At 46.7% G+C, this 115343-nt stretch carries 107 protein-coding genes (2 of these 107 running past the window's edge); 78 read left to right on the top strand and 29 right to left on the bottom strand.

Translation table 11 applies throughout. The annotated features are described in order from the left end of the window. From rbsC to BXO87_RS08330, 8 genes are all read right to left on the bottom strand, one after another. Positions 1 to 242, bottom strand: partial view of a ribose ABC transporter permease RbsC gene (gene rbsC / locus BXO87_RS08365; RefSeq protein ID WP_012118605.1) — the start only. 730 nt of this gene lie to the left of the window's left edge; only the first 242 of its 972 coding nucleotides appear in the window; the start codon lies at positions 240 to 242; the stop codon falls past the left edge of the window. Then, positions 232 to 1725: a sugar ABC transporter ATP-binding protein gene (locus tag BXO87_RS08360; protein WP_038460098.1), complete on the bottom strand. Its 1494-nt coding sequence runs from the start codon at positions 1723 to 1725 to the stop codon at positions 232 to 234. Before BXO87_RS08360 ends, rbsC begins: the two co-directional genes overlap by 11 nt. 16 nt (positions 1726 to 1741) lie before the next feature. Then, positions 1742 to 2137, bottom strand: coding sequence for a D-ribose pyranase (rbsD, locus tag BXO87_RS08355; RefSeq protein WP_020956442.1), 396 nt, complete (start codon positions 2135 to 2137; stop codon positions 1742 to 1744). Beyond that, positions 2134 to 3015, bottom strand: coding sequence for a ribokinase (rbsK, locus tag BXO87_RS08350; protein ID WP_038460096.1), 882 nt, complete (start codon positions 3013 to 3015; stop codon positions 2134 to 2136). Before rbsK ends, rbsD begins: the two co-directional genes overlap by 4 nt. Then, positions 3008 to 3997, bottom strand: coding sequence for a LacI family DNA-binding transcriptional regulator (locus BXO87_RS08345; RefSeq protein WP_076851307.1), 990 nt, complete (start codon positions 3995 to 3997; stop codon positions 3008 to 3010). The genes rbsK and BXO87_RS08345 overlap by 8 nt, the downstream gene beginning before the upstream one ends. 93 nt (positions 3998 to 4090) lie before the next feature. Further along, on the bottom strand, positions 4091 to 5224 hold the full coding sequence (locus BXO87_RS08340; RefSeq protein ID WP_053104039.1) for a Ger(x)C family spore germination protein: 1134 nt from the start codon (positions 5222 to 5224) through the stop codon (positions 4091 to 4093). Next, positions 5214 to 6305: a GerAB/ArcD/ProY family transporter gene (locus BXO87_RS08335; protein WP_007407517.1), complete on the bottom strand. Its 1092-nt coding sequence runs from the start codon at positions 6303 to 6305 to the stop codon at positions 5214 to 5216. The genes BXO87_RS08340 and BXO87_RS08335 overlap by 11 nt, the downstream gene beginning before the upstream one ends. Next, on the bottom strand, positions 6295 to 7764 hold the full coding sequence (locus tag BXO87_RS08330; protein ID WP_015240716.1) for a spore germination protein: 1470 nt from the start codon (positions 7762 to 7764) through the stop codon (positions 6295 to 6297). The genes BXO87_RS08335 and BXO87_RS08330 overlap by 11 nt, the downstream gene beginning before the upstream one ends. A 731-nt stretch (positions 7765 to 8495) precedes the next feature. On the opposite strand from BXO87_RS08330, the gene pgsB reads away from it, so the two are divergent. From pgsB to BXO87_RS08305, 5 genes are all read left to right on the top strand, one after another. Then, complete coding sequence (gene pgsB, locus BXO87_RS08320; protein WP_003151337.1) at positions 8496 to 9677, top strand: poly-gamma-glutamate synthase PgsB; 1182 nt, start codon at positions 8496 to 8498, stop codon at positions 9675 to 9677. A 14-nt stretch (positions 9678 to 9691) separates the two neighbouring features. After that, complete coding sequence (pgsC, locus tag BXO87_RS08315; protein WP_003151340.1) at positions 9692 to 10141, top strand: poly-gamma-glutamate biosynthesis protein PgsC; 450 nt, start codon at positions 9692 to 9694, stop codon at positions 10139 to 10141. A gap of 18 nt (positions 10142 to 10159) precedes the next feature. Continuing rightward, on the top strand, positions 10160 to 11308 hold the full coding sequence (locus BXO87_RS08310; protein WP_017418784.1) for a CapA family protein: 1149 nt from the start codon (positions 10160 to 10162) through the stop codon (positions 11306 to 11308). A 7-nt stretch (positions 11309 to 11315) separates the two neighbouring features. Beyond that, a complete protein-coding gene (edmS, locus tag BXO87_RS20510; protein WP_003151344.1) occupies positions 11316 to 11477 on the top strand; it encodes an extrachromosomal elements maintenance protein EdmS in 162 nt (53 codons plus the stop codon). A gap of 150 nt (positions 11478 to 11627) precedes the next feature. After that, positions 11628 to 12863 carry a C40 family peptidase gene (locus BXO87_RS08305; RefSeq protein WP_061047035.1) on the top strand — a complete coding sequence of 412 codons (1236 nt, stop codon included), beginning with the start codon at positions 11628 to 11630 and terminating at the stop codon, positions 12861 to 12863. Positions 12864 to 12901: 38 nt separating this feature from the next. Here the strand turns inward: BXO87_RS08305 and BXO87_RS08300 are convergent, their stop codons facing one another. The 3 genes from BXO87_RS08300 to BXO87_RS08290 all read right to left on the bottom strand — a co-directional run bounded on the left by BXO87_RS08300 (position 12902) and on the right by BXO87_RS08290 (position 15730). Further along, positions 12902 to 13627, bottom strand: coding sequence for a sunset domain-containing protein (locus BXO87_RS08300; protein ID WP_032876089.1), 726 nt, complete (start codon positions 13625 to 13627; stop codon positions 12902 to 12904). Between the two features lie 104 nt (positions 13628 to 13731). Beyond that, a complete protein-coding gene (locus BXO87_RS08295) occupies positions 13732 to 14589 on the bottom strand; it encodes a Cof-type HAD-IIB family hydrolase (RefSeq protein WP_007614165.1) in 858 nt (285 codons plus the stop codon). Positions 14590 to 14743: 154 nt separating this feature from the next. Continuing rightward, on the bottom strand, positions 14744 to 15730 hold the full coding sequence (locus BXO87_RS08290) for an LCP family protein (protein ID WP_007407510.1): 987 nt from the start codon (positions 15728 to 15730) through the stop codon (positions 14744 to 14746). Between the two features lie 304 nt (positions 15731 to 16034). Here BXO87_RS08290 and BXO87_RS08285 point away from each other — a divergent pair, with 304 nt between their 5' ends. Both BXO87_RS08285 and BXO87_RS08280 read left to right on the top strand, forming a co-directional pair. Then, positions 16035 to 17411: a sugar porter family MFS transporter gene (locus BXO87_RS08285; protein WP_007407509.1), complete on the top strand. Its 1377-nt coding sequence runs from the start codon at positions 16035 to 16037 to the stop codon at positions 17409 to 17411. A 92-nt stretch (positions 17412 to 17503) separates the two neighbouring features. Then, entirely contained in the window at positions 17504 to 18916 is a 1413-nt protein-coding gene (locus BXO87_RS08280; RefSeq protein ID WP_080686318.1) for a bifunctional glycosyltransferase family 2 protein/class I SAM-dependent methyltransferase, read from the top strand. A 3-nt stretch (positions 18917 to 18919) separates the two neighbouring features. Here the strand turns inward: BXO87_RS08280 and BXO87_RS08275 are convergent, their stop codons facing one another. From BXO87_RS08275 to gerBA, 3 genes are read right to left on the bottom strand one after another with little or no spacing between them, the layout of a single operon-like run. Continuing rightward, positions 18920 to 20050 (bottom strand): Ger(x)C family spore germination protein, encoded by a 1131-nt coding sequence (locus BXO87_RS08275; protein WP_032867485.1) that lies wholly within the window; start codon positions 20048 to 20050, stop codon positions 18920 to 18922. Continuing rightward, positions 20047 to 21153: a GerAB/ArcD/ProY family transporter gene (locus tag BXO87_RS08270; RefSeq protein WP_015240707.1), complete on the bottom strand. Its 1107-nt coding sequence runs from the start codon at positions 21151 to 21153 to the stop codon at positions 20047 to 20049. Before BXO87_RS08270 ends, BXO87_RS08275 begins: the two co-directional genes overlap by 4 nt. A gap of 5 nt (positions 21154 to 21158) precedes the next feature. Beyond that, on the bottom strand, positions 21159 to 22610 hold the full coding sequence (gene gerBA / locus BXO87_RS08265) for a spore germination protein GerBA (protein WP_076851306.1): 1452 nt from the start codon (positions 22608 to 22610) through the stop codon (positions 21159 to 21161). 216 nt (positions 22611 to 22826) lie between these two features. Between gerBA and manA the strand changes: the two genes are divergently transcribed. Together manA and BXO87_RS08255 are read left to right on the top strand one after the other, a co-directional pair. Continuing rightward, a complete protein-coding gene (gene manA / locus BXO87_RS08260; RefSeq protein ID WP_038460905.1) occupies positions 22827 to 23777 on the top strand; it encodes a mannose-6-phosphate isomerase, class I in 951 nt (316 codons plus the stop codon). A gap of 140 nt (positions 23778 to 23917) precedes the next feature. After that, on the top strand, positions 23918 to 26563 hold the full coding sequence (locus BXO87_RS08255) for an N-acetylglucosaminidase (RefSeq protein WP_038460082.1): 2646 nt from the start codon (positions 23918 to 23920) through the stop codon (positions 26561 to 26563). A gap of 61 nt (positions 26564 to 26624) precedes the next feature. On the opposite strand, the gene BXO87_RS08250 is transcribed toward BXO87_RS08255, so the two are convergent. Further along, positions 26625 to 27791: a CDP-glycerol--glycerophosphate glycerophosphotransferase gene (locus BXO87_RS08250; protein WP_038460079.1), complete on the bottom strand. Its 1167-nt coding sequence runs from the start codon at positions 27789 to 27791 to the stop codon at positions 26625 to 26627. A 32-nt stretch (positions 27792 to 27823) separates the two neighbouring features. Further along, positions 27824 to 28594, bottom strand: coding sequence for a WecB/TagA/CpsF family glycosyltransferase (locus tag BXO87_RS08245; RefSeq protein ID WP_007407501.1), 771 nt, complete (start codon positions 28592 to 28594; stop codon positions 27824 to 27826). Positions 28595 to 28949: 355 nt separating this feature from the next. Here BXO87_RS08245 and tagD point away from each other — a divergent pair, with 355 nt between their 5' ends. The 5 genes from tagD to tagH all read left to right on the top strand — a co-directional run bounded on the left by tagD (position 28950) and on the right by tagH (position 35817). Continuing rightward, positions 28950 to 29339, top strand: a complete 390-nt coding sequence (tagD, locus tag BXO87_RS08240) for a glycerol-3-phosphate cytidylyltransferase (RefSeq protein ID WP_003151361.1) — start codon at positions 28950 to 28952, stop codon at positions 29337 to 29339. Between the two features lie 137 nt (positions 29340 to 29476). Continuing rightward, a complete protein-coding gene (locus BXO87_RS08235; RefSeq protein WP_038460077.1) occupies positions 29477 to 31015 on the top strand; it encodes a glycosyltransferase family 2 protein in 1539 nt (512 codons plus the stop codon). Between the two features lie 49 nt (positions 31016 to 31064). Next, positions 31065 to 33239 carry a CDP-glycerol glycerophosphotransferase family protein gene (locus BXO87_RS08230; protein WP_038460075.1) on the top strand — a complete coding sequence of 725 codons (2175 nt, stop codon included), beginning with the start codon at positions 31065 to 31067 and terminating at the stop codon, positions 33237 to 33239. A 185-nt stretch (positions 33240 to 33424) separates the two neighbouring features. Further along, positions 33425 to 34252, top strand: coding sequence for an ABC transporter permease (locus BXO87_RS08225; protein WP_007614137.1), 828 nt, complete (start codon positions 33425 to 33427; stop codon positions 34250 to 34252). A gap of 20 nt (positions 34253 to 34272) precedes the next feature. Then, a complete protein-coding gene (tagH, locus tag BXO87_RS08220; RefSeq protein ID WP_038460073.1) occupies positions 34273 to 35817 on the top strand; it encodes a teichoic acids export ABC transporter ATP-binding subunit TagH in 1545 nt (514 codons plus the stop codon). A gap of 39 nt (positions 35818 to 35856) precedes the next feature. On the opposite strand, the gene galU is transcribed toward tagH, so the two are convergent. Further along, the gene (gene galU, locus BXO87_RS08215; RefSeq protein WP_003151367.1) at positions 35857 to 36741 is read right to left on the bottom strand and encodes a UTP--glucose-1-phosphate uridylyltransferase GalU; all 885 of its coding nucleotides are present in this window, start codon (positions 36739 to 36741) and stop codon (positions 35857 to 35859) included. Between the two features lie 228 nt (positions 36742 to 36969). Between galU and wecB the strand changes: the two genes are divergently transcribed. Beyond that, positions 36970 to 38109: a non-hydrolyzing UDP-N-acetylglucosamine 2-epimerase gene (wecB, locus tag BXO87_RS08210; RefSeq protein ID WP_038460071.1), complete on the top strand. Its 1140-nt coding sequence runs from the start codon at positions 36970 to 36972 to the stop codon at positions 38107 to 38109. A 31-nt stretch (positions 38110 to 38140) separates the two neighbouring features. Here the strand turns inward: wecB and tagU are convergent, their stop codons facing one another. Then, entirely contained in the window at positions 38141 to 39058 is a 918-nt protein-coding gene (tagU, locus tag BXO87_RS08205; RefSeq protein ID WP_003151369.1) for a polyisoprenyl-teichoic acid--peptidoglycan teichoic acid transferase TagU, read from the bottom strand. Between the two features lie 179 nt (positions 39059 to 39237). Here tagU and BXO87_RS08200 point away from each other — a divergent pair, with 179 nt between their 5' ends. From BXO87_RS08200 to BXO87_RS08145, 12 genes are all read left to right on the top strand, one after another. Further along, positions 39238 to 39555, top strand: a complete 318-nt coding sequence (locus BXO87_RS08200; RefSeq protein ID WP_038460069.1) for a hypothetical protein — start codon at positions 39238 to 39240, stop codon at positions 39553 to 39555. A 32-nt stretch (positions 39556 to 39587) separates the two neighbouring features. Further along, positions 39588 to 41708, top strand: a complete 2121-nt coding sequence (locus BXO87_RS08195; protein ID WP_038460067.1) for a SpoIID/LytB domain-containing protein — start codon at positions 39588 to 39590, stop codon at positions 41706 to 41708. 21 nt (positions 41709 to 41729) lie between these two features. Then, a complete protein-coding gene (locus BXO87_RS08190) occupies positions 41730 to 43220 on the top strand; it encodes an N-acetylmuramoyl-L-alanine amidase (protein ID WP_038460065.1) in 1491 nt (496 codons plus the stop codon). 217 nt (positions 43221 to 43437) lie between these two features. Next, positions 43438 to 44097 carry an exopolysaccharide biosynthesis polyprenyl glycosylphosphotransferase gene (locus BXO87_RS08185; RefSeq protein ID WP_014471097.1) on the top strand — a complete coding sequence of 220 codons (660 nt, stop codon included), beginning with the start codon at positions 43438 to 43440 and terminating at the stop codon, positions 44095 to 44097. Positions 44098 to 44133: 36 nt separating this feature from the next. Then, on the top strand, positions 44134 to 45582 hold the full coding sequence (gene tuaB / locus BXO87_RS08180; protein ID WP_038460061.1) for a teichuronic acid biosynthesis protein TuaB: 1449 nt from the start codon (positions 44134 to 44136) through the stop codon (positions 45580 to 45582). Then, positions 45579 to 46775 carry a teichuronic acid biosynthesis protein TuaC gene (gene tuaC / locus BXO87_RS08175; protein ID WP_038460059.1) on the top strand — a complete coding sequence of 399 codons (1197 nt, stop codon included), beginning with the start codon at positions 45579 to 45581 and terminating at the stop codon, positions 46773 to 46775. The genes tuaB and tuaC overlap by 4 nt, the downstream gene beginning before the upstream one ends. A gap of 4 nt (positions 46776 to 46779) precedes the next feature. Further along, positions 46780 to 48120: a UDP-glucose 6-dehydrogenase TuaD gene (tuaD, locus tag BXO87_RS08170; protein WP_038464314.1), complete on the top strand. Its 1341-nt coding sequence runs from the start codon at positions 46780 to 46782 to the stop codon at positions 48118 to 48120. 67 nt (positions 48121 to 48187) lie between these two features. Then, the gene (tuaE, locus tag BXO87_RS08165) at positions 48188 to 49675 is read left to right on the top strand and encodes a teichuronic acid biosynthesis protein TuaE (protein ID WP_038460055.1); all 1488 of its coding nucleotides are present in this window, start codon (positions 48188 to 48190) and stop codon (positions 49673 to 49675) included. Beyond that, positions 49672 to 50352, top strand: coding sequence for a teichuronic acid biosynthesis protein TuaF (gene tuaF, locus BXO87_RS08160; protein WP_038460053.1), 681 nt, complete (start codon positions 49672 to 49674; stop codon positions 50350 to 50352). Before tuaE ends, tuaF begins: the two co-directional genes overlap by 4 nt. A gap of 23 nt (positions 50353 to 50375) precedes the next feature. Then, on the top strand, positions 50376 to 51134 hold the full coding sequence (gene tuaG / locus BXO87_RS08155; protein WP_038460051.1) for a teichuronic acid biosynthesis protein TuaG: 759 nt from the start codon (positions 50376 to 50378) through the stop codon (positions 51132 to 51134). 19 nt (positions 51135 to 51153) lie between these two features. Further along, positions 51154 to 52350 (top strand): teichuronic acid biosynthesis protein TuaH, encoded by a 1197-nt coding sequence (gene tuaH / locus BXO87_RS08150; RefSeq protein WP_038460049.1) that lies wholly within the window; start codon positions 51154 to 51156, stop codon positions 52348 to 52350. Between the two features lie 132 nt (positions 52351 to 52482). Continuing rightward, complete coding sequence (locus BXO87_RS08145; protein ID WP_003151382.1) at positions 52483 to 53559, top strand: glycosyltransferase family 4 protein; 1077 nt, start codon at positions 52483 to 52485, stop codon at positions 53557 to 53559. Positions 53560 to 53657: 98 nt separating this feature from the next. On the opposite strand, the gene BXO87_RS08140 is transcribed toward BXO87_RS08145, so the two are convergent. Together BXO87_RS08140 and BXO87_RS08135 are read right to left on the bottom strand one after the other, a co-directional pair. Then, a complete protein-coding gene (locus BXO87_RS08140) occupies positions 53658 to 54878 on the bottom strand; it encodes an LCP family protein (RefSeq protein WP_038460047.1) in 1221 nt (406 codons plus the stop codon). A gap of 4 nt (positions 54879 to 54882) precedes the next feature. Further along, a complete protein-coding gene (locus tag BXO87_RS08135; RefSeq protein ID WP_007614107.1) occupies positions 54883 to 55530 on the bottom strand; it encodes a YigZ family protein in 648 nt (215 codons plus the stop codon). A gap of 222 nt (positions 55531 to 55752) precedes the next feature. Between BXO87_RS08135 and degS the strand changes: the two genes are divergently transcribed. The 26 genes from degS (at position 55753) to ftsX (ending at position 78022) form a co-directional block, all read left to right on the top strand. Next, on the top strand, positions 55753 to 56916 hold the full coding sequence (degS, locus tag BXO87_RS08130) for a two-component sensor histidine kinase DegS (protein ID WP_007407484.1): 1164 nt from the start codon (positions 55753 to 55755) through the stop codon (positions 56914 to 56916). A gap of 76 nt (positions 56917 to 56992) precedes the next feature. Then, positions 56993 to 57682, top strand: coding sequence for a two-component system response regulator DegU (gene degU / locus BXO87_RS08125; RefSeq protein ID WP_003219701.1), 690 nt, complete (start codon positions 56993 to 56995; stop codon positions 57680 to 57682). A 97-nt stretch (positions 57683 to 57779) separates the two neighbouring features. Further along, the gene (locus BXO87_RS08120) at positions 57780 to 58628 is read left to right on the top strand and encodes a DegV family protein (protein WP_003151387.1); all 849 of its coding nucleotides are present in this window, start codon (positions 57780 to 57782) and stop codon (positions 58626 to 58628) included. A 107-nt stretch (positions 58629 to 58735) separates the two neighbouring features. After that, a complete protein-coding gene (locus BXO87_RS08115) occupies positions 58736 to 60121 on the top strand; it encodes an ATP-dependent helicase ComFA (RefSeq protein ID WP_038460045.1) in 1386 nt (461 codons plus the stop codon). A gap of 57 nt (positions 60122 to 60178) precedes the next feature. Continuing rightward, positions 60179 to 60463 carry a late competence protein ComFB gene (gene comFB / locus BXO87_RS08110; RefSeq protein WP_003151389.1) on the top strand — a complete coding sequence of 95 codons (285 nt, stop codon included), beginning with the start codon at positions 60179 to 60181 and terminating at the stop codon, positions 60461 to 60463. A gap of 5 nt (positions 60464 to 60468) precedes the next feature. Next, entirely contained in the window at positions 60469 to 61158 is a 690-nt protein-coding gene (locus tag BXO87_RS08105; protein ID WP_199910472.1) for a double zinc ribbon domain-containing protein, read from the top strand. A gap of 73 nt (positions 61159 to 61231) precedes the next feature. Continuing rightward, positions 61232 to 61651 carry a TIGR03826 family flagellar region protein gene (locus tag BXO87_RS08100; protein ID WP_038460041.1) on the top strand — a complete coding sequence of 140 codons (420 nt, stop codon included), beginning with the start codon at positions 61232 to 61234 and terminating at the stop codon, positions 61649 to 61651. A 69-nt stretch (positions 61652 to 61720) separates the two neighbouring features. Beyond that, complete coding sequence (flgM, locus tag BXO87_RS08095) at positions 61721 to 61987, top strand: flagellar biosynthesis anti-sigma factor FlgM (protein ID WP_003151393.1); 267 nt, start codon at positions 61721 to 61723, stop codon at positions 61985 to 61987. Positions 61988 to 62001: 14 nt separating this feature from the next. Further along, entirely contained in the window at positions 62002 to 62484 is a 483-nt protein-coding gene (locus BXO87_RS08090; RefSeq protein ID WP_003151394.1) for a flagellar protein FlgN, read from the top strand. 15 nt (positions 62485 to 62499) lie between these two features. Beyond that, positions 62500 to 64017, top strand: a complete 1518-nt coding sequence (gene flgK / locus BXO87_RS08085; RefSeq protein ID WP_038460039.1) for a flagellar hook-associated protein FlgK — start codon at positions 62500 to 62502, stop codon at positions 64015 to 64017. An 11-nt stretch (positions 64018 to 64028) separates the two neighbouring features. Further along, positions 64029 to 64946 (top strand): flagellar hook-associated protein FlgL, encoded by a 918-nt coding sequence (gene flgL / locus BXO87_RS08080; RefSeq protein WP_014419007.1) that lies wholly within the window; start codon positions 64029 to 64031, stop codon positions 64944 to 64946. A 90-nt stretch (positions 64947 to 65036) separates the two neighbouring features. Then, on the top strand, positions 65037 to 65606 hold the full coding sequence (locus tag BXO87_RS08075) for a DUF6470 family protein (protein WP_038460037.1): 570 nt from the start codon (positions 65037 to 65039) through the stop codon (positions 65604 to 65606). A gap of 29 nt (positions 65607 to 65635) precedes the next feature. Further along, positions 65636 to 66067 (top strand): flagellar assembly protein FliW, encoded by a 432-nt coding sequence (fliW, locus tag BXO87_RS08070; protein WP_007407475.1) that lies wholly within the window; start codon positions 65636 to 65638, stop codon positions 66065 to 66067. Further along, entirely contained in the window at positions 66061 to 66285 is a 225-nt protein-coding gene (gene csrA / locus BXO87_RS08065; protein WP_003151402.1) for a carbon storage regulator CsrA, read from the top strand. Before fliW ends, csrA begins: the two co-directional genes overlap by 7 nt. 143 nt (positions 66286 to 66428) lie before the next feature. Continuing rightward, entirely contained in the window at positions 66429 to 67259 is an 831-nt protein-coding gene (gene hag, locus BXO87_RS08060) for a flagellin Hag (RefSeq protein WP_038460035.1), read from the top strand. A 251-nt stretch (positions 67260 to 67510) separates the two neighbouring features. Next, positions 67511 to 69058, top strand: a complete 1548-nt coding sequence (locus BXO87_RS08055) for a flagellar hook-associated protein 2 (protein ID WP_038460034.1) — start codon at positions 67511 to 67513, stop codon at positions 69056 to 69058. A 19-nt stretch (positions 69059 to 69077) separates the two neighbouring features. Next, positions 69078 to 69479 (top strand): flagellar export chaperone FliS, encoded by a 402-nt coding sequence (gene fliS, locus BXO87_RS08050; RefSeq protein ID WP_003151407.1) that lies wholly within the window; start codon positions 69078 to 69080, stop codon positions 69477 to 69479. Then, on the top strand, positions 69479 to 69823 hold the full coding sequence (gene fliT, locus BXO87_RS08045; RefSeq protein ID WP_007407472.1) for a flagella biosynthesis regulatory protein FliT: 345 nt from the start codon (positions 69479 to 69481) through the stop codon (positions 69821 to 69823). The genes fliS and fliT overlap by 1 nt, the downstream gene beginning before the upstream one ends. 9 nt (positions 69824 to 69832) lie before the next feature. After that, complete coding sequence (locus BXO87_RS08040) at positions 69833 to 70210, top strand: DUF8042 domain-containing protein (protein ID WP_038460031.1); 378 nt, start codon at positions 69833 to 69835, stop codon at positions 70208 to 70210. A 194-nt stretch (positions 70211 to 70404) separates the two neighbouring features. After that, positions 70405 to 70971: a ribosome hibernation-promoting factor, HPF/YfiA family gene (gene hpf / locus BXO87_RS08035; RefSeq protein ID WP_007407470.1), complete on the top strand. Its 567-nt coding sequence runs from the start codon at positions 70405 to 70407 to the stop codon at positions 70969 to 70971. Positions 70972 to 71137: 166 nt separating this feature from the next. Continuing rightward, a complete protein-coding gene (gene secA / locus BXO87_RS08030; protein WP_038460029.1) occupies positions 71138 to 73663 on the top strand; it encodes a preprotein translocase subunit SecA in 2526 nt (841 codons plus the stop codon). A gap of 74 nt (positions 73664 to 73737) precedes the next feature. Beyond that, a protein-coding gene (prfB, locus tag BXO87_RS08020; protein ID WP_108654963.1) for a peptide chain release factor 2 occupies positions 73738 to 74839 on the top strand; the annotation gives its coding sequence in 2 pieces (ribosomal slippage) (positions 73738 to 73809 and positions 73811 to 74839; 1101 coding nt in all). Positions 74840 to 75008: 169 nt separating this feature from the next. Then, the gene (locus BXO87_RS08015; protein WP_007614078.1) at positions 75009 to 75857 is read left to right on the top strand and encodes a YitT family protein; all 849 of its coding nucleotides are present in this window, start codon (positions 75009 to 75011) and stop codon (positions 75855 to 75857) included. A 35-nt stretch (positions 75858 to 75892) separates the two neighbouring features. Further along, positions 75893 to 76234, top strand: a complete 342-nt coding sequence (cccB, locus tag BXO87_RS08010; RefSeq protein WP_007614074.1) for a cytochrome c551 — start codon at positions 75893 to 75895, stop codon at positions 76232 to 76234. A 218-nt stretch (positions 76235 to 76452) separates the two neighbouring features. Then, positions 76453 to 77139, top strand: coding sequence for a cell division ATP-binding protein FtsE (ftsE, locus tag BXO87_RS08005; RefSeq protein WP_038460025.1), 687 nt, complete (start codon positions 76453 to 76455; stop codon positions 77137 to 77139). Next, complete coding sequence (gene ftsX / locus BXO87_RS08000; RefSeq protein WP_038460902.1) at positions 77132 to 78022, top strand: permease-like cell division protein FtsX; 891 nt, start codon at positions 77132 to 77134, stop codon at positions 78020 to 78022. The genes ftsE and ftsX overlap by 8 nt, the downstream gene beginning before the upstream one ends. A 46-nt stretch (positions 78023 to 78068) precedes the next feature. On the opposite strand, the gene BXO87_RS07995 is transcribed toward ftsX, so the two are convergent. Further along, complete coding sequence (locus tag BXO87_RS07995) at positions 78069 to 79475, bottom strand: right-handed parallel beta-helix repeat-containing protein (RefSeq protein ID WP_038460023.1); 1407 nt, start codon at positions 79473 to 79475, stop codon at positions 78069 to 78071. Between the two features lie 209 nt (positions 79476 to 79684). On the opposite strand from BXO87_RS07995, the gene ctpB reads away from it, so the two are divergent. The 3 genes from ctpB to minJ all read left to right on the top strand — a co-directional run bounded on the left by ctpB (position 79685) and on the right by minJ (position 83034). Next, on the top strand, positions 79685 to 81043 hold the full coding sequence (gene ctpB, locus BXO87_RS07990; protein WP_373692066.1) for a carboxy-terminal processing protease CtpB: 1359 nt from the start codon (positions 79685 to 79687) through the stop codon (positions 81041 to 81043). Between the two features lie 372 nt (positions 81044 to 81415). After that, positions 81416 to 81769 carry a swarming motility protein SwrAA gene (gene swrA, locus BXO87_RS07985; RefSeq protein WP_014305920.1) on the top strand — a complete coding sequence of 118 codons (354 nt, stop codon included), beginning with the start codon at positions 81416 to 81418 and terminating at the stop codon, positions 81767 to 81769. A gap of 74 nt (positions 81770 to 81843) precedes the next feature. After that, positions 81844 to 83034, top strand: a complete 1191-nt coding sequence (minJ, locus tag BXO87_RS07980; protein WP_038460018.1) for a cell division topological determinant MinJ — start codon at positions 81844 to 81846, stop codon at positions 83032 to 83034. Between the two features lie 194 nt (positions 83035 to 83228). On the opposite strand, the gene BXO87_RS07975 is transcribed toward minJ, so the two are convergent. The 3 genes from BXO87_RS07975 to BXO87_RS07965 form a co-directional block, all read right to left on the bottom strand. Then, positions 83229 to 84566, bottom strand: a complete 1338-nt coding sequence (locus tag BXO87_RS07975) for an MFS transporter (RefSeq protein WP_022553858.1) — start codon at positions 84564 to 84566, stop codon at positions 83229 to 83231. Beyond that, entirely contained in the window at positions 84539 to 85162 is a 624-nt protein-coding gene (locus tag BXO87_RS07970; protein WP_038460014.1) for a TetR/AcrR family transcriptional regulator, read from the bottom strand. Before BXO87_RS07970 ends, BXO87_RS07975 begins: the two co-directional genes overlap by 28 nt. 71 nt (positions 85163 to 85233) lie before the next feature. Beyond that, complete coding sequence (locus BXO87_RS07965) at positions 85234 to 87735, bottom strand: PEP/pyruvate-binding domain-containing protein (protein WP_038460012.1); 2502 nt, start codon at positions 87733 to 87735, stop codon at positions 85234 to 85236. A gap of 300 nt (positions 87736 to 88035) precedes the next feature. Between BXO87_RS07965 and BXO87_RS07960 the strand changes: the two genes are divergently transcribed. The 3 genes from BXO87_RS07960 to uvrA all read left to right on the top strand — a co-directional run bounded on the left by BXO87_RS07960 (position 88036) and on the right by uvrA (position 93314). Next, entirely contained in the window at positions 88036 to 88272 is a 237-nt protein-coding gene (locus tag BXO87_RS07960) for a CsbA family protein (protein WP_003151438.1), read from the top strand. A 175-nt stretch (positions 88273 to 88447) separates the two neighbouring features. Next, positions 88448 to 90433: an excinuclease ABC subunit UvrB gene (gene uvrB / locus BXO87_RS07955; RefSeq protein WP_015387640.1), complete on the top strand. Its 1986-nt coding sequence runs from the start codon at positions 88448 to 88450 to the stop codon at positions 90431 to 90433. A gap of 7 nt (positions 90434 to 90440) precedes the next feature. After that, entirely contained in the window at positions 90441 to 93314 is a 2874-nt protein-coding gene (uvrA, locus tag BXO87_RS07950) for an excinuclease ABC subunit UvrA (RefSeq protein WP_076851305.1), read from the top strand. Positions 93315 to 93362: 48 nt separating this feature from the next. On the opposite strand, the gene BXO87_RS07945 is transcribed toward uvrA, so the two are convergent. Continuing rightward, positions 93363 to 93602, bottom strand: coding sequence for a hypothetical protein (locus tag BXO87_RS07945; RefSeq protein WP_003151443.1), 240 nt, complete (start codon positions 93600 to 93602; stop codon positions 93363 to 93365). Positions 93603 to 93800: 198 nt separating this feature from the next. On the opposite strand from BXO87_RS07945, the gene BXO87_RS07940 reads away from it, so the two are divergent. The 6 genes from BXO87_RS07940 (at position 93801) to BXO87_RS07915 (ending at position 100514) form a co-directional block, all read left to right on the top strand. Further along, positions 93801 to 94127 (top strand): hypothetical protein, encoded by a 327-nt coding sequence (locus BXO87_RS07940; protein WP_003151444.1) that lies wholly within the window; start codon positions 93801 to 93803, stop codon positions 94125 to 94127. Between the two features lie 24 nt (positions 94128 to 94151). After that, entirely contained in the window at positions 94152 to 95249 is a 1098-nt protein-coding gene (locus BXO87_RS07935) for a DUF4097 family beta strand repeat-containing protein (RefSeq protein WP_076851304.1), read from the top strand. A gap of 4 nt (positions 95250 to 95253) precedes the next feature. Beyond that, a complete protein-coding gene (locus BXO87_RS07930; protein ID WP_007407447.1) occupies positions 95254 to 95448 on the top strand; it encodes a PspC domain-containing protein in 195 nt (64 codons plus the stop codon). Beyond that, entirely contained in the window at positions 95449 to 95808 is a 360-nt protein-coding gene (locus tag BXO87_RS07925) for a phage holin family protein (RefSeq protein ID WP_007407446.1), read from the top strand. 93 nt (positions 95809 to 95901) lie between these two features. After that, the gene (locus BXO87_RS07920) at positions 95902 to 99771 is read left to right on the top strand and encodes a metallophosphoesterase (protein ID WP_038460005.1); all 3870 of its coding nucleotides are present in this window, start codon (positions 95902 to 95904) and stop codon (positions 99769 to 99771) included. A 167-nt stretch (positions 99772 to 99938) separates the two neighbouring features. Then, a complete protein-coding gene (locus tag BXO87_RS07915) occupies positions 99939 to 100514 on the top strand; it encodes a TetR/AcrR family transcriptional regulator (protein WP_038460003.1) in 576 nt (191 codons plus the stop codon). Positions 100515 to 100659: 145 nt separating this feature from the next. Here BXO87_RS07915 and BXO87_RS07910 read toward each other — a convergent pair whose 3' ends face one another. The 3 genes from BXO87_RS07910 to nagA are packed head-to-tail and all read right to left on the bottom strand — an operon-like array spanning position 100660 to position 103317. Further along, a complete protein-coding gene (locus BXO87_RS07910) occupies positions 100660 to 101391 on the bottom strand; it encodes a GntR family transcriptional regulator (RefSeq protein WP_012118554.1) in 732 nt (243 codons plus the stop codon). Between the two features lie 13 nt (positions 101392 to 101404). After that, entirely contained in the window at positions 101405 to 102130 is a 726-nt protein-coding gene (gene nagB / locus BXO87_RS07905) for a glucosamine-6-phosphate deaminase (protein WP_038460001.1), read from the bottom strand. Beyond that, a complete protein-coding gene (gene nagA / locus BXO87_RS07900) occupies positions 102127 to 103317 on the bottom strand; it encodes an N-acetylglucosamine-6-phosphate deacetylase (RefSeq protein WP_038459999.1) in 1191 nt (396 codons plus the stop codon). The genes nagB and nagA overlap by 4 nt, the downstream gene beginning before the upstream one ends. A 169-nt stretch (positions 103318 to 103486) precedes the next feature. Here nagA and hprK point away from each other — a divergent pair, with 169 nt between their 5' ends. The 4 genes from hprK to BXO87_RS07880 are packed head-to-tail and all read left to right on the top strand — an operon-like array spanning position 103487 to position 106447. Continuing rightward, entirely contained in the window at positions 103487 to 104419 is a 933-nt protein-coding gene (gene hprK, locus BXO87_RS07895) for an HPr(Ser) kinase/phosphatase (protein WP_003151456.1), read from the top strand. Positions 104420 to 104433: 14 nt separating this feature from the next. Next, positions 104434 to 105249 (top strand): prolipoprotein diacylglyceryl transferase, encoded by an 816-nt coding sequence (gene lgt / locus BXO87_RS07890; RefSeq protein WP_032876213.1) that lies wholly within the window; start codon positions 104434 to 104436, stop codon positions 105247 to 105249. Between the two features lie 25 nt (positions 105250 to 105274). Further along, positions 105275 to 105925, top strand: coding sequence for a pyrophosphatase PpaX (ppaX, locus tag BXO87_RS07885; RefSeq protein ID WP_038459997.1), 651 nt, complete (start codon positions 105275 to 105277; stop codon positions 105923 to 105925). A gap of 3 nt (positions 105926 to 105928) precedes the next feature. Further along, positions 105929 to 106447 (top strand): acyltransferase, encoded by a 519-nt coding sequence (locus BXO87_RS07880; protein WP_007407438.1) that lies wholly within the window; start codon positions 105929 to 105931, stop codon positions 106445 to 106447. A gap of 16 nt (positions 106448 to 106463) precedes the next feature. Here BXO87_RS07880 and BXO87_RS07875 read toward each other — a convergent pair whose 3' ends face one another. Further along, positions 106464 to 107189 (bottom strand): C39 family peptidase, encoded by a 726-nt coding sequence (locus BXO87_RS07875; protein ID WP_007614029.1) that lies wholly within the window; start codon positions 107187 to 107189, stop codon positions 106464 to 106466. Between the two features lie 236 nt (positions 107190 to 107425). Here BXO87_RS07875 and BXO87_RS07870 point away from each other — a divergent pair, with 236 nt between their 5' ends. From BXO87_RS07870 to BXO87_RS07830, 9 genes are all read left to right on the top strand, one after another. After that, complete coding sequence (locus BXO87_RS07870; protein ID WP_038459995.1) at positions 107426 to 108598, top strand: ATP phosphoribosyltransferase regulatory subunit; 1173 nt, start codon at positions 107426 to 107428, stop codon at positions 108596 to 108598. Then, positions 108591 to 109232 (top strand): ATP phosphoribosyltransferase, encoded by a 642-nt coding sequence (gene hisG, locus BXO87_RS07865; protein WP_029325809.1) that lies wholly within the window; start codon positions 108591 to 108593, stop codon positions 109230 to 109232. The genes BXO87_RS07870 and hisG overlap by 8 nt, the downstream gene beginning before the upstream one ends. Continuing rightward, positions 109229 to 110542: a histidinol dehydrogenase gene (hisD, locus tag BXO87_RS07860; RefSeq protein WP_038459993.1), complete on the top strand. Its 1314-nt coding sequence runs from the start codon at positions 109229 to 109231 to the stop codon at positions 110540 to 110542. Before hisG ends, hisD begins: the two co-directional genes overlap by 4 nt. Beyond that, a complete protein-coding gene (hisB, locus tag BXO87_RS07855) occupies positions 110508 to 111092 on the top strand; it encodes an imidazoleglycerol-phosphate dehydratase HisB (RefSeq protein WP_014418974.1) in 585 nt (194 codons plus the stop codon). Before hisD ends, hisB begins: the two co-directional genes overlap by 35 nt. Then, positions 111093 to 111731, top strand: coding sequence for an imidazole glycerol phosphate synthase subunit HisH (hisH, locus tag BXO87_RS07850; protein WP_038459991.1), 639 nt, complete (start codon positions 111093 to 111095; stop codon positions 111729 to 111731). Continuing rightward, on the top strand, positions 111728 to 112465 hold the full coding sequence (gene hisA / locus BXO87_RS07845) for a 1-(5-phosphoribosyl)-5-[(5-phosphoribosylamino)methylideneamino]imidazole-4-carboxamide isomerase (protein WP_038459989.1): 738 nt from the start codon (positions 111728 to 111730) through the stop codon (positions 112463 to 112465). Before hisH ends, hisA begins: the two co-directional genes overlap by 4 nt. Continuing rightward, complete coding sequence (hisF, locus tag BXO87_RS07840; RefSeq protein WP_007407430.1) at positions 112462 to 113220, top strand: imidazole glycerol phosphate synthase subunit HisF; 759 nt, start codon at positions 112462 to 112464, stop codon at positions 113218 to 113220. The genes hisA and hisF overlap by 4 nt, the downstream gene beginning before the upstream one ends. After that, entirely contained in the window at positions 113217 to 113837 is a 621-nt protein-coding gene (gene hisIE, locus BXO87_RS07835) for a bifunctional phosphoribosyl-AMP cyclohydrolase/phosphoribosyl-ATP diphosphatase HisIE (protein ID WP_017418841.1), read from the top strand. Before hisF ends, hisIE begins: the two co-directional genes overlap by 4 nt. Before the next feature lie 211 nt (positions 113838 to 114048). Then, positions 114049 to 115343, top strand: partial view of an ABC transporter ATP-binding protein gene (locus tag BXO87_RS07830; protein WP_038459986.1) — the 5' portion only. Its footprint extends 475 nt past the window's final position; the window shows 1295 of its 1770 coding nt (coding positions 1–1295); it begins with the start codon at positions 114049 to 114051; its stop codon lies beyond the right edge, outside the window.

The raw sequence follows: 115343 nt of genomic DNA, 5'->3' as shown, positions 1-115343 counted from the left end.
GCTCCGACAGAGAGATCAATGCCTCCCGTTAAAATGACAAACGTCATTCCGAAAGCAATCAGAGCGTTAATCGCAACCTGCCGAAGAAGGTTGAGAATATTGAGGGGTTCAAGAAAACTCGGGTTTAAAACGGAAACGATCAACACAAGAATCAGTAAGCCGAGAAACGGACCGAGTTTTTGCGTAAAGGTATGAATGGAAAATCGCTTTTGTTCAGTTGATGTCATTGGTTCAGTTTTCATACTGCTGCCCTCCCGTGGCAAGTGTCATGATGTGTTCTTGTGTGGCGCCGGCCGCATTGATTTCTCCGCTGATGCGCCCTTCGTGGACGACGATGATTCTGTCACTCATGCCGAGAATTTCCGGCAGCTCGGAAGAAACCATGATGATGGCGACTCCGCGATCGGTCAGTTCATTCATTAATGAATAGATTTCCCTTTTCGCGCCTACGTCGACGCCTCTTGTCGGTTCATCAAGGATGAGAACTTTCGGGCCGATTCCGATCCATTTGGCGATGACGACTTTTTGCTGATTTCCTCCTGATAAATGCCGGGCGGCGGTTTCCGGAGATGCGGTCTTAATGGTCAGACGCTTGATGAGCAGCTCAACGAACTCCGCCTCGCGTTTTCGGTCAATGATGCCTTTCGGAGAGAAGCTGGTCAGGTTCGGCAATGAGATATTTTCACGAATGGACGTATCCAGCAGCAGCCCTTCATCTTTGCGGTTCTCCGTAATCAGGCCGAGTCCCTTGCGGATGGCATCGTACGGACCCCGAATGCCGGTTTTTCGGCCGGAAATCCAGATCTCTCCGGAATCGAGCCGGTCAATTCCGAACAGCGCCCTCATGATTTCTGTCCGTCCGGCACCCATTAAGCCGGAAACGCCGAGGATTTCTCCGGCGCTCACATGGAAACTGATCTGTGAAAAGCTTCCTTTTTTTGAGGCGTTTTTCACTTCGAGCACCTTATCGCCGAGTGACGGCGTGCGAGTCGGATACCGATCGGTCAGCTCCCGCCCGACCATTTTTTTGACCACTTCATCAAAATTAGTGTCTTTAATATGCGCCGTATCCACAGTGAGGCCGTCCCGCATAATGGTGATCCGGTCGCAAATCGAAAATATCTCTTCCATTCGGTGCGAAATATAGACGATGGATACGCCGTCCCGCTTTAACGCCGTCATCACATCAAACAGTTTGCTGATTTCCCGTTCGGTCAGCGCCGCGGTCGGTTCGTCCATAATAATGACTTCGGCGTTTGTTATCAGCGCTTTGGCAATCTCAATCATCTGCTGCTGTCCGACGGAACATTGTCCGGCTTCCCGGTCAAGAGGAAGAGAGACTCCCAGTTTTTCAAGCTGTGATTTTGCTAGCGCTTTCATTTTCTTCGTTTCTAAAACGCCGAACGCCGTCGTCAGCTCTTTGCCGATAAAAAGGTTTTCAAGCACCGTCATGTCCGGCCATATATTCAGCTCTTGATGGATAAAGGCGATTCCGTGCTTTTCGGCTTCCTTTGGATTGGAGAAGCTCATATTTGTTCCGTTTATCGTAATGTTTCCCTTGTCGAGCCGGTAGAGCCCGGTGAGCAGATTCATTAACGTCGATTTGCCCGCTCCGTTTTCTCCCATTAAAGCGTGGATTTCTCCCGGCAGAAGCTCAAATGAGACGCCGGAGAGCACTTGGTTTTTGCCGAATGCTTTATGAATGTCTGTCATGCCGATGTGCATGCTGGATCCCTTCTTTCTAGAAAATCACACCCGCCTGCAGGATGCAGTTGGCGTATGGTGTCATTTCACCCGTTCGGATGACGGCTTTTGCTTTCTGTGTGAGCCGTTTGAATTCCTCGTGGGACATGTACTCGATCGTCTGCGCTGAGAAATGGCTTTCTATGAAACTTGCATTCTCAGGGTTTGCGTCTTTGATTTCAGAGGCGGCCATCACCTTTTCGACTGCCATCTCCCCGGCTACCAGGCTGGTCACGTCCCGAAAGGCGGGAACGCCCGCCGTTAAAGACAAATCAATTTTAGGGACGCCGTCAGGGACGGGGAGACCCGCATCGGCGATTGCGATGAGGTCTGTATGCCCGAGATCGGCTAATACTTTGGCAATGTGGCTGTTTAACATTCCGTGTTTTTTCATGACAGCAGCTCCTCAACTTCTTTTCTGGCCGGCATCCCGCCTTGGGCGCCGAAGTGCTGCACGGACAGGGAGGCGGCGCGGTTGGCAAACAGGAGCGCTTGTTCAATGTCCCGTCCTTCCGCGAGTGCGACGGCAAGTGCCGCATTAAAGGTATCGCCGGCTCCCGTCGTGTCGACCGCTTCTGCAGGGAAGGCGGGAACAAGCCGTTCCGCGGTGCCGTCTGAGTAGCGTACGCCTTGTTTTCCTTCGGTAATGAACAGTTTGCCGGGATAGCCGGCGAGCGCTTCTTCTTTCGTCCGGTCAGGAAATAAAATGGATGCTTCATGTTCGTTCGGCGTAAGATATGCGGCATCCTCAATCGTCGATTGTTTCAGCGGCCGGGCAGGCGCGGGATTCAGGATAACCGGAATTTGCTGCGCGCGGCAGTAGCTGCACACTTCTTCAACGGTTTCTTCAGGAATCTCCTGCTGGATCAGCACGATATCAATGCCGGGAAGTTTTGCCAGCGCACTTTTGGCATAATCGGGGGAGATGTCATCGTTTGCGCCTTTAACGACGACGATGCTGTTGTCTCCTTCTGCGAGCACAATATGAGCCGTTCCGCTTTTTTTATGTGTAACCGTTTCCATATAGTCCGTATTGACACCGTTTGCCTTCAGGTTTTCAATAATCGCTTTTCCGTAGCCGTCATTGCCTGCTTTTCCTACCATATATACGTTTGCGCCCAGGCGGGAAGCGGCTACGGCCTGATTTGCGCCTTTTCCTCCGGGCACAGTTTGAAAGTCTGTGCCCAGTACGGTTTCTCCGGCTTTCGGACGCCGTTCAGATGTGACGACCAGGTCCATAGAACAGCTTCCGATAACACAAATTTCACTCATGGTAATCATCCTTTCTCGTCGTTTGTCTTCTTATGTAAGTCACGGGCATTTGAATGGCCGTCTCTTTCGGCGGCTCTTTCTTTATCAATTGCAGCAGCAGGTTTGCCGCTTTTTTTCCCATCTCATATGCAGGCTGGCGGATGGTTGAAAGCGGCGGAAACAAAAGCCTGCTCTGCGGAATATCGTCGTATCCGATGATCTGAATCTCCTCCGGAACTTTTTTGCCGAGCCGCAGCGCCTCATGGAGGACGGCAGCCGCCGCAATATCGTTGCTGGCAATGACTCCGTCGGTTTCCGGGTATACTGCAAACAATTCTTCTGCTAAAACGGCAGCATCCTTGATGGAAAATGAAGCGGCGGAGATGACATTGAACTGAACGCCCGCTTTTTGCAGCACGTTAAGTGCGCCGTTAAAACGTTCCTGAGCGGTCGGAAGGTGGGCTGGGCCTTTGACAAGCGTGATGCTTGTGCTTTTGCCGCGAAGCATTTCCTCAGCCGCCCGTTTTCCGCCTGCCCGCCCGTCACTGAATACGGATGGGGCGCCTTCTTTTGTCCGGTCCAGAAATACGACCGGGTAAAGGCTGCCGCTGTATTCGGGAAGGTCGGGGTAATGGGTGGCCGCCAAAATACCGGCAACTTGATTTTGTTTAAATGTTTGCAGGTAGTCGAGTTCTTTTTCCAATTCTTCATCGCTGTTGCCGATGATCAGCCGGTATCCTTCCCGCTGCAACTCGTCTTCAGCGCCGCGGGCAAGCTGAGGGAAAAAGGGATTCGTAATATCCGGAAGCAAGAGCCCGACCAGTCTGGATTCTCTTTTATAAAGAGAGCGGGCAACTTCATTCGGATAATAATTCAGCTTCTCCATGGCAAGCATGACCTTCGTTCGTGTATCTTCATGCACGTAGCCGTTGTCATTGAGGACACGCGAGACCGTGGCAACAGAGACGCCGGCAGCGCCTGCGACATCTTTAATCGTTGCCAACAAACACTCCTCCTTCAACTATGTAACCGTTTACATAAAAAGAGTAACACGAATCATTTCGGTTGGCAACAAAAAAAGAGACCGGGGTCTCTTTTAGTTCACGATGCCGATTTGTGAGATATTCACTTTGATATCAGGGACGATCTCGATGGAAGGATAGACCTCACGCCAATTGAGCCGCTTGCCCCGCTCATAATAATGGGTTTGATATTTCCGGCCGATGCCGAGGATATCCGAGTTGTGCTCCTGAATATGGCTGATCACCGATCTGGCCTGGCTGTTCAAATTTGCTGAGGCTTGTTTGTTCATTTGGTCGATTGCCGTATAAGAATTCAGCTTGTCCTTTGGATATTCCAAGACGCGTGCATTCAGTTTTAAACGGATTTTCACTTTTATATGCTGCGGATCTGTATCTATAAATACAATCTTTCGCGTGGCATCCGTGATGCCGAGAGAAAGATAATTTTCAATATCCATTTTGTATTTGTCCCACAGCTTCAGATTAATATTAGCCGATTTATTAAATTGCCCGCTTAAAAGGGTCAGGAGGGTTGAATCCTGACCGAGCACCTCAGTCACTTTCCGCTGGCCGCTGAACAGGGCAGAACCCTCTATCTTTATCGTCTGTCCGTTAATCGATAAATAAGGTAGGGCGAAATCCTTATCAGCCGTCAGCATGCTTGAACGGATGGATTGCAAATTCTCCATGCTGATATTTGATTCCGCATTAGCGCTTGTTAATAAATTCGTTAAATACTTGCTGACGATCAATTTCTGCCGGACGATCAGCTTCAGCACTTCAATCGCCTCGCCGTCTTTTACAACCGCCGGATGAGCGAGAAGCGGGCTTTTCGGATCTCTGTAAAAGACATCGAGATAAGGAAAAAGCGGTTTTTCCGCCATTTTCTCACCGATTAATAAGACTCTTTGCTTGGACGTGTCAATGCGCTGGTCGACAAGCTTATCCAATTGAAACCGCGCTTCACGGATGGTGTGCCCGGAAGCGCTGAGCACCGTCGTAATGAATGAGCCGCCCGTTTCCTGTTCCGCCTGGGAGGACTGAACCTTCCGATAGGTGATGCCGATTTTATTTTTACCGTCATGATCAACATCAAGGCTTGCGGTCAGCACGAGAGAAATATCTTTCAGCAAATTTTGATCCCAGCAGCCCGCAAGTGTCAGGCTTGCGCACATGAGACTGATAAGAACCGCTTTTTTAATGCGCATGGCGGACACCCTTTTTGCGTACAAGGATAATCAATACCATAAACAAAGGAAACAAATACACAAACACAATATCGGAAATGCGGAAAAACTGATCCAGCTGCTGTATCGTTTTATCTGTGCTTGTGGCCCAAATAGACAGAAGGAAGACGAGCAGGGCCAGCGGATAAACAAACCGGCTGTGATCTTTTTGATTGAACAGCTTGGCAATGCCGGTGCTTGCCAAGTAAAACACGTTGGCCAGCGTTGAAAAGACGGTCACGAACCAAAACGTCAAAAAGAGCAGATCCGTCCGTTCGATAATTCTGAATGAAACGGTTTTTAACAGGTACAGCACAGGCTCCGGGATCATTTTTATTTCTTCGGGGCTGATTGTGACAAAGCAAGTAAGGGTGATATACAGGTAATAAAGGATAATCAAGATGTTTGAAATCGTCAGTATTTTGTAGCGCTGGCTGACGGTGCAGTTGATTAGGGGCCCGATCACGAGCGCCGCCTGAAAGCCGGTAATGCTGACAAGTGTTTGCTGCACCCCGGTAAGCATGTCTTTTGCGGTTCCGTGAAAAATCGGCATAATGTATGTGATATCGGCTTTTCCCAGCGTGTATAAAAGCGGCAGAGAGATCAGCAGCAAAAACGGCGTTAAAATAAAGCTGAACCTGGCGATCGCATTCAGCGGAGCCTGGGCGATATAGACAGAACCGAGGATCAGCATTAAGCTGATCACCCAATTCGGAGTCTGAGGGAGCACCCAGATATCCAATATCCGTGTAAATACAGAAAGAATGAGCGTGCAGAGAAACGCGAAATATAAAATATACAGCACCTGCACCCCTTTGCCGGCAAGTGTTCCGAACACCTCCTCCAGCATTTCGTACAGGTTCAGCTTCGGAAACCGGTGAAATAATATCATATACAGGCTGAATGTAAGCTGGACGAGCAATCCGGTAAGCAGAATGGAAATCCATCCGCTGCTTCCCGATTTCATCATCAGTAAATGGGGCAGCGCCAAAATGCCGATGCTGATCTGCGTCTGATTAATGAAAAACACGCCTTGAAGCCGGCTTATTTTTTTAGGCTTCATCTTTTCTCCACCCCCGAACATGTTTCATCTGCTTTGAGTCTTGCGGTCTCAAATAAAAAGGCCTTCTTTTAATAAACCAAGCCGGCAGCCGGATAAATGCATCCTTCAAGTCGCTGAAATGAAACGGCGTCAGAGATGATAAATAAGGGACGCCGAGTGATTCAAGCTTGCACAGGTTCATCAGAATAAGCCCGAAGCCGAGTGCAATGCCGATAAAACCGAACGAGGATGCCAGAAACATAAGCGGAAATCTGAGCGTTCGGATGGACGTGCTCATTTCATATGAAGGAAGCACAAAAGAAGAAACAGCCGTAACGGCTACGACGATAATCATCATATTAGAAATGAGTCCCGCCTGAACGACTGCGTCACCGATCACGAGACCGCCGACAATGCCGATCGTCTGACTGATCGGTCTCGGCAGCCTGATACCGGCTTCGCGGATCAGTTCAATCGTAATTTCCATAATCATGGCTTCTATCAGCGGGGGAAAGGGAATATCAACAATCGAATTTTTCATGGTGATAATCAGATCGTTGGGAATGACTTCAAAATGAAACGCAATCAGCGCGATATAAAAAGCGGGCAGCGTAATCGCGATCATAAAGGCGAAAAATCTCAGCACTCTTAAAAAACTGGCGGAAATCCATCTCGTGCTGTAGTCGTCCGGAGATTGAAAAAAGGAAAAGAATGTGATCGGCGCAATCAAAGCCGACGGACTCCCGTCCATCATGATCAGTACACAGCCTTCCATCACGCATGCTTTTGCTTTATCCGGCCGTTCCGTATGAATGATCTGCGGAAAAATGGAAAACGAATTATCTTCTATTGATTCCTCGATAATCCCGGGCGCAAGCACGCTGTCTATACGCAAGTATGACAGGCGCCGCTTCACTTCCTCCACAATCTCCGGATTGGCGATATTCTCAACAAAGATAACCGCAACTTTTGATTTGGCTCTTTCCCCGATATCCATATAATGAACGGAGAGATGGCGGTCCTGTATGTGAAACCGCAGCTGATGAATGTTCGTTTCCAAACTTTCCACAAACCCGTCATGGGCGCCGCGGACGATACTTTCAGATTCGGGTTCCATAATGGAACGCAGCGGATTCTGGCCGACGGAAAACAGCTTCGCTTTCCTCGATGCATCGCTGAGAAAAACAACCTGTCCTGCCAAAATCCCGTCAATGAGTTTTCTGATTTCATCCGTTTCCGCACTGCTGACGGCATTCATCGTTTCCTCAAGCGGGCCGTTCTGCAGGGTGTCGCTTAACAGAAACTCATTCAGCTTCTGTTCTTCTATCATCTGTTCAATATAAAAGAAAGCGGTATGACGGTCCTGCAGTTTGATCCTTCGTATTTTAAAATCACCGCAAACACACATCAGCTCCTGCATTTCCCGTACAGCCGATTCAAAATCGCCGGGAATCCGTTTGTTTTGTTTATCCGCAGACATCAGACCGCCTCCTTTCCTGGTTATCTGTAGTTTTCAGCGGGTATTCCTTTTTTATGCATTTTATAAAATAGAGGAGTTCCTCGATGTTTTACCAAGAACTTCACAATTATGGATGAATATTTCTTGAACGAATATAAAGATTTATTAAAATTATTTCAAAAGAGTGATAAACGTCCTGTAAATGGTTTAAAAGGAGAAAGGCTTTCCGCATATAAAATGTGTATTTCTTGTAAACACTCCGGACCCGTCTTTTTCTGTCATGTATCAGTCATTCCGCTAGTTATTTTGGAATGGGACTGAAAGCAGGATACGGGGGAAAAATGAATGACTTTAAGACCTTATCCTTAACAAAACAGGCAGTCTGCACACAGCGGACAGAGAGTCCCAAAACGTATGCGCAGTGCGAAAACCGCTGATACAAACGGGCTGGAAAAGATGGATTATCATTACATCTTTTTCTTCCGGAACGCGAATAGTTCCATTGGTCCAAATGAATTTCTGCGCGAAAATGTAAACGCATTCATTTTTCTTTTGAAAAATTGAAGTAAGGTTGAAGTCCTGCCTATTCCCAAAAAAAGCAATTCGATAATAGGAAGAATAGCGTCACTAATAGAGAAGTTTGGCTCAGTGAAAGCGGGAAGATTATGTTACATAATGCCGATTGAGAATTCATAGTGAAGCTATATACTGATGAATGAATTTATCAATACAGAAGGAGATGTCAAAAATCAATGTGGTTACTCATTATAGCCTGTGCTGCCGTACTAATCATCGGAATCATTGAAAAAAGGCGGCATCAGAAGAATATCGATGCTCTGCCAGTACGCGTCAATATTAATGGTATCCGCGGAAAGTCAACCGTAACGAGGCTGACGACCGGAATACTGATGGAGGCGGGCTACAAAACAGTCGGAAAAACGACGGGAACAGATGCAAGGATGATCTATTGGGATACACCTGAGGAGAAACCGATCAAACGGAAACCGCAGGGCCCGAATATCGGCGAGCAAAAAGAAGTAATGAAGGAAACCGTAGAACGGGGCGCCAATGCCATTGTCAGTGAATGTATGGCGGTAAACCCGGATTATCAGATTATCTTTCAGGAAGAACTCCTTCAAGCCAACATCGGCGTCATCGTGAATGTGCTTGAAGACCATATGGACGTCATGGGGCCGACGCTTGATGAAATCGCTGAAGCATTTACCGCGACGATACCGTATAACGGTCACCTTGTCATTACAGACAGTGAATACACAGACTTCTTTAAAGAAAAAGCCGCAGAGCGGAATACCGAGGTCATTATTGCGGATAACTCTAAAATTACAGATGAATACCTTCGAAAATTTGAATATATGGTCTTTCCTGATAACGCTTCCCTTGCGCTCGGCGTTGCCCAGGCTCTTGGGATAGATGAAGAAACGGCGTTTAAAGGAATGCTGAATGCGCCGCCTGATCCTGGCGCCATGAGAATCCTGCCGCTGCTCAGCACGAAGGAGCCCGGTCATTTCGTAAACGGCTTTGCCGCAAATGATGCATCTTCTACTTTAAATATATGGAAACGTGTAAAGGAAATCGGCTACCCGACAGATGAACCGATCGTTATCATGAACTGCCGCGCCGACCGTGTGGACAGAACAATTCAGTTCGCAAACGACGTGCTTCCGTACATTAAAACGAAGGAACTCATACTCATCGGCGAGACGACAGAACCGATCGTCAGAGCTTATGAAGAAGGCAAGATTCCTGCCGATACATTGCACGACCTGGAATATAAATCAACAGACGAAATCATGGACGTGCTGAAAACAAGAATGCAAAACCGTGTCATATATGGCGTCGGCAATATCCACGGTTCAGCGGAACCATTAATTGAAAAAATTCAAGAGTATAAGGTGAAACAGCTCGTTAGCTAGGAGGAAAAGGATAAATGTTCGGATCAGATTTATATATCTCACTTATTTTAGGCGTGTTAATCAGTTTAATTTTCGCGGAAAAAACAGGTATCGTACCTGCCGGTTTAGTCGTGCCGGGTTATTTAGGGCTCGTTTTTAACCAGCCGGTCTTTATTTTACTCGTATTGTTAGTGAGTCTTCTTACATACGTGATCGTCAAATACGGTTTATCCAGATTTATGATTTTGTACGGACGCAGAAAATTCGCAGCTATGCTGATAACGGGAATCTGCTTAAAAATCGCCCTTGATTTCCTTTACCCGATCGTACCATTTGAGATATCAGAATTCCGAGGAATCGGTATCATCGTACCGGGTCTGATCGCCAATACCATTCAGAAACAGGGATTAACGATTACATTTGCCAGCACGCTGTTCTTAAGCGGCGCAACTTTTGCCATTATGTTTGCTTACTACTTAATCTAATGTAAGGTGTGTCAAACGATGAAAAAACAATTAAGCTTTCAAGAAAAACTGCTGAAGCTGACCAAACAGCAGAAAAAGAAGACCAATCTTCACGTTTTTATCGCGCTGCCGATCGTCTTTTGCCTGATGTTCGTCTGCATCCTGACAGGGAAGGCGGAAACACCGAGTGTGAAAAGAAATGCCGATGACCTTGTATCAGCCTCATTCGTCGGAGATATTATGATGGGCCGGAATGTCGAGAAAGTGACAAAGCATAAAGGCACGGAGAGTGTCTTCCGTTACGCAAAGCCATTCTTCGAAGCATCCGACTATGTGTCGGGGAACTTTGAAAACCCGGTTACATATAAAAAGAACTACAAAGAAGCAGAAAAAAATATCCACCTTCAGTCAAACAAAGATGCCGTAAAAGTATTGAAGGACATGAATTTCACCGTTCTCACGGCAGCCAACAACCATGCGATGGATTACGGCCCTCAAGGAATGCGGGATACGGTTGAAGAGTTTTCAAAGCAAAATCTTGAACTTGTCGGCGCGGGCCTCACGCTGAAGGAAGCCGAGCAGAACATTTCGTATCAAGATGTAAACGGAATCAAAATCGCAACACTGGGTTTCACTGATGTTTCCGGAAAAGGCTTTGCAGCTAAACGAAATGCGCCGGGTGTGCTTCCGGCCGATCCAGAGCTGTTTATTCCGATGATTTCTAAAGCCAAAAAGAAAGCCGATCTTGTCATTGTTCAAACACACTGGGGACAGGAATACGATAATGATCCGAATGACAGACAGCGCCAATTGGCAAGAGCAATGTCAGATGCCGGAGCGGATATTATCGTCGGACACCATCCGCACGTGCTAGAACCGATCGAAATGTACCACGGCACTGTTATTTTCTACAGCCTGGGCAACTTCGTATTCGACCAGGGGTGGACAAGAACGAGAGACACGGCGCTTGTTCAATATCATCTGCAGAAAAACGGCACGGGACGCTTTGAAGTCACGCCGATGAATATTCATGAAGCAACGCCTGCACCGGTTAAAAAAGGCAGCATCAATCATAAAACAATCGTACGTGAACTGACGAAAGAATCGAATTTCAAGTGGAGCGTCAAGGATGGAAAATTAACGTTTGATGTGGATCACAGCGATATCTTAAAAAAGAAAGCGGAGTGAAAAACAAATGAAAATCATTAAAGCGGGATGGCCGTTTGCCGCGATCATTATGGTATTTATGTTTATGTCAGCGTTTAAATACAATGATCAGCTCACAGATCAGGAAAAACAAAAAATTGACACGGAAATGCAAAAAATTCAGCAAGAGGACACAGCGGGCGCAAAATAAGCGCATGATTCCGCTTGCCGGCATATTGTTTGTTCCGAATCCAGTAAAGAATGCCCATAACGGGCATTCTTTTTTTGTGTGCTCTCCTAAACATTTGTTAAAAGTTACCGATGTAAAAACTACTAAAAATGAGGAGAGTGAATAGAAAACATGCTCACAAGCTGGAGGAAGTACATCCTTGCCGGCCTTATGATTTGTCTTGTGGCACCCGCAGTAACGAGAACGGAAATTGCTGAAGCGGATTCTCAAGTTTCTGTCCTGATGGTTTCAGACGCGCAAAAACTTGTCGGAAATAAATATGTTTACGGAGGCGAAGAGCCTGAGGACGGTTTTGACCCGTCCGGATTGATGCATTATCTTTTCACCAGGCAGAACATCCATCTGCCGAGAACGGTCAGTGATCAATGGAAGATTGGAACCGCCGTCAAAGAAAATGACCTTTTACCGGGAGATCTTGTGTTTTTCAAAAAGTCGGATTCAACACAAAACGCGCCCGTCCATGACGGTCTTTATATCGGAAACGGAGAGATGATACACAGTTCTCCGTCAGAAGGCGTAACCGTCACACGGTTTCAAAAAAGCAGTTATTGGATGAATTTATATCTTGGCGCAAAGCGGATGACAAAAGATCCGGAACTGGCTGATGACCCGATCGTTCAGGAGGCAGCCCGTTACCTCGACATTCCGTATGTATTCGGCGGAAGCACGCCCGAGGAGGGATTCGACTGTTCGGGGCTGGTCCAATATGTTTTTGAAAACAAGCTTCACATTTACCTGCCGAGATCAGCGGAACAGCAGTGGCTGGTCGGTGAGAAAATCAAACTGAGCGGCATAAAGCCCGGGGACGTGATTTATTTCAGCGACACGTATAAAAAAGGAATTTCCCATGCGGGCATTTATGCGGGAGAGGGAAGGTTCATCCAAGCAAGCCGCTCCGCAAAAGTCACCATTTCTTATTTGTCGGAAGATTACTGGAAAAAACATTTTACAGGGGTGCGCCGATTCAGCAATTTAGCCATTTCTAAAGAAAATCCCGTTGTGTCCACAGCGGCCGATCATATCGGAATTTCTTATCTGAAAGGCGGCGTTTCACCGGAAACCGGCTTTGATACGGCGGGATTTGTTCAATACATCTATCAAAAAGCGAAAGGAATCAGCCTGCCGCGTTATGCGGACAAGCAGATGCAGGCGGGCGTTCCGGTCGATAAACAAGATCTGAAGCCCGGCGATCTGGTCTTCTTTAAAGCGGAAAGCCTGAATCCGGCCATTTATATCGGGAACGGACAAGTGATTCATGTCACCGTGTCCGCAGGCGTTACCATAACAAATATGAACACAAGCGCTTATTGGAAGGACAAATATGCGGGCAGCATCCGGCTTCCGTAAAAAAAGACGTCAGAGAGTGTCTCTGACGTCTTTTTCTTTTACCGTTTCGGCGCTCTGTATCCGGCCGCTACCGCATCCTCTACGGAACAGAACATTTCCGCGGGATCTGTCGTCCGGTCGTAGTATGTACTTCCCGGCGTGTGATAAATGCCGTTCCGGCTGCCTTTAATGTCGCATCCCTGTGAGGTGCCGGCTGCTTTCGTTTCGGCATGTCCGCCGGAGGAAGGGGCGTTGTTTTGCGCCGTTTCCGCGTTTTCGGATGTTTTTGTTTCTGCTTTCTGCCGCTTTAAAGTTTTATTTTCTGACTGAAGCGTTTCAGCGGTCTTTTCGAGCTTCTTTTGTGAATTTTTTAATTTCTCATTGTCTTGTTTGAGTGATTTGTTTGTTTTTTTCAGCTCACTTATCTCTTGGCTGAGTTTGCTGAGTTTTTCTTCATTGCCGGCTTCGGCTTCGGATTTCTCCTTTTCGGCCGCGGCACTGATGCTTTCATATTTTTTCTCAAGCGCCTGGTGTTCCTTCGTCAATTTTTGATAAGCGGTATCAAGGGTGCTGTATTTCTCCTCTGCCTTCTCGGCCGAGGCGTCCGGTTCTGCGAGGGAGGCGCCGGTCAGAAGCAGGATAAATCCGCCGATAAGAAGGGGCCAAAACAGCTTTTTTGAAAAATGTTTTTCTTTTTTTGCCGCTTTGCATATGAGATGGAATATTCCGTATCCGACTGCACAGAGAAAAGCTAAACATCCTATAATAGCGATTGCATTCGACATCATGAAACTCCTTTTTTCTTTATCTTACAATTTATTTTCATTTTTGGGAATTTCTTTTTTGGGAACATGAAAAACCAGGCCGTGAAAGACCTGGCTTTTGCCTTTTATTGATCGTTGTCGAGAAGCCGGTTGATGAAATATGCGACGCCGTTTTCATCGTTGCTTTTTGTAATATACGTGCTTTTTTCCTTCAGTTCATCAATCGCATTGCCCATGGCGATGCGGTTTCCCGCCGCTTCAAACATGGAGAAATCATTCGGGCTGTCGCCGATGGCGTAAATATCCTGTTTTTCAATTCCGTACAGTGAGGCAAGCTCCGTCAGAGCACGTCCCTTTCCGGAGCCGGCAGGGAGGATTTCGATAATGTGTTTTCCGGAAGATGTCTGGGATAATTTCGGATGATGTGTAATTTCTTCTTTGGCGTTTCTCAGTTTTTCCATATCAAAAGAGAAACAAAGAAGCTTGTAAACATGTTCGTCTCCGTTAAAAATCGCCTGTATATCCTGTACGGGTTTAATGCCGAATTGTTTGAACTGCGTCTTTGCGCCCTCCCATAATGTCTGGATATCTTCCTTGGGATTGGCGCTTTTCAGAATGTCCAGTTCTGCCTGCAGTTTGGACTCGCCGTCAAATGGGGACAGCAGATGATCATCTGTATAGACCTCAAAGTAAATGTCTTTGTCCGTTAAATAAGCGGCGATATCCTTCCCGGCCTGCTGATCCATTAAGAGCCGGCTGACGAGGCGGTATCCTTTGTCATGGACTGTCCCGCCGTTTGCCGCAATGATCGGAATATCCAAATCCTTCAAGAGCGCTTTTACATCAAACGTGGCTCTGCCCGTGCAGATGGCCACGAGAATGCCCGCTTCATCCGCTCTTTGTAAAGCCGCTCTGTTTTCCGGAGAAATCACACTGTCCGAGTTCAGTAATGTGCCGTCTAAGTCAATGGCTATCAATTTCATATGTATGGATGCCCTCCTTAAAAATAAAGCTGCTTCATGTAGTATGTTCAGCTTTGTGCGAAATCAGCAGAAAGCCGTCAGTTAAAAGGCTATACCTTCATGTCCTTTTTTTCAACAGAAAAACGGCGGGATTTGCTAATCCCGCCGTGACATCTTACGCGTTTAAATCATTTTTTAATTTCGTTTTCACTTCTTGAAGGTTTTCCTCATTCAGCTTGAAGTAATAAATATTTTTGCCGTACTGAGGAGTGTAAATATAGCTGTCTGAACCTGTCAGCTGCAAAGAATCCACCGATTTCAGCGATGTGATAAACGGGAACAGACCGATGGCGTCATTAAGAGATAAGTTCATTTTCAAGTTTTTCCCTAAGCTGTCGACGATATCATCATAAGATGGGATCGAGCTTAACGATTTAGATTTTTTAATAATGGCGCTCAGCACTTCCATCTGTCTTTGTCCGCGCATCAGATCGGTGTCCGCTTTGCGTGTTCTTACATAAGCCAGCGCCTGCTCACCGTCAAGCGTCTGGACGCCCGGCTTCAGCACGACTTTTCCTTTTGTATCGACTTTAATACGATCGGCAATTTTCTGGCTTTTCACATTTACCGTAACGCCGTTCAACTCATTGACGACATCGCGGAACGCGTCGAAGTTGCTCTCAACCACGTAATCTACCGGAATATCAAGCATGTTTTCTACTGTTTTATAAGTTAAATTATAACCGCCGTAAGCATGTGCGTGCGCGAATTTGTCATAGCCGTGTCCCGGGATGTTGACATAGGAATCCCGCGGAATGCTGAGCATCGTCGCTGTTTTCTTTTTCCGGTTGAAGGTGACGAGCACGTTGGCGTCACTTCTTGCGTCATCTACTGATTCGCCCTTATTGTCACGGGCGTCTATTCCTAAAAGCAATACGGTGAAAGAATCCTTCTTCGGGTCAAATTCTTTGATCCGTTTTACGGACTGGTCGCCGCGGTCAAGGCTGACGTGCGCTTCTTTGGTCGCATTATTCAATTTCACAAATGCGTAGGTGCCGACGGAACCGGCGATCACCAATAAGAAAGCGGCGAATACCAGTACAAATTTCACCCATTTTCTGAGGCGTCTTTTCTTTTTTCTGCGTTGAGATCGTTCTTCCATATCATTACCTCTCGTTTCTATTCTTTGTGAAGCGTACCATAATTGTTGACTTGGAGCAACTCTGCAAATGAGAAAATTCCAAATCTTTCTCTCTATTTCGATAACATCTACTGTTATTTTTGCATCAGGTTCACATTATATTGGACGGCAGGAAGCGGGAAATGTTTCGTCGCTTTGTAAAAAATAATTAGTAAAATAATGGATATTAACGGTGCGGAAGGTTTGAAACGGACGGAAACAGGTAAAAGAAGCAGTAGAACAATTCCGCGCGGATACAGCGTTGGATGAAGGGAGTCTACATAACATGAAAAGCATACACTCGAATAAATGGCTCTATTTTTTCGGCGCACTCGGCGGCGCGTTATACGGATATGATACCGGAGTCATTTCCGGAGCTATTTTATTTATGAAAAAAGAACTGGGACTGAACGCCTTTACAGAAGGCCTCGTCGTCAGTTCGTTATTGGCGGGGGCGATTCTCGGATCGGGATTCGCCGGCAAACTGACCGACCGGTTCGGCAGGCGGAAGGCCATCATGGGAGCGGCGCTGCTGTTTTGTATAGGCGGTTTAGGAGTCGCTTTTGCCCCGAATACAGAGGTGATGGTTCTTTTCCGGATCATTCTCGGACTGGCTGTCGGAACATCTACAACGATCGTTCCGCTCTATTTATCGGAGCTGGCTCCGAAGCATAAACGAGGGGCGCTTTCTTCGCTGAATCAGCTGATGATTACGGTCGGAATCCTCGTTTCTTATATCGTGAACTATATATTTGCCGATGCAGGCGCTTGGCGCTGGATGCTTGGACTTGCGGTTGTGCCGTCAGTCATTCTGCTGATCGGAATCCTATTTATGCCGGAAAGCCCGCGCTGGCTGTTTACGATCGGCAAAGAAGAGAAAGCAAGAGAAATCCTTTCATCATTGCGGGGAACGAAGAATATTGATGATGAGATTGATCAGATGAAAGAAGCGGAAAAGGAAAACGAAGGCGGCTTGAAAGAATTGTTTGAGCCGTGGGTGAGACCCGCGCTGATTGCCGGCCTCGGACTTGCCTTTTTGCAGCAATTCATCGGGACAAATACAATTATTTATTACGCCCCGAAAACATTTACCAGTGTGGGGTTCGGCAATTCCGCGTCTATATTGGGAACGGTCGGAATCGGCGCCGTCAATGTCATCATGACGCTTGCGGCTATTAAAGTCATTGATAAAATTGGCCGGAAGCCGCTGCTGCTGGCCGGAAATGCGGGCATGGTCATCAGTCTGCTCGTATTGGCCGCGGTCAATCTTTTCTTTGAACATTCAGCAGCCGCATCATGGACAACGGTGATTTGTTTAGGCCTGTTTATCATTGTGTTTGCGGTCAGCTGGGGGCCTGCCGTGTGGGTCATGCTTCCTGAATTATTCCCGCTGCATGTCCGGGGTATCGGGACGGGTGTCTCCACTTTGATGCTGCATGCCGGAACATTGATTGTCTCATTAACCTATCCGATGTTAATGGAAGCAGTCGGCATCAGCTATTTATTTCTCATTTATGCCGCGATCGGGATACTGGCATTCCTGTTCGTCCGGTTTAAAGTGACCGAGACGAAGGGGAAAAGCCTTGAAGAAATTGAGCAGGATCTGAAAAGCCGTAACGGAGGCTCGGGATCAGAATCAAATCGGCGGACAGTTCATCCGTAATATTCAGTTTTAGGGGGCGGTTATTCACCGGCCCCTCAAAACGGATGCCGTGCGGGCGCCCGGTCACATAAATGACGGGGATATGTCATACGTTGTATAAAGTCACGATAAAGGCGGGGATGCCGGTGAAAACGAGTATTATTATCCTTACATATAATGAACTTGAGCTGACGAAAAAATGTCTGGCCAGCATTGAACGATACACCGACAAAGATAAGATTGAACTGATTATAGTTGACAACGGTTCCTCAGACGGAACGAGAGAATACATATCAAATCTGCCTGACGTCAAAGTCATCCTAAATGAAAAAAACCTCGGGTTCGCCAAAGGGTGCAACCAGGGAATCGAAGCGGCAGGGGGAGAAAATCTGCTGTTTCTGAACAACGATACGATGGTCACGAAAAATTGGCTCACCTCCATGCTGAGGGTGCTGTATCATTCTGAAAAAACCGGTATGGTCGGGCCCGTCAGCAACTATGTCAGCGGCGCGCAAATGATCCATGACGCATATCAATCGCTTGATGAGCTGGAGTCATTCGCGGAGGCGTATTGCGCACGGGAAAAGCATCATACAAAGCGGGTGCTGCGCCTTGTCGGTTTCTGTCTTCTGGTGAAAAAAAGCGTCATTGAAGACATCGGCCCGTTCGATGAGCAATTCGGATACGGTTCTTTTGAAGATGATGACCTATGTCTGCGCGCCCTCCAAAAAGGCTACAGCCTGCACATCGCCCTCGATGCCTTTGTGCATCACCACGGGCATGCGACGTTTACGGCTAATCAGGATATCAATATCAATCAGTTATATTCGGAGAACCGCCAGCGTTTTACGGAAAAATGGGGCACTGATTTTACGTACTTTACTCATCCGAGACCGGAAATTGCGGAGCTCGTTCCCCGGGAGGCGAAACGGATACTTGATGTCGGCTGCGGCGCGGGGGCTACGGGGCTGGAACTTCAAAACAGACAGCCTTGCGAACTGTACGGAATAGAACTGCACCCGCTGGCGGCGCAAGCGGCAAAAGGACACTATGAAGCGGTGCTGCAGGAAGATGTCGAAGAAGTGAAGCTGCCTTATCCGGAAGGCTTTTTTGATTGCATCATTTTCGCGGACATCCTTGAGCACTTAAAAGACCCGTGGCGCGTCATTGAAACGTACTCATCCTATTTGTCGCCTGCCGGATCAATCGTTTGCAGCATTCCGAATATTTCCCACGCCGAAGCGCTGTTTCCGCTTCTGCTCGGTGACTGGACATACAGAGACGCCGGCATTCTCGACCGCACCCACTTACGGTTTTTTACGCCGCAGACGGTGCGCACGCTCTTTCCGGAAGAGACATTTGCTGTGAAAAAGCAGTCCTATACGTATGTTCACGTGGATGAGCGGGTGCAGCTGTTTTTACAGGAAATCACACGAATGGCGCAATCGATGCAATTTCCGGTGATACAGCTGCCCGAACAAAGCCGGATTTATCAGATTCTCCTCCGGGTCGAAAAAACAGGCTGAAGGCTACCGTCCCATCGTTCCGAAGTTGGTAATCTGAATGGAAACATCATAGTCAAAGGCCGCTTCGGAAAAGGTCTCATCCCAATGATGCTTTACTTTCTTCCAATAGTCGGGATATTGAATGCGGACTCTGTCAGAAAAGAATACAGGGTCCGTTTCATATTGATTCTGCAGCTTATCGATGACTTCTTTCACATCGCTTTTCAGTTTTTTTTCGAAAATCTTTTCCAGCCCGTTTAAATAGTGCTGATCGAATGAATCTTCTCCGGCATATTGATCCTCTGACAAAAGTCCTTTTGTTTTTACCGCTACATGAAATGACAGCTTCCCGTTTTTCAGCCTGGGAGTGATGGCGGATGTTGATTTTTTGATCTCGAAGGTAATCGGGTGCCCCCCTTTATCCAAAGCGGGCAGCACGCCGCCCCGTATCGTCCCCATCAGCCAATTCAGGCTCTGTATTTCGTATGATGACAGAAAGCCCGCCAATCTGTTTTGTTTTGCGTTTTTGATAATGGCCGCTCCGTCATACACCGTTTTTCCTTTTTGATTGCTGACGGCCTGAATGAGAAAACTGAGTTTATTATGGCAGTAAATCGAAGCTCTCCCGATTCGGAGCGGTTTTAAAATCTTCCCGTTGTAGCCGCCGTTGTTCGTAAGGTCGATCAGCTTTTCCGCGGCCATGGGCTGCTGCTGATTCGGCGTCGGCTCCGTCAGAATATCGGACGCTTTTCCTCTTGCCGCGAAGAGATAGCTGCTCCGCCTTAATTCATCATCGCGGATAAAATGATTCATCATCTGCAGTATATTTTGGTCGGCCAGCAATTTGTCGCTGAATATCAGCACTTTTAAGTGATCGCTGTAAACAGGCGGATCTTTTAAAGCGACTTCACTGACGGCTTCAAGAATGGTATCCCCCCGCGTCGTCACATTGACAAACACGGGCCGGCCGGAAGCCTGGCTGTTTTCGCTTTGGGGCAGCAGGTTTTGATAGGTTAATTTATATCGGCGGTCACTCGTCTCGTCTATCGCCAGCCCCCGGGCGAAAGACAGCTTTTCGACTTCCTTCGCGTCCCAGCATCCTGAAAGCGTCATCAGTATGAAAAGCGCCGCCGCCCATTTTATGAAAAGTGTCATGACGTCTTTTTCCTCCCGGCTATTTTTTTCATCCAGCTGACAAACCAGATGAGAAAAGGAATCATAATGACGGCAAAAAACGCATATCCGAGAATATTCGCGAATGCAAACACACTGTTGATATCATCGGGGTACATTGAAAGGCCGAATGTCACTGCCAATAAGCCTCCCAGCAGCCAGGCATTGTTTTTATTTTTCAGTTTGAAAATGGTGTTTAATCCGAGATGCGCCCCTTTAAAAGAACCGAGCATACAGGTGAACTGCTGGCATGTCCACGTAATTAAAAGAAAGATATCAAACCGCTCTATGAAAATGCCCCTGATTTCCAAGGCATGAATCAGGGAAATGGTCGGATACGTCACCGTTTTGGCTTCAGCGACCGACATACAGCCGATGACGACAAGCAGCGTAAAGCTGTAAAAAATGCTGGCGCCTGCGATGCCGAAGACAGCCGCCTTTTTCGCCTGCTTCGGGTTTTTCATAAACGGCACCAGATAAAGAATCACCTCAAGTCCCGAAAAATACAGAAGGGTCCGCGGAAACAGCTCAAAAAAGCTTTTGTAGCCTCCTTCCATGACCGGGCGGACGAAATCCAGCTTAAACAGTCTCAAACTGAATATGAGCAGCGTAATCAGAATGACGATCGCAATCGGAAACAGATAGGCATAAAGCTTTGAAATGGGATAGACCCCGCCGGTCACATGGTAAATGCCGACCGCCAGAAAGATGAATATGACGACACCCATCGGCGTATTTTTCAGTAAAAAGTAATTGATGACTTCACCGAGAAAACGGGCTTGAAAACAGACGGTGACGACAAAATAACAGCTGATGAATAAATTCAGAAGAGAACCGATGGCGCGGCCCATGATGCTTTGATTCAGCTCATAAATGGTTTCCCCGCTGTTTTTCTGCAAAAACGGCATAAAGAGCAGGACGATGCCGATAAACACGACACTCTGCACAAGAATAATGATCCATCCGCTCGGACTGTCCGCTGTTGCGGCGGAGCGCGGCAGTGTTAACACGCCCGCTCCGATCATTGTTCCGCTTACCATGAGAAGTGTCTGCATAAACGACAGCTTGTCTTCCGGTTTTTTCATGGGGATCACCTTTGCTTGATTTTATCTTTCGTCTCTTTTCTGGTCGGCCGTTTTTTCAAAAGAGGCGTCGGCAGTCTGACGATCGTATCTTTTAAGTCTTGGCCAGGCTGCGCCATGATCGGAATAAGATAGTCCTGACCGAAGCTTTTCAGGCGCATCAGATGGCCGATGACAAGCAGATAGCACATGATCAGTCCGTATAAACCTAATATCGCCGACAGAATCATTGAAAAAATACGGATGAGCCTCAGCGGAAAATTGAACGCATAGGAGGGCGCCGTAAAAGAAGCCAACGCCGTAACGGATACGACAATGACCATCATCGCGCTGACAATATTCGCCTGAACGGCGGCCTGTCCGATCACCACGCCCCCGATCAGGCCGATCGTCTGTCCGATCGGCTTCGGCAGCCTGAGTCCGGCTTCTCTGATCATCTCGATCGTAAAAATCATGATGAACGCTTCAACAAAAGGAGGGAACGGGACATTCAATCTGCTTCCGGCAATCGTAACCGCCATTCTCGTCGGTAAGAGCCCCGTGTGAAACGTAACGAGCGATATGTAAAGGCCGGGTAAATAAATCGTGATTAAAATGCATGTATACCGAAGCAGCCTGAGAAAGGTAACCGGAACCCACCGCTGATTATAATCGTCAGGGGAGTGGATAAATTCATCAACGGTAGCCGGCACCAAAAGGGTAAAAGGCGTTCCGTCTACAAGAATGGAAACCCTTCCTTCCAAAAGAGCGCCCATAACCCGGTCGGGCCGTTCGGTCGTCAAGACGGTCGGGAAAATAGAATACGTGTTATCTTCAATAAGCTGCTCGATCGCTCCTGATTCCGGAATGTCGTCAATGGTGATGGACTCCAGTCTTTTCATCACTTCTTTTACAACATCATCAGGGGCAATATCCCGAATGTAGGCAACGGCGATCCGCTTTTTTGTCCGTTCGCCGAGTGTGATCTCTTTGATCTGGAGGTTGGGATCACCGGACTGCTCGCGCAAAAGCGCCGTGTTCGTCCGAAGCTTTTCGACAAAACCTATCCTCGGCCCCCGTTCAAGCACTTCTGAAGACGGTTCTTCAATATCACGCATTTTAAATGTTTCCGTCTCAAACGAAAGAGCTTCCTCCCACCCCTCCGCCAGCAAAACCGATTTGCCGGAGAAAATGTCTGCCTCCGCGTCCTTAAGTGAAGAAAGCCGGGTATGACGATAGCCGAAAGAGATGGATGACGGCGGTGTTTCAGCCGGGTCCTCTTGATGCCGGGCGGCCGCCTGCACGGGCGAAATAATATATTCCGCAAGCAATTGATTGTCGGTCAGTCCGTCTATATATATAAGACAGGCGTCACATTTGCCGTTTCCGTACGTAAACGAATAAAACATCATGTCATCGCTTTGGCCGAACCGTTTTTTCAGCACTTCAAGGTTTTTGCCGAGCTCCGCATGTATCGTCAAAATGTTCCCCCCCTTTCCATCAGTTATTTTAATTTGCGACAAACAAGGCATTTTATTCTGGAATAGGAAATGACTGAGCATTCCGCCCCATCCGAATGGTATAATGAGCAGGTCAGCCATTATACATATTGTTTTTAACCGCGGCTCCCTCCGTGTTTTAAAAAAGACACAGGGGGAATGGGATATGAGCCGCTTTTTAAGGGGAGGGGAACGAACATGACGCAAGAGCCGATTTTTTTACAGCCTGTATGTAAAGAAAAACTATGGGGCGGCACGTTATTACGCGAACGATTCGGATACGACATACCTTCAGAAACAACCGGCGAATGCTGGGCGATTTCAGCCCATCCGCACGGAATGAGCACGGTCAAAAGCGGTCCGTATCAAGGGAAAACCTTGATGGAACTGTGGGATCAGCATAGAGAATTATTCGGCGGAACGGAAGGGGACCGGTTTCCGCTGCTGACGAAAATACTGGACGTCAAACATCATCTGTCTGTTAAAGTCCATCCTGACGATTATGACGCCGAGGAGCATGGACTGGGCGAAACGGGGAAATCTGAGTGCTGGTACATTATTGACTGTAAAGAAAATGCGGAAATCATATACGGTCACACGGCCCGTTCGAAAGCGGAACTTGTCACCATGATTAACAGCGGTGACTGGGAAGGCCTGCTGCGCCGCATGAAGATCAAACCCGGCGATTTTTATTATGTGCCGAGCGGAACCATCCATGCCATTTGCGCGGGGGCGCTCGTGCTTGAAACACAGCAGAATTCAGAGGCGGCCTACCGGATATATGATTACGGGCGTACAGATCAAAACGGCCAGTCGCGTGAGCTGCATATCCGCGATGCCGTCAACGCCGCCACCGTTCCTCATGTGGACGGATTTTTAGATGAATCAACTGAAACGAGAAAAGGCGTCACCATCAAAACCTTTGTGCAGGGAGAATATTTTTCTGTATACAAATGGGATATCAGCGGGACGGCGGAAATGACCCAGGACGCTCCGTTTATGCTGTGCAGCGTCACAGAAGGAAGCGGCTCCATCATCTGTGAAGGCAAGTCCGCCGAGCTTGAAAAAGGCGCGCATTTCATACTGCCGGATCAGATGCCTGACTTTACGATAAACGGAGATTGCACGCTCATCGTTTCTCATATATAAAACCAAACTTAATCCCAGCTCTGGGATTAAGTTTTTTTTATTTGGAAAATTGGGTGGTTTCTCTCTGTAAAAATGAAGAAGGCCGGCCGATAAATAAACTAGTTTGATAGAAACCAATTGAATCAGAAAGAGGAGAAGGAATGAAAAAGAGATTCGTTGCACCTATGTTATTGTCCGCCGTTTTCCTTGTCTTTTGCACCCTTACCCAGCCCGCTGAGGCCGCATACAGCGACTACTCCGTTTACGAGCTGGAAACGAAGCAGCAATTTGCTTCTGAGAACGAGGCGCTTCAAGCGGCAGCGAAATTGAAAAAGGATACGGGGTGGCAGGCTGACGTAAAGAAAGCCGGAAATACGCCGCTCACTTATCAAATCTCAGCTTCAGGCTTACACGATGAAACGGATGCGAAAGCCGTGCTGAAAGATTTTACGAAGCAGACGGGCGTGGCCGGCACTTACAGCGCAAGCGGAAGCAAACAGCCGTACGTGACCGTCACATCAGGCGTTCTATCAGACGAGCGGCAGACGAAAAATCTTCTTGCCGAACTGACGAAAAAAACGAGCGTGACCGGCGCCGTCAAGCCGGCGGGGACAAAACAGCCGTACATGCAGGTTGTGACTGCTGAGATGGCAGCCGAAGCAGACGCAAAAGCGCTCTCGCAAGCGTTGACGAAGCAGACGGGCGTGAAAGCGTCATACCGTCAGATCAAACGGGAAACAGCCCGGTTTCAGATCCAATCAGGAACAATCTCCGGCGATCAAAAAGCCGCTCAAATCCAAACTGATTTTCAAAAGGAAACAGGATTGCAGTCGTCGCTGAAAGTCACGGCAAAGGCCAGTCCGAATATCACCGTGACAGCCTCTGACATTTCAAACGCAAATGATGCGGCAGGTTTAGCGAAACAGCTTCAGCAGAAAACGGGCGTCAAAGGGAATGTTCAAAAGTATGCCCAAAGCAAAACAGCAACCGTGTACAACGTGCAGTCAGGATATTTTAACGGAGTAAGCGCCGTACAAAATGCTATCACCCAAATCAAGAAGAATACGGGTGTCAGCGGAAGCTATCAAAAAGCCGGCAAGAAAAATAATTACACGGTCGCGATGAGCGGACTGACGGCTAAGCAGCTGCAAAGTGTTCAAGCTTTCTTTAAAAAGAAAAAATGGCATTGCGACGCATCGCCTGTCAAAAAGACAGCATCAGTGTCCGTTTATCGGATCACGGCGGGGCAGCTTACCGCTGCACAGGCAGATCAAGCGGAGGCGTTTTTCCGCCAGCAGCATGTAAAGACGGCAAGAACAGCGGCGGGAAAAACAGCAGAAAACGAATATCAGCTGCTTTCTCAGCAGACGGCAGACCAGTCGAAGATAAAAAAAGGATTGAATCTGCTGGCGGGATATAAACTGACTGCCATTTCAAAAACGATATCCAAGCAGACGGACACAACGTACCAAGTCACAACCGAATCACTGCTTGATACGGCAAAGATCAATCGTTCGCTGGACTTTTTCAAAGGGAAAAAAGTATCTGCCTCCGCACAGAAAACAGGTGAAGCGGCGTATACACAATTCAGAATTGAAACGGCACCGCTGCTTAAAAAGGAAGACATTGACCGCGTGACTGCTTTTTTCAAGCAAAACAAAGCGGCCGGAACTGTGAAGGAGACGGGGAAAACCGGCTCTGCACAGTACGTCATCAAAACCGAAACATTCAGCAGTAAAACCGTTTTAAATAAAAGCATGAGCTTTTTCAGCGCCAAACAATTACAGGCCGGCTATACGAGTGAAAGCCATCCGGTTTATGAACTCCGCATTCGCGATCAATTCACGGGAGCGCGGTCAGCGGACGCCGCCTCCCAAAAGCTGAAAAAGCTGTACGGATGGACGATGGCTATTTTGAAAATAAAAAACGGACCGCAAATCATGAATACCAATTACAACATCTCGCTGGCAGATATGGTCAAAAAACAAATGACAGTCAGCCCGCAGACTGATGCCGCGGCTTATGCATCGCTTACGTACATCAATACGGCCTCCGGAACGGTCACAGCCGACGTCCTGAACGTCCGGTCAACCCCGGAAGTCAGCTCCGGCAATATTATCGGGCAGTTGAAAAAAGGCGATAAAGTCAGCATCACAGGCCAGACAAACGGCTGGGCCAAACTCAGCATGGGCTGGAGAAACGCCAGCAGTGACGAAGTCGGGCAGTATGTCAATCCGGCTCACTTCGCACAAGACAGCAAGTATTACTTTCAATTTCTGAAGCTCTCTCAGGCAGCCGGACTGAACGCATCGGAACTGAATCAAAAAGTGCTGGTCAATAAAGGAATACTGACAGGGAAAGGCCAGGCCTTTATTACAGCCGCCGGCAAATACAGCATCAATGAAGTGTATTTGATTTCGCATGCTTTGCTTGAAACGGGCAATGGCACGTCAGAACTTGCGAACGGCATTATGTATAATGGTAAAAAGGTTTACAACATGTACGGCATCGGGGCTTATGACAGCAACCCGAATTACTACGGCGCACAATACGCGTATAATCAAGGCTGGTTTACTCCGGAAGCCGCGATTATCGGCGGAGCCCAATTTATCGGTGCGTCTTATATTCACAATCCTTCATACGAGCAGGATACGCTGTATAAAATGAGATGGTCTCCAGCCGCGGCCCATCAGTATGCGACAGACATCGGCTGGGCGTATAAGCAGGTAAACCGCATGTACAGCTTATACTCACTGCTGGATGACTATACGCTTTACTATGATGTTCCCGTGTATATGAAAGTATAAAAAAAGGGCTGAAGTGTATGCTTCAGCCCTTTCTTCATGCAAAAAACACCCGCCGTCGGATTCAGGCAGGTGCTTCAGCACAATTTTTCATTTTTGTTTCCGCAAATTTCAATAACGCTTCACTCGAATTCCCATCTGAATACATATTCCATTTGTCCGAGAACCGCTTCATTTCTTCTGCACGAAATGACTTTTTCGTCATTTCCTCCAGAAGGGCTTCGCTGTCATGACAAGCCTTTCCGGGAATGACGGACGTATAATTGTCGATTAAACCGCGCTTTTGATCATATTCCTCCAGATCATACGTGAAAAAGAAAATCGGTTTATTTAAGAGCGCGAATTCAAAAGGCACGGAAGAGTAATCCGTAATTAAAATATCAGCGGCTTTCAAGAGATCATGAAGACGCATGTCAGACACGTTCTTGATCAATTCGCTTTCAAACGAAGCCGAAATCTGATGCAAAACGGCAGGATGAAGCTTTACAAGCAGCATATACTCTCCGTTTAACGCGTTTGTGAGCTGTTCTTCGGTGAATGGCAGCCGAAAGGATTGCATATCATAATCCCTGAATGTCGGTGCGTACAGGATGATTTTTTTCGGCCATTTGTGCTTCAGATCGGGCTTGTGTTCTTCATAATAGACGTCAGTCAGGGGGACACCCGTTTTTAACAGCTGGCCGTCCCGTATGCCGAACGACTTTTTAAAAACATCAGCCATCGCGTCTGAGCCGACGGTGACAAAGTCAAACGAACGGTACACTTTTTTAAAACGGCTGATGTCTGATGCCGGGTGGTTTTGATTCGTCACATCCTCAAGGCCGAACTTTTTCAAAGAGCCGTTCGCATGCCACACCTGAATGCATGTCGTTTGCGGCCGGCGGTTTAAGACGCTTGTCATGAGAAAATAGTTATCCGTTATCACCACTTTGCTCTTAAAAAGGATCAAAACAGCCTTCAAAAGATGCAGCGGATGTTTTTCGTTCAGATAAAAAGAGCCGATACCTTCCAGCTCTTTTTTCAGACTGACAGCGTGTCTCGTATACAAAACCGTCACTTCATAAGAAAGCGATTCAGCGTGCGCTTTGTAAGAACGGATGAGAGCCTGCGCATTCTCTTCAAAAGATACCAGCAGGGTCAAATGGTTCTTGGGCTTTACAGGCTTGAACAAAACGCCGAGAACAGACAGATATATAGAATAAAAAGCGGCGAATAAAGATCGCAAGTTCATAGATTACCAATCTCTTTTGCTGTTTTATTTGTTTAAAGCTGTTTCGTTTGATCTTCTGCCTGCTTGGAATACAGGCTTTTATTTGATTTATTATTTCTCAAAACGGTAAAAGCATACTTCGGAATGTTCAGCATCCTTTTCCATCTCCACGGATTCGTCACCAGTCTGTACAGCCATTCCAGATTCGTTTTAATCATCCATTCAGGGGCGCGTTTCACCGTTCCGCTGAACACATCAAAGCTTCCGCCCAAACCGATCGATACAGCCTGAGGGAAAAGATGTTTGTATTCATAAATAAATTGTTCCTGATGGGGATATCCTAAGGCGACAAACACGAGATCGGGTTTCGCCCGGGAAATCTGTTTGGCGACGAAGCGTTTATCCGCTTCATAACCGTTGCTGGCTCCGACAACCTCAATATTCGGATACTCTTTGCTGATCCGGTTCAAAACGGCGTCAAGCACGTCTTGTTTAGCTCCGTATAAAAATATTTTTTTAGACTGCCGGTTTGCGAGGCCGAGCAGCGCAAGAAACACATCGAATCCCGCAATTCTTGATTTCAGCGGGTGCTGCGTCAAACGTGACATTAACACGACGCCGATACCATCCGGCAGGACGAAATCCGCGGATGAAATGACTTGATGATAACCTTTGTCTTTCGCCGCAGCGTATCCGATCTCAGGATTGACCGTCGCAATGACGGCTCCTTGCTTTTGTGCGATATAATAAGTGTCTAAATATGAAATAAACTCCTGTAAATTTCCATTAACATAAGAAAGGTTGTGCACCATTTCAGTCTGCATCTGCCGTCCTCCTTTTTGTACGGGATTTTCTTTCACTTTTTCGTGACTTAGGCTAAGCTTTATTTTAACATAATACCTTCAGATAAACTTAACAATAGTTTTACAAAAATATAAATAAGATAACAATTTCTTTAATCATACGCGCAAAAACCCTGCTAAACTCCTATTGTAATAACATTTGTTAATAAGTGGATTTTAACTTCGTTTTACATTGGCTTAACCTTTTCAGGGCTATGTGATATAATGAGGTTCCATGAGTACGAAATTGGCACTTTAGTGATTAAGGATACAGCTGCGCAGCATTTCAGGGCAGTTGCTTGTTATACGTATGATGATAGAAAGGAGCTTTTGTTTCATGAAGAAGGTCATTACTTACGGTACGTTTGATTTACTGCATTGGGGTCATATTAAACTGCTTGAGCGCGCAAAGCAGCTTGGGGATTACCTTGTTGTCGCCATCTCAACAGACGAGTTCAACCTGCAAAAACAAAAAAAGGCCTACCACAGCTATGAACACAGAAAGCTGATTCTGGAAACGATCCGTTATGTCGACGAAGTCATTCCGGAAAACAGCTGGGATCAAAAAGTACGTGACGTAGCGGATCACAACATCGACGTGTTCGTAATGGGAGACGATTGGGAAGGCAAATTCGATTTCCTTAAAGATCAATGCGAAGTCATCTACCTCCCTAGAACCGAAGGCATTTCCACCACACAGATTAAAAAAGAAATTGCCGGGGTGTAATTGAAACATTCGGATATACAGATGATAAAGAAGTACTCCCTCCGGATAGGGAGTACTTCTTGTAATATAAGGTTATTTTCGCTATATTTGTTATGCGCTTTTGAAAAAAAGCTAGACAATAAGAGGAGAATTTAAAGATGAATCTTAGTAACTTTTTTAAGTTGAATAAAAAAGAGTCCAAGCCGTCCGTAGAAGAACGCGAATATACCATTTTAAACAAAGAAGCATTGGCGGAAGAGAAGAAGGTAGCGGTAGTCGTTCCTGTTTATAATGCAGAAGAATATGTAAGGAAAACAGTTGATTCAGTGATCCTTCAAAACATCGGCTTTCAGCATATTTCTTTAATTCTGGTCGATGATTGCTCTACTGATGATTCCAGAAACATCCTGACTGAGTACGCCGAATTGTATGAAAATATTACAGTCGTCTTTTTGAAAGACAACACGGGAACCCCGGCTTATCCGAGAAACTTGGGAATTGAGCTGGCAAATGCGAAGTACATTACATTTTTGGATGCAGATGATTGGTTTGCGCCGAACGGAGTTAAAATCTTATTCGACATGCTTGAAAGAGATCAGGTAAATTATGCGGTCGGAAAAACGATCGAAATGCAGGTGAACGGTCAAAAAACGATCGGGAAGCATGAGTCTTCGCTGAACAGAGCGAAGGTATCGCCTTTTTCAATCCGGCATATTTTCTATCATCTCGGCCCGCGGGCAAGAATGATGAACTTACAATTTCTAAAAGATAATGATATCAGATATCCGGAAATGAAATTTGCTGAAGATAAGCAATTTTTTATGGATGTTCTTTTGGCGTGCGGAGATATTTCAACGTCAACCGAACCGGTCTATTATCTGAACAGAATGGACAATAATGAGTCGCTGACAAAGCAGACTAATATAATGGAAAAAACCGACACGAACATAGCCGTAATGAAGTATATTCTGAACAAAAAATTAGATACTGAAAAAGAGAAGATGGCGATGAACCGCCTGATCGAATTCGATTCCATTACGCGCCTTTTCGATCGGATGCACTTCCTGAAAAGCGAAAACAAAGAAGCCTACTACAATAAATTCAATGAAATTCTGAATGTGTTAAAGAAGACGAAATACGATATTTCCGAGACATTTTTCCATCCGATTCATAAAACAGCCTTCCGTCTGCTGACTCAAAAACGGTATGATGAGGTCGAAAAGCTGTTCCGCTGGTCCAAAAAAGAGCCCGATAAAAACATCGTGACGCAAGACGGGCTGGCTTATTTAGAAAGCCCGCTGACGGATGAAGAAAATAAACTGGTCGAACTTCGCATGCACGGAGAAACGGAAAGCGCGGTGTTCGCCGATCATAAATTCACCGTTACGTTCCGCTTGTTCGGACAGGACAGAAATAATGCCCAATATATTCTGTTTCAGCACAGAGATAACATGAAAGTACACCACCAGTTTCCGGTTCAGTCACTGGGAGACGGGCGGTACGTCCTTGAAATCCCGTTAAGTGACATTGAAAAAGTCGGACTTGGCGGTTATATTATGTATGTCATTTATAACGATTATGAACGTGTCATGTTAAACAGAGAAGACGGTGAAAAGGTGACGGCAGAAGTGAACGGACTGCAATATCAATTCTACCGGACGGTGAAGGAGAACCTTTCGCTGAAAGTAACAAAATGATGATTGTGATTGGATATGTTTAATTGAAACAGAGGAGTAGACTTATTTTATGGGTATAGAAAATCCTGTCAGATACAAGTTAAAACATCTTAACATAAAGGAAGAGACATTCAGCATTACGATATCCTGTGAAAATGTCACTGCAGAGGAAGAGCCTTCTCTTCAGATTATAAATCGTAAGACAAAAGCGGAACTTTCCGTCCCTCTGAAACGGTTGGCGGGAGAAGGCGGGGAGTACCATGCTGTCATGAGCACGGATCTGCTTTCTGACCATACGGACGGCAAAGGATGTCTGGATTTCTATGTCTCCTTTATCAATGATGACAGTGATATCAGTAAAAAACGGTTAAAATCCAGCCTTGAACCTATTGAACTGTCTTCTTATAAAGATGAGGCTCATCATATGTTCTTTTTCCCTTACACGACGAAGAAAGGGAATTTCTCCTTAAAGCTGCTGCAGAAAAAGTTCGTCACGCGGATTGATGAAATGGAGCTCGAATCTGACGGCAGCTTACATCTGAAAGGTTTTGCATTCCGGCTGAATGCGGCAGAAGCCTTAAAGATAAAAGAAAAAAACCTGATTCTGAAAATGAAAAAAGGAAAAGAAGAGGAGCCTCTCATTCTGAAGTATCCGCTTCATGACGTGCCGAGACACGACCTTGATGAATATGTTCAGGACACAACGGTGCTTGACACGATAGGCTTTGATACAAAAATTGATTTGAATGCCGTTTATAAAGAATTGAATCAGCAGCTAACCTTTCAATTCCACATTCAATTCATTTTTGAAGATGCCGGGACGGGTGAAGAGATTATCACCAACAGCAAACCGTTAAAGGTTCTGAAATCTGAACATGTAAACCCTAACCAATTCACGATTTTGAAAACGGAGAAAGGGCCTGCCAGATTTCACGTTTTCACGAAAAAGAAAACGAAAAATCTCCACCTGAGAATGAACGATTACAGCTTCAGCACCCGCGTGGAGTATTTTGTGAAAGGAAAGCTGAAACGGGGCGCTTCCTTTGTACGCAAGAGAAAGAATAAGCTGAAAAAGTTCATTGAGAAAAGAATACAAAACACTTATAAAGCGGGATTCAGGGTTGCGGGGAGGCTGCCTGTCAAACAGAAATTTGTCATGTTTGAAAGCTTTGCCGGAAAACAGTACAGCTGCAACCCGCGGGCGATTTATGAATACATGAGCAAAGAGATGCCGGAATACCGTCTCTGCTGGAGTGTAAACCCCGCTTACTCACAGACATTTAAAGATAAAGGAATTCCTTATATCGAACGCTTTACGTTCAAATGGCTGTTCGCCATGGCAAGAGCCGAGTACTGGGTTGTCAACAGCCGTATGCCGCTGTGGATTCCGAAACCTGAGCATACGACATATGTCCAGACATGGCATGGCACGCCTTTAAAGCGCCTTGCAGTAGATATGGATGAAGTGCATATGCCGGGAACAAACACTGAAAAATACAAGCGCAACTTTACGACAGAGGCTTCAAAGTGGGATTACCTGATTTCACCGAACGCATATTCAACCGAAATATTCGCCCGGGCGTTTCAGTTTAATAAAACCATGATTGAATCGGGATATCCGCGGAATGACTTCCTTCAAACGGATAACAGCCCTTCTGTCATCAAAGCGCTGAAAGAAAAAATGAATCTTCCGCAAGATAAAAAAGTGATTATCTACGCACCGACATGGCGGGATGACCAATTTTATAAGAAGGGAAAATACAAGTTTGATCTTGATTTAGACCTTCATCAATTGAGAGAAGCGATCGGCGACCGTTATGTCATTATTTTACGAATGCATTATCTCGTGGCGGAAAACTTTGATCTCGGACCGTATGAAGGATTTGCTTATGATTTCTCCAGCTACGAAGATATCCGTGAGCTGTATATGGTCTCTGATTTACTCATAACGGACTATTCCTCTGTCTTTTTTGACTATGCAAATCTGAAAAGACCGATGCTGTTTTATGTGCCTGATATCGAAACGTACCGGGATAAACTCAGAGGGTTTTACTTTGACTTTGAAAAAGAAGCGCCCGGCCCGCTTGTCAAAGAAACAGGTGACGTTATCAAATGGGTCAATGAAACGGAATCAGATGATTATAAGCTTCCGGATTCGTTCGGACCTTTTTACGAGAAGTTCTGTTATTTAGAAACCGGAGAATCGTCTGAAAAAGCCGTAAAAGTGATTTTCGTGGACAAGTAAATAAGTGCAAAAAAGCATAATTTAACCACGTTAATTATGCTTTTTTGCTTAAGTGACGGCATGTTGCGCTCATGGGACTCAGGCTTGTTATGAAGTGAAAAATACATCGTAATCTGTTACAATTATGAGCGGTGCTTTTGTAAGTCAAAGCTATTACCTAAAACTTACGACTAAGGAAGATTAGAATGAATGCATTGGTAAAAATTCTGAAAGAGCAATTCAACTCATTTCCGCTGATTATGCGGCTTGCAGTGTACGAAACGAAATCAAAGTATCAAGTGAACTATTTGGGTATATTGTGGCAGTTTCTCAACCCCATGATTCAAATGCTGGCATACTGGTTCGTATTTGGTCTCGGGATTCGCGGCGGACATGATATGGTGCTTGGAAATGGAGACAGCGTACCGTTCATTGTCTGGATGCTGGCCGGCTTAATTCCTTGGTTCTTTATCAGTCCGACGATACTGGATGCATCTAACAGCGTTTTTAAACGGATAAATTTAGTGTCGAAAATGAACTTTCCGATCAGTTCACTGCCTTCTGTAGTGATAGCATCGAACTTATTCAGTTATTTTGTGATGATGGGGATTTATATTATTGTGCTGCTGAGCAACGGTCTTTTTCCGACGCTGCACTGGCTGCAATATATTTATTACCTGTTTTGTATGATCAGTTTTATGTTTGCTTTCGGCCTGTTTAATTCGACTATCAGCGTATTAATCAGGGATTACCAGTTTTTGCTTCAGGCCGTCACAAGGCTGCTCTTTTTTCTTCTGCCGATTTTCTGGGACATTGCGGAGAAATTTGGAAACAGACCTGAAGTTTTGACCATCTTGAAGTTAAACCCTCTTTTCTATATTATCGAGGGCTTTAGAGACAGCTTTATGGAAGGGCAGTGGTTTTTCCACGATGTGAAATACACGCTGTATTTCTGGTTCGTCACACTGCTGTTGTTAACAGTCGGTTCACTTCTTCATATGAAATTCAGAGATAAGTTTGTTGACTTTCTTTAATATAGTAAGGAGATTATACGATGAAACTAAAAGTTTCGTTCAGAAATGTTTCAAAACAGTATTTTCTATATAAAAAACAGTCTGACAAAATTAAAGGACTGTTTTTCCCAAACAGAAATCAAAAAGGTTTTTTCGCTGTCCGAAATGTTTCTTTTGATGTCTATGAAGGGGAAACGATCGGATTCGTAGGGATCAACGGGTCGGGAAAATCAACGATGTCCAATTTGCTTGCAAAGATCATTCCGCCGACAAGCGGTGAGATTGATATGAACGGGCAGCCGTCTTTAATCGCGATTTCTGCCGGATTAAACAATCAATTAAGCGGTAAAGACAACATTCGTTTAAAATGCTTGATGATGGGTCTCAACAATCGGCAGATAGACGAGCTTTATGAAAAAATCGTTGAATTCGCGGATATCGGCGACTTTATAGATCAGCCTGTTAAAAGCTACTCAAGCGGTATGAAATCCCGTCTCGGTTTTGCCATTTCGGCGCATATGGACCCTGACATCCTCATTATTGATGAGGCGCTCTCAGTAGGGGACCAGACTTTCTATCAGAAATGTGTGGACCGCATTACGGAATTTAAAGAACGCGGCAAAACGATCTTTTTCGTCAGTCATTCCATCGGACAGATTGAGAAAATGTGTGATCGGGTGGCTTGGATGCATTACGGCGAAATGCGTATGTTCGACGAAACGAAAGCTGTTGTGAAAGAATATAAAGCTTTTGTGGATTGGTTCAACAAGCTTTCAAAGAAAGAAAAAAAGAAATATCAAAACGAGCAGATTGAAGGCAGAACGCGGGCAGCCGAGGAACAGAAAATCACTCAGGCGCAGCAAAAGAAAGCGAAGCCTAAATTCATTGCCAATACGATACAGATTACGCTGCTTGCATTGCTGGCTGTCGGCGCAGGCGCTTCGATGTTTTCAGACAAGCCTCTGCGTGCGATCACATCTTTCGGTCACGTCAAACAGAGCGATGCCGGACTTTATGAGTCTGTGAATAAACCTGCTTTGGTAAAAGCTGAAAAGGCGGACCTTTATACTGAAAAAGATATAAAAGGAAAAGCCTCCGCAAGTGTAAGTTTCGGCACGAAGGTGCAGGTAGAAGCCGAAAATAACCAGGCGGCCAAAGTGAAATTAAACGATAAAGAGTACTTTATGAAAAAGACTGATCTGTATAAAGTGAACGCTTTAAAAAAGACGGATGTTCAGCTTAATGATTTCAGCGGCAGTTTATCAAGCCAAACAGCAGAAGAGTTTCTCTCATATCTCAATAAAAGCCGGGACGATGTACAGAGTAAATTGAAAAATCCAGCTGCCGGACAAACGGCTGACGGACGGAACGTATTAAAAACATCCGATGCAAAAACGGATGTAGTGATTGACAATGATACAGTCTCCGAAGTGGTTTTTCATTTATCGCGTCCCGCAGACATCTCAGCTTTAAGTGAAAAAGGCGGCAGCAAAATCAATCAGAATTTGCTCATGCTTAAAAACCAGGAATATACTTTTTCTGTGAACAATACTGATCAAACACTGACGGTAACGTCTAAAAAGTAAAGATCACATAAAAAAAGCTGCCGGATTCGGCAGCTTTTTCTATTCGTCAGCTTCTTCTTTTTCAAGAAGATCCTTCATGAACGGAATTAATTTATGGCGGATATCCTGATCCTGTAAGGCGAATTCAAGTGTCGTCTCGATAAATCCGAGTTTTTCACCGACATCGTAACGTTTTCCTTCGAAATCATAAGCGAAGACACGCTGAATGTCATTGAGCTTTTGGATGGCGTCCGTTAATTGAATTTCTCCTCCTGCACCGACTTCCTGCTGTTCCAGGTACATGAAAATTTCAGGAGTGAAAACGTATCTTCCTAAAATTGCCAAGTTGGAAGGGGCTGTACCCGGTTCAGGCTTCTCTACAAAATTTTTGACCTGGTACCGGCGGCCTTCATTTGTTAACGGATCGATAATTCCGTAGCGGTGTGTGTCGCTTTCAGGAACTTGCTGAACACCGATGATTGAAGACAATGTTTTTTCGTATTCATCCATCAGCTGACGAAGTCCCGGTTTTTCAGCCTGGACAATATCATCGCCGAGAAGAACGGCGAAAGGTTCATCGCCGATGAAGTTGCGTGCGCACCAAACGGCATGACCGAGTCCTTTTGGCTCTTTTTGGCGAATATAGTGGATATCCGCAATATTTGACGATTTTTTCACTTTTTGAAGCAGTTCGATTTTCCCTTTTTCTTCTAAATTACGTTCCAGTTCAGGGGCATTGTCGAAATGGTCTTCTATTGCTCTTTTTCCTTTTCCGGTTACGATAATAATATCTTCGATGCCGGATTCGACAGCTTCTTCGATAATATACTGAATTGTCGGCTTATCAACGATTGGAAGCATTTCTTTAGGCATTGCTTTTGTGGCCGGCAAAAAACGAGTGCCTAAACCTGCTGCCGGAATAATGGCTTTGCGTACTTTCTTCACTGAATAACACCATCCTTGTTTCTGCAAAATCTTTTTTTCAGAACTATAACCTAGTCTTTTTCCACTTTACCACAATTGATTAAAATTCACACCTTTTAATCCGCTTTCAAAGAGTCTTGTAACGGTTTTTGCTTTGTTTGCCATTAAGCTTTACAATATCTAAGAAACGGCATAAATATGTTAACATGAAGGGATATCCGACACATAAAACGAGGTGCAGACAAACCGTTGAAAAAACTAAAAGTAATGACCGTATTCGGTACAAGACCTGAAGCAATTAAAATGGCTCCGCTCGTATTAGAGCTTGAAAAATATCAGGAAATTGATTCGCTGGTGACAGTAACCGCACAGCACAGACAGATGCTGGATCAAGTGCTTGAAGCATTCAGCATTACGCCTGATTTTGATTTGAATATTATGAAAGAGCGTCAAACGCTTTCAGAAATTACATCTCATGCTTTGCTGAAACTGGACAAGCTGTTCCAAGAAGTAAAACCAGATATCGTTTTGGTCCACGGAGATACGACGACAACGTTCGCCGGAAGCCTTGCCGCCTTTTATCATCAAATCGCCGTCGGCCATGTGGAAGCCGGTCTGCGTACGCAAAATAAATACTCTCCTTTCCCTGAGGAAATCAACCGGCAGATGACGGGCGTGATCGCTGATGTGAATTTTGCGCCGACAAGCCAGGCTGAACAGAATCTGCTTGCTGAAAATAAACAGCCGGATTCTATATTTGTCACGGGAAATACAGCGATAGACGCGCTTCAAACGACAGTGCGGGAAGACTATTCTCATCCGATTTTTGACAAGCTGGACGGAAGCAGGATGATTCTTTTGACAGCGCACAGACGTGAAAATTTAGGCAGGCCGATGGAACAGATGTTTAAGGCCGTCAGAAGAGTCGTTGAAGAGTTTGAGGACGTACAAGTCGTTTATCCCGTTCATTTGAATCCCGCAGTTCGTGAGGCCGCAGAAGCCCATTTCGCTGATTCGGACAGGGTGCATTTAATAGAACCTCTGGAGGTCGTGGATTTCCATAACTTCGCTGCGAAAGCAAATTTCATTTTGACCGACTCGGGCGGAGTGCAGGAGGAAGCGCCTTCTCTCGGAAAGCCGGTCTTGGTGCTTCGGGACACAACCGAGCGCCCCGAAGGAGTGAAAGCCGGGACATTAAAGCTGGCGGGTACAGATGAAGAAACGGTGTATCAGCTGACAAAACAGCTCTTAACCGATCAGGCTGAATATGAACGGATGTCAAAGGCGTCAAACCCTTATGGTGACGGATCGGCTTCAAAACGGATTGTGGAAGAACTGCTTTATCGGTACGGCTATAGAAAAACCCGTCCGCAGCCTTTTACAGAATAAAAAAACTCTGCATCATATGCAGAGTTTTTTATTATTTCAGGCTTTCTTTTAATTCTTTTTTGACTGAAGCGAGGCTTGCTTCATCTAATTTGTAATAATAGATATTGTTGATTCTCGTTCCCGTTCCCTTCAGTTCATGCTGAGTGACTTTACTGCGGGCGTTTTTATAGTCAGTCATAACCGTCCACATATCATCGAATGACATGTTTGTTTTCATATTGTTTTCAATGACCTTAAACATATCTCCGAATTTCGTGACAGACGAGATGTTTGCCCCTTTAGAAATAATCCCCTCAATCACTTGGCGCTGGCGCTGCTGCCTGCCGAAATCCCCCCGGGGATCTTCTTTTCTCATACGCGTGTAGGCAAGCGCTTCTTCGCCGTTCAGGCTGATGTTCCCCGTTCCGAAAGAGTGCCCGTCGTAGTTGAAGGCAAACGTGCTGTTCACCGTAATCCCGCCGAGTGTATCCACGGTATCTTTGAAGCTCTCCATGTTTACTTTCACAAAATAATCTACCGGCACGTCAAGCAGGTCCTCGACGGTATCCGCGGCCATCTGCGTTCCGCCGAAAGCATAGGAGTGGTTGATTTTATCCATCGTACCTTTGCCGGAGATTTTCGTATACGTATCACGCGGAATGCTGACCATTTCTGTTGTATTCGTTTTAGGATTGACGGTCATATAAATCATCGTATCCGCGCGACCCTTGTCATTTTTCCGCTCATCGACGCCCATGATTAAAACAGAAATCGGATCCTTCTTTCCGAGATCTATATCCGTGTCACGTTTGTCCGATTTTTTCAAGTCTTCCTGAATGCTTGCCACCGTTGAAGCCGCTTTGTGCCACAAGTAGTAGACGTAGCCTCCTGATGATAAAACTAACAGCCCGATGATTGTTACGATTGTCAGAAGAACTTTTTTCTTCTTTCTTTTTCGTTCAGCTCTCATTTGTCATCACCTTTTCTATTAACTTCCATATTAAATTCCCTAATCTTTATAAACCCAGTCATATTTTTACTTATAACCATGTAATAGACGAAATTCTTAAAAAAAGGTTACAAAAAGACCTTAAAATTACCTTAAAAAAAAGTTAGTATAAGACGATACATAAAGATGAGGTGAAAAAAATGAAAAAAACTATTGCAGCTTCGTTCTTAATACTGCTTTTTTCTGTTGTATTGGCAGCGTGCGGAACGGCGGATCAATCAAAGAAGGGAAGCGGTTCTTCGGAGGCCCAGGCTCAAAAAGAAACGGCATATTATGTCGGTATGGCGGATACGCACACAATTGAAGTAAAAGTGGATGATCAGCCCGTCAGCTTTGAGTTTTCTGATGACTTCTCTGATGTTCTGAATAAATTCAGCGAAAATGACAAAGTCAGCATCACTTATTTCACAAATGATAAAGGCCAAAAAGAGATCAAGGAAATCGAGAAAGCAAAATAATACACCATGATCAGCAAAAGGCGGGATAAAAATTGAAGAAAACAATATGGGCTGTCTGTTTTTCTGTGATATTCAGCCTGGCTTTATTACCGGAAAGCACTTTTGCGTCCAGTTCTGATATTTCAGTAAAACTGACGAATTATATTGGTAATAAATCGACTCTGAATATCGAACCTTCAGGAACTTATAAACTGACGGGAAACGATGTCTCCTCCGTTGTCAGATTGGGAGGCGCGTCCAAATATGATACGGCTAACGCTGCGACATCTAAGTATTGGAAAAACCCGTCCAACGTAGTCGTCGTGAATACGGACGCTTATTTTGCGGACACGCTTTCTGTCATTCCTTTAGCGAATAAACTGAAAGCGCCTGTTCTGCTGACTGAAGCGAAAAAACTGAGCAGCAGCACAGAAGCGCAAATCAAGAAATTCAGTCCGGATAATATTCTAATCATCGGCGGGACGAACAGTATTTCGTCAGCCGCGGAAAAGACATTGAAGAAATATGGCCGCACGAAACGGATCAGCGGAAAAAACAGATATGATCTGTCTAAAAATATTGCGGCCGAAATGGGCAGCTATGACCAAGCGGTCGTAGTAACGGGGGATGTATATACGGATGCGCTGGCAATCGCGCCTTATGCTGCGCAAAACGGCTATCCGATTCTCCTGACGAAAAAAGACTCCCTCCCGAGCTACAATCTGCCTAAAAAAGTAATCATCATGGGAGGCACTTCAAGCGTCAGCAAAGATGTGGAGAATCAAATTAAAAAGAAGGCCTCGGTCACCAAAAGAATTACCGGATCAAACAGATATCAAATATCAGCAAACGCAGTCACTTCGCTTGGCATGGATGCAAGCAAAACGGTGGCTGCCAACGGGACTAAATTAGCGGACATCGTTGTCGGATCAAATATTGCCGCCGCAAATCATATGCCGCTTGTATACATTAAAAAAAGCGAAACACCGGCCGACGAAGCCAGCCTTTTTAAAAAGAAAGGCACCTATTCTTATACATTAATAGGCAGCGCGAATTCGATTGCCGATTCAGTTAAGGCTGCTTACGCAAAAGAGTTTTATCTCGTAAACGGAAAGACGTACCGTATTGAAACGTCCGGCGGCAAATTAGGCGTTGCAGGCATTAACAGCGGAAAAACGTCTTTCAAGGCGGTTCCAGAAAAGTATTCAACAGCAAACACAATCAGCATTGACGGGAAGCCATATCTGGGGAATATGAGTTTCACTGCGGAATCCGGCAAATATGTAAGACCTGTTAATGAAAACATTCCTTTTGAGGATTATCTGAAAGGTGTCCTGCCGAATGAAATGCCGGGAAGCTGGCCGACAGAAGCGCTGAAAGCCCAGGCTGTTGCCGCCCGCACCTACTCTATCGGCAAGATGGGACAAACAGTCGCGGATACAACGGCGTTTCAGGTTTACGGTGGATACAGCTGGTATCCAAACGCCACCGCAGCCGTTAACGGAACAAAAGGGAAAGTGCTCACTTATTCCGGCAGATTGATAGATGCCACTTACTCATCAAGCAATGGCGGTTACATGGAAGCCGGCGATGAAGTGTGGGGATCGAAAGTGCCGTATTTAGTAGCCAAAAAGGATACAAAAGATCCGGAAATCAGCTGGTCTTTAACATTGCAGAAGCAGCAGCTGCCAGAGGGTCTGGATATGAAAAATCCCGCATCCTGGTGGTCTAAAACAAACGAAGCAAATGCCGCGCAGCTCAACGGAATAAAAAATTGGCTGATGAAAAATAAAGAAACCAATGCAAGTTCCATAAAAATTGCAAGCATCTCTGATCTCTCGCTCACCGGAAAAACAAAAGGCCAGCGCGCGGAAGACGCCGCGGTGAAGGTCACGTACCATGTGAATGACAAGTCGAAAGGCTATGTCATGAACAAGACTGCATCTGTTGAGGTGAAAGCGTCTGAACTCAGGACGATGATCGGAGCTTCATCTTTTAAAAGCACATACGCCAGTGCGTCCGGTAATTCTTCGCAAATCACGATATCAGGAAAGGGATACGGCCACGGCGTAGGAATGAGTCAATACGGAGCAAAAGAAAGAGCGGAGGCCGGAGAGCCGTATACTTCTATTCTTGCGTTCTATTATCCTAATACAGCACTTACAAACTACTAAACTTCTGTGGAGGAGATCGGATTGAAATTCATCATAAAATGTCTCCCCGTCTTTATTCTCGGGGTCATTCTATTTGTCCCTTCCGCTTTGGCTGACAACACGGTTAAAAGGATCGGCGGAAGCACCCGGTATGATACGGCTGTACTGGCGGCAAAACAATCATGGGGTGAAGCAAAAACGGTCATTATCACCGGCGGAACTTCATATGCCGATGCAATTGCCGCTGCGCCGCTTGCATATCAAAAAAATGCGCCGCTGCTGTTTACAAATAAAGATCAGCTGTCTGCCGGCACAAAAAAGGGATTAATTGATTTAAAAACGAAGAATGTGATTATCGTAGGCGGCACACCTGCCGTTTCGAAAAATACCGCAAATCAAATTGCTAAATTAGGCATCAGTGTCAAACGATTATCAGGGAGCACGAGATATGCCACAGCCGCAAAAGTGGCGGGTGAAATGACAAGATCTTCTACAGCCCTTGTGGTCAACGGGTTTGTTGATGCAGATGGAATGGCTGCGATTTCTTATGCGTCCGCTAAAAAATATCCGATTTTATTCACTAATGATTCAACGTTAAATGGTTCTACGTCCAATGCGATCAAAAGCTTGGGGATTAAAAACACGATTGTCATCGGCGGGACAAACAGCATCAGCAGCTCGCTTTATAATAAACTGCCGAACCCTTCAAGAATCAGCGGCAAAAACCGCTATAACCTGTCTGTGAATCTTGCAAAAAAGACAGGCTTAAGCACAGGCTATACATTTGTTACCAATGGTTTTAAAGAGGCGGATACCATCGTCGGAGGCGTGCTGAGCGCCAAACAGGGGAGAGTTCACCTGCTGACGAATGGAGACAGTCTGTCAAAAGACGTCCGAACGTATATCGGAAGTAAAAACATCACCAGCTTCACCGTCATAGGAAGTGCTTCATCTTTAAGCAACAATGCCGCGTCGCAGCTTAAAAATCCGGTTGTCGGCAAAACGGTCTTTATTGATCCGGGGCATGGTTATCAGGATTCAGGTGCAACCGGAAACGGCTTGCTTGAGAAAAATGTAAACCTTGATATCGCTACGCGTCTTAACAATCAATTATACGGGGCGGGCGCGCTTACTGTAATGTCGAGGAAGGGCGACACCTTTGACTCGCTTGAGGAGAGAGTGAACAAAGGGGCGAAGGCGAACGCCGATATTTTCATCAGTGTCCATGCGAACGCAAATGATAACAGCAGTGCAAACGGTACGGAGACGTATTATGATAAAACGTACCAATCCGCAAACAGTCTGAGGCTTGCCCAAAATATTCAGCCGAGAATGGTTTCTGCTCTCGGCACACGTGACCGCAGTGTGAAAACTGCCGGATTTTACGTCATTAAGTATTCTAAAATGCCGAGTGTCTTGTTAGAAACCGGTTTTGTCACAAGCCCGATTGATGCCAACATTTTGAAACAATCAACGAAAAAGGACAGACTCGCGGCGGGGATCACCCAAGGCGTTTCCTCCTATTTCAGATAATATTTTTCATGGAAACAGACCGGTTCATACCGGTCTGTTTTTTTATTTTTCATTATGCTTTGTCTCAAATATGGATATGAATAGATTTACAATAAAAAAACAATAATCGAAACATTCTAATAAACATTAACGCTTCCTTTACTTCCAATTAACATCCATCTGCTAAACTCACGGCATAGGTCATCAAACATCCCAACAAATCGTGAGGTGTGTGTCAGTGGGAGCAGAGAAAAGCATGAATGTAAATAATAACTATGCAGTGCGACAGGGGACTTCCGCTGCCGTTACGGAAAGAACGGCCCGTTATTTGGCTTTTAAGCGATTCATGGACATTGTGTTTGCGCTTGCGGGGCTCTTGGCGGCACTCCCGGTGATGGGCCTGTTCTCCATACTGATTCGTTTGGAGTCGCCCGGCCCGGCTTTTTATAAGCAGGAGCGGGTAGGCAAAGACGGGAAGCCGTTTTATTTGTATAAGCTCCGCTCTATGAAAATAGATGCTGAAAAATCGGGGGCGGTCTGGGCGCTGAAAAAGGATCCACGCGTGACAAAGGTCGGCGCTTTTATCAGAAGGACCCGTATTGATGAGCTGCCGCAGCTGTTAAATGTGCTTCGGGGAGAAATGAGCCTGATCGGCCCGCGTCCCGAGCGTCCCGTGTTTACGGAACAGTTTCAGGCCGAGATTCCGGGGTTTACGGAGCGGCTGGCCGTTAAGCCGGGATTAAGCGGCTGGGCGCAGGTCAACGGGGGATATGACATGACACCGAGGGAAAAACTGATGTTTGACTTATATTATATCCGCAACCTGACCTTTTCATTGGAACTGAAGATTATGCTCAAAACGTGCAAAGTGATCTGGACCGGTGACGGGGCGCGATAAAAATTCTGGTCAGCAGACAAAAAAGTAGGGAAAACGATGCCTAGTATTACAAATCAAATCTTGAGCGGCGCCAAATGGACAAGTATTTCGACAGCGTGTATTACGGTCATTCAAATCGTCCAATTCGCCCTGCTCGGGCGGGTCATGTCACTGGCTGAATTCGGCCTTGTCGGCATGATCACAACGGTAGTGGTGTTTGCCCAAATTGCGCTTGATATGGGTTTTGGCGCCGCGCTTATTCAAAAAGATCATGTGACTGATAAACAGATGTCTTCCTTATACTGGCTGAATATCATAACGGGGCTTGCGCTGTTTGCGCTGCTGTTTTTCAGCAGTCCGCTCATCGCCGATTTTTATCGGCGGGAGGAGCTTGTCTATTTAATCCGCGTGCTGGCCGTCATGTTTTTAATCGCGCCGATCGGTCAGCAATACCAGTATATGCTGCAAAAAGCGCTGGCATTTAACACGCTAAGCAAGATTGAAATCTTTTCAAATGTGCTGTCCTTCGTGTATTTGGCGGCTGCGGTTTTTTATACGGACCCGATTCTCGCCTATGTGATTTCCCAGGTGCTGCTGCAATCGTCAAAAGGCATTCTGTACTGGATGTCCTGCAGAAAAACATGGAGACCGGCGTTCGTTTTTGATCTGAAAGGAATGAAAGGCTTCTTTTCTTTCGGGGCCTTTCAGCTGTCTTCCCGGCTTGTGAACCGGCTCGGAGCGAATATTGATATGATTCTTATCGGCAGTTTTATCGGCGCCGAGGCGCTCGGCATTTACAATCTGGCCTACCAGATTGTCACGCTTCCGGTTTTAAAAATTAATCCGATCATTACGAGAGTCGCGTTTCCCGTCTTTGCGAAAAACAAGCATGAAAACAGCGTTATCAGAGAAGGTTTTCTCAATATGACCAAAATACTCGCGCTGATATCCTTTCCGCTTTTGCTCGGTTTGGTTTCAGTGTCGGATGCATTCGTGGCTTCAGTATTCGGAGAAAAATGGCTGGCGGCTGTCCCGGTTTTAAACGTTCTCGCCATCGTCGGGATTTTAAGGGTCCTGATGAATCCGAACGGATCTGTGCTGCTCGCAAAAGGGCGGGCCGATCTGGCGTTTTATTGGGACGCCGGGGTGATGCTGCTGTATGGTGCATCTTTGTACGCCGCCGTGCTGTCCGGAAATCTCTTGACGGTAGCCTGGACGTACGCTTTCATCAGCATCCTGAATTTCCTGATCGGGCGCTGGCTGTTGGCATATGTCATTAAGCTGCGGCTGTCGGCTTACTTCAAAGCCGTGGCCAAACCGTTTCTGCTTACGGCGGCAATGGGTGTCATCGCTTTTACAGCCAGCTTCGGAACGGAGCGCATCAGCCTTGATGTCAAGCTGCGGCTGGTGATCTCCGTAGCCTGCGGCGCGTTGTGTTATTTATTCCTGTTAGGAAAAGCTTACCCGCATATGAAAAGTAAATTAAGAAAAGGACGTTTGCTATGAAGGTATTGTGGATGACAAGTGTATATCCGAGCAGTGAGAAGCCGGGGGAAGGCGTTTTTCATGAAACACAGGCGCAAGAACTGAGAAAGCTTGGCGCGGAGATGACCGTCATTTGTCCGCGGCCGAAACTCGCCGCGCCATTCCGGGTGCTGAAAAAGACATATCGGAAAAAGGATATCAGGCCGGCGCATGAATGGCGGAAAGGCGTGTCCGTCCACCGGCCGTTTTATCAGGCGGTTCCCGGGCAGCTGAAATGGGCCCAGCCGCATAAAAGAATGGCGTTATCGGTTCTTTCCGCGATTAAAAATCATGGCCTGAAGCCCGATCTGATTCACGCGCATTTCGCCATGCCGTCAGGCGGAGCGGCCGCCATTGTGTCAAAGGCTTTAGGCATTCCGTATGTGCTGACCTTGCATGGCAGTGATGTCAATGTCTATCCGCATTACAGCAAAAGCGCTCATCGCGCATTTACATTTGCGGTGCGGGAAGCTGCCGATATTTACGCTGTGAGCGGCAGTCTGCGGGAACAAATGAAAAAGCTCATCGAAGCGGAGTGCAGCGTGCTTCCGATCGGCATCACGCTTGACGCCTTCCGAAAAAGGAACGAGACGAAAGAAGCCGTCAGAAAACGGCTCGGCCTTCCCCCGGATAAAAAACTGATCGTGTTCATCGGCAGGCTTGTCAAAGAGAAAGGTGTTTTCGACTTATCAAAAGCCGTTCAGTCATTGGATGAAAATTATGAAGCTGTCTTTGTCGGTGACGGTCCCGCCGCATCTTCATTGCGGGAAGCCGCTCATATCGTCACGGGGCAAGTGCCGAACGACAAGGTACAGGACTATCTGCTGGCCTCGGATGTAATGGCACTGCCGTCCTACAGCGAAGGCATGCCGACTGTGGTCATTGAGGCGCTCGCTCTGAAGGTGCCGGTGATCTGCACCGATGTCGGAGGATTGGCTTCTTTATTCGGGAAACACCGGGGGTTGCTGATCAAGCCGGGTTCACCTGAGACGCTGGCAGAATCGATTCTGCAATATGACGGAGGAGAGGCTTGGACGCCGCAAACAGCCGAGGAACTTTATCAAACCGTCCGCACGTATTTTGACGCAAGCCAAAACGCGAAAGCACTGAAAGAGAAATACCGATCCGTAATGAACCGGGCCGGGCAAGAGGAGAACCTTTCGAAAGAGGGATGAAGCTGTGAAAAAAATCGCTGTATTAGGAACAGGGTATGTAGGTCTTGTATCTGGAACTTGTTTTGCGGAAATCGGCCATCATGTGACTTGCTGTGACATCAATGAAGCGAAAATCAGAAGCTTGCAAAACGGAGTCATCCCGATATATGAACCGGGGCTTGAGGAATTAGCCGAAAAAAATGTCAGTGCCGGGCGGTTATCCTTTACGGCCGATATTGAGCCGGCTGTAAAAGCCGCTGATATCATCTATATCGCCGTCGGTACGCCGATGTCAAAGACGGGTGAAGCCGATCTGACCTACATTAAGGCAGCGGCGCAAACAATCGGAGAACAGCTGAACGGATACAAAATCATTGTCACCAAAAGCACTGTTCCGGTCGGGACGGGAAAGCTCGTTTATCAAATCGTCAGCGAAGCGTCAAAGGGAAAATATCCGTTTGATGTCGCGTCAAATCCTGAATTCCTCCGCGAAGGTTCGGCGGTGCGGGATACGATGCAGATGGAGCGGGCGGTTATCGGCGCCACAAGCGAACATGCCGCTTCGGTCATTGAAGAGCTTCATAAGCCGTTGCGTACGAAGATCGTAAAGACCAATCTTGAAAGCGCGGAAATGATTAAGTATGCCGCAAATGCTTTTTTAGCCGCCAAAATATCTTTTATTAATGATATCGCCAATATTTGCGAACGTGTCGGGGCGGACATTTCCCACGTGTCAGAAGGCGTCGGTCTTGACAGCCGGATCGGGAATAAATTTCTGCAGGCGGGCATCGGATTCGGCGGATCCTGCTTTCCGAAGGATACAACGGCTTTATTGCATATCGCAAACGCCGCCGGCTATCCGTTTCAAATGATGGAAGCCGTCATTGAAACCAATCAGAAGCAGCGGGTCCGTATTACGGAAAAATTGAACCGCGCCATCGGTCCCTTAAAAGGGAAAACCTTGGCCGTACTGGGGCTGGCCTTTAAACCGCACACAAATGACGTCCGCTCCGCCCCGGCTCTTGATATCATCACAAGCCTTAAAGAGCAGGGCGCTCACGTGAAAGCGTATGATCCGATCGCGATTCCCGAAGCGTCAGCGATATTAGGAGACGGCGGCATTGAATATCACACAGAGCTGTACAGTGCCATCAAAAACGCGGACGCATGCCTGATTACAACAGATTGGCCGGAAGTCAAGGAGATGGATCTTCAGAGAGTGAAGCAGCTGCTCAAACAGCCGGTCATCATTGACGGCAGAAATATGTTTCCGTTGGAGTATATGAGGGTTTCAGGATTCACTTATCATTCCGTCGGACGTCCGGCGGTTCATGCCGATCGGCAAATAAAAGAACTGGCAAGATAGAAAAAGATTTGTCTTCAGGCTCTCGGCAGCCCGGCTCGGCTGCCGGTTTTGGAAAGGGGTTTGCCATGTGAGTATCAAACGTTCAGCGGCACATGTTCTTGTGCTGCTTGCCGCTCTCATTACAGGAGGATTTATCATGCTGGAGGCGGTCAGGGCGGATGCCGGCTTCGGAAAAATCACCGTGCTGCTGCTTGCCGCCATGATCGGCATTGCCGGACTTGCTTTGCTATCCGCCTTTACAACAAACGGTCAGATGTTTATGGGGCTCATTTATATACTGATCGCGTGTACATTTTTAAACCAGGCCTTCTTTGCGGTTCATCTCGGATTTTTCAGCTTATTTATATACCGGCTGCTATTAATCGGAGCGGGCGCCCTTCACATCGCCGGCATCCTGACAAACCGTCATCATATTGACAGATGGAATCGGGTGAATGTAAAAGGGATTCTGATGTTTTTCGCCTTATGGTTTACATACGGTCTCCTATCGTTATTGTGGGCAAAATCCGTGACGTACGGGATTAAATATTTAGCTTTAATGGGAATGGGCATGTTTTTGATTTATCTTATTGTCATGTTCATTCAGCGCTTTGATCAGCTGATGGTTTTTTACGGCATATGGCTTGTGATGACCATTTTTGTGATGGCGATCGGCTTTTACAACCATTTTACACACAACCATCTGCCGAGCTCCACGCTTTATAACGGCCCGCAGTACAAACAGCATTATCCGACGTCCGTTTTCTTTAATCAAAATGATTTCGCCACCTTTTTGTGCATCAGTTTCTTTCTGTATGCGGCGGCGGTGAAAAATATGAAAAACGGCTATGTGAAGGCCGTCAGCCTGCTCTTTGCGATCAGCGCTTTGTATTTAATCATTTTGACCGGTTCGCGCGCGAGTCTGCTGGGCATATGCGCGGGTGCGGCTGTATACGTCTTCATCCTGCTGCCTTCCCTGTTGAAAAAACTCGCGCTGTATGCTGCGGGAGCGGGTGCGGCGCTGTTTGCGGTTTTATTTGCGGGTCGTATCACCAATGCCGTCTTGAATCTGTTTTCAGCTCCGCAGGCGATGCCGGGACAGCAACCGCTTCCTTCCAACCTCGCGAGGGCGAATCTTTTAAAGAACGCCTTTCACTATGTGATTGATTCCTGGGGGTTCGGAGTGGGTGCCGGAAACGTCTCGTATTATTTAAAAGCGGAGCCCGTTTATGATACGGGCGGCGTAGTTGAGGTGCACAACTGGCTCGTCGAGATTATGGCGAACTTCGGCGTGCTTACGATGCTCGGTTACCTGACAGTCTATTTGTTCCTTTTTTGGACACTTTATAAATGTCATGAAAGAAAATCGGAAAATCAGTCAAGACTGATCACAGAAGGACTTATCACGGCGATGGCCGGTTTTTTGGTAAGCAGCATCAGCCCAAGCTCCGTATCAAATTTATTTTTCCACTGGGTGTTTCTCTCGCTCGTGATCGCGGCGGTCAATATATTGAGGCGTTTACAAAAGGAGCCTGCCGTCACGGCGTACTATGAAAAACAGGGAGATGCGAGATGAAGGATATGTTGACAAGAATAACCCGGCGTATCAAAAAGAATATCATTTGGATCATTGCGCTGCCCGTTGTGTTAGGGGCGGCGGGATATGTATTGCCGTCAAAAATCAGCGGAAACAGCAGTTTTACATCAGAAGCCGCGATCGCCGCGGGAAACTATGATCATCCGCTTTATAACAATACAAAAGAAATCCCGCTCCTTTTGACGAGCGATGCCTTTTTAAAGCAGGCTCTGCCTGATAAAACAGACGAAGAAAGAGCGGCCGTGAAAAGTAAACTGACTGTCGAAACACAATCAGATTCATTGATCACGGTCAGCTACAGCGGCCAAAACAAACAGGATACTGAATCGGTGTTTCAAGCCGTCATAACAACTTTTCTGAAGAATGATCAGGACCTGTTTGAAAAACGGGCAAAAGTAGTGCGGCAGAGTATTGCTGCGCTTGAAGGAGAAACCGTCAGCGCGGACGCCAAAGTGGATAAGGAACGATTTTTATACGAATTGAAAAATACGCAGCTGAACCTGAAAGCGGCCGGCATCATCAATTCAGAGCCGATGAATGAAACGTCAGGACAAGGCATGCCGCCGAAAAAGAAAGCGGTTCTGGGTGTTTTAATCGGCATTGCAGTTGCATTTATGTTCATTGTCATTCCTGAGTTTTTCAGAGAGTCCTTGTAAAAATCTGCGATGGAGATGTGACCATGACAAACTGGAAACCTTTCGTATCTGTCATTACACCGTCTTATAACGCAAGTGAATATATCGAAGACACGATCCAGTCCGTTTTACATCAAAGCCACCCGCATTGGGAAATGATTATCGCGGATGATTGTTCCACGGACGGAACGAGAGATATTTTACGGCAATATGAAAAAAAGGATGAGCGGATCCGCGTCGTTTATTTAGATAAAAACGGGGGAGCCGCGGCTGCCAGAAATACAGCCCTTAAACATGCCAAGGGACGTTATGTCGCATTTCTGGACAGCGATGACAGATGGAAAAAGGAAAAGCTTCAAAAACAGCTTGCGTTTATGGCAGAGCGGTCCTGCGCTTTTTCATTTACGGGCTACAGCGTCATGGAGCAGGACGGAACGCCGACGGACAAAACGATTCAAGCCCCTGAAAGCCTGTCATATGATGAAGCTTTAAAAAACACGATTATCGGATGTTTAACGGTCATGATTGACAGAGAGCAGACGGGGCAGATTCAAATGCCTGATATCAGAACGCGGCAGGATTTAGCGACATGGCTTTCCCTGCTGAAAAGGGGATTTACGGCTTACGGCCTGAATGAGTGCCTTTCAGAATACAGGCTGGTGCAGAATTCGATTTCAAGCAACAAGTGGAAAGCCGCAAGAAAAACGTGGTTTGTTTATAGAGAAATTGAGCGCCTGCACTTTATCAAGGCTTCGTGGTGTTTTATGCAATATGCGAAAAACGCGGTCATGAAAAGACTGTAGGCGTCAGAGGAGCTGGGTGATGAAGGTGGAACCGATTATTCACGTAATCGTCGGAGCGGCGGAATGGGGACATGACCGGCTGAGATACAGACGGCACCGGCTGGCTGAATTTCTCGCCCGGCAAAAAGAAACGAAAAGCGTCATTTGGGTATGCCCGTCTCCGCGAGCCAATGATGGTCAGATGGCCGGGATCGCCGAGGGAATCCGGCAGTTCACTGTAAAGGATATCATGCAGCAAAAAGCTTTCCGCTTCGGCAGGTATACAGACATGTGCTACAGGCATAAGCTTTCACCATTGGTGAACATGCTGAAGGAAGAAGGAGAAGGGGCCCGCTGCTGCTTATGGTACACCTTCCCCGGTTTTCCGCTTCTGGCAGATATGTTTCCTTGGGATGAAGTGATTTATGATTGCAGTGATCTGTGGGCCGCTCCGATCAGCGGCCGATCCGGGGTGTTGTCAAATGTTAGAAGAAACATCATTAAACAGGCGGAAATGAGAATCATTCAGCGTGCCGATTCCATTACGTGTACATCTGACTGTCTGCACCAGGAGGTCGGAAAAAAGCTGGAGAACCCGCACCAGAAAGTGTTCACCATTGAAAACGGAGTGGAATATGACCTGTTTTCACGGGAAAATAAACAGCCGGATGAAGACATTTTACGGGGACGGAACGGAACGGTTCTCGGTTTTATCGGCGGAATCAAACCGAAGCTCGATTTTGCGCTTATGGCGGAAGCGGCAGAGTTGAGGCCTGACTGGACGATTTTATTGGTAGGCCCGAACTCGGCTCAGGACGATCCGGATTTCAAGTCGCTTCTGGAGCGTCCGAATGTCATCTGGACGGGACCTGCCGCGCCGAATGAAGTGCCGTCCTATATGCAGCTTGTCGACATCGGCATCATGCCGTATAAAAATTCACCTTATAATGACGCGGTATTTCCGCTTAAGCTTTTTGAATTTTTAGCCGCCGGGAAACCGGTTGTCGGCTGCAATCTTTCTTCTACTTCAAAAATCAAAAGGCCTTTCGTCTATGAATACGTTGAAGGCAGTGACCCCGCAGATTTCATCGCGGCCTGCGACGCGCTTCTGGCAGCGGACCGCAGCGGATCATACGAGGCTTTGCGCCGTGAATTGGCCCGGAGACGGGATTGGAATGTTTTATTCGGCCGCATGCTCGAATACACGGGTATATTGAAAAATGCGCAATCCCATTAAAAGGGAAAGCGCATTTTTTGATTTGCGTGTTTCTTTTTGATGATGCTTGTTATAATAACTAGTAAGAATTATAATGGAAGGAACGGTTCAATATCAGAAAAGACTTCATATAATTCCAAAGGAGACTTCTTTATGCTTGACGAACGCATGTTTCGCATAGTTGTTGCGTTTTTTGTCTCTCTGCTAACGGTTTTAATCCTAACTCCTATCGTAAAAAAAATTGCGATCAAAATAGGTGCAGTTGACCAGCCCAGCAACCGAAAAGTACATGATAAAATAATGCCCCGTATGGGCGGCTTGGCCATCTTTATCGGCGTAGCGGCGGGTGTGCTCGCGGCCGGCATATATAATGAAACGAAAATGACCGCCATCACGGTGGGTGCGTTTATTATTGTTATTTTAGGAATCCTTGATGATAAATACCAATTAAGCGCAAAGGTAAAGTTTTTCGTCCAGCTGGCCGTGGCCATTATGATTGTGAGCACGGGACTGAAAATGGACTTTTTCTCCGTACCGTTTTTAACGGAACGTTTAGAATTGGGATGGGTCGCTTACCCGCTGACTGTGTTATGGATCGTCGGTATTACGAACGCGATGAACCTGATTGACGGTTTGGACGGACTCGCTGCCGGCCTGTCGGTCATCGGACTCTCCACTATCGCCGTTATGGCGTTGTCCGGAGGGAAAATCCTTATTCTGTCACTTTCACTTGTCGTGATAGGAAGCACACTCGGATTTTTATTTTATAATTTTCACCCGGCAAAGATATTTATGGGAGATACCGGATCGCTCTTTCTCGGATACGTCATCTCAGTACTCTCATTATTGGGTCTTTATAAAAGTGTTACTTTATTCAGTATCATCATTCCGATCATCATTTTGGGCGTGCCGATTTTTGATACGACATTCGCCGTCATCAGGCGGATTTTAAACAAACAGCCGATCTCAGCGCCTGATAAGTCACATATACACCACCGGCTGATGGCCTTCGGGCTGTCACACCGCACGGCTGTCATTATCATTTATTTAATCGGCTTTATTTTCAGCGTCAGTGCCATCCTGCTGAAAAGCGCGACCATATGGCTTTCGCTGTTTATTATTTTTGTATTGATTGTATTTATGCAAATCATAGCAGAGGTCACAGGGTTAGTAAATGAACAATTTAAACCATTTACCAAGTTTTACAAGAGATTGGTAAAGAAAAATTAAAAAGAGCAGATCATGCGAATGGTCTGCTTTTTTGTGGATTCTGCTATTCTCTTATTATATAAAAAAACCCGATCCTGCTCAAAGGATCGGGTTTACTCTTAATAGCCTGTTGTGCCGCCGGACTGTGTGCTGTCCGTACCGTTTGCACCAGCAGTACCGTTGGTTGAATCGGTTGTACCGCCTGTTCCTGTGCTGCCGGAAGTCGAATCAGTCGTGCCGTCTGCTCCCGTGCTGCCGGAAGTCGAATCAGTCGTACTGTCCGTTCCGGTGCTGTCAGAAGCAGGATCGGACGCCGTGCTGCTTCCGGACGGGTAATCCAGGTGTTTCTGCAATTCCTGCCGTACTTTTTCGAGATTGGTCGGATCGGGCTGGAAATAATATGTTCCGCCTGTAGACGCGGTTCCGCCGCCGCCTAAATATAGATCTGATCCTGTTATGCTCAGTGTATCAATCTTTTTGCTGGTAAAGCCGCTGTAAATCTGCTGAAGGGCAAGTCCTTCAGTGATTCGGATATTCGTTTGGACGTTATTGCTTGCTGTTTCAGCGATTTTATCGATTTTAGCAATATTTCCAGCTTTAGACATTTGGTCGATCAATGCATTTAGGATTTGCTTTTGGCGGTCATTCCGGCCGAAGTCTCCGCGCTTATCCTGCTTTCTCATCCGCGCGTAAGCCAGAGCCTGCTCACCGTTCAAATGCATGTTTCCTTTCTTGAAGTAGATCCGTTTCTTTTTACTGACGTCACTCATTTCGTCGAAGTCAAACGGCACTTTTACATTGACTCCGCCGACTTCATCAATAACATCTTTAAAGCCGTTAAAATCGACAGTGACATACTTATCAATCGGTATGCCTAATAAGTCTTCGACGGTTGAGACGGTTTCATCCGCCCCGCCTTTAGCAAAAGCCGCATTGATTTTTGATTTTTTACCGGTTGTATCGCCGGCAAGCGTCACCCGCGTATCACGCGGAATACTCAGCATTTTCATTGTTTTATTTCTCGGATCAAGGGTAACGACAATAAGAGAGTCTGATCGTCCGCCTTTTCCGCTTGTGGCATAATTTTCGATCCCCATAAACAAAATGGAGAACGGTTTTTTCTTCATATCGATGACTTTATCCCGAAGTTTTGATTTGTCTCCGCGGGAAAGGGCATCATATGCATTATCTGCCGCATTGATCGTTTTGTATACTTTGTATCCGCCAAACCCGGCAGCGACTAACAAAACGAGGGTAAGCAGCAGCAAAATCCGTTTGAATATGATCTTTCGTTTGCTTTTCTTTTTCTTTCGAACACGCACTCTTACACGTTCAGCCATTACATTAGTCTCCTTTAGGGCTGACGTCTGTTTCTAAATACGTCAGTTCTCCCTCTGTATTCTTACTCTTGCCGTTCGTCAGTTCTGTCATCCATTTTATAAACTCGTCTTTGTCTTTTTCTTCAACGTACGTTTCAAATTCGACATGATCCGCATAATGGATATCTTTCAGTAAAAAAACTGATTCTCTCAGTTCGTTCTCTATCTTGCCGAGCCACGTATAATCCGCTGATGTATGCATAATCCGCATCAGCTTCCGCTCCGTAACTCCTATATGATTTAAGCCTTCAGACACTGACTTCCCATATGCACGAATCAATCCGCCTGCACCGAGCTTTATTCCGCCGAAATACCGGGTAACCACCGCGCAGGTATCTTTCAGACCGCGTTTTTTCAGCACTTCCAGCATGGGGACGCCGGCTGTGCCGCTTGGTTCTCCGTCATCATTCGCCTTTTGTATATGGTCGGTTTCGCCGATCAGATAAGCTGAGCAGTTATGAGTCGCATTCCAGTGCTGTTTTTTTATCTTTTGTATAAATTCCTGCGCTTCCTCTTCAGAAGCAGCACGGCTCAGGTGACAGATAAAACGCGATTTTTCAATCACAATCTCATGTTCACCCGTTTCTTTAACTGTTAAATAGCTGTGCAGCATGATTGCTGGACCCTCCTGACAAGCATTAAAAGACTTGTTTCTACAAATTCGAACAGACTTTAGAATTTTTGCGCATATTTTGGTATCATGAAAGAGTAAGATACTATATAAAAATGTTTTTTTCTAGAATATACGCATTCTTTCATTATAATTCGACATAAATTGCAGTTCAATTACATTTATAATAAAAATACATAACAACACCGTTACGGAGGGAGACAGATGAATAAATCGAAGATGGACTCCAAAGTTTTGGATTCTATACTTATGAAAATGCTGAAAACCGTGGACGGGAGCAAGGACGAGGTTTTTCAAATCGGAGAGCAGTCGCGCCAGCAATATGAGCAGCTGGTTGAAGAACTCAAACAGATCAAACAGCAGGTGTACGAAGTCATTGAGCTGGGCGACAAACTTGAAGTTCATACGCGGCATGCACGAAACCGCTTGTCTGAAGTAAGCAGAAATTTCCATAAGTTCAGCGAAGAAGAAATTCGCAACGCCTATGAAAAGGCGCACAAACTTCAAGTGGAACTGACGATGATCCAGCAGCGCGAAAAGCAGCTGCGGGAGCGCAGAGATGATTTAGAACGCCGGCTTTTGGGGCTTCAGGAAATTATTGAACGGTCAGAATCATTAGTCAGCCAAATAACCGTCGTTTTGAATTACCTGAATCAAGACCTTCGCCAAGTAGGGCTTCTTCTTGCCGATGCGCAGGCTAAACAAGATTTCGGTTTAAGAATCATTGAAGCCCAAGAGGAAGAAAGAAAAAGAGTTTCCAGAGAAATTCATGATGGTCCCGCGCAAATGCTGGCAAATGTCATGATGAGATCGGAATTAATTGAACGGATCTTCCGCGACCGCGGCACGGAGGACGGATTTCAGGAAATCAGAAATCTACGGCAGAATGTGCGGAATGCCCTTTACGAAGTCAGAAGGATTATATATGATTTAAGACCGATGGCATTGGACGATCTCGGGCTGATTCCGACACTGAGAAAATATCTTTATACAACTGAAGAATACAACGGAAAGGTGAAAATACATTTTCAGTGCATCGGAGACACAGAGAACCAAAGGCTTGCCCCGCAATTTGAAGTGGCGCTTTTCCGTCTCGCTCAGGAAGCCGTCACAAATGCACTCAAGCATTCAGAATCAGAGGAAATTACAGTAAAAGTGGAAGTAACCGCTGATTTTGTCGTTCTCATCATTAAGGACAATGGAAAAGGCTTTGATATTAAGGATGCTAAACAAAAGAAAAACAAGTCATTCGGCTTGCTGGGAATGAAAGAAAGAGTAGATCTGCTTGAAGGAACGATAACGATAGACTCTAAAATAGGTCTTGGGACATTTATCATGATTAAGGTTCCGTTATCTCTCGGCCTATAATTTGTTAAATAGAGCCAAAAGACATATTGACCGAACAGCGGCGTATATAGAACAATAGGATAAGGAGGCGTAGCGTGTGACTAAAGTAAATATTGTTATTATCGACGACCATCAACTATTCCGTGAGGGTGTAAAAAGAATATTGGATTTTGAACCTACCTTTGAAGTGGTAGCAGAAGGTGACGATGGAGATGAGGCGGCTCGAATCGTCGAGCATTATCATCCCGATGTTGTCATAATGGACATTAATATGCCGAATGTAAATGGTGTAGAGGCTACTAAACAGCTTGTAGAGCTGTACCCTGAATCTAAGGTGATTATCCTCTCCATCCATGATGATGAAAACTATGTGACTCATGCTTTAAAAACAGGTGCAAGAGGCTATCTCCTGAAAGAGATGGACGCAGATACTTTAATCGAAGCAGTGAAAGTGGTAGCCGAGGGTGGTTCTTACCTTCACCCGAAAGTAACCCACAATCTTGTCAACGAATTCCGCCGTCTTGCGACAAGCGGAGTTTCTGCTCATCCTCAGCATGAGGTTTACCCGGAAATCCGGAGACCATTACATATATTAACGAGACGGGAATGTGAAGTGCTGCAAATGCTTGCAGACGGAAAAAGCAACCGCGGAATCGGTGAATCATTGTTTATCAGTGAGAAAACAGTGAAAAATCACGTGAGTAATATTTTGCAGAAAATGAACGTTAATGACCGGACACAAGCCGTTGTCGTGGCCATTAAAAACGGCTGGGTAGAGATGCGTTAGTCATGTGTGAGAAGACTTGCCTGTTATGGCAAGTCTTTTTTTACAGCTGCATATCTATTAAAATACTTATTAAGTACTTAATAAGGCAGGTAAAGTGATGAAGATTGCAGTTGTAACAGACAGTACAGCATATATTCCGAAAGAGATGAGAGAAGAACATCATATTCATATGATCCCTCTCCAAGTGGTTTTCGGTGAAAAAACATTCCGCGAAGAAACAGAACTCGACTGGAGAAGTTTTTATAAAGAAGTAAAAAATCATGATGAGCTGCCGACTACGTCTCAGCCTTCTTTCGGTGAATTAATCGCATTGTACGAAGAACTGGGCAAAACATATGATGCAGTCATAAGCATACATTTGTCCAGCGGAATCAGCGGAACATATAACAGCGCCGCCTCGGCAAACACTATGGTTGATCATATTAAAGTTTATCCCTTTGATTCAGAGATCAGCTGTTTGGCACAAGGTTTTTATGCATTAAAGGCAGCACAGCTCATTAAAGACGGTGTTGACTCACCGGAAGAGATTATAAAAGAGCTGGAAGAAATGAAAAAAACAGTCCGTGCGTATTTTATGGTGGACGATTTATCACACCTCCAGCGGGGCGGGCGTCTAAGCAGTGCTCAGGCTTTTATCGGCGGTCTGTTAAAGGTAAAGCCTATTCTTCATTTTGACAATAAGGTAATTGTTCCTTTTGAGAAGATTCGGACACGCAAAAAAGCGATTTCGAGAATTTTTGAGCTGTTTGGGGAAGATGCAAGTAAAGGAATCCCGATGCGGGCCGCTGTCATCCATGCAAACAGGGAAGAAGAAGCGGCGGATATTATACAGGAGTTAAGCGGTAAGTATCCTCATGTCGAATTCTATAACAGCTATTTCGGTGCCGTGATCGGAACCCATTTGGGGGAAGGCGCCATCGGAATCGGCTGGTGCTTTAAAAACTAAGTGAAAATCTCCGTTTTCAAGGGCGGAGATTTTTTTATTATTAAGTTTTCGTGATTCGACAAAAAAATTCCCGGCAGGCATACTTTGTGCAGAAAGGAGGCAGGGAGATGTCCGAAGGTGCTTCAGAATTTTCAGAGGTGCGGGATTTCTTTTACGGCCGGCATTTATTGAGATCTGAGATACCGTTTTCAGATCAGCGCATCAACGGTTTTATAGAAAAAGAGTATATAACGGCCGAGCCGTCAATCATCCGCCGGAAAAACCGTTACGTCTGCCAACGATGCGGTCAGTCTGATCAAGCCTGCTTTGCGGCATTTGGGGCGCCCTCTGCCAAAAGGCAGATTACCTATTGCCGTGCCTGTGTCATGATGGGAAGGGCTGATGAACAGACATCATTATATTCTTGGAATCAAGCCCCTGAAAACAGCTGGGAGCCTGTAAAGCTTTCTTGGGAAGGAACACTGACAGACGGGCAGAAGCGGGCGGCCGCCGCGCTTACAGATGCGATAAAAGAGAGACAAGAGCTGTTAGTATGGGCGGTTTGCGGATCGGGGAAAACAGAGATGCTGTTTCCGGGTATCGAGTTTGCGCTGAATCACGGTTTGCGCGTCTGTGTCGCGACTCCGCGTACAGATGTCGTACTTGAACTGCTGCCGAGACTGAAAAAAGCATTTGAGAAAGTCGACGTTTCTGCTTTGTACGGCGGCAGCGAGGACAAAGGCCGCTTGACTCCGCTGATGATTTCAACCGCTCACCAGCTGATGCGCTACCGAGACATTTTTGATGTCGTGATAATAGATGAAGTAGATGCGTTTCCTTTTTCAGCCGATGAGACATTAAGGTTCGCTGTTGATAAAGCGAGGAAGAAAAACAGCGCCCTTGTTTATGTAACGGCAACTCCTTCAGACACATTAAAAAAGAATGCTGAAGCAGGTTTGCTGAAAAGCGTTCGCATACCAGCCAGATATCATCGGAAACCCCTCCCGGAGCCGCGTTTTTTGTGGTGCGGCAATTGGAAGAAGAAGCTTCAGAAAGGAAAACTGCCGCGCTCTGTAACGGATTGGGTTTGCCAAAAACTTCAATTACAGCTGCCGGTTTTCTTATTCGTTCCGTCTGTACACGTTTTGAAAAAGACAACGGATTATTTTCAGAAATTAAACATACGGACAGAAGGCGTACATGCGGAAGACACATTCAGAAAGGATAAAGTGAAACGGTTCAGAAACGGCCGGCTTGACCTGCTGGTAACGACTACGATTTTAGAAAGAGGGGTTACCGTGCCCAAAGTTCAGACATGTGTCCTCGGCGCAGAAGCACCTATCTTTACTGAGAGCGCGCTCGTACAGATCGCGGGCAGAACGGGAAGGCATTATAAACATTTCAGCGGTGATGTCGTCATGTTTCATTTCGGAATTACAAACGGAATGAAAAAAGCAAAAAAACATATTGAACATATGAACAAATTGGCACAAAAAAGTAAATTGTTGGACTAGTTAATTTCAGAAAACGTGATACAGTATACTCATACTTTCCTATGAGGAGCTGTCAGCATGCTTGTCAATTCTAAAGAGATCATATTAAAGGAACTTCTCGACCGCCATATGCCTAAGCTTCATATGAAATGCACATGCCGGGTATGCAAAAATGATGTACTGGCACTTTCACTAAACCGGGCTGAACCGGCATATGTTACAGATAAAAAGAAAGTTGCTTATGCAAAAGCAGAGATAGTTGATAAACAGAAAAATACGGCGCTGCTTGTCATTCTGGCTGAATCAGCGGCGATTGTTTCGGTTAATCCAAGCGAGTTCTGTGAAACTCGGGAAGGAGCGTAATATCTCTGAATTGTTTATTGTGTGATTCACCAATTTCAAGTTCATTGACTTGGAGATCTCTGTTTTCTCTGGCGCCCGAGCAAGAGGTATGCAGCATATGCAGCAGCCAATTCGAAAAAATTGAAGGCCCCGTATGCAGTATATGCGGGAGGCCTCAGGAGTCAAATGAAAAATGCGCTGATTGTGCGGCCCGGGAATCAAAAACGGAAAAGCGCTTTTTGCTGCGGCAAAACCGTTCGGTATATTTGTATAATGATGCGATGAAGGACTCATTGGCCCGGTTTAAATTCAGGGGTGATGCGAAAATCATTCAAGCATTTGAACGTGACTTTGCTGCCGGCTTTAAAGCGGCATATCCATCAAATACACATACTCTCATCCCTATTCCGCTGAGCGGCGAACGGCTGGCGGAACGCGGATTCAATCAATCCGAGCTGCTGGCCTCTCTGCTCGGAATGCCCGTCATTTCCCCCCTCATCCGACTGAACAATGAAAAACAATCCAAAAAGAGCAAAACAGAAAGGCTGTCTGCAGAAAAAAAGTTTTCAGCAGCCGAAAACTCCGCCGAAGGTATGAACGTCATCTTAATAGACGATATTTATACGACGGGCGCCACACTTTACCAAGCCGCCGAAGTCCTGCTGACAGCGGGTAAAGCGTCATCGGTCTCCTCTTTTACTTTAATCAGGAGCTAAATCATTCTTTTTTTCTGCCGATATAATTGATAGAAATATAAGGCAGATTAAAGAAGGAATAGGAGTTAATACGATGGGTGAATTGGCGAATTGTCCAAAATGCAATGCTTTATTTTTTAAAACGAACCTGCAGACCGTGTGCCAGGCATGTATTAAAGAAGAAGAAAAAGCATTTGAAACCGTCTATAAATTTTTGAGAAAGCAGATCAACAGACAGTCGACGATGCAGCAGATCACTGAGGAAACAGGTGTGGATGAAGAGCTGATCCTCAAGTTTATCAAACAAAAAAGGATTCAGATCAGCCAACTTCCAAATTTGGCATATCCTTGCGAAAGGTGCGGAAATCCAATCAGGACAGGGAAATTTTGCAGGTCCTGTCAGACAGATATTGAGTTGCAATTAGACCATATGAACCAAAAAACAGCCGCTGAATTCGAAGGGAAAAACAGTACAAAAGACACATACTATGCCTATAATACCAAAAACACCTGATTCCCTAAACTAACTGATAACGCAGTCGATAAAAGAATTAGACTGCGAACAGAAAGCGAGAGGAATCCTATGAAAATCAATCAGTACGGAACACAATCCGTTAATCCATACCAAAAAAATTACGAAAAGCAAGCCGTACAAAAAGAGGCTGCAAAGCCGAAGGACAAAGTGGAAATTTCTTCTCATGCAAAAGAGCTTCAAAATGCGTCAGATGCGGTCACTAAAACACGTCAGGAAAAAATCGCTCAGCTTAAAGCGGATATAGAGAGCGGAACATATAAAATAGATTCAAACAGCATCGCTGAAAACATAGTGAATTTCTATAAAAAGCAATAAAAAGGAGAAAGTCAATGTCAGCAAAGCCAATTATTGATCAACTGAAGCGACTTTGCGCACTGCATGAACATCTGCTCACGCTGTCTGAAGAGAAAACGGAAGCGCTGAAAGCAGGTAAAACAAAAGAGCTCTCCAACATATTGACCAAAGAGCAAAAGTATATTCAGGCAATCGGGCAGACTGAGGAAGAGCGAATCAGGTTAACTTCTCAGTTTCTCAGCCGCGGTGAGGACAATACAATTGCTGCATGCATCTCCAGAACTTCAGGCAGTGAAAAACAGGAGCTTGAAGGGTTATTTCACTCTTTGTCTGCGCTTCTTGACCGTCTGAAAGAAGTGAATGAGATGAACAAACAGCTCACGATTCAGGCTTTACAATTCATCTCCGGGGCATTCGATATGATCATGCCGGGTGAAAAAGAGAATATGAATTATAAAGAGCCGCAAGCGGCGCGCAAGCCTGTCAGCCGTTTGACATTATTCGATTCAAAAGCTTAGAACGGAGGATTTTTAATGCCATCGACTTTTATGGGGCTCGAAACAGCAAGGCGTGCATTGAGTGCGCAGCAGACTGCATTGAGCACAGTTTCAAATAACGTTGCAAATGCAAATACAGAAGGATATACGAGGCAGCGCGTCACATTACAATCGACGAGCCCTTATCCCGCAGTATCAAAAAACAGTGATCTGACGGCCGGCCAAATCGGAACAGGGGTTAAAGCCGGTTCAGTTGAGCGCGTCAGAGACAGTTTTTTAGACTATCAGTACAGAACTGAAAATACAAAATTAGGGTACTATACAGCCCGTTCCAATTCACTGTCGCAAATGGAAGGCGTCATGAAAGAGCTTGACGATAACGGATTAAACGGATCGCTCAGTTCGTTTTGGAATGCCCTTCAGGATCTGGCGACGAATCCGGAAAATACGGGAGCGCGCTCAGTTTTGCAGGAGCAGGGGAAATCTCTTGCCGAAAGTTTTAACTATATATCTACCTCTTTGACTAACATTCAGGGTGATATTAAAAAGAACCTGGATAACACAGCGGATCAGGTCAATTCCATTCTCAATCAGCTGAATGACCTTAACAATCAAATAGCGGCAGTTGAGCCGAGCGGTATGCTCCCTAATGATTTGTATGACCAAAGAGACAGATTGATTGATCAATTATCTTCTATGGCAAATATTAAAGTTTCATATAATAAGTCGGGCGGACATGCCTTGGCGACTGCTGAGGGCACGGTTAACGTCGAATTGCTGAACGGAAACAACAATTCTCTCGGTACGCTGCTCGACGGTAACACAAAAACAGTTTCAGAAATGAAAATCAATTACGACAAGGACAGCGGCCTCGTGTCGAGTGTGTCAGTCGGCAGCAGTACGGTCAATGCGGATGCATTTACCGGAAAAGGCTCACTTTTAGGTCTTATTGAGTCATACGGCTATTTGTCAAACGGAGAAGAAAAAGGTCTTTATCCTGAAATGCTGACGGCTCTTGACAATATGGCGCTATCCTTTGCTGACGCGTTTAATGCAGTGCATGAAAAAGGGAAGACCTATACAGGCGAACAGGGCGCAGCATTTTTTGATTTCAGCGGTGATGAAGCGGTGCCGGCAAAAGGTGCGGCAGCGAAAATAAAAGTCAGTGACAAAATTCTTGCGTCTACTGATAATATCGCAGCGTCGTTAAACGGAGAAAAAAGTGACGGCACAAACGCGACAAATCTTGCAGCTGTACAGAACAGCAAGCTGACTATTAACGGTGAAACCACTACAATTAATGACTTTTATGAATCCCTTATCGGAAAGCTGGGCGTTAATTCACAAAAAGCGGCCAATCTTATGAACAACTCTGAAAGCAACACCCTTTCAGCCGATGAACGGAGACAATCAATCAGTGCAGTGTCTTTAGATGAAGAAATGACAAATATGATTCAGTTTCAGCACGCTTATAATGCGGCTGCGCGGATTATAACGATGCAAGATGAAATATTCGATAAAATTATTAACGGTATGGGCACCGGGGGAAGATAGGAGATAAGTAAATGAGAGTAACTCAAGGGATGATCGCAAAAAATTCTCTTCGATTTATCGGCTCAAGTTTTGACAAGCTCGATCGGCTTCAGCAGCAAGTGTCTACGGGGAAAAAAATCACGAAAGCTTCTGATGATCCGGTCGTTGCAATGAAGGGAATGCAGTACCGTACTCAGCTTGCGCAGGTAAACCAGTATCAGCGGAATGTTTCGCAAGGTTTTACATGGCTGGAAAACTCGGAATCAAGCGTAAACTCGGAAACGGATATTATGGGGAAAATCCGGGACTTGATGGTTCAGGCGAAAAGTGATTCGAACGGTGAAACAGAATTGAAAGCAATCGGTACAGAAATCGGCCAGCTGAAAAAGCAGCTCGTTTCTGTCGCGAATACTCAGGTAAACGGACGTTATCTGTTTAACGGAACAAATTCAGACGTCCCGCCGATCACTGAAAATGCCGACGGCACATATACGTACAACTATGAGAATTATACAGGTGCTTCGGATGTTAACATCAACATCTCGAACGGAGCAGTGCTGAAAGTGAATTCTGATCCAAACTCAGCTTTCGGAGGCGTCGCACAAAATGGAGATAATGTTTTTGAATTTCTAAACTCCCTAGAAGCTTCTTTAAGCAAAGGCACGCTGTCCGAAGCAGATTCAGATCAAATTCTGTCAGATATTGACGGTTTTACTGATAAAATGAATGCTGAAAAATCCAATATCGGCGCACGCACAAACCGGTTGGAACTCATTCAGACAAGATTGGAATCACAAGCGGCAACCGCTGAAAAAGTATTGTCCGATAATGAAGATGTAGAAATGGAAGATGTAATTGTTGATTATTTATCTCAACAGACGGTTCATAGAGCAGCGCTGTCAGTGAATGCGAATATCATTCAGCCGTCACTGATTGACTTCCTGAAATAATATAACTGACCGTCTTCAATATATAAAAAAGCGACTCACACCAGGGAGATCGCTTTTTTTACTAAAATACTATAAACAGGAGGGGTCTCTGTGCAGATGCCGAGATTGATTATTGACAGTGTGCCTGCTAAAATCGGTATAACCTTTCAAAAGGAAGAAATCGAGATGGAACAGCCGCCCGCTGACTTGGAAATCGAGCAGCCGCCGGCAGAGCTGAACATTGAAAGCACGCCGGTCAAACTGACAATTGATCAGACGAGGGCTTGGGAGAACTTGAATCTCAAATCATTTGAAAAGCTGAACGCTGAAGCCGCCCAGAAAGGTGCGGAAGCCTGCAGCGAGTTTATTGCAAAAACAGTCAGGGAAGGGAAGGAAATGGCGGCTATCGAAAAGAAAACGGGCAATGTGATGGCCCGGCAGGCAGCAGATGTCAGACCGCCCGATCCATTCGGCGAATTCAGCGACTTTCTGCCTGCGCAGTTTCTCGTCGACATTGACTGCATTCCTTCAAAGCTTACGATTGATATTGAAGCCCGCAAACCTTCAATTGAAGCAGCCGTCAATAAACCTGTATGGAATTATACGCCGGGGAAAGTTCAGATTGATATGATGCAAGACCCTAAGGTGACGATTTCGGTTGACGATGGCAACGCAGAATAAAAGATGAAAGTGGTAAAGGATTGTGAAGCATGATAATTAAAACAAAATATCACGGAGAAATCAGAATAGACGAAGGGCAGATTATCTCATTTGAAAACGGCCTGCCGGGATTTAATGACGAGACTCAATTTGTTGTTCTTCCTTTGTCGGAAGATTCACCGTTTTTGGCGCTGCAGTCTGTCAAACAGGAGCATATCGCCTTTATTGTCGCCAGTCCGTTTATTTTCTTTAAAGGGTACGAATTTGACATTGACCATGCGACGCTTGAACTTTTGCATATTGAAGATATAGAGGATGTCGAAGTGATGGCGATTTTAACGCTGGAAGAGCCTTTTGAAAACACGACCGCCAATTTAAAAGCGCCGATTATCGTCAATAAAAAGGAAATGAAGGCGAAACAAATCATTTTACATGATGCTTCCTATGAAACAAAACATCTGATAGGAGGAGGATCATGCTAGTTCTCTCAAGAAAAGTGAATGAGTCCATTCAGATCGGGCCGGATATTGAAATAAAGGTGATCGCCATCGAAGGAGAACAAGTGAAGCTGGGAATTGAAGCGCCTCAGCACGTAGATATTCACAGGAAAGAAATCTACTTGTCGATCCTGGAAGAGAACAACAGAGCTGTATCTTTTAATACTGATTTATTACTTAACTTATCCTCACAAAAAAAGTGAGGATTTTTTTATTTTCAATATAAACAATGGAAGCGGCCGTCCGATATATATATTGTAGCCAATGAGAGGAAAAATTTTCTTCGGAATGACGCTGCGCAAATGCACAAGGACGTGCGAAAAACAATTCAGGGAGGAAATACAAAATGAGAATCAACCACAATATCGCGGCTCTTAACACTAGCCGTCAGCTGAATGCAGGTTCAAACTCTGCTGCAAAAAACATGGAAAAATTATCTTCAGGTCTTCGCATCAACCGCGCTGGTGATGACGCTGCGGGTCTTGCGATCTCTGAAAAAATGCGTTCCCAAATCCGCGGTTTAGACATGGCGTCTAAAAACGCTCAAGACGGAATCTCTCTTATCCAAACGGCTGAGGGTGCATTAAACGAAACTCACAGCATTCTTCAGCGTATGAGCGAGCTTGCTACACAAGCGGCTAACGACACGAACACTACTTCTGACCGTGCTGAGTTACAAAAAGAAATGGATCAGCTTTCTTCTGAAGTAACTAGAATTTCTACAGATACAGAATTCAACACAAAGAAACTACTTGATGGCACAGCAACTGACCTGACTTTCCAAATCGGTGCTAATGAAGGTCAAACTATGAAGCTTTCAATTAATAAAATGGATTCTGAAAGTCTTGCTGTTGGGGATGCTACTAAAGGAATTGATATCTCTACTTCTGCGGAGGCAGCATCTACTGCTCTTACAACAATCAAAACAGCTATCGACACAGTATCTAGCGAGCGCGCTAAACTTGGTGCGGTTCAAAACCGTTTAGAGCACACAATCAACAACCTTGGTACTTCTTCTGAGAACCTGACTTCTGCTGAATCACGTATCCGTGACGTAGACATGGCTTCTGAGATGATGGAGTACACGAAAAACAACATCCTTACTCAGGCTTCTCAAGCTATGCTTGCGCAAGCTAACCAACAGCCTCAGCAAGTTCTTCAATTGCTGAAAGGTTAATGACGGAAAGATCCCTGGTTCTCCAGGGTCTTTTTTTTATTTCTTCAGTTATCTCCCCCTTCAGCAAGCCAAAGAACCCTATTGACAAAATGAAACATTATATTTTGCAGTTAAATTATTGAAAACCTTTTAATATGACCGATATAAGAATAAGATCATACATTTATGGAGCTGTGATATGATAAACAGTCGGAAACTCACTGTTGTCATAGAGCCGTCTACGACTAAACGCCGAAAAGGAGAGGGTACATATGGTCACAAGAATCACAGGCCTTAATTCCGGTCTTGATGTAGATTCTCTGGTGAAAAAAATGATGGATGCCGAAAAGCAGCCGCTTAATAAATTAAACCAGCAAAAGCAGACGCTTGAATGGAAGCGCGATGCTTATCGGGAAGTGAATACTCAGATTGCCGACATGTATTCTACGACATTTAATAATATGCTGATGTCCACAAACTGGAATAAAAAAACAGTAACAAGTTCGGATTCCAGTGTCAGCGCGGCGGCCGTCAGTGCTGAGCAGAATATTTCAACGAGTATGTCTGTACAGCAGCTGGCTACGCCGACGACTTATAAATCATCCGGCGCCATTAATTTCACTTCGGGTCAGAGCCAAACATTGAAATTCAATGTCACAAATCCGGGTGAAACGAAGCCGACTGAGGTAAACGTCACGATCGCCGCAACCGATACGATTGACGATGTCATTTCCAAACTGAACAGCTCGGGTCTCGGAGTGACGGCTTTAAAAGAGAAAATTTCCAACGGTACGGATTATGTGGATACGATTGCGTTCACTTCCAATAAAACGGGGGAAGGATTTACCCTTGCCGCAGGTGATGACGCAACCAAAAGCTTTCTGAAAGATCAGCTCGGTTTTGCCGTTGATGATGCAACAAATGAACTGACGGCCAATGCCGAAGGGAAAAACGCGAAGTTTACGTTCAACGGGCTTGAAATGACAAAAACGTCAAATAACTTTACGATCAACGGCATCAAATACACGCTGAACAGCGTGACGGACAGCAATAAAACGGTTACGATTAACAGCACGACTGATACGGACGGCATTTTTGACAACATTAAAGATTTCGTTGATAAATACAATACGTTAATTAAAAGTGCAAACGAGAAGGTAACAGAATCAAAATACCGCGATTATAAGCCGCTAACTGATGAACAAAGAGAAGCGATGACCGATAAGCAGATTGAGCAGTGGGAGGCAAAGGCTAAAAGCGGGTTATTACGGAGCGACAGCACGCTGCAGAACGGTTTGGCTGAGATGCGGCTTGATCTGTACTCAACGGTAACGATTGACGGAAAAAAATATCAGCTTGCCGATTTCGGTATAGAGACGTCTAGTTTTAATGATCAAGGAAAGTTTGGAAAGCTTGTCATTAAAGACGAAGCGAAACTGAAACAGAAAATTACCGAGAACCCCTCTCTCGTGGCTAAGCTGTTTAATGCAGACAGTACAAGTACGATTACAGACAGCTCAACCGGTAAGACTATCAAAAACCCGGAGGAGCAGGGGATTGCCCGGAGATTAAAAGACACATTAAACAAAATGCAGACTCAAATTTCAAAACAGGCGGGTACGGAAAGCTCGGTATCAACCAGCTTTGCCATCGGAAAAAGCCTGAATGAAATAGAAACAAATATTTCCAATATGAAAACGAAGCTGGATGACATCGAATCGAGATATTATAAAAAGTTCAGCGCACTGGATACGGCATTGGAGAAATTGAACAGCCAATCTTCATATCTCACGTCAATGTTAGGATCTTCAACATCATAACCTTGGAGGTTTTATAAAAATGGCAATAAATAATCCTTTTGCTGCTTATCAGCAGACATCCGTCTTTACAGCCGCTCCGGAAGAGCTGACCCTTATGCTTTATAACGGCTGTCTGCGATTCATTAAGCTGGCAAGGCAGGCGATGAAGCAAAACAACCTTGAAGCCAAAAATGAAAATATCGTAAAGGCGCAAAACATCATTCAAGAGCTCAGCATCACGTTAAACCGGGAGATTGAGATTTCCGAGCAGATGTCATCCATTTATGATTACATCCGCCGCCGGCTGATCGACGCGAACGTGCAGAATAACGGAGAATTTTTAGATGAAGCGGAAAAGCTCGTGACTGAATTTCGCGACACGTGGAAGCAGGCCATGCAGAGTGAACGGAAAAACAGCCACGGCGCGGGCGGCCTTGCCTGATGAACAGCAATGTCTTTTCTTTGTATAACGAAACGAAGAACATGTACGCCGCACTGAAGGACGCCCCGGAAAGCGACGGTCTCATCAGCAGCGTTACGGCATTTACGGAGAAAAGGGAGGAGATGCTTGCGGGCATAAAGCCGCCTTTTTCCGAAGAGGAAAAAACGCTGCTTCAGCAGGTGGCCGCGATGGACCGTCTGATTACCGGCGAAGTGAAACGGATTCAGGATGGTATCCGAAATGAAATAAAAACGCTTAAGAAAAAACGAATCTACCATAATACGTATTTCAATCCGTATCATCAAACGACAAGTGACGGCCGTTATTACGACAAACGCAAATAGGTGAGTGTTTTGAGAAGTTTGAACGATTACCATTTGGTGTCAGCCTATTACCAGCTTCTTTTTACGATTGATGAGGGGCTTTGCTACCTGTTGGACACGCAGGATGATTTTTTTAAGACGGAGGGCGAGCGGATTTACAACGATTTGATTCAGGCTTTTTTTCATCTCGATTCCTCTCATGCGCTTCTGCTGTCTATCATTGAGTGCCGATGCGTGAAGACGGCGATCCGCTCATTTGACGAGATCTTTCAGGATTTCAGCATGTTAAATGATTATGATTTCCCGTCCGCCCCTTTTCAGGAGTTTTTAAAAACCATCTTTCTGCCGCATTATAAGCTATGGATGGAGCAGACGCACGACTGCATCAAACCGTATGTTCTTCACTAGACCTGCTGCAAGCGGCAGGTCTTTTGCCTGCGTCTTCCGCATATACTTATAATCCTGCAGGAAGCTGCCGGATAAAACCGACACCATTCGTCATCGTTCACCGAATTTACACATTATTTTAACGTTTCAGCAGGGATCAGAAGGGGTAAAAGAGAAATAGTTACATATCCTTAGATAAAGGGAGGCGTTCTTTGATGAACTACAATATCAGAGGAGAAAACATTGAGGTTACACCTGCGTTAAAGGATCATGTGGAGAGAAAAATCGGCAAGCTGGAACGATATTTCGAGCAGAGCGTCAATGCCGATGTGAACGTCAACTTAAAATTCTATAATGATAAGGAATCTAAAGTTGAAGTCACCATTCCGATGACTGATCTGGCGCTTCGTTCTGAAGTGCATAACGAGGATATGTACAATGCAATTGATCTCGCAACAAACAAGCTGGAACGTCAAATCCGAAAGCACAAAACAAAAGTCAACCGAAAATTCCGCGACCAGGGTCTTCCGAAACATTATTTCGAGAACGGCAGCGCCGCTGATACGGGCGTAGCGGTTCAGGACGAAATTGAAGATGACAGCCCGGAAATTGTCCGTCAAAAGCGTTTTAATTTAAAACCGATGGATAATGAAGAAGCGATTCTCCAAATGAATATGCTCGGACATAATTTCTTCGTATTCACCAACGCGGAGACGAATCTCACAAATGTCGTTTACCGCAGAAATGACGGCAAATACGGATTAATTGAACCGACTGAATAAACCCATCCAGCCTTCCGTGAACGCGCGGAAGGTTTTTCTCTATCTTTACCTGCAAATTCTTTGGAAATAGCAAAAGGTATGTTATGATAATGAGAGGTATACATGGACAGAAAATTATCATTTATTCCATGCAAAATCTGCATGTGAACATAGAGGAGCGTTATAGATGCTTGGGATTTTAAATAAAATGTTTGATCCGACCAAACGTGCGCTGAACAAATACGAAAAAATAGCAAATGACATTGATGCCGTAAGAGGCGATTATGAAAATCTCTCTGACGAGGCGCTTAAACATAAAACGGCAGAATTTAAAGAGCGGCTTGAAAAAGGAGAAACGACGGATGATCTTCTTGTCGAAGCGTTTGCCGTCGTTCGTGAAGCTTCCCGCCGCGTAACCGGCATGTTCCCGTTTAAAGTGCAGCTGATGGGGGGCATCGCCCTTCATGAGGGGAACATCTCCGAAATGAAAACAGGGGAAGGGAAAACGCTGACGTCCACGCTTCCCGTGTATTTAAATGCGTTGACAGGAAAAGGCGTTCACGTCGTAACGGTCAACGAATATCTGGCGAGCCGTGATGCCCAGCAAATGGGAGAAATTTTTGCGTTTCTCGGGCTTACAGTAGGCCTTAACCTGAATTCGATGTCAAAAGACGAAAAACGCGAAGCTTACGCAGCCGATATCACGTATTCAACGAACAATGAACTCGGCTTTGATTATTTGCGTGACAACATGGTGCTCTATAAAGAACAAATGGTACAGCGTCCGCTTCATTTTGCCGTTATTGATGAAGTCGATTCAATTTTAGTCGATGAAGCGAGAACGCCATTGATTATTTCCGGACAAGCTCAGAAGTCCACAAAACTGTACGTGCAGGCAAATGCGTTTGTCCGCACACTCAAGAAAGATCAGGATTATACGTATGACGTCAAAACGAAGGGCGTTCAGCTGACGGAAGAAGGAATGACGAAGGCTGAAAAAACGTTCGGCATCGACAACCTGTTTGATGTCAAAAACGTGGCCTTGAACCATCATATCAACCAGGCTTTAAAAGCCCATGCGGCGATGCAGAAAGACGTGGATTATGTTGTTGAGGACGGCCAAGTCGTCATAGTTGATTCCTTCACCGGCCGTCTGATGAAAGGACGCCGCTACAGCGAAGGTCTTCACCAGGCGATTGAGGCGAAAGAAGGCCTGGAGATTCAAAATGAAAGCATGACATTGGCGACGATTACGTTCCAAAACTATTTCCGTATGTACGAAAAGCTGGCCGGTATGACCGGTACCGCAAAAACGGAAGAGGAAGAATTCCGAAATATTTATAACATGCAGGTTGTATCCATCCCGACCAACCAGCCGGTCATCCGTGACGACCGTCCGGACTTGATCTACCGCTCAATGGAAGGGAAATTCAAGGCGGTGGCGGAGGATGTCGCCCAGCGCTACATGACCGGACAGCCGGTTCTTGTCGGTACGGTTGCCGTTGAAACGTCTGAATTGATTTCTAAACTTCTGAAAAACAAAGGGATTCCGCATCAGGTGCTGAATGCCAAAAACCATGAGCGTGAAGCTCAGATTATTGAAGAAGCGGGACAAAAAGGCGCTGTCACGATTGCGACCAACATGGCGGGACGCGGAACCGACATTAAACTCGGCGAAGGCGTAAAAGAGCTTGGCGGTCTCGCAGTCGTCGGTACGGAACGCCACGAATCCCGCCGGATTGACAATCAGCTCCGCGGACGTTCAGGACGTCAGGGAGACCCGGGCATCACACAATTTTATCTTTCAATGGAAGATGAATTGATGCGCCGTTTCGGAGCTGAACGGACGATGGCGATGCTTGACCGGTTCGGTATGGATGACTCCACGCCGATTCAGAGCAAAATGGTGTCACGCGCCGTGGAATCATCTCAAAAACGTGTCGAAGGAAACAACTTTGATTCACGTAAACAGCTTCTTCAATATGACGACGTGCTCCGTCAGCAGCGCGAAGTCATTTACAAGCAGCGTTTTGAAGTCATTGACTCTGACAACCTGCGTGACATTGTTGAAGGCATGATCAAGTCTTCTCTGGAACGTGCGATTGCCGCTTATACGCCGAAAGAGGAGCTTCCGGAAGAATGGAATCTTGACGGCCTCGTGGAGCTGGTGAATTCAACATATCTTGATGAAGGCGCGCTTGAAAAGAGCGATATCTTCGGAAAAGAAACGGATGAAATGCATGAGATGATCATGGATCGCATCATGACAAAATATAATGAAAAAGAAGAGAATTTCGGTACAGAGCAGATGCGTGAATTTGAAAAAGTCATCGTATTGCGTGCCGTTGATTCAAAATGGATGGATCATATTGATGCGATGGATCAGCTGCGTCAAGGGATTCACCTCCGCGCTTATGCGCAGACAAATCCGCTGCGTGAATATCAGATGGAAGGTTTCGCAATGTTTGAGCACATGATTGAGTCCATTGAGGACGAAGTTGCGAAATTCGTCATGAAGGCCGAGATTGAAAGCAATCTGGAACGCGAAGAAGTTGTTCAGGGCCAAACGACGGCTCATCAGCCGCAGGACGGCGATGAGGCCAAACAAGCGAAAAAAGCGCCGGTGCGAAAAGTCGTAGATATCGGACGCAACGCGCCTTGCCATTGCGGCAGCGGAAAAAAATATAAAAATTGCTGCGGCCGGACAGAATAGTCTCGACTGTATGAAGCGAACATGACCGGGTCTGCGTCTTATGGCGCCCCGGATCTTTTAATGAGGTGAATGGAATGGAATTATCAGAAATCAGGGCAGAGCTCGAAAATATGGCTTCTCGTTTAGCGGACTTCAGGGGGTCTCTTTGACCTCGAATCAAAGGAAGCCCGCATTGCAGAATTAGATGAAAAGATGGCGGAACCGGAATTCTGGAATGACCAGCAGAAGGCCCAAACCGTCATCAACGAAGCGAACGGTCTGAAGGAATACGTGAATTCCTATCATCAGCTGAGCGAGTCTCACGAAGAGCTGCAAATGACACATGATCTTTTAAAAGAAGAACCTGACCAGGACCTTCAGCAAGAGCTTGAGAAAGAGCTGAAGTCATTAACGAAGGAATTGAATGAATTTGAGCTTCAGCTGCTGCTCAGTGAACCATATGACAAAAACAACGCGATTTTAGAACTTCATCCGGGAGCCGGCGGTACGGAATCTCAGGACTGGGGTTCCATGCTGCTCAGAATGTATACCCGCTGGGCGGAAAGACGCGGCTTCAAAGTTGAAACGCTTGATTATCTCCCGGGAGATGAAGCAGGAATTAAGTCTGTCACACTGCTTATTAAAGGCCACAATGCATACGGCTATTTAAAAGCGGAAAAAGGCGTACACCGTCTTGTGCGGATTTCTCCATTTGATTCATCAGGCCGCCGCCACACGTCATTCGTGTCATGTGAAGTCATGCCTGAATTCAATGAAGAAATCGACATTGATATTCGTACCGAAGATATTAAAGTTGATACGTACCGGGCGAGCGGTGCCGGCGGACAGCACGTCAATACGACTGATTCAGCCGTTCGGATCACCCACCTGCCGACAAATGTAGTCGTCACGTGCCAGACGGAACGTTCACAAATCAAAAACCGCGACCGGGCGATGAAAATGCTCAAAGCGAAGCTGTATCAGCGCAGAATTGAAGAACAGCAGGCGGAGCTTGACGAAATCCGCGGCGAACAGAAAGAAATCGGCTGGGGCAGCCAAATCCGCTCGTACGTCTTCCATCCGTACTCCATGGTGAAAGATCACCGTACCAATACGGAAATGGGGAACGTGCAGGCGGTTATGGACGGAGATATCGATACCTTCATTGACGCCTATTTACGTTCTAAACTGTCGTAATCCGGGAACACACCTGCCTTTGGCAAGGTGTGTTTTTTTATCCGTTCTCTTTCTCCATTTTTCACAACAGCGCTTTAGCAAATTAATACGGTATTTGGCTGTTATTTACTTCTAAGCCGGGAAGACTTAAAATGCTATCGAGAGAAAATCGGAGAACGGAGGATTTTGCATGGATGTGAATCACAATAAGCCGCTCCGTCTGATCAAAGATTATATATACATCATGATCGGCGCGGCGATTACGGGGGTCGTGTTTAACGTATTTTTGCTGCCGAACCGTATAGCAGCGGGGGGAGTAAGCGGGATCAGCACCATTTTAGAAACGTTTGGTTTTGAACCGGCTTACGTGCAGTGGATTATTAACATCCCTTTGTTTATCGCCGGAGTGATCATTCTCGGCGGGAAGTTCGGAATGAAGACACTGGTCGGTTCCATCGTTCTGCCGCTCGCCGTCTATTTAACAAGAGATCTGCCTGCCGCGACGACCCATGAACTGCTGGCGGCGATTTTCGGAGGCGTCGGGATCGGAACGGGAATCGGCATCGTGTATCTCGGCAAAGGCTCCACGGGGGGAACGGCTCTGGCGGGGCAGATCATTCACAAATACACGGGGCTTTCGCTGGGAACGTGCCTTGCCATCATGGACGGATTAATTGTGCTGAGCGCGATGCTCGTATTCGGAGTGGAGCAGGGATTGTATGCGATGCTCGGGGTATTTATTTCAAGCAAAACGATTGATGTCGTGCAGGTCGGGTTCAACCGCTCCAAAATGGCTTTAATCATTACGCAGCATGAAGAAGCCGTCAGGTCGGCTGTGTTTAAAGAAATCGACAGGGGTGTGACGAAGATTTCCGCAGTCGGCGGGTATACGGAACATGACCGGCCGATCTTAATGTGTGTCGTCGGCCAGACCGAATTCACAAAACTGAAACAAATCGTCAAACAGATTGATGAGTCAGCCTTTGTCATTGTCGCAGACGCAAGCGAGGTGCTCGGCGAGGGTTTCAAACGCGCGTAAACGGGGTTATAATAGCGAAGGGGTGCATCTTACATATGAAATCAAAATGGGCGTTGCTGGCGCTGGTTCTGACCATGTCCGTCCTGCTGGCGGCATGCGGCGGATCCAATGAATCGAAAAAAGAAAGCTCTGACAGCTCAGGCGGGTCAAAAGCATCTGCGTCAGCAGGAGAAGAGCTTTATCAGCAAAGCTGTATCGGCTGCCACGGAAAAGACTTAGAAGGCGGCGGAGGTCCGAATTTACAGGAAGTCGGCGGGAAGTATGATGAAGCTAAAATTGAAAGCATCATTAAAAACGGACGCGGCAATATGCCGAGCCATCTTGTAAATGATAAGGAAGCCGCTGAGATCGCAAAATGGCTGTCACAGAAAAAATAACAGAAAAACCTTGCCTGTTATAGGGGCAAGGTTTTTTCACGGCCTGGGAATGAAAAGAAACTGTAATAGTAATATGTCTAAATTTGACGTATAATGAAGTGTACTGAGGAAAAGGAACTTTCAGATTTTTCATCTGTTTCCTGGTAAATCGGCCATAAACCGCTGTACGTTTGCGAACTCTATGGCTGCAAGACATAATTAAAAGATTAGGTGATTTCATGATAGAGATGAAAGAAGTATATAAATCCTATCCGAACGGTGTAAAAGCGATTAACGGGCTGTCAGTCATGATTCATCCCGGAGAATTTGTATATGTCGTAGGACCGAGCGGAGCCGGTAAATCTACTTTTATTAAAATGATTTACAGAGAAGAAAAACCGACAAAAGGGCAAATATTGATTAATCATAAAGATCTCGCGACTGTAAAAGAAAAAGAGATTCCTTTCGTGCGGCGTAAAATAGGTGTTGTTTTCCAGGATTTCAAACTTCTTCCGAAACTGACGGTATTTGAAAACGTCGCGTTTGCGCTTGAGGTTATCGGAGAGCAGCAGTCAGTCATTAAAAAACGCGTGCTCGAAGTGCTTGATCTTGTGCAGCTGAAGCATAAAGCGCGGCAGTTTCCCGACCAGCTTTCCGGAGGAGAACAGCAGCGTGTTTCCATCGCAAGATCCATCGTCAACAATCCTGACGTCGTGATAGCTGACGAACCGACGGGCAACCTTGATCCGGTCACATCATGGGAAGTCATGAAGACGCTGGAAGAGATTAATAACCGCGGAACGACCGTCGTGATGGCGACACACAATAAAGAAATAGTAAACACCATGAAGAAACGGGTCATCGCGATCGAAGACGGAATTATTGTGCGTGATGAGTCAAGAGGGGAGTATGGTTCTTATGATTAAAATTCTCGGGCGCCATTTGCGTGAGAGTTTTAAATCTCTCGGAAGAAACACATGGATGACATTTGCATCCATCAGTGCCGTTACCGTTACATTAATTTTGGTCGGCGTGTTTTTAGTCATTATGCTGAATTTAAACAACATGGCTAAAAATGCTGAAAAAGAAGTGGAAATTAAAGTATTAATCGATCTGACGTCAAATAAGAAAACGCAGGATACGCTGCAGAATGAGATTAAAGACATCTCGGGAATCCAAAGCGTAGAGTTTTCATCTAAAGATAAAGAGCTTGATCAATTGGTCAAAAGCTTCGGCGACAGCGGAAAGGCCATGAAAATGCAAGATCAGGAAAACCCGCTGAACAACGCGTTTATCGTCAAAACGACAGATCCGCATGATACGCCGAAAGTCGCGAAAAAAATTGAGAAGCTGGATCATGTGTATAAAGTGACATACGGGAAAGAAGAAGTCAGCCGTCTGTTTAAGGTCGTCGGGGTGTCACGCAACATCGGGATCGCGTTAATCATCGGCCTTCTGTTCACGGCGATGTTCTTAATTTCAAATACGATTAAAATCACGATTTTCGCCAGAAGAAAAGAGATTGAAATCATGAAGCTTGTCGGCGCGACAAACTGGTTTATCCGCTGGCCGTTCTTCCTGGAAGGGCTGCTGCTGGGGGTATTCGGTTCTATCATACCGATCGCTCTCGTGCTGAGTACGTACCAGTCGATGGTCGCTTGGGTGGCCCCGAAAGTTCAGGGATCATTTGTTTCACTTCTGCCGTACAGTCCGTTTGTATTCCAAGTATCACTTGTGCTCATTCTGATCGGCGCGGTTATCGGAGTATGGGGAAGTCTGACTTCCATCCGGAAATTCCTTCGTGTATAAATACAAAAGCCAGTCTGATATAGACTGGCTTTTTTTAATGGTTTTGTTACTGAATGACGGGCAGGGCCGGTGATTCGGGTTTTAATGTAAAGTCATAAGACGCTTCGTCCCGGTACATCGGGTCCGCATAAATGGAATCCGAATCGTTTGCCGTTCCTTTTTGGTACGCTGTGAATGAATCATATTCTCTGTTCTTCCAATTCCAAATGCCGTCTTTTCCCGCTTCTTTGTGATAGACGTTATGATTAACGGTATTGTCTTCGTTTTTCGTATAATCATTTGCGATAAAAATCCGTGAACCGCTTGCCGTCATGATGTTTTTTTCGATCGTGTTCCCTTTTGTGCCGTACTGCAGCAGCAGCTGGCCGCCGTCAAGGTCCTTCGTGTCATTTCGGTACATGATGTTGTGAGCGATCACTGAATTGATGGTTCCGCCGCGTTTCGTGTCATAGCCTCCGATTGAAATACCGGTGTAAGCATTGCCGTACACCTTGTTATCCGTAATCCGGATATCTTGTGCGTATTTCCCTTTATGTTCGGAAGTGGCTTCAATCCCGAGGTCATTGTTGTAAACGGTGTTATTCTTAATGACCACATGTTCTGCGCCGTCAACGTAAATACCGCCCGCTGAATATTCATCTCCGTAAGCGGGATTTCCGTAAGAAGAGTTATGGCTCACCGTATTGTTTTCAATGACGCCGTTTCGCGCATAGTCGTTTTGCTTGGACGTTCCTTCGTATCCGATCACGTCAATCCCGATATTGTTATTGTCCCGGATGGTATTGCCGGCAATCTTAAATCCGTCAACATTCCCGTTCAGCACGACCGCTTCGCTTGCGCCGAGCGTCAGTTTTTCAACCGTATTATTTGTGATGCTGACATCCTTCATGGCACCTGTGCCGTAAAACGCGATGCCGTGTGCATTTCCCTCATCAGCCGTGGTTTTAATGTTTCGGATATGGTTGCCGTCAATGTTGATATGACTGCTTGATCCGGTGACGCAGATCCCCATGGCCGTCGCATCTTCTGATGATACGGAGAGATTCTCAAGCGTAACGCCGTGAATGGTAATGTACTGTTTATTGCGGATTTGAATTAACGGAGTTTCAGAATCGCTTTTTGGCGCAGATTTGCCGCTGATTGAGACATGCTCATTCTGATAGTTCCGAAATGTAATCGGCTTTTCGGCCGTGCCGCTGTGCTTTACTTCAAACGTTTCATCGTACGTCCCTTCCCGAATCAATACGGTTGTCCCGGCCTCTGCCTTTTCAGCCGCATGTTTTAATGTGCGGAACGGCTTTTCTTTCGTTCCTTCATTTTGGTCGCTGCCTGCGGGAGAAACATACAAGGCGTCCGTCTGCGTTTTTTCATTGGCCTCTGTTTTTGGCCAGACAAAGGCGGTAATTCCTGCGGCCAGAACCGCCGCGGATAAAATCGATAATTTTATTTTCATATCGCATTCTCCTGTATATTTAATGAATTGCATACAAAATATTATACGTTACCCATATATATGTAACAATCTCGCTTTTTCATTTTTTTGTTGCCGTTACATGAATTCTTTGCAATTTACACATACTATCTCCAGGTTTTCGTAAAAGGACTAAGAGGAGGTAAACGATGAAGCAGAAAATGATCGCAGTGATAGCTGCCGTCAGCATCATGTGCGGCGGAGCCCATATTGCCGGGGCGGCACAGCCGAATTCAACAGACGCAGAAAGAAGCCGGGCAATGGAAAAAATCGAAAAAGCATATGAGCTGATCTCGAACGAATACGTGGAAAATGTAGATAAAGAAAAGCTTCTTGAAGGAGCGATTCAGGGGATGCTGTCTACATTAAACGACCCTTATTCCGTTTATATGGACAAGCAGACCGCTAAGCAGTTTTCCGATTCTCTTGATTCTTCTTTCGAAGGGATCGGCGCTGAAGTCGGAATGGAGGACAATAAAATCATTATCGTATCACCGTTTAAGCAATCTCCGGCGGAAAAAGCGGGACTCAAGCCGAATGATGAAATCATCAGCATAAACGGTGAGTCAATGAACGGGAAAGGTTTAAATGAAGCCGTGCTGAAAATCAGAGGAAAAAAAGGATCGAAGGTTTCTATTAAAATACAGCGTCCGGGTACTGATAAACAGCTGTCATTCCGGATTAAAAGAGCGGAAATCCCGCTTGAAACCGTATTTGCTTCCCGCAAAGAATCAGGCGGTCATCATGTCGGCTACATCGGCATATCGACATTTTCCGAGCATACCGCCCAGGACTTCGCCGCGGCGCTGAAAAAGCTTGAAAAACAAGGGATTGACGGTCTCGTCCTTGATGTAAGAGGGAATCCCGGCGGCTATCTTCAAAGCGTCGAACAAATTTTAAAGCATTTCATCACAAAAGACATGCCGTATATCCAAATTGCGGAGCGTAACGGCGATAAAAAACAATATTTCTCAACCTTAAAAAATAAGAAGCCGTATCCCGTCAATGTCATCACGGATAAAGGAAGCGCCTCCGCTTCAGAAATTCTTGCGGGTGCGTTAAAAGAAGCGGGACATTATGACGTTGTCGGTGACACTTCTTTCGGTAAAGGAACGGTTCAGCAGGCCGTGCCTATGGGAGACGGGAGCAACATTAAATTGACGCTTTACAAATGGCTGACACCGAAAGGCAATTGGATTCACAAAAAAGGCATTGCTCCGACAATCGCTGTGAGCCAGCCGGATTATTTTGCGGCGGGACCGCTTCAGCTGAAACAGCCGCTTCAGCCTGATATGAACAGCGCGGATGTCAAGCACGCCCAAATCCTGCTGAAAGGCCTAGGCTTCGACCCGGGCAGAGCAGACGGCTATTTCAGCAAAACAATGAAAAAAGCCGTTCTGGCGTTTCAAGACCGGTACAAGCTTGATAAAACAGCGGTCATTGATAAAAAGACAGCGGAAAAAATGAATCAGCTGATGAATGAACAGAAATCTGACGAAAAAAATGATTTACAGCTGCAAATGGCGTTAAAATCATTATTTGTAAAATAAATGAAAAGGAGGCGTTTTTTACGTCTCCTGTTTCTTTTGTCACACCCTAAAAATGAACTAAAAGACATATAATTATGTCGGTTTTGACAAGATATTAAAAAAATTTTCACATTTAAACATTTATAAAGGACAAACATTACCCGATATTTATAGAGAAGAGAGACTTTATGCCGAGTTAATATGTATTCAAAATGAAACTTTTGAAAGTTGCCTCAGTCAGTTTTAGTTCTTACAATAAAAGAAGGTTCTAATAGAGAACAGTTTTAGTTTGGCAGCTGCATTTCAGTATCGAAAGCAGAAGTGTTTGCGGCGCTTCAGCACGGCAGCTGTAATCACCCGTGCTTATCTGGATAAAAAAATGGGGGTTCACAATTGAAGAGGGCAAGTATTGTGCGTGAAAAGAAATATTATGAATTAGTGGAACAACTAAAAGACAGAACAAAAGACGTCACATTTTCATCAACAAAAGCACTAAGTCTTCTTATGCTGTTCAGCAGATACCTGGTCAATTACACAAATGTTGAATGCGTTCACGAAATTAATGAAGAGTGTGCGAAGCATTATTTCACTTACTTAATGAAAAACCATAAACGTTTAGGAATCAATCTGACGGATATTAAGCGGTCCATGCTCCTGATCAGCGGCGTGATCGAGGTGGAGGTTGACCACTATCTGAAAGATTTCTCTCTCTCAAATGTAACATTGTGGATGACGGAAGAGAGATAGACGTTTGAGATATTCAAGCCAATGATTATTTGGTAGAATAGAATTAAAATGTTTGGCTTGAGGCGGTGAAAGCAGTGTCTGTTCAATGGGGAATTGAACTTCTGAAAAGTATCGGTCTGTTTTTTTTGCACCCGATATTCTGGTTTTTTATCATCATAAGTCTCGCATGCGGATATTTGCGGATCAAACGTGAACGCCATACGTTTCATACAAAAATCGCGGATATGTATGACGAGCTTATCTTTACATACATAAAAGGACTTATACCGGGTATTCTTCTCTCCATATTATTTTTTGGACTGGGAATTTCGATTCCATTCGGTCTTCTCGGCATAATCGCGGCTGTGACGGCTTTGGCTTCGCTGACGTTCCGTATGAATTGGCTGTCCTCAGCTTATATTGTCAGCGCCGGCATGTTCATTGCGTTTATCCTTCAGTATACCCACACAGTGCCGTTTGCGGATCGGTTTCCGCAGGCATTCGGCGTGAATTGGGCATCGGCGGCCGTGTTTATGGGCCTTTTGATTATCACGGAGGGAGCGGCTGCCTGCCGTTCAGCGCATCTGAAAACATCTCCGGCGCTTGTCGTCAGCAGCAGAGGCCTGCCCATCGGCCGACAATTGGCGAATCGCGCATGGCTGCTTCCGCTTTTCTTATTGGTGCCGGGCAGCGGGCTTGAGTCACACCTTTCTTGGTGGCCTGTCTTTACCGTGCCGGGCGGCTCTTTCCATTTGATCTGGATTCCTTATATCGCCGGCTTCGGACAGCGTGTGCAGGGGTCACTTCCGGAAGTCAGCATAAGGATAACAGCGAAACGTGTCATGATTCTCGGGGTTATCGTGACCGCATTCGGGGCAGCGGCCCTTTGGTGGACTCCGCTTGCCGGAGCTGCCGCTTGTATTGCGGTGCTCGGACGCCTGTTTTTATCATTGAGACAGCGGCTGAACGATAACGCCGCTCCGTTTTATTTCTCTAAGCGGGATCAGGGTTTAATGGTGCTCGGCATCATTCCGAATACACCCGCGGACGATCTTGAGCTGAAGATCGGTGAGATTATTACGAAAGTAAACGGCATCCCCGTGAAGCATGTATCGGATTTTTATGAAGCACTTCAAAAAAACCGCGCATTTGTAAAAATGGAGATCATCGGCCTGAATGGTGAGATCCGGTTTGATCAGCGCGCGTCCTATGAAGGCGAACATCATGAATTAGGTATTTTATTCGTGCAGGATGAACACGAGCACGAAGAAATGACAGCATTATAAAAAAGCCCGGTGCCGCTAACAACACGGCGGCCGGGCTTTTTTTACGGCCGGATTACGATGTAAGCGCCGAACTTGATCGGAACTCTCAGCCATTTACATTGCAACGGCATTGCGGTGACACTTTGAGAGAGAAAAATAAGAAGGAAAACTGGAAAAGGTTCCGGAAAGCGGGTGCTCACGGAACCTTTTTTTGTTTACGCCGAATGGCTTTTTTTCGTCTGAACGGTTTCCCCGGACTTGATACCAAGCGATACGAACAAGCCGATCACAGAAACTCCGATCAATATGATAAACAGAATATGAAACCCGGAGATTAAACCGATCAGTGCTGAAGAAATAATGCTTCCGAAATAACGGAAGGTGGAGAAAATCCCGGATGCGATGCCGGACATGCCCGGTTCTACCGTCGCAAGAGAAGATACCTGCATGCTCGTCAGCCCCGCACCTGACGCGATGCCTCCGACAATAAGCGATGCCATAAGAAACGGAACGGAATGGGAATAAACCAAAAGCAGAAATAAGAGATTGGCTACGGCCATCAGCCCGAAGGACAGAAAAATCATTCTTCGCGCGCCCCATTTCTGATGCAGCTGAGCTCCGCCCCAGTTGCTGGCGGACATGAAAACAGAAAAGACTGACAGCGCCATGCCGCTGTGCGACGTATTCATGCTGAAGTGGCCGGTCATAAAGAGCGGCATAATCAATAACACGGCGTACATCATTAAATTGCTTAATAGAACCGACAGATTGGCGCTCGTAAAGGTCGTGTTTTTAAACAGGTCAAAATCAATAATCGGATGTTTCGTGCGCAGCTCCCGCCTGAAAAATAGCGGAACAAATATGAGAATGAGCAGCGCGTACACCCAATAGCCCAAAGAGCTTTCATTTTTCGTCAGAAGAATAATAGATACAATGCTTCCGGCAAGCAAAACGGACCCGATGATATCAAGCGGAGCGTCAGACGTTTCTTCTTTATATTTAGGAAACATCACTAATGCCGTCACGAGTGCGATCGCAAGAAACGGAATGTTGACCCAAAAGATCGAATGCCAGCTGAAGCTCTCAATTAAAAGAGAGCCGATAAACGGACCGAGAGCCGCGCCCAGCCCGGCACCGAGGCCGAAAAAGCCGAATACTTTCGGAAGCCGTTTTTCAGACACGACATGGCGGATGATGGCGATGCTGTTTGGCGTAAGCAAAGCGCCGCCGGCAGCCTGAAGCGCCCGAAAGAAAATCAATAAGAAAAGACTTGGCGAGAGGGCGCACCCCAATGATGCGATGAGAAAAAGGCCGACGCCCCATAAATACATTTTTTTGTTTCCGTACATATCACCGAGTTTGCCGGCAATGGGCTGTGTCACGGCCATCACGATTAAATACACGGTCACTACCCATGTGATGCTGGCAATTGATTCGCTGAATGAGCGGGAAATGGATGAAAGGGCGACTGCGATCATCGTAGAATTGATGGGAACGAGTATGGCTCCCAGCAAAAGCGAAACAATCAGCGCCCATTCTTTCTTTGAACCCATCCTTCATCCTCCTTGGAGCCGGAAAATGACCGGCCGGTAATGCCTTTCATGAAAATCTCAGTGCTGTGTTTCAGCATCGTTTCCTCAGAGAGAGTAATGACTCTTTTCCCCAGCTGCAGCCGGTGTATAAAATAACCGAAAATCATCGTCATAAAGACGTCTGCATTAGCTTCTTCGCTGCCGGGGCTTATCATATTTTTCTTTGTCAGCTCCTTAAAGTAAACGATTAAATGCTTTTTCACGGATTGCGGATATACGACAATATCCTGCAGGACGTCTTCGAATAGTTCCGGTTCGCGCAGGCAGATGCGGAATACTTCTTTTTTTTGTTCCAATTGCTGAAGAAGGGTCGCGGCGAAATGAAGAAGATCCTCATACAAATCGCCTTCCGCCTTGGTGATCATGCTTTCCGGAGCCGGCGTCTGCTGTTCAATCATGGCTTTCATTAATCCTTGTTTGTTTTTAAAATTACGGAAAATCGTTGCTTCGCTTACTTCTGCTTTTTCTGCGATTTCCTTTGTTGTCGCTGCGCGGTATCCTTTTTGGATGATCAGATTCATCGCGGCGTCAATAATTCTCTTGTTCGTCGTCCTCAACATGTTTCACCTCGCGTAAATACTGGCAGGACAAGTATACACCCGCCTTGGCCGTCAATAAAGAGGGAAACCTAGCATGAAGCGCGTTTGACAATCGTAATCTTGCCGTTTGTCCCGTCCACCGTGACGATATCTCCGTCGTTGAGCCTGTCAGTCGCGGCACGTGTGCCGAGCACGGCCGGGAGCCCGTATTCTCTCGCGATGATCGCCGCATGTGACAGGATGCCGCCCGTGTCCGTAATGACGGCCTTTGCATCCTGGAACAGACTGGTCCACAGCGGTGTCGTCATTTTGCAGACAAGCACGTCTCCTGTTGAAAAACGGGAAAATTCACTTGCGTCACGAATGACTTTCACCGGGCCGCTTGCGATTCCGCTTGACGCCGCAAGTCCGTAAATTTGATGTTCAGTGTTTTTTTCATCTTCTGTGATGGAGCCGGTAATCTGTTCAGCCGTTTTCAGCTGTTCCGAAGTCGGAGTCCCGAGATAAGCGGGGGCTTCAAGCAATTGATATTGCTGGAAGAGCTGTTTTCGTTCAGCGGTTTTTTCCTGCATCGGAACCGGCGACACGAGCGCTTTCTCGACTTCATCGCTGTATAAGTACCACATATCCTCCCGATCATCGATTACGCCTTGTTTTTGAAGCAGCTCGCCGATTTTCAGGAGGCAAAGGCGCGCTTTAGCGTCCAGCATCGCATCAATATAAAAATGGTGATCATCTTTGATGACGGATGAAGACAATGTCCACTGATAATAGCGGTCAAACGTCTCCCGGAAGCCGTCATCTTCAATTCTATCCATAAAGTCGGCGTAGAGCTGTTTTCGTTTTTCTATCGTTTTATGAAACTCACTGTCAAAATCGTATCCGTTCCGGACATAGTTCTGAATGTTGGCCAAAGCGAAATAAGGGTTTTCCGCCCAAGTTTCTTCAATGAGATCATGACTTTTCACGGATCTCCAGCCGTATTCCTGTAAAAATTCACCGACTTGTTCGAGAAAGCGCTTTCCCTCATTTGATTGCAGAAGCGTCTGATGCAGCTCGTCGGCATGAGAAACCGTAAAGACGCGCCGCAGCTCAGGGCTGTCTTTTACTTGTCCGGAAAGCAGCCAGAGCTGTCTGTCGGTTTCCAATGACTTATTCATGACGCCAGCCAGCATTTCATACAGAAGGGAGGTGTTTTCTTTCTCAACCTGTCCGTACATAGATTCCAGTATCATGTTTAACGCAACCTGCGGAAAGACAATATTGAAATGTTCTGCGTATCCTTTTAAATAGAAGTCTTGCAGGTTTCGGAACGCATCAAGGGCAGTCTCCGGCGTATGGTCTGTATGCGCCAGTTCGTCCAGCTTTTGATAAAAAGGCAGAAAGGTTTCCTGAATAATATCGTACATACGGTCAGCCAAAACGGGGAAAAGCGCTTCTAACTGTTCTGCGGGCAGCTTGTCGTCCGTCTTATGCTGTCTGGAAAAAACACGGCCCTGATGAAGTTTGACACGCTCGATTTCGATGCCCATTACAGGGAATGTCTTCGTGCTCTCTTTGAGGCCGTATTCCAAAGCCGGCACAATGAGTGAGGCGAATAACGGGCTGACGGGGCCTTCTATATTGGCCTCCATATTGAGCCAAAAATCTTTCTGATCTCGGGGCGTCATGATAAATTCCCGTTCTTCGTCTGCCGCTTTCTGATCCTGCACGATCGTTGTAATCGGCCTGGCCTGAAGCAGATACAGCTTATTTTCGGCAAATCCGAATTCGAGATCCACGGGATAACCGTACAGTTCTTCCGTCTTTATCGTCAGCATGGCAAGCTCTTTGACGCTCTCGTCATCAAGGCAGAAGCGGTTTCTCATGTCAGCGGACGTCTCTTTTTCCGTCACGCCTTCGTCTTTAGAAACGATATACATTTCTTTTAAGCCGATTTCTTTTTCAATCTGAAATGTGTCTTTATTGACGATAAATGTGTCGGGCGTCACGCTGCCGGAGACGATTGCTTCTCCGAGACCGTAGCTCGCGCTGATCATCAGCTCTCCGTCATCATGTGTGACGGGGTTGCGGCTGAAAATGACTCCTGAAACCTCGGAATTGATAAGCCCTTGCACGACAACGCCCATTAACGGTTCTGCGGTGTCATTGTTCATTTTCTCTTTATAACCGCTGACCCGCGCCGAGAAGAAGGATGCCCAGCATTCTTTCACTTTTCCGAGAAACTCTTCTTCTGTTTTGATATTTAAATAGGTTTCGTACTGGCCCGCGAAAGAAGCCCCTTCAAGATCTTCGGATGCGGAGGAGGAACGTACGGCGACAGAGGCGTATGATTCTCTCAATTCATAAAACGACGCGGTCAGTTCCTCCCGAAGCTCTTTTGAAAACGTGCCGTTCATAATGGCGCGCTCCATCTGTTCCTGATCTGCTTGAAGTCCGTTGTCTTCCATAAAACGCGTCAGGGCATTCGTCTGAATGATGAAACCGCCGGGAACGGGCAGCCCGTTTTTCGTCAGTTTAATCAGGTTCATTCCTTTTGCTCCTGCAGAGCGGCTCGATTCTTCCGCTTTTTGAAATCGCACTGAATACATGCGGTATGACCCCCTTTTTTTCTTCATCCAAAAAAATGATAGTAAACACTATCATTACATTGTAAAGATGGAGGAAGAAACTGTCAAAGATACAAAGACCTAAACCTTCTCATCCTTTCGGTTGAAGAAAGGTAATTCGATTCATCTGGTTAATGGTTCAATGGATTTATATTCACAATTTTTTTGACAGATGATTGAAGACTGCCGAAAAAGGGTATTGTGATAGCAGGGGAACGATTGTCCGATTCTTCATTTTTTACTATAATCAGATGAGATGAAGAATTCCCGAGGAGGGTTTTTGTGATTACAAAAGCCGTTTTTGCATTATGTTTCCCTTTTATGCTGGTTGTCCTTTTTACGCGCGTCACGTTTAACCACTATGTGGCGATCGCTCTCACAGCCGCACTGCTTTTCGCATCCTATTTAAAGGGTTACACCGAAACGTATTTTATCGTTGGATTGGATGTCGTATCGCTGGTGGCCGGAGGGCTGTACATGGCCAAAAAAGAAGCAGACAAAAAGAAAGACAATGCCTGACATGGTGAATATGAAATAGAATGCCTGCTTTTACGCCATAAAAGCAGGTTTTTTATACAAAAATTGACTTGGTAAAAATAAACCATCGAACTTTAGTTCGTATTTTTAGTGATTTTGCCCGTCATTGTGTTACTATATCAATAGGAAGATTTCGTAAAGAAACGGAGGCTTTTTTGTGAAAGATCGTTTTGAGTTAGTCTCGAAATATCAGCCCCAGGGAGATCAGCCGCAAGCGATTGAGAAGCTTGTCAAAGGCATACAGGAAGGCAGAAAACACCAGACTCTCCTGGGTGCGACAGGGACGGGCAAAACCTTTACCGTGTCCAATCTGATTAAAGAAGTGAATAAACCGACACTGGTCATTGCCCATAACAAAACCCTTGCCGGACAGCTGTACAGCGAGTTTAAGGAGTTTTTCCCGAACAACGCTGTCGAATATTTTGTCAGCTATTACGATTACTATCAGCCGGAGGCGTACGTGCCTCAAACGGATACTTTTATAGAGAAAGACGCAAGCATTAATGATGAAATTGATAAACTGAGACACTCCGCGACATCCTCTCTGTTTGAACGGAGAGATGTCATTATTATCGCGAGTGTGTCATGCATATACGGTCTCGGTTCGCCTGAAGAATACCGGGAAATGGTCGTGTCGCTCAGACCGGAAATGGAGATTGAGCGGAACGAGCTGCTGAGAAAGCTTGTGGATATCCAGTATGCCCGCAATGACATCGACTTTCAGCGCGGGACGTTCCGCGTGCGCGGAGACGTTGTGGAAATCTTCCCGGCTTCCCGTGACGAACATTGTATCAGAGTGGAATTTTTCGGAGACGAAATTGAGCGGATCAGAGAGGTCGACGCTTTGACCGGAGAAATTCTCGGCGACCGTGACCATGTCGCGATTTTCCCGGCTTCCCACTTCGTCACCCGGGCGGAAAAGATGGAAAAAGCGATTCTGAATATTGAACAGGAGCTTGAGGAGCGCTTGAAAGTGATGCGCGAAAACGGCAAGCTCCTTGAAGCGCAGCGGCTTGAGCAGCGGACGAGGTATGATCTTGAAATGATGCGGGAAATGGGTTTTTGCTCAGGGATCGAGAACTATTCAAGACATTTGACGCTCCGTCCGCCGGGCTCTACGCCGTATACGCTGCTTGATTATTTTCCGGACGATTTCATGATTGTCGTTGATGAATCACATGTGACGATTCCGCAGGTGCGCGGCATGTTCAACGGTGACCAGGCGAGAAAACAGGTGCTTGTCGATCACGGGTTCCGCCTGCCGTCAGCGCTTGACAACCGTCCGCTCCGATTCGAGGAATTTGAAAAGCATATGCACAATATCGTGTACGTGTCGGCGACTCCGGGACCGTATGAAATTGAGCATACGCCGGAAATGATCGAGCAGATCATCAGACCGACGGGACTCCTCGATCCCCTCATTGACGTCCGTCCGATCGAAGGACAGATTGATGATCTGATCGGCGAGATTCAGGCGAGGATTGAACGGAATGAACGCGTTCTCGTGACGACTTTAACGAAAAAAATGTCAGAGGATCTGACCGATTACCTCAAGGAAATCGGCATCAAGGTCAATTATCTGCATTCCGAGATTAAGACGCTTGAACGGATTGAAATCATCCGTGACCTCCGCCTCGGAAAACATGATGTGTTAATCGGCATCAACCTGCTGAGGGAAGGGCTTGATATTCCGGAAGTGTCACTTGTCGCCATTCTCGATGCGGATAAAGAAGGCTTCCTCCGTTCTGAACGTTCGCTGATTCAGACGATCGGACGGGCGGCACGAAACGCGGAAGGCCGCGTCATCATGTATGCCGATAAAATCACGAATTCGATGGAAATCGCGATTAATGAAACGAAGCGCCGCCGGGAACAGCAGGAGCGCTTTAACGAAATTCACGGCATTACGCCGCAAACGATCAATAAGGAAATCCGCGATGTGATCCGCGCGACGCAGGCCGCTGAGGATAAAGAAGAATATAAAACAAAAGCCGCGCCTAAACTGGCGAAGATGACGAAGAAAGAACGCCAGAAAGTCGTTGAGCAAATGGAGCACGAAATGAAAGAAGCGGCCAGAGCGCTTGATTTCGAGCGGGCGGCAGAGCTTCGTGATTTACTGTTAGAGCTTAAAGCGGAAGGATGATGAACACATGGCAATTGACCGGATCGAGGTGAAAGGCGCAAGGGCGCACAATTTAAAAAACATTGATGTAACGATTCCCCGGGATCAGCTCGTCGTCGTGACGGGGCTGTCCGGATCGGGAAAATCATCCCTTGCCTTTGACACCATTTACGCGGAAGGACAGAGGCGGTATGTTGAATCGCTTTCTGCCTATGCGCGCCAATTTTTAGGGCAGATGGATAAGCCGGACGTTGATGCGATCGAAGGGCTTTCTCCGGCGATCAGCATTGATCAGAAAACGACGAGCCGCAATCCGCGGTCAACCGTCGGAACGGTAACGGAGATTTATGATTATCTCCGGCTGCTGTACGCGAGGGTCGGGAAGCCGCATTGCCCGGAGCATGGCATTGAAATTACGTCGCAAACGATCGAACAGATGGTTGACCGGATTCTTGAATATCCGGAGCGGACGAAGCTTCAAGTGCTTGCGCCGATCATCTCAGGCAGAAAAGGCGCCCATGTCAAAGTGCTTGACCAAATCAGAAAGCAAGGTTACGTAAGGGTGCGGATTGACGGAGAAATGGCCGAGCTTTCCGACGATATTGAACTTAAAAAAAACAAAAAGCATTCCATTGAAGTAGTCATTGACCGGATTGTCGTCAAGGAAGGGGTTGCCGCCAGGCTTTCCGACTCACTGGAAAGCGCGCTCCGCTTAGGGGAAGGCCGTGTCATGATAGATGTCATCGGTCAGGAAGAGCTGATGTTCAGCGAGCATCACGCCTGTCCGCTGTGCGGTTTTTCTATCGGGGAGCTTGAACCCCGGCTGTTTTCGTTTAACAGCCCGTTCGGCGCCTGCCCGACTTGCGACGGTCTCGGCTTGAAGCTGGAAGTGGACCCTGAGCTCGTCATTCCCAATCCTGAACTGTCGTTAAAGGAACACGCCATCGCGCCGTGGACGCCGATCAGTTCACAATATTATCCGCAGCTGCTTCAGGCGGTCTGCCGCCATTACGGCATTGATATGGAGACTCCGGTCAAAGACCTGCCGAAGCATCAGCTTGATAAAGTGCTGTACGGCAGCGGCAATGAACGGATCTACTTTAAATACGAGAATGATTTCGGACAAGTGCGCGAAAATGAAATTGAATTTGAAGGTGTGCTGCGCAATATTGAGAGACGGTATAAAGAGACAAGCTCCGATTATATCCGTGAACAGATGGAGCAGTACATGTCACAGAAGCCGTGCCCGACGTGCAAAGGCTACCGGCTGAAGAAAGAAGCGCTTGCCGTTTTGGTCAACGGGCGCCACATCGGCACCATTACCGAGCTTTCCGTCGGCGATGCGCTGGAATTTTTCAAAAACATGACGCTGTCTGAGAAAGATATGCAGATTGCCGATTTAATCTTAAGAGAGATTGTGGAGCGGCTCAGCTTTTTAGATAAAGTCGGGCTTGATTACCTGACGCTGAGCAGGGCGGCGGGAACGCTGTCAGGCGGAGAAGCCCAGCGTATCAGGCTTGCGACGCAGATCGGCTCCCGTTTGTCAGGCGTCCTGTACATTCTTGATGAGCCGTCCATCGGCCTTCACCAGCGTGACAATGACCGTCTGATCAGCGCGCTGAAAAACATGAGGGATCTCGGCAACACACTGATTGTCGTGGAGCATGATGAAGATACGATGATGGCTGCCGATTATTTGATAGATATCGGTCCGGGCGCCGGCATTCACGGCGGCCGCGTCATATCGGCGGGGACGCCTGAAGAAGTGATGAATGATGCAGATTCTCTGACCGGACGTTATTTGTCAGGGGCTCAATTCATCCCGATGCCTCCGGAGAGAAGAAAGCCTGACGGCCGGTTCATTGAAATCAAAGGCGCATCAGAAAACAACCTGAAAAAAGCGAACGCCAAATTCCCGCTCGGCACTTTTACGGCGGTGACAGGTGTATCCGGTTCCGGAAAAAGCACGCTTGTGAATGAAATTCTGCATAAGGCGCTTGCGCAAAAGCTTCATAAAGCCAAAGCGAAACCGGGAAGCCATAAAGAAATCAAAGGCCTTGACCATCTTGATAAGGTGATCGACATCGACCAGGCGCCGATCGGCCGGACACCGAGATCAAATCCGGCAACTTACACGGGCGTGTTTGATGATATCCGCGATGTATTCGCGCAGACAAATGAAGCAAAGGTGCGCGGCTATAAAAAAGGCCGGTTCAGTTTTAATGTAAAAGGCGGGCGCTGTGAGGCCTGCCGCGGCGACGGCATCATCAAAATTGAGATGCACTTCCTTCCTGACGTGTACGTTCCGTGTGAAGTGTGCCACGGCAAACGTTACAACCGGGAGACGCTTGAGGTCACATACAAAGGAAAAAGCATTTCCGACGTTCTGGATATGACGGTGGAAGATGCTCTGTCTTTCTTTGAAAATATCCCGAAAATCAAACGCAAGCTTCAAACGCTTGCCGATGTCGGACTCGGGTATGTGACGCTCGGCCAGCCGGCGACGACGCTGTCAGGCGGAGAAGCGCAGCGCGTCAAGCTCGCTTCCGAGCTGCATAAGCGTTCCACCGGCCGGACGCTGTATATTCTGGACGAACCGACGACAGGCCTCCACGTTGATGATATCGCAAGGCTTTTAGTTGTGCTTCAAAGACTCGTCGATAACGGTGATACCGTTTTGGTCATTGAACACAATCTCGATATCATTAAAACGGCGGACTACATCGTCGATCTGGGACCTGAAGGCGGAGCGGGCGGCGGCATGATCGTAGCCTCCGGGACGCCCGAAGAAGTTGTCGAAGTGAAAGAATCATATACGGGCCGCTATCTGAAACCGGTAATGGAACGCGATAAAAAACGGATGAAAACATTGCTGGCCGAAAAAGAAACGGCAGCCACGTAATAGATCAATAAAAACAGCCCAAAACTCATCGGTTTTGGGCTGTTGTTGTTACAGGCTTTTTTTCTGTTGGGGAAGCTGTCTGCTTAAATGCATTAAGTCCTGCAGAATATGGGTGCTGCTGCTGTCCAGCAGCACTTTTATATATTGGATATCATGGGAAATGGGAAGAGGGGCTGCTTTGATCTGTTCCAATTCAGCCAGCATTTCGCTGTTCATTCTTTTCTGTTCGCGAATTAAATTTCGAAGACTCTCTTCCGTTACTTGGGCGTTTTCGGGATCTTTCTCCATTTGTATGTCCTCCTTGCATACGGTCAGGCTTTGTTACATATTGTAATCGGTTCGGGGAAAAGATTCTATAGTGAAATCTCTGAAACCAAAAATTACGTATAACGAAGCATGTCCTTAGCATGAAAATGAAACCCGCTCATTCGTCATACGTATGTATAAGGAAGGGTTTTTTACATCACGGCACAGGGAGTGTTTTTATTGAACCGAAATCAAGCGATTATCGCATCAATCTGTTATTTCAGCGTGTTTCTCGCGCCGCTCATTCTTCCGATTGTGGCTTATTTTGTCGTCGATGAAAAAGAGACGAAGCGGCATGCCATGCGCGCTCTGATTTCCCATATCATTCCGTTTGCGGGCTTGCTGATTGTGACCGCGGGTGTTGTCGGCGGATTGATTACGGCCCAGGGGGAGAGTATGGTGCCCGTTTTTGTTATGATAACAGGAGCAGCTGTTTATTTTCTGATCCTCATCGGAATGGTCATTTGGAATATCGTGCAGGGAATTAAGGTGTTACGCCAGGTGTAAGAAAAGTCGGGGGAGGAGTTTTGTATGAAACAGGAGAAAGAACGGATTTTAAAGCTTGTGGAAGACGGGATGCTGACGGCGCAGGAAGCACTGACGCTCATTGAAAAACTGGATCATGAATATAAAGAAAAAGAAGAGCAGATCACCGCATTATCTGCGGAGGTTCAGGAACCTGCGGAAGATTTCGAAAGCGGGGCAAAAGAAAGCCAAAAGCCGTCGCTCGGGGCGAAGCTGTTCGACTGGATTGATTCTGCCGTCAAAAAAGTGAAGGAAGCGGATCTTGATCTGAATTTCGGCCACGCACACGAAGTGCAGCATATTTTTCAATTTAAAGACAGTGAATTCTCGGCCATTGATATGCAGATCGCAAACGGCAGCGTCAATATCGTGCCGTGGGCGGATGAAGATATCAGAGCGGAGTGCCAGGCCAAAGTGTACCGGGCGGACAGTCAGGAGGCGGCGCGCACCGCATTTCTTCAGCATATTGAGTGTGAAGTGAAGGGCAATAAGTTTTTTGTCCGCACGGAAAAGAAAACGATGAAAACCAATGTTACGCTTTATGTTCCCCAGAAAGAGTACGATAAGATAAGAGTGAAGCTGTTTAACGGACCGATCAGAGGGGAACATTTACATGTAAAAGAATTCTCGGCGAAAACGACAAACGGCGTTTTGTCATTCTCTCATTTGACGGCTGATAAAGCGTCGGCGGAAACGGCTAACGGACAAATCAAGCTGGCCGGACATCAATGCGGCGCGATTGAAGCGGAAACGATCAACGGCTTGATTGATTTGCGCGGATCGAGTGAATCCATTGACGTTCAAAGCTTTAACGGCAATATCATGCTTACCGTGACAGCGCCGAACTGCCGCTCCATCTACACGAAAACGACGACCGGAAACGTGGATATCGCTCTGCCTGATGATTCGGCGGTGAAAGCGGAGCTGAAAAGCAATCTCGGCTCTCTCAGCCATGAGCTGATTGATGCGGAAATTTTAAAGGAAAAGAATGATACCATTCAAAAAGAACTGATGCTGGCATCAAATCAAGGCCATGATCAGCATCTCTCGATTTTCTCAGAATCGTTAACAGGAGCCATTAAGCTCAAGCATACTCAGAGGTGATTGGATGAAAAGACTTTACCGTTCAGAAAAAAACCGTAAAATCGCTGGCGTCGTCGGCGGTTTGGCGGAGTACGTCAATATGGATGCGTCGCTTTTACGCATTATCACCGTTGTATTAGCGCTTGTCACGAGCGGAATCGTGCCGATTGTATATATTATCTGGTGTTTTGTTGTACCTTTAGAAGGAGATTTGAAATAAATGATCAAATGGGCAGTCAGCATTTTAGTAAATGCTTTATTATTAATCGTTATCGCGGGATATTTTGATTCCGTCCATATCAGCAGTATCGGAGCGGCTGTCATCGCCAGTGTGATTCTTTCTGTGTTAAATGTACTGATCAAGCCGATCATCGTCATATTGACATTGCCCGTCACGGTTGTGACCCTCGGCCTCTTTCTGTTTGTCATCAACGCCATTACGTTAATGATGACCGCAGCCTTGATGGGAGACAGCTTTCAGATTGATGGGTTCGGCACTGCCATTTGGGCATCCGTCGTGCTGTCCGTTTTCCACTTGCTGATCCAAAAAGGCATATTGGAGCCGCTTAGAAAAAGGTAAAAAACGAGCTGTCCCGAGAGGGCAGCTTTTTTATGTGTGATTTACATAAGCGGCAGCCTCCTGACGCAACATAATGCATAGGGAGGTAATGAGATGAAACTTGTGATGACGCTCTTTTTTCTGATTGGTTTGCTTTGTGTGAGTCCTTCTGCGGATGCGGCGCGCAAAGAATCGGCAATCCCCGTGAATCAGCAGGAATTCGGACAGCCGCCTCATTACATACCGCTTCTGGAGAATCCTCCCCAAATCGAAGTAAAGGCGGAAATGAAAAGAAACCTGTTCATACAGGCTCATGTACGGAATGCTGACTATCAAGCGTTTTCGGCGTTTCTTTTTTATAAACAAAGCAATGAGCTGGGATTTAAAATGGTGCCGATGGAGCCCGCGCCAGGCGCAATCCGGCTGTTTACGGCCCAGGTTTCAAAGCGGGATATTTGGAATGGAGAATTGGAATATTACCTCGTTTTCACCAACGGCAGACAGCGGGCGGAATCGGAGAAAAAGCGGCTGAAGCTGGACGGCTATCAAGCCGATTTGAATCATATTCCCGAGCTGATGATTACGGAGCTTGCGGTTGAAACGAAAAATGAAGACGGCGCTGATGCCTATGAATTTATCGAGGTGTATAACACGACGGACAGACCCATTCATTTTAAAGACTATCACATCCGCTACCGCTATCCGAAGGAAGGGCCGGAATCAGATATGATATGGAGGCCGAAAGAAGATACCGTCATTCCGTCAGGCGGGACTTACGTGTTTTGGCTGAGACGCGCCGCATCAGAACTGACGATAGATGATTTCAATCGCTATTACGGCACACGCCTGAAGGAGGGAGAACATCTCGCCGTCATCGAAGGGACGGACGGAATGTCCAACGGCCGCCCGCGTACGGTGGTGCTGTCGGCAAATACCGGAAAGGGTATCGCCTCAGCGCATTACCGGAAACACGCTTTCCGCCGGCTGACTTCTTTGCTGTACAAATATCCGCTGAACGGAACGGGAGAATTGCTGAGGATCTCCACGAGCGAGCATAAGCCGTCACCGGGCTCTGTTTTTCAGGCGCAGATCCCGCAGCAGAAAAGGGTGATAAAACCCGACAAGGAAAAACCGGTCATCGAAGACCTTACAGACAGAAAGCCCGTCCGGCCCGCTGAAAGCATTGAATTAAAGGCTGACATAAAAGACAAAAACCTTGTCAAAACAGCCGCGTTTTATTACCGGACCAATGAGAAAAAACCATTCAAACGAATTCTGGCCGAAAAAGACCGCAACGACAGCTTATACCATCACATTCTTTATTCCCCGGAGCTGCTCGGCCAGGATCAGCTTGAGTATTATATCGCAGCCAGTGATGGAGAAAATGAAGCAAAAACGCCCGTCAAGATGATTGACATTGAACAGACGAGCAAATCACACGGACTCAGAATGAATGTTGAACCCGAAGATACGATATCCGGCACCTATCTGCTCAAAGCGACTTCCGACGTCAGCGCCGATAAGATCAAGCTGTGGATTGACGGCAAGCGGCAGGAGACCCGGCCGGCGCTGGAAAAAGAGGTCTATTTCGCCTTCGATGCCCGGAAAACGAATCTTTATTTTCAAAACACCGTCATAATGGAAAATGAGGTGCTGCACATTTTTGACGATCCGTCTCACCGCTACAGAACGCACTCGGTTCTCCTTCCGGAACGTCTGCTGCAAAAAGGGGGCAAAACACAGAAAGTATCCATCCGTTCGGGCTCAAAGGTTTCTCCGTATGACACGGGAGAGAATCGGGATGATTTTGTGGTGAAACATGCCCGTCTGGTGCTTTCGGATGGAACGGTGATCAAAGACGGGAAGACGGATCCGGCTGAGCAGCTGTTTATCGGTGACGGCAGGCGGGCGAATCAGCAGAAGACCTTCTCATTCAGCCTGCCGGATCATTTGTTTACGTCACGGCTGCTGCCGTGGAACACGGCGAAGCTTTCTGAAGGCTATCACCATATTTTTGTTAGCGACGGTGAGGAGCAGCTGAGCCAATCTGTGCGGGTGGACAATACGGGGCCGAAGATTGTCCCGGGTATCAAAGAAGGAGCGGCGCTGAAAGGTAATGTTGAGCTGAATGCGGACATCCGTGACAAATGGAGCAAAGTGGAAGAGGTCAAAGCGTTTTTGGACGGAGAAAGCATTACGCTCCCGCATCACACGTCATCAGCCGATCTCAAGCCCGGAAAACATACCCTTACCATCATTGCGGCAGACCTTGCCGGAAATGAAACAACGTCCGTCCGCACCTTCCATATCAAACGGGAGGAGCCGAACCAGCCGGAGCTTGCCGATCAAAAAATCGGCGCCCACAAAGCAAAGCTGTCCGTCCGGGTAAAAGACCCGACGAAGGATGACATGAATGTATCATTTTATCGCGGCTTCCGTTATACCGCGCGGAATCCGGGCAGCGTGAAAGTGTATAAACACGCCTCATTAACGGAACCGCCGAGGGGCATAAAAGAAAATGAAATGCCGTTTACCCTGCCGGAAATGAACCGCATCTCGGCAAATGACGGAAAAACCGTATCGACGGAAAGTATGGAGCGTTTTCCTTATCACCGATTCGAAGTCTCTGTTGACCCGTCTATCGACGAAACGGATTTGGCCGAGGCGGTCTGGAAAGGAAGCTCTCTGCCCGGCCGAAAGGTAACCATGTATATTTGGAATTACCGGACAAGCCGCTGGCAGGAGGCGGACAGCGTTCTTGCCAAAGATAAAAAGCCGTTTACATTAAAAGCCGCCGTTTCCGCAGCGGATGCGGTGAAGAACTCAAAAATGAATGTCATCGTGCAGGATCAAATACCGGCGAAAGGCAATTACACGTTTGTCTGGATGTCGGATACACAGTATTACGCACAAGGACACCCGCACATTTTTGACAAAATGACGGAGTGGATCAAAGAAAATAAGGAAAAGCACAATATTAAATATGTCTTTCATACCGGTGATATCGTCGATGATTCAATGGTGATGAAACAGTGGAAAAACGCCGATCACTCCATGCGGACGCTTGACAAGGCGGGGATTCCGTACGGAGTGCTTGCCGGCAATCATGACGTCGGCCATAAAGACGGCACATACCGAACCTTCGGGGATTTCTTCGGGAGCCGCCGGTTTGAACAGAACATGCATTACGGCGGATCATACAAAAATAACCGCGGACATTATGACCTGCTGTCGGCAAGCGGGAACGATTTTATTATGATCTATATGGGCTGGGGCATTGCGGAACAAGAGATTGACTGGATCAATCAAGTGCTGAAGAGGTATCCGGACCGAACCGCCATCTTATGCTTTCATGAGTACTTGCTTGTGAGCGGAAATCGAAGCCCGATCGGGGAAACGATCTATCGAAAAGTCGTCAAGCCGAATCGCAATGTGGCGATGGTATTAAGCGGCCATTACCATAACGCCATGAAAAAAACCGATGCGCTTGACGATGACGGGGACGGAAAACCGGACCGCCTCGTTCACCAAATTCTGACCGACTACCAGGACGGTCCGGAAGGGGGGCAGGGCTTTATGCGCATGATGCAATTCGATCAGGCCGCCAATCAGGTTCACATGTTCTCCTACTCGCCGTACACGGATGACATCAATTACTATGACACCGATCTGTTCGCTGATAAAGACGAATTCTCAGCAGAAATGGATTTACAGCCTAAGAGGAAAAGGGTGGCGACCGATTATTTTGAATGCAACGTCTATACGAACGAACTGCTCGGTCATAAAAAACATGTAAAAAGCGGAAAAACCGCAAATTGGGTCTGGGACGGCCTGCAGCCTGATTCCGTTTATTACTGGTACACCGTCGTTAAGGACCCGTACAACGGCAAAACAATATCACCGCTGTGGATGTTCAAAACGGGAAATACGCCGTATCGCCCGGCTCCGGATCAGTTTGATTTCAGGCATGCCTCAAACCCATAACGAAAAAAATACAGCCTGCTGATCGCTTCGAAGAAAATCTGACGGTCAGCAGGATTTTTTCTGTGCGTAAATGGCGGCGCCCTGCTGTGATAAGTGCTTTTGACTTTTTTATGTCCCTTTTCTATACTAAAATCGATTGGTTTTCGTAATATGCAGGAGGAAACATAATGAACAGTAAAACCGGGACAAAAGAAAGAATTATTCAAACCTCTGCATATCTTTTTCAGATTCAGGGATACCATGCGACTGGTTTGAATCAAATTATAAAAGAGAGCGGAGCACCCAGAGGGTCTGTGTATCATCACTTTCCAAACGGAAAAGCAGAACTCGCCATTGCGGCGATCAAATATACGGGAAGATGCGTTGAAAAGCAAATACAGAATAGTATGTCTCAATTCGCGGACCCTATAGAAGCGATTCAGCACTTTATTCATGTAACGGCTGAACAGTTTAATGATCCGCAGAATATTGAGGGCGTGCCGGTTGGATTGCTGGCGGGTGAGACCGCTCTGATCAATGAAACGTTAAGGTGCACATGTGTTGAGGTGTTCAAGAAGTGGACGGATGTGTTTGCGGCAAAATTTCTTGAGCATGGGTTTGAACGAGAGGAAGCGGAGAAGCTCGGGGTGACAATCAACTCGATGATTGAAGGCGCAATCATGTTTTCGCTGGCTCATAAAAACAAAGAACCGCTGCTGCTGATTTCAAAGCAGGTTCCGTATATTGTCCGAAACAGAGGGTAGCATTTTATTACTCTTTTCTTTATAAAAAATAGATACCAGAACCACAGCCTCTTCGTTTTGCCAGAGTCATAGAGAACATTCACCGGCTTGATTTGAAAATGGCAGATCAAAAAAACATCTCCAACCCGTAACGGTTGGAGATGTTTCATTTCACCCTGTCCATATAATGCACGAATGTGTAGCGGTCGCCTCTGTAGGCGGATTTGACGTGCTCAAAGGCAGTGCCGTCCTGCAGATAAGTGGTCCGCTTGATATAGAGGACGGGGGCGCCGGGCTGGATACCGAGCAGCTCAGCTTCTTCCTCGGAAGCGGCTCCCGGTTCAAGCTCTTGTTTTGCCCGTGAGATCGGCATCTGATTGTACGCTTCAATATGCTCATACATGGATGATTGAAAATGAGAGGCGTCCAGTTTTCCCGCTTTGTCAAACGGAATGTACGAGGCTTCAATCGCCATCGGGATATCATTTGCCAGCCGGACGCGGATGATTTTATGAAGCGTTGCCGGATAGCCGCATCCCAGGATAGAAGATAATTCTTCCGTCGCCTGAATCAGCTGGTATTCGGCAAGTCTGCTCCCCGGCTTCATGCCCCGGCTTCTCATATCTTCCGTAAAGCTTGTCAGCCCTTGAAGCGGCTGTTCCATCTTCAGTTTGCTGACGAACGTTCCCCGGCCTTTCTGCCTGTATAAAAACCCTTCATTCACCAGATTGGAAAGCGCCTGGCGAACCGTCATTCGGCTGATGCCGAATTGTTCGGCGTATTCCCGCTCCGACGGAAGCAGCGCATCCGCTTTCAGCTCGCCGTTTTTGATTTGTGTTTTTAATTGTTCCATAATCTGAAAGTAAATCGGAATCGGAGATTGTTTATCAATCTGCATAGGTCAAATCCTTTCAATCGCCGCCCGCAGCCTTTTCATCAATCAAGACCGTCACATCCGGATGCGCGTGCAGGGCGGAGGCGGGGAATGCTTCGCTGATGCGCCCGTCCAGAAGCTGCTTCACCGCTTGGGCCTTGCTTTTTCCGGATGCCATGATCAAAATCCGTTTGCCGGACAAAATCGTCCCGATCCCCATTGTCAGGGCTTTTACAGGGACTTGATCAATTGACGGAAAGTACCGCGCATTCGCCTGTCTTGTTTCTTCATTCAGCTCAACGACATGGGTTCGGGATTCAAATGGCGTCCCGGGTTCATTAAAGCCGATATGGCCGTTGTGTCCGATGCCTAAAAGCTGTATATCCGCTCCGCCGAGTGTTTGAATCAATCGGTCATATCGTCCGCATTCGGCATCAAGATCGTCTGCCCGTCCGTCAGGGAGAAAGTGGCGGTCCTTTCGGCTGTCGATATATGCAAAAAAATGTGTATTCATATAATAATGATAGCTGTTTTTGTCCTCGGGAGAAAGCCCTGCGTATTCATCAAGGTTGATCGTCGTGACATTCCGGAATGACAAGCCTTCTGAGCGGTGCATCCGCACAAGTTCTTTGTATACGCCTTCAGGAGTGCCTCCCGTCGCAAGGCCGAGAACGGCATCCGGCTTTTGTTTCACTGTTTCAGCAATAATCGATGCGGCTTTTTCACTTAATTCTTCATAATGTCTGCATGTGATAACGTTCATGTCCAATCACCCTCCCTTGAGATATATGCGGTGTTTCCTCGGCAAATCGTGGCCAGCACGCCGCACTGTCCGTCCGTCAGAACAACGTCGGCGTCTTTTCCTTCCGCGATGCTTCCTTTACGGTCGAATATGCCGAGGCGGCGGGCCGCATTTGCCGATGTCATATTTGCTATATCCAGCCATGAGCAGTTTGTAAACCTGCGCATGAGCGCCGCGCCTTCATTCATTTTTAAAATGGAACCGGCCAGCGTCCCGTCAGAGAGAAGCGCCGTGTCCCCGCGAACGGTGACTTTTTGTCCGCCGAATTCATATTCTCCGTCCTTAAGCCCTTTTGCCCGCATGGAGTCTGTAATCATGATCAGGTTTTGGCTTCCTTTCGCCAAATAGGCAAGCTTAACGGCCAAAGGATGGGAATGAATGCCGTCGGTGATCAGCTCCGCCGTGATGCGGCCGCAGGCGAGAGCCGTACCGATGCCCCCCGGCTCACGGTGATGAAAGGAGCTCATGGCATTGAAGAGGTGCGTCATATGCACTGCTCCGGCATCCGCCGCTTTTTGTAAAAGCTCGGCTCCCGCGTCTGTGTGTCCCATTGACGGGATGATGTTTTGGTCTTTTAAATAACGGATCAGGCTGAAATCAGGATCTTCTTCCGGCGCAAGCGTCACAATTTTGATCAGCCCTCCCGAGAGCCGCTCCCATTTCTGAAAGAGCCCGGCATCAGCAGGAGTAATCCATTGTTTCGGCTGTGCTCCCGCCTTTTTCGGAGAGACAAATGGTCCTTCTAAATGAATGCCGATCAACTCAGCGCCTTTTTGGGCCTGCGGTGAGGAAGACGTCCATTCTTTGGCGTTGACGAGCGCTTTTTCAATGTTTTCGTGCTGCTGTGTGATCGTTGTCGCTAGAAAAGAGGTTGTTCCTTCTTCGGGCAGCCGGGCGGACATTGTATCAAGAGCTGCAACATCAGCATCCATCGTATCCGCGCCGTATCCGCCGTGAATATGAATATCAATCATTCCGGGAAGCGCATATGAACCCTCGGGCGCCTTCCATTCCTTCTCATACGTTTCTTGCGGTCTTGTTTTCCCTGCGTAAGTAATGATGCCGTTCTTTATACCGAGAAATCCGTTTCGGATGATTTCTTCTTCTGTTACGATGTCCGCACCGCTGATTAACAAGCTTTCAGCCACTTTAAAACACGCCTTTCTGGTTAGTTGTTAGTTTTATTTTACTCTTTTTCAGACTAGTTATCTAGACCAGTTATGCCGGAATTGTATAAATCTGTTTTGGTTCAGACGGTAAAGTGATAAAATATAACTGTTCAAAGCTCGGAACATCCCAGAACAGGAGGAACATATCTTGGCAAAGGTTCGGACCAAAGACGTAATGGAGCAGTTCCATTTAGAATTGATCAGCGGAGAAGAAGGGATTAACCGCCCGATTACGATGAGTGATTTATCACGGCCCGGTATTGAAATCGCCGGTTATTTTACATATTACCCGAGAGAACGGGTGCAGCTTTTAGGAAAAACGGAGCTGTCATTTTTCGATCAGCTTCCCGAGGAAGATAAGAAACAGCGGATGAAATCGCTGTGCACCGATGTGACGCCTGCTATCATACTTTCCAGAGATATGCCGATCCCGCCGGAGCTTGTAGAAGCTTCCGAGCAAAACGGTGTGCCTGTGCTCAGATCCCCTCTGAAAACAACCAGGCTGTCAAGCCGGCTGACGAATTTTCTTGAGAGCCGTCTCGCGCCGACAACGGCCATTCACGGCGTGCTTGTGGATATATACGGCGTCGGCGTGCTCATTACGGGAAAAAGCGGCGTCGGTAAAAGTGAAACGGCGCTGGAGCTTGTCAAACGAGGCCATCGTCTTGTCGCGGATGACTGCGTTGAAATCCGGCAGGAGGATCAGGATACCCTTGTCGGGAACGCGCCTGATCTGATTGAGCATCTGCTCGAAATCAGGGGGCTCGGCATTATAAATGTCATGACGCTGTTCGGAGCGGGCGCCGTCAGAAGCAATAAAAGAATTACAATCGTCATGGACCTTGAGCTTTGGGAGCAAGGGAAACAATACGACCGTCTCGGACTTGAAGAAGAAAAAATGAAAATCATTGATACGGAAATTACAAAACTGACCATTCCCGTTCGCCCGGGGCGGAATCTCGCCGTTATTATCGAAGTTGCGGCGATGAACTTCAGATTGAAGCGGATGGGCTTAAATGCTGCCGAGCAATTCACGAATAAGCTGGCGGATGTCATTGAGGACGGCGAACAAGACGAATAGGAGTTGGCAATGATATGAATGAAGCAGGAACACCAATCAATCCGATTGCCTTTCAGCTCGGGCCATTATCCGTGCACTGGTACGGAATCATTATCGGCGCGGGCGCGTTATTAGGGCTTTGGATGGCCATGAGGGAGAGTGAAAAGCGGGGGCTGAAAAAGGACATTTTTATTGATCTTGTTCTTTTCGCCATCCCGATCGCAATCATTTGCGCAAGGGCATATTATGTGCTTTTCGAGTGGAGCTATTACTCGGAACACCCCGGGGAAATCATTAAAATTTGGAAAGGCGGCATTGCGATTCACGGCGGATTAATCGGCGCGATCGCAACGGGAATCGTCTTTTCAAAAGTAAGAGGCATCTCATTCTGGAAGCTGGCGGATATTGCCGCGCCGAGTATTCTGCTTGGCCAGGCCATCGGGCGCTGGGGGAACTTTATCAACCAGGAGGCTCACGGTGAAGCGGTCAGCCGGTCATTTTTGGAAAGTCTGCATCTTCCGGATTTCATCATTAATCAGATGTACATAGACGGACAATATTATCACCCGACGTTTTTGTATGAATCGCTGTGGAGTTTTGCGGGCGTCGTGATTCTGCTTCTGCTCCGCCGCGTGAACCTGCGCAGGGGCGATCTGTTTTTGACGTATGTGATCTGGTATTCGATCGGCAGATACTTTATTGAGGGAATGCGGACGGACAGCCTGATGCTTACGAGCCAGCTTCGGATCGCGCAGGTCATTTCCATTGTGCTGATTGTACTTGCGATTATTTTAATGATTTTCAGACGCATGAAGGGGTATGCTGATAAGCGGTATGCCGACACGGACTGACGCCTGAAATCGGAAAGGACATAAGATGACTGATAAACGTGTAACCGCCATTTTATTTGATCTAGACGGCACGCTGATTGACACGAATGAACTGATTATCGCTTCTTACCTTCATACGCTTGATCATTATTGCCCGGGGCAGTTCAAAAGGGAAGATGTGCTTCCGTTTATCGGCCCGCCTCTGTATGAAACGTTTTCAGGCATTAATGCTGAAAAGTGCGATGAGATGATCAGCATGTACAGAGCATTCAACCATGAAAAGCACGATGAGCTCGTCACGGAGTACGAAACGGTTTATGAAACGCTGGATGAATTGAAAAAAGGGGGATATCAGCTCGGTATTGTCACCACAAAGCTGAGGGATACAGTCAATATGGGATTGAAGCTGACAGGTATCGGGGCGTTTTTCGATACTGTCGTCACGCTTGATGATGTAAAGCATCCGAAGCCTGACCCCGAGCCTGTGCGGCTTGCTCTCGGCCGGCTTGGGTGCGATCCGTCGGAAGCCATAATGGTCGGTGACAATTATCACGATGTCATGGCGGGCAAAAACGCCGGCACGAAAACAGCCGGCGTCGCGTGGACGATTAAAGGCGCACAGACGCTTTCCGCCTATGAACCCGATTATATGCTCGAGAAAATGAGTGATTTATTGCACATCACCGGAGTGAAGTAATCCGTGAGAAAAACAGACCGCCATCCGGTTTCAGGTGCAAATTCATTGTGGCATGTTTATCAGACGGTTCCCTTTCTGAAGGTGATGAAAAATTTCATCATCATTCAGATCGCAAGGTATACGCCGTTTTTAAGCGTGAAAAACTGGCTGTACCGAACCTTTTTGAAAATGAATGTCGGAAAACAGACGTCATTCGCGCTGATGGTGATGCCGGATATCATGTTTCCCGAAAAAATCACTGTCGGAAAAAACAGCATCATCGGCTACAATACGACGATTTTGGCTCATGAATATTTAATACATGAGTACCGGACCGGTTTTGTCACAATCGGTGACGAGGTGATGATCGGGGCAAACACAACGATTCTGCCCGGCGTCACCATCGGGAGCGGAGCCGTTGTATCAGCCGGCACGCTGGTGCACAAAGATGTCCCGGCCGGGGCGTTTGTCGGAGGAAATCCGATGCAGGTGATCTATACGGACGAAGAAATGAAAAAACGAATGGAAAACCCCGCTGATTAACGTCAGCGGGGTTTTTTTATGACTTGATCACAATGGCCTGGCTGCCCATCTGCTTCCAGGCTTTTTCAAAGTCAGATCGGTCTGTTTTTCTGTTTTTATAGCCGTAAGGATCATTAACGTATACATAATCGTGATCATAACCGGTGACGGCTACGCTATGCATGCTGAACGTAATGTCGATTTTTCCGTTCGGCGTATTCCAAGTCTGCATATTATCAACCGGCTTAAAGGATGTGGTGGTAATCACCCAGACCGGCCGCCCTTTTTCAAGCTGGCGGTACACTGAAGAAATGTCTTTTCCCGTCAGGTCGTATACTTTGTTTCCCGCATATTCTTTGGCGAGTTTATCAATCGGCTCATGATAAACGCCTAAACCCGGGCCGTTTTCCATATCTCCGGCAAATCCTTCATTCGGATCTCCCTTCAGCCCGCTGCTGTATGTGAGCGGAACTTTATTGATTTTATCCGCCAATGTATTTTTTGACACATGATATCCGGCATTGTTCAAAATCATGGCAAGGCTTGTCACCTCACAGCCATTGTACAGTCTGGGAGAATCCATCTGTCTGTACAGAACGACATTCAGCGGTGACGCGCTCCCTTTTAACGGTGTTTTCTCATCAGGCTCGTCGGACTGCTGATTAAAAAAATTCAAATGAATATCGTTTGTATAGATGTTATACCCGAGATAGACAAGGATGGCTGTCAGAATCAGCACACATAATGTTCCAAGCGTCTTCATTATTACTCTCCCTTGTTCTGATGAAGCTATTCTATGTATTATAGCACTTCTGCTCAATATGATTCGATCGTTCCGATATGTTTACAGGTTTGTTCATTCTTTAGCCATGTTTATGGAAAAGAATAGGCGTACATTGGGCGTTGCAATTCATTCTTTTATCTGCTAACATATTATCATATTAGCGAACTAAAGGATTCGGAATTTTCCTTCAGACAAAGCGGAGGTGTAAAAGGCAAATGTTTATGTTTGAGAAACCGCATGGCATGAGAGATACGCTGCCCGGTTTATACGAAGCCAAGAAAAAAGTCCGTTTCACACTGACGGATTTAATTGATAAATGGGGTTATCAGTTTATGGAGACGCCGACCCTGGAATTCTATGAAACAGTAGGCGTCCAGTCAGCCATTGAAGAACAGCAGCTGTTTAAGCTTCTCGATCAGGACGGAAAAACGCTTGTGCTTCGGCCTGACATGACCGGACCGATTGCCAGGGTGGCGGCGTCTAAGCTGCACAAACACAATCATCCGCTCAGAGCGGGGTATGCGGCAAACGTCTACCGCGCTCAGGAGCGGGAAGGCGGACGTCCGGCCGAATTCGAACAGGTCGGCGCGGAGCTGATCGGCGACGGATCAACAAGCGCGGACGCCGAGGTGATTGCGCTGGCGGCCGGCGCTTTGAAAAACGCGGGATTGCACCGATTTAAAATCGCGATCGGCCATGCCGGACTCGCTGATGAGCTGTTTGTCGAGGTGCTGGGCAATGCCGAGCGGGCGGATGTTCTGCGGCGCTTTCTCTTTGAAAAGAATTACGTGGGATACAGGGAACATGTCAAATCGCTTCCGCTTTCTTCAATAGACAAAAGCCGGCTGCTCGCACTTCTGGAATTGCGAGGCGGGAAAGAGATCTGCGCCAAGGCGGAGGAGATCATCGGCATCTCCGGACAAAGCTTGATTCAGGAGCTGGAAGACCTGTGGGACATTCTTGAGGATTACGGGTGTGCCGAGCATATTCGCCTTGATCTGAATATGGTCAGCCATATGAGTTATTACACGGGAATTTTATTCGAAGTGTACGCGGCAAATGTCGGTTTTGTCATCGGAAGCGGCGGACGCTATAACAATCTTCTCGGCCATTTCGGCAGTCCCGCTCCCGCCACGGGTTTCGGGCTCCGTATCGACAGGCTGATTGAAGCGCTCGGCATCCAGGAAGAAACTAGTGAAGCGGACGCCGTGATTTTCAGCAAGGAGCAGCGGGCGCAGGCCATTTTATTCGCGGAGGAAGAAAGGGCGAGAGGCAGAAAAGTCGTCCTGCAGGATCTGGCGGGCATTGAAAATATCGATCATATGACAAAATCATTCGCAAACGTCACATACTTTATCGGTGCCAGAAAGGAAGAGCAGAATGGGTAAGGTACTCACAATGGCAATGCCAAAAGGACGGATATTCGAAGAAGCGGCCGGGTTGCTGCGGCAGGCCGGGTACAGGCTGCCCGAGGAGTTTGAAGAATCGAGAAAGCTGATCATTGACGTTCCTGAAGAAAATCTCCGCTTTATTCTGGCAAAGCCGATGGATGTGACGACTTATGTCGAGCATGGCGTCGCTGATGCCGGTATTGCCGGAAAGGATGTCATGCTTGAGGAAGAGCGTGACGTGTATGAGGTGCTCGATCTGAAAATCAGCAAATGCCATCTCGCCGTTGCGGGGCTTCCCGGAGCGGATTGGAACGGAGTCGCCCCGAGGATTGCGACGAAATATCCGAATGTTGCGTCAAGTTATTTCAGAGAGCAGGGCGAGCAGGTGGAAATCATTAAGCTGAATGGTTCGATTGAATTGGCGCCTTTAATCGGGCTTGCTGACAGAATCGTAGATATCGTATCAACCGGGCGGACATTAAAGGAAAACGGTCTCGTTGAATCAGAACATATTTGTGACATCACATCGCGTTTTATCGTCAATCCGGTCAGCTACCGCATGAAGGATGATGTAATCGACGAAATGGCGGCCAGGCTGGCCAAGGTTGTGGAAGGAGAAACGGCACAATGAAAATAACCGCAGTAAATAGGAGCGAGCGGTTCTCACTGAAGCGTTCCATCGACAGCGGAACCGAAGAGCAGCGGAAAATCGTCAGGGGGATTATTGAAGACGTCAGACAAAACGGTGACAAAGCCGTTTTGGCCTATACAAAAACATTTGACGGCATCAGCCTGAACCAAATGGCCGTGAGCGCAGAGGAAATCACCGAGGCATACCGTCTGCTTGATGATCAGCTGCTAAAAGTGATCAGACAGGCGATTGCAAATATTAAAGAATATCACGAACGCCAACTGCAATCTTCTTGGTTTTACCATCGCAAAGACGGCACGATGCTCGGGCAGAAAATAACGGCGCTCGATTCCGCGGGCGTATATGTGCCGGGCGGGACGGCCGCTTATCCGTCTTCCGTTTTAATGAATGTCATCCCCGCTCTCGCTGCGGGAGTGGAACGGATCGTTCTCGTCAGTCCTCCGGGAAAAGACGGCGGCCTTTCACCGGGCGTTCTGGCGGCGTCGTCTGAGCTGGGCATAAAGGAAATTTACAAAGCGGGAGGCGCGCAGGCGATTGCCGCGCTCGCTTACGGAACCGAAACGATACAGCCTGTTGATAAGATCACGGGCCCCGGAAATATATTTGTGGCGCTCGCAAAGCGCGAAGTCTTCGGCGTTGTGGATATTGACATGATTGCCGGCCCCAGTGAAATCGTGGTTCTGGCAGACGATACGGCGGTGCCCAAAGAAGTCGCCGCTGACCTGCTTTCACAGGCCGAACACGATACGCTCAGCTCAAGCGTGCTTGTCACCGATTCACGGAAGCTTGCCGAAGCCGTATCAGATGAGGTGAATAAACAGCTTCAGACGCTGCCGCGCAAAGAAATCGCCGAAGCGTCGATCAGGGATCACGGCCGCATTTATATCGCGGAATCAATGGAAGATGCGGTGGACACGGTGAATGCGCTGGCGCCCGAGCATTTAGAAATCATGACGCATTCGCCGGAGGCTTTGCTTGGAAGCATCCGACACGCGGGGGCGATTTTCTTAGGACGATACAGCGCTGAACCGGTCGGCGATTATTTTGCCGGACCGAATCACGTTTTGCCGACAAACGGAACGGCGCGGTTTTCAAGCCCGTTGAATGTAACAGATTTTCAAAAGAAATCGAGCATCATCTCATACAGCCGGAAGGCATTTGAAACACACGCGGACAGCATTTCCGCCTTCGCGAGACTGGAAGGGCTTGAAGCGCACGCAAGATCGATTGAAGCGAGAAACGGAGGAATGACCGATGAGAAAAGCGGAACGCGCCAGAACAACAAATGAGACGGATATTAAGCTGGCTTTCGAAATAGACGGAGAAGGAAAAGCCGACATCAGCACGGATGTGCCGTTTATGACTCACATGCTTGATTTGTTCACAAAGCACGGGCAATTCGATTTAACTGTTGACGCAAAAGGCGATACGGAGATAGATGATCACCATACGACTGAAGATATCGGCATCTGTTTAGGGCAGGCTTTTTTGGAGGCGCTCGGTGATAAAAAAGGGATCAAACGATACGGATCAGCGCTAGTACCGATGGACGAAGCGCTCGCCCAAGTCGCCGTAGATCTGAGCAACCGGCCGCACCTTGAGATGCGCGCTGCATTTCCGCAAGCGAAAGTCGGAACGTTTGATACCGAGCTGGTACATGAATTCCTATGGAAACTGGCGCTGGAAGCGAGAATGAATCTGCACGTCATCGTTCATTACGGCACGAATACTCATCATATGATAGAAGCCGTGTTTAAGGCGCTTGGCAGAGCGCTTGATGAAGCGTCATCCATTGATCCGCGCGTCAAGGGTGTACCGTCTACGAAAGGAATGCTGTAAATGATCGGTGTAATTGATTACGGTATGGGCAATTTATTCAGCGTATCGAAGGCGCTGGAACGCGTCGGCGTCCCGTATGTCGTATCAGAACGGCCGGAAGAGCTTGAAAAAGCGGATGCTTTTATTCTTCCCGGTGTCGGATCATTCAGTGATGCCATGGACAATTTACGCAGCACGAAGCTTGATCAATTCATACACCGTATGGTTGACGAGGGTAAGCTGTTCCTCGGCATCTGCCTCGGCATGCAGCTCATTTTCGAAGAAAGCACCGAAAATGGCACTGCAAAAGGACTTGGTTTATTAGCCGGAAAAGCTGTGAGACTCAAGGACAGAGATGCCGAAGGAAACAAGCTGAAGGTGCCGCATATGGGCTGGAATCGGCTGACGTTTCACCAAACGTCTCCTTTGCTTTCGGAAGCGGCGGAAGGCTTCGTTTACTTTGTCCATTCCTATTATATAGACGGGATGGAAGACGGCGATCTTTTGGCAAGCGCTGAGTACGGCGTTCGGGTTCCGGCGGTCGTCGGGAAGCGCAATGTCTTCGGAGCACAGTTTCATCCGGAAAAAAGCGGCACGGCCGGAATGGCGATCTTAACACAATTTACAAAAATGGCGGCAGAACAGAAGGTGAAGAAATGAACGCTTTTACATTATATCCGGCAATCGATATGAGAAACGGCAAATGCGTCCGCCTCATCCAAGGCGATTACGGCAAGGAAACGATATACGGTGACTCTCCTTTAGACATGGCGGCGCAATTTGCACAAGAAGGTGCCGAGTGGATTCATCTCGTGGACCTTGACGGCGCGAAAGCAGGCAGGAAAGTAAACGACAGACATGTTCTTGACATTGCGCGGCAGCTTGATGTCAAAGTCGAGATCGGCGGCGGGATCCGTTCTGAAGCGGATGTGTACGGTTATTTATCACAAGGCGTTGATCGCGTCATTCTCGGCAGCTCGGCCGTATCCGATCCGGCATTCGTGAAGAGCATGCTGAAACAATATGGCGGCAAAATCGCGATCGGCCTTGATGCAAGAAACGGATATGTCTCGACGGAAGGCTGGCTGGAAACATCCTCGCTAAGGGCGGACGATCTGGGCCGTGAATTGGCGGCCGAAGGAGCGGAAACCTTCATTTTCACGGATATTGCAACTGACGGCATGCTGTCAGGACCGAACATCGAAAGCACCGTTCAGCTCGCAAAAGCAACGGGAAAAACCGTCATCGCTTCAGGCGGAGTCAGCTCAGTCGCCGATCTCAAAGCACTGGCCCGCTTCAAAGACGCCGGCGTATCGGGAGCGATTATCGGAAAAGCGCTGTATACAAAACAATTTTCATTGGCTGAAGCGCTCAGCGGGGTGAAGGACGCATGATCACGAAACGAATCATTCCGTGTCTCGATGTGAAAGAAGGACGCGTCGTCAAAGGCATTCAATTTCTCGGGCTGAAAGATGCGGGCGATCCTGTCGAGCTGGCCGAAGCCTACGACAGGGAGGGCGCTGACGAACTTGTTTTTCTCGACATTTCCGCCTCTCACGAAGGCCGCAAGACGATGACAGACGTCGTAGAACAGGTTGCGGCAAAACTGGCGATTCCGTTTACGGTCGGAGGCGGAATCAATCAATTAAGCGATATGAAACGAATGCTTCGCGCCGGCGCTGATAAAGTATCCGTTAATACAGCGGCCGTCCTCCGCCCCGAGCTGATTACGGAAGGAGCGGATTTTTTCGGCTCACAATGCATCGTAGCGGCGATTGACGCAAAGTATGACGAAGATTCGGATTGCTATAAAGTGTACACTCACGGCGGCAGAAAGAAAACCGAGTGGGAAGTCACGGCCTGGGCAAAAGAAGCCGTCAGCCGGGGAGCGGGTGAAATCCTGCTGACAAGCATGGACGCAGACGGTGAGAAAACAGGCTTTAATCATACGCTCACACAGCTTGTCACACGTGCCGTCCCGGTGCCCGTCATTGCGTCAGGGGGAGCCGGCAGCGCGCGCCATATGCTTGAAGCCTTCACGATCGGTGAAGCGGACGCCGCGCTTGCAGCTTCCATTTTCCATTATAAAGAGACATCTATAAAAGAAGTGAAAGATTATATGAAGAAACACGGGGTGAATGTGAGATGAAACGGGCAGATGAACTGCGGTTTGACGAGGCCGGACTGATTCCCGCCATCGTACAGGATGCGGCAAGCAAAGAAGTGCTGACACTGGCTTATATGAATCGTGAATCCTACGAAAAAACGATAGAAACGAAAGAAACCTGGTTTTACAGCCGTTCACGGCAGGAGCTGTGGCATAAAGGAGCGACGTCGGGGAATACCCAAAAGGTGAAAGCCATCCGTTATGACTGCGATCAAGATGCCCTCATCGTGCTTGCGGAGCCCTCAGGACCCGCCTGCCATAAGGGAAGTTACAGCTGCTTTTCTCCGGAAAAAGCGGACGCGCAGGACCGTTTCGGCATCTTAAATGAACTGGAAAGCGTTATCGCCAAACGGCAGGCGGAGATGCCTGACGGAGCCTACACAACGTATCTGTTTCGGGAAGGCGTCGATAAAATCCTCAAAAAAGTCGGCGAAGAAGCCGCAGAGGTTATTATCGCCGCGAAAAACCGCGACCATGAAGAATTAAAATGGGAAGCGGCGGATTTGCTGTATCATTTGCTCGTTCTTCTGCGTGAGCAGTCGCTTCCTTTGGACGACGTGCTTGACGTCCTTGCGAAACGCCATTCAGCATCTGAGTAAAACAAACCTCACGGAGAGATCCGTGAGGTTTTTAATCTGTCAAACTTAAACATTCAATTAAATATTCCTTATTTCCGCAACCGGAGGCAGATGAATTTGATAATATTGACTAATAGAGTTTATTTTGGTTTTTGTCAAAAATATACGTTTTGTTCATATTCCGTTCATGCACATCCGTTATAGTATAAACAGTGATATAGGAGGAAAACATATGCCGAATAAACAACCAAAACCTAAAGGGAAATTCAGCTCATTCTTTTCATTAGTCAAAAAAACAAAACCATCATACGGTATGCTGGCCTTCGCGCTGTCTCTCAGTATTGTGACAACGCTCGTCAGCCTGCTGATTCCGCTCTTGACAAAGCAGCTCGTTGACGGCTTTTCCATGTCGTCGCTGTCAGGCGTGCAAATCGGAATCATCGCAGCCGTGTTTATCGTACAGGCCGCATTAAGCGCCTACGCCACCTACGCCCTGAACTACAGCGGCCAGAAAATCATCTCGGGACTGCGTGATTTGTTGTGGCAGAAATTAATTAAACTGCCCGTCTCTTATTTTGACAAAAACGCCACGGGAGAAACGATCAGCCGTGTCACCAATGACACAATGGTGGTAAAAGAGCTGATCACAAACAATATCAGCGGATTTATTACCGGAATCATTTCCGTTATCGGGTCACTGACGATCTTATTTTTCATGAACTGGAAGCTCACATTGCTCGTGCTGATCGTCGTGCCGCTGGCTGCGGTGATTTTAGTGCCGATCGGCCGGAAAATGTTTAAAATTTCTCGGGAAACACAGGATGAAACGGCGAAATTCACCGGATTATTAAACCATATTCTCCCGGAAATCAGGCTTGTAAAAGCGTCAAACGCTGAAGAAGCGGAATACGGACGCGGAAAAGCAGGCATCATGGCGCTCTTTAAACTCGGGCTGCGTGAAGCGAAGGTGCAGTCGCTCGTAGGCCCGCTTATTACACTTGTATTAATGGCGGCGCTGGTCGCTGTCATCGGGTACGGCGGGATGCAGGTGTCATCCGGTGAATTGACAGCCGGCGCACTCGTTGCCTTTATCCTGTATTTGTTTCAGATCATTATGCCGATGGGCCAGATCACTTCATTTTTCACACAGCTTCAAAAATCCGTCGGCGCAACGGAACGGATGATTCATATTCTTGCAGAAAAAGAAGAAGATATCCAAACCGGAAAAGCCATTGAAAACGCGGATCAGCCGATTAGGCTTGAACAAGTCTCATTCGGCTACAAAACAGATCAAACCATCTTAAAAGACATTACGGCTACGATTGAGGCCGGCAAAGTCACCGCGATCGTCGGACCGAGCGGCGGCGGAAAAACAACGTTATTTAAGCTGCTTGAACGATTCTACAATCCGACTGCGGGCAGCATCCTGCTCGGAAATGAACCGATTGATACGTATTCCCTTGAGTCATGGCGGGAGCATATCGGCTACGTGTCGCAAGAAAGCCCGTTAATGTCAGGCACCATCCG

The organism is Bacillus sp. GZB (assembly GCF_001975995.1).
In the GTDB taxonomy this organism is placed as follows: domain Bacteria; phylum Bacillota; class Bacilli; order Bacillales; family Bacillaceae; genus Bacillus; species Bacillus velezensis.
The sequence above is the reverse complement of the archived record's forward strand: the minus strand, read 5'-3'. Positions and strand labels throughout refer to the sequence as shown.

Bases quoted from the DNA above. Each gene is read 5' to 3' on its own strand.
- BXO87_RS08360 (WP_038460098.1), bottom strand. From the start codon at position 1,725: ATGCACATCGGCATGACAGACATTCATAAAGCATTCGGCAAAAACCAA.
- rbsD (WP_020956442.1), bottom strand. From the start codon at position 2,137: ATGAAAAAACACGGAATGTTAAACAGCCACATTGCCAAAGTATTAGCC.
- rbsK (WP_038460096.1), bottom strand. From the start codon at position 3,015: ATGAGTGAAATTTGTGTTATCGGAAGCTGTTCTATGGACCTGGTCGTC.
- BXO87_RS08340 (WP_053104039.1), bottom strand. From the start codon at position 5,224: ATGCGCATTAAAAAAGCGGTTCTTATCAGTCTCATGTGCGCAAGCCTG.
- BXO87_RS08335 (WP_007407517.1), bottom strand. From the start codon at position 6,305: ATGAAGCCTAAAAAAATAAGCCGGCTTCAAGGCGTGTTTTTCATTAAT.
- BXO87_RS08330 (WP_015240716.1), bottom strand. From the start codon at position 7,764: ATGTCTGCGGATAAACAAAACAAACGGATTCCCGGCGATTTTGAATCG.
- pgsB (WP_003151337.1), top strand. From the start codon at position 8,496: ATGTGGTTACTCATTATAGCCTGTGCTGCCGTACTAATCATCGGAATC.
- pgsC (WP_003151340.1), top strand. From the start codon at position 9,692: ATGTTCGGATCAGATTTATATATCTCACTTATTTTAGGCGTGTTAATC.
- BXO87_RS08310 (WP_017418784.1), top strand. From the start codon at position 10,160: ATGAAAAAACAATTAAGCTTTCAAGAAAAACTGCTGAAGCTGACCAAA.
- edmS (WP_003151344.1), top strand. From the start codon at position 11,316: ATGAAAATCATTAAAGCGGGATGGCCGTTTGCCGCGATCATTATGGTA.
- BXO87_RS08305 (WP_061047035.1), top strand. From the start codon at position 11,628: ATGCTCACAAGCTGGAGGAAGTACATCCTTGCCGGCCTTATGATTTGT.
- BXO87_RS08300 (WP_032876089.1), bottom strand. From the start codon at position 13,627: ATGTCGAATGCAATCGCTATTATAGGATGTTTAGCTTTTCTCTGTGCA.
- BXO87_RS08295 (WP_007614165.1), bottom strand. From the start codon at position 14,589: ATGAAATTGATAGCCATTGACTTAGACGGCACATTACTGAACTCGGAC.
- BXO87_RS08290 (WP_007407510.1), bottom strand. From the start codon at position 15,730: ATGGAAGAACGATCTCAACGCAGAAAAAAGAAAAGACGCCTCAGAAAA.
- BXO87_RS08285 (WP_007407509.1), top strand. From the start codon at position 16,035: ATGAAAAGCATACACTCGAATAAATGGCTCTATTTTTTCGGCGCACTC.
- BXO87_RS08275 (WP_032867485.1), bottom strand. From the start codon at position 20,050: ATGACACTTTTCATAAAATGGGCGGCGGCGCTTTTCATACTGATGACG.
- BXO87_RS08270 (WP_015240707.1), bottom strand. From the start codon at position 21,153: ATGAAAAAACCGGAAGACAAGCTGTCGTTTATGCAGACACTTCTCATG.
- manA (WP_038460905.1), top strand. From the start codon at position 22,827: ATGACGCAAGAGCCGATTTTTTTACAGCCTGTATGTAAAGAAAAACTA.
- BXO87_RS08255 (WP_038460082.1), top strand. From the start codon at position 23,918: ATGAAAAAGAGATTCGTTGCACCTATGTTATTGTCCGCCGTTTTCCTT.
- BXO87_RS08250 (WP_038460079.1), bottom strand. From the start codon at position 27,791: ATGAACTTGCGATCTTTATTCGCCGCTTTTTATTCTATATATCTGTCT.
- BXO87_RS08245 (WP_007407501.1), bottom strand. From the start codon at position 28,594: ATGCAGACTGAAATGGTGCACAACCTTTCTTATGTTAATGGAAATTTA.
- tagD (WP_003151361.1), top strand. From the start codon at position 28,950: ATGAAGAAGGTCATTACTTACGGTACGTTTGATTTACTGCATTGGGGT.
- BXO87_RS08235 (WP_038460077.1), top strand. From the start codon at position 29,477: ATGAATCTTAGTAACTTTTTTAAGTTGAATAAAAAAGAGTCCAAGCCG.
- BXO87_RS08230 (WP_038460075.1), top strand. From the start codon at position 31,065: ATGGGTATAGAAAATCCTGTCAGATACAAGTTAAAACATCTTAACATA.
- BXO87_RS08225 (WP_007614137.1), top strand. From the start codon at position 33,425: ATGAATGCATTGGTAAAAATTCTGAAAGAGCAATTCAACTCATTTCCG.
- tagH (WP_038460073.1), top strand. From the start codon at position 34,273: ATGAAACTAAAAGTTTCGTTCAGAAATGTTTCAAAACAGTATTTTCTA.
- tagU (WP_003151369.1), bottom strand. From the start codon at position 39,058: ATGAGAGCTGAACGAAAAAGAAAGAAGAAAAAAGTTCTTCTGACAATC.
- BXO87_RS08200 (WP_038460069.1), top strand. From the start codon at position 39,238: ATGAAAAAAACTATTGCAGCTTCGTTCTTAATACTGCTTTTTTCTGTT.
- tuaB (WP_038460061.1), top strand. From the start codon at position 44,134: ATGCCTAGTATTACAAATCAAATCTTGAGCGGCGCCAAATGGACAAGT.
- tuaC (WP_038460059.1), top strand. From the start codon at position 45,579: ATGAAGGTATTGTGGATGACAAGTGTATATCCGAGCAGTGAGAAGCCG.
- tuaF (WP_038460053.1), top strand. From the start codon at position 49,672: ATGAAGGATATGTTGACAAGAATAACCCGGCGTATCAAAAAGAATATC.
- tuaG (WP_038460051.1), top strand. From the start codon at position 50,376: ATGACAAACTGGAAACCTTTCGTATCTGTCATTACACCGTCTTATAAC.
- tuaH (WP_038460049.1), top strand. From the start codon at position 51,154: ATGAAGGTGGAACCGATTATTCACGTAATCGTCGGAGCGGCGGAATGG.
- BXO87_RS08145 (WP_003151382.1), top strand. From the start codon at position 52,483: ATGCTTGACGAACGCATGTTTCGCATAGTTGTTGCGTTTTTTGTCTCT.
- BXO87_RS08140 (WP_038460047.1), bottom strand. From the start codon at position 54,878: ATGGCTGAACGTGTAAGAGTGCGTGTTCGAAAGAAAAAGAAAAGCAAA.
- BXO87_RS08135 (WP_007614107.1), bottom strand. From the start codon at position 55,530: ATGCTGCACAGCTATTTAACAGTTAAAGAAACGGGTGAACATGAGATT.
- degS (WP_007407484.1), top strand. From the start codon at position 55,753: ATGAATAAATCGAAGATGGACTCCAAAGTTTTGGATTCTATACTTATG.
- BXO87_RS08120 (WP_003151387.1), top strand. From the start codon at position 57,780: ATGAAGATTGCAGTTGTAACAGACAGTACAGCATATATTCCGAAAGAG.
- BXO87_RS08115 (WP_038460045.1), top strand. From the start codon at position 58,736: ATGTCCGAAGGTGCTTCAGAATTTTCAGAGGTGCGGGATTTCTTTTAC.
- comFB (WP_003151389.1), top strand. From the start codon at position 60,179: ATGCTTGTCAATTCTAAAGAGATCATATTAAAGGAACTTCTCGACCGC.
- BXO87_RS08100 (WP_038460041.1), top strand. From the start codon at position 61,232: ATGGGTGAATTGGCGAATTGTCCAAAATGCAATGCTTTATTTTTTAAA.
- flgM (WP_003151393.1), top strand. From the start codon at position 61,721: ATGAAAATCAATCAGTACGGAACACAATCCGTTAATCCATACCAAAAA.
- BXO87_RS08090 (WP_003151394.1), top strand. From the start codon at position 62,002: ATGTCAGCAAAGCCAATTATTGATCAACTGAAGCGACTTTGCGCACTG.
- flgK (WP_038460039.1), top strand. From the start codon at position 62,500: ATGCCATCGACTTTTATGGGGCTCGAAACAGCAAGGCGTGCATTGAGT.
- flgL (WP_014419007.1), top strand. From the start codon at position 64,029: ATGAGAGTAACTCAAGGGATGATCGCAAAAAATTCTCTTCGATTTATC.
- fliW (WP_007407475.1), top strand. From the start codon at position 65,636: ATGATAATTAAAACAAAATATCACGGAGAAATCAGAATAGACGAAGGG.
- csrA (WP_003151402.1), top strand. From the start codon at position 66,061: ATGCTAGTTCTCTCAAGAAAAGTGAATGAGTCCATTCAGATCGGGCCG.
- hag (WP_038460035.1), top strand. From the start codon at position 66,429: ATGAGAATCAACCACAATATCGCGGCTCTTAACACTAGCCGTCAGCTG.
- BXO87_RS08055 (WP_038460034.1), top strand. From the start codon at position 67,511: ATGGTCACAAGAATCACAGGCCTTAATTCCGGTCTTGATGTAGATTCT.
- fliS (WP_003151407.1), top strand. From the start codon at position 69,078: ATGGCAATAAATAATCCTTTTGCTGCTTATCAGCAGACATCCGTCTTT.
- fliT (WP_007407472.1), top strand. From the start codon at position 69,479: ATGAACAGCAATGTCTTTTCTTTGTATAACGAAACGAAGAACATGTAC.
- hpf (WP_007407470.1), top strand. From the start codon at position 70,405: ATGAACTACAATATCAGAGGAGAAAACATTGAGGTTACACCTGCGTTA.
- secA (WP_038460029.1), top strand. From the start codon at position 71,138: ATGCTTGGGATTTTAAATAAAATGTTTGATCCGACCAAACGTGCGCTG.
- BXO87_RS08015 (WP_007614078.1), top strand. From the start codon at position 75,009: ATGGATGTGAATCACAATAAGCCGCTCCGTCTGATCAAAGATTATATA.
- cccB (WP_007614074.1), top strand. From the start codon at position 75,893: ATGAAATCAAAATGGGCGTTGCTGGCGCTGGTTCTGACCATGTCCGTC.
- ftsE (WP_038460025.1), top strand. From the start codon at position 76,453: ATGATAGAGATGAAAGAAGTATATAAATCCTATCCGAACGGTGTAAAA.
- ftsX (WP_038460902.1), top strand. From the start codon at position 77,132: ATGATTAAAATTCTCGGGCGCCATTTGCGTGAGAGTTTTAAATCTCTC.
- BXO87_RS07995 (WP_038460023.1), bottom strand. From the start codon at position 79,475: ATGAAAATAAAATTATCGATTTTATCCGCGGCGGTTCTGGCCGCAGGA.
- ctpB (WP_373692066.1), top strand. From the start codon at position 79,685: ATGTGCGGCGGAGCCCATATTGCCGGGGCGGCACAGCCGAATTCAACA.
- BXO87_RS07975 (WP_022553858.1), bottom strand. From the start codon at position 84,566: ATGGGTTCAAAGAAAGAATGGGCGCTGATTGTTTCGCTTTTGCTGGGA.
- BXO87_RS07965 (WP_038460012.1), bottom strand. From the start codon at position 87,735: ATGTATTCAGTGCGATTTCAAAAAGCGGAAGAATCGAGCCGCTCTGCA.
- uvrA (WP_076851305.1), top strand. From the start codon at position 90,441: ATGGCAATTGACCGGATCGAGGTGAAAGGCGCAAGGGCGCACAATTTA.
- BXO87_RS07945 (WP_003151443.1), bottom strand. From the start codon at position 93,602: ATGGAGAAAGATCCCGAAAACGCCCAAGTAACGGAAGAGAGTCTTCGA.
- BXO87_RS07935 (WP_076851304.1), top strand. From the start codon at position 94,152: ATGAAACAGGAGAAAGAACGGATTTTAAAGCTTGTGGAAGACGGGATG.
- BXO87_RS07930 (WP_007407447.1), top strand. From the start codon at position 95,254: ATGAAAAGACTTTACCGTTCAGAAAAAAACCGTAAAATCGCTGGCGTC.
- BXO87_RS07925 (WP_007407446.1), top strand. From the start codon at position 95,449: ATGATCAAATGGGCAGTCAGCATTTTAGTAAATGCTTTATTATTAATC.
- BXO87_RS07920 (WP_038460005.1), top strand. From the start codon at position 95,902: ATGAAACTTGTGATGACGCTCTTTTTTCTGATTGGTTTGCTTTGTGTG.
- BXO87_RS07915 (WP_038460003.1), top strand. From the start codon at position 99,939: ATGAACAGTAAAACCGGGACAAAAGAAAGAATTATTCAAACCTCTGCA.
- BXO87_RS07910 (WP_012118554.1), bottom strand. From the start codon at position 101,391: ATGCAGATTGATAAACAATCTCCGATTCCGATTTACTTTCAGATTATG.
- nagB (WP_038460001.1), bottom strand. From the start codon at position 102,130: ATGAACGTTATCACATGCAGACATTATGAAGAATTAAGTGAAAAAGCC.
- lgt (WP_032876213.1), top strand. From the start codon at position 104,434: ATGAATGAAGCAGGAACACCAATCAATCCGATTGCCTTTCAGCTCGGG.
- ppaX (WP_038459997.1), top strand. From the start codon at position 105,275: ATGACTGATAAACGTGTAACCGCCATTTTATTTGATCTAGACGGCACG.
- BXO87_RS07875 (WP_007614029.1), bottom strand. From the start codon at position 107,189: ATGAAGACGCTTGGAACATTATGTGTGCTGATTCTGACAGCCATCCTT.
- BXO87_RS07870 (WP_038459995.1), top strand. From the start codon at position 107,426: ATGTTTATGTTTGAGAAACCGCATGGCATGAGAGATACGCTGCCCGGT.
- hisG (WP_029325809.1), top strand. From the start codon at position 108,591: ATGGGTAAGGTACTCACAATGGCAATGCCAAAAGGACGGATATTCGAA.
- hisD (WP_038459993.1), top strand. From the start codon at position 109,229: ATGAAAATAACCGCAGTAAATAGGAGCGAGCGGTTCTCACTGAAGCGT.
- hisB (WP_014418974.1), top strand. From the start codon at position 110,508: ATGAGAAAAGCGGAACGCGCCAGAACAACAAATGAGACGGATATTAAG.
- hisH (WP_038459991.1), top strand. From the start codon at position 111,093: ATGATCGGTGTAATTGATTACGGTATGGGCAATTTATTCAGCGTATCG.
- hisA (WP_038459989.1), top strand. From the start codon at position 111,728: ATGAACGCTTTTACATTATATCCGGCAATCGATATGAGAAACGGCAAA.
- hisF (WP_007407430.1), top strand. From the start codon at position 112,462: ATGATCACGAAACGAATCATTCCGTGTCTCGATGTGAAAGAAGGACGC.
- hisIE (WP_017418841.1), top strand. From the start codon at position 113,217: ATGAAACGGGCAGATGAACTGCGGTTTGACGAGGCCGGACTGATTCCC.